This window comes from Planctopirus limnophila DSM 3776, from assembly GCF_000092105.1.
GTDB classification, from domain to species: domain Bacteria; phylum Planctomycetota; class Planctomycetia; order Planctomycetales; family Planctomycetaceae; genus Planctopirus; species Planctopirus limnophila.
Genome location: NC_014148.1, coordinates 2,479,042 through 2,594,384, shown reverse-complemented (window position 1 = coordinate 2,594,384; position 115,343 = coordinate 2,479,042). Strand labels below are relative to the sequence as shown.

Annotated in this window: 94 protein-coding genes (1 of these 94 running past the window's edge); 49 read left to right on the top strand and 45 right to left on the bottom strand. The window is 52.7% G+C overall.

All coding sequences use genetic code 11. The features are described 5' to 3' along the window. Positions 1–641 carry the 5' portion of an SPFH domain-containing protein gene (locus tag PLIM_RS10335; protein ID WP_013110260.1) on the bottom strand. Its footprint begins 487 nt before the window's first position, so 641 of the gene's 1,128 nt are visible here — the first part of the coding sequence; its start codon is at positions 639–641; the stop codon falls past the left edge of the window. Between the two features lie 151 nt (positions 642–792). Here PLIM_RS10335 and PLIM_RS10330 point away from each other — a divergent pair, with 151 nt between their 5' ends. Then, positions 793–1,731 carry a carbohydrate kinase family protein gene (locus tag PLIM_RS10330; protein ID WP_013110259.1) on the top strand — a complete coding sequence of 313 codons (939 nt, stop codon included), beginning with the start codon at positions 793–795 and terminating at the stop codon, positions 1,729–1,731. 48 nt (positions 1,732–1,779) lie between these two features. Here PLIM_RS10330 and PLIM_RS10325 read toward each other — a convergent pair whose 3' ends face one another. Together PLIM_RS10325 and PLIM_RS10320 are read right to left on the bottom strand one after the other, a co-directional pair. Then, positions 1,780–2,439, bottom strand: coding sequence for an NAD(P)H-dependent oxidoreductase (locus PLIM_RS10325; RefSeq protein ID WP_013110258.1), 660 nt, complete (start codon positions 2,437–2,439; stop codon positions 1,780–1,782). Between the two features lie 148 nt (positions 2,440–2,587). After that, positions 2,588–3,508, bottom strand: a complete 921-nt coding sequence (locus PLIM_RS10320; protein ID WP_013110257.1) for a bestrophin family protein — start codon at positions 3,506–3,508, stop codon at positions 2,588–2,590. Positions 3,509–3,678: 170 nt separating this feature from the next. Here PLIM_RS10320 and PLIM_RS10315 point away from each other — a divergent pair, with 170 nt between their 5' ends. The 6 genes from PLIM_RS10315 to PLIM_RS22775 all read left to right on the top strand — a co-directional run bounded on the left by PLIM_RS10315 (position 3,679) and on the right by PLIM_RS22775 (position 10,385). Continuing rightward, a complete protein-coding gene (locus tag PLIM_RS10315; RefSeq protein WP_052301553.1) occupies positions 3,679–4,731 on the top strand; it encodes a metal ABC transporter solute-binding protein, Zn/Mn family in 1,053 nt (350 codons plus the stop codon). 2 nt (positions 4,732–4,733) lie between these two features. Beyond that, positions 4,734–5,522 carry a metal ABC transporter ATP-binding protein gene (locus tag PLIM_RS10310; protein WP_013110255.1) on the top strand — a complete coding sequence of 263 codons (789 nt, stop codon included), beginning with the start codon at positions 4,734–4,736 and terminating at the stop codon, positions 5,520–5,522. Between the two features lie 92 nt (positions 5,523–5,614). After that, positions 5,615–7,039 carry a metal ABC transporter permease gene (locus PLIM_RS22780; RefSeq protein ID WP_148227065.1) on the top strand — a complete coding sequence of 475 codons (1,425 nt, stop codon included), beginning with the start codon at positions 5,615–5,617 and terminating at the stop codon, positions 7,037–7,039. A 50-nt stretch (positions 7,040–7,089) separates the two neighbouring features. Next, complete coding sequence (locus tag PLIM_RS10300) at positions 7,090–8,466, top strand: metal ABC transporter permease (protein ID WP_013110253.1); 1,377 nt, start codon at positions 7,090–7,092, stop codon at positions 8,464–8,466. Positions 8,467–8,575: 109 nt separating this feature from the next. After that, entirely contained in the window at positions 8,576–9,043 is a 468-nt protein-coding gene (xseB, locus tag PLIM_RS23670) for an exodeoxyribonuclease VII small subunit (protein ID WP_013110252.1), read from the top strand. A gap of 106 nt (positions 9,044–9,149) precedes the next feature. Next, positions 9,150–10,385: a GTPase gene (locus PLIM_RS22775; RefSeq protein ID WP_013110251.1), complete on the top strand. Its 1,236-nt coding sequence runs from the start codon at positions 9,150–9,152 to the stop codon at positions 10,383–10,385. 64 nt (positions 10,386–10,449) lie between these two features. Here the strand turns inward: PLIM_RS22775 and PLIM_RS10285 are convergent, their stop codons facing one another. Next, positions 10,450–10,878: a globin domain-containing protein gene (locus tag PLIM_RS10285; protein WP_148227064.1), complete on the bottom strand. Its 429-nt coding sequence runs from the start codon at positions 10,876–10,878 to the stop codon at positions 10,450–10,452. Between the two features lie 212 nt (positions 10,879–11,090). On the opposite strand from PLIM_RS10285, the gene PLIM_RS10280 reads away from it, so the two are divergent. Continuing rightward, complete coding sequence (locus PLIM_RS10280; protein WP_052301550.1) at positions 11,091–11,975, top strand: menaquinone biosynthesis family protein; 885 nt, start codon at positions 11,091–11,093, stop codon at positions 11,973–11,975. A gap of 384 nt (positions 11,976–12,359) precedes the next feature. On the opposite strand, the gene PLIM_RS10275 is transcribed toward PLIM_RS10280, so the two are convergent. Together PLIM_RS10275 and PLIM_RS10270 are read right to left on the bottom strand one after the other, a co-directional pair. Next, the gene (locus tag PLIM_RS10275; RefSeq protein ID WP_013110248.1) at positions 12,360–14,462 is read right to left on the bottom strand and encodes an alpha/beta hydrolase-fold protein; all 2,103 of its coding nucleotides are present in this window, start codon (positions 14,460–14,462) and stop codon (positions 12,360–12,362) included. Between the two features lie 66 nt (positions 14,463–14,528). Then, positions 14,529–14,801, bottom strand: coding sequence for a CDGSH iron-sulfur domain-containing protein (locus PLIM_RS10270; protein ID WP_013110247.1), 273 nt, complete (start codon positions 14,799–14,801; stop codon positions 14,529–14,531). A gap of 257 nt (positions 14,802–15,058) precedes the next feature. Here PLIM_RS10270 and PLIM_RS10260 point away from each other — a divergent pair, with 257 nt between their 5' ends. From PLIM_RS10260 to PLIM_RS10220, 9 genes are all read left to right on the top strand, one after another. Further along, entirely contained in the window at positions 15,059–16,195 is a 1,137-nt protein-coding gene (locus PLIM_RS10260) for a hypothetical protein (protein WP_041401561.1), read from the top strand. 102 nt (positions 16,196–16,297) lie between these two features. Further along, positions 16,298–17,323: a DUF6754 domain-containing protein gene (locus PLIM_RS22770; protein WP_148227063.1), complete on the top strand. Its 1,026-nt coding sequence runs from the start codon at positions 16,298–16,300 to the stop codon at positions 17,321–17,323. Positions 17,324–17,505: 182 nt separating this feature from the next. Continuing rightward, positions 17,506–18,147 (top strand): hypothetical protein, encoded by a 642-nt coding sequence (locus PLIM_RS10250; protein WP_052301683.1) that lies wholly within the window; start codon positions 17,506–17,508, stop codon positions 18,145–18,147. Positions 18,148–18,292: 145 nt separating this feature from the next. Then, complete coding sequence (gene mog / locus PLIM_RS10245) at positions 18,293–18,820, top strand: molybdopterin adenylyltransferase (RefSeq protein WP_013110243.1); 528 nt, start codon at positions 18,293–18,295, stop codon at positions 18,818–18,820. A gap of 89 nt (positions 18,821–18,909) precedes the next feature. Beyond that, the gene (locus PLIM_RS10240; RefSeq protein ID WP_013110242.1) at positions 18,910–20,343 is read left to right on the top strand and encodes an oxidoreductase; all 1,434 of its coding nucleotides are present in this window, start codon (positions 18,910–18,912) and stop codon (positions 20,341–20,343) included. A gap of 116 nt (positions 20,344–20,459) precedes the next feature. Beyond that, positions 20,460–21,437, top strand: coding sequence for a hypothetical protein (locus PLIM_RS10235; RefSeq protein ID WP_013110241.1), 978 nt, complete (start codon positions 20,460–20,462; stop codon positions 21,435–21,437). Positions 21,438–21,540: 103 nt separating this feature from the next. After that, positions 21,541–22,185 carry a DOMON domain-containing protein gene (locus PLIM_RS22765; RefSeq protein ID WP_013110240.1) on the top strand — a complete coding sequence of 215 codons (645 nt, stop codon included), beginning with the start codon at positions 21,541–21,543 and terminating at the stop codon, positions 22,183–22,185. A 47-nt stretch (positions 22,186–22,232) separates the two neighbouring features. Continuing rightward, positions 22,233–23,702: an outer membrane protein assembly factor BamB family protein gene (locus PLIM_RS10225; RefSeq protein ID WP_013110239.1), complete on the top strand. Its 1,470-nt coding sequence runs from the start codon at positions 22,233–22,235 to the stop codon at positions 23,700–23,702. Between the two features lie 139 nt (positions 23,703–23,841). Next, the gene (locus tag PLIM_RS10220) at positions 23,842–24,216 is read left to right on the top strand and encodes a DUF2237 family protein (RefSeq protein ID WP_013110238.1); all 375 of its coding nucleotides are present in this window, start codon (positions 23,842–23,844) and stop codon (positions 24,214–24,216) included. Positions 24,217–24,572: 356 nt separating this feature from the next. Here PLIM_RS10220 and PLIM_RS10215 read toward each other — a convergent pair whose 3' ends face one another. From PLIM_RS10215 to PLIM_RS23665, 3 genes are all read right to left on the bottom strand, one after another. Beyond that, on the bottom strand, positions 24,573–25,670 hold the full coding sequence (locus PLIM_RS10215) for a ThuA domain-containing protein (RefSeq protein WP_013110236.1): 1,098 nt from the start codon (positions 25,668–25,670) through the stop codon (positions 24,573–24,575). A gap of 103 nt (positions 25,671–25,773) precedes the next feature. Continuing rightward, a complete protein-coding gene (locus PLIM_RS10210; RefSeq protein WP_013110235.1) occupies positions 25,774–27,078 on the bottom strand; it encodes a glucose-1-phosphate adenylyltransferase in 1,305 nt (434 codons plus the stop codon). 406 nt (positions 27,079–27,484) lie between these two features. Then, a complete protein-coding gene (locus PLIM_RS23665) occupies positions 27,485–27,667 on the bottom strand; it encodes a carbon storage regulator (RefSeq protein WP_013110234.1) in 183 nt (60 codons plus the stop codon). 395 nt (positions 27,668–28,062) lie between these two features. On the opposite strand from PLIM_RS23665, the gene PLIM_RS10200 reads away from it, so the two are divergent. Then, positions 28,063–31,395: a PVC-type heme-binding CxxCH protein gene (locus tag PLIM_RS10200; RefSeq protein ID WP_013110233.1), complete on the top strand. Its 3,333-nt coding sequence runs from the start codon at positions 28,063–28,065 to the stop codon at positions 31,393–31,395. 62 nt (positions 31,396–31,457) lie between these two features. After that, positions 31,458–32,534: a galactose-1-phosphate uridylyltransferase gene (locus PLIM_RS10195; protein ID WP_013110232.1), complete on the top strand. Its 1,077-nt coding sequence runs from the start codon at positions 31,458–31,460 to the stop codon at positions 32,532–32,534. A 17-nt stretch (positions 32,535–32,551) separates the two neighbouring features. Here the strand turns inward: PLIM_RS10195 and PLIM_RS10190 are convergent, their stop codons facing one another. The 3 genes from PLIM_RS10190 to PLIM_RS10180 all read right to left on the bottom strand — a co-directional run bounded on the left by PLIM_RS10190 (position 32,552) and on the right by PLIM_RS10180 (position 34,901). Further along, positions 32,552–33,112, bottom strand: coding sequence for a GNAT family N-acetyltransferase (locus tag PLIM_RS10190; RefSeq protein ID WP_013110231.1), 561 nt, complete (start codon positions 33,110–33,112; stop codon positions 32,552–32,554). A gap of 166 nt (positions 33,113–33,278) precedes the next feature. Next, the gene (locus tag PLIM_RS10185; RefSeq protein ID WP_013110230.1) at positions 33,279–34,184 is read right to left on the bottom strand and encodes a sugar nucleotide-binding protein; all 906 of its coding nucleotides are present in this window, start codon (positions 34,182–34,184) and stop codon (positions 33,279–33,281) included. A gap of 168 nt (positions 34,185–34,352) precedes the next feature. Continuing rightward, positions 34,353–34,901, bottom strand: coding sequence for a hypothetical protein (locus PLIM_RS10180; RefSeq protein WP_013110229.1), 549 nt, complete (start codon positions 34,899–34,901; stop codon positions 34,353–34,355). Positions 34,902–35,275: 374 nt separating this feature from the next. Between PLIM_RS10180 and PLIM_RS10175 the strand changes: the two genes are divergently transcribed. From PLIM_RS10175 to PLIM_RS10160, 4 genes are all read left to right on the top strand, one after another. Beyond that, positions 35,276–36,742: an MATE family efflux transporter gene (locus PLIM_RS10175; protein ID WP_013110228.1), complete on the top strand. Its 1,467-nt coding sequence runs from the start codon at positions 35,276–35,278 to the stop codon at positions 36,740–36,742. Positions 36,743–37,013: 271 nt separating this feature from the next. Beyond that, entirely contained in the window at positions 37,014–37,715 is a 702-nt protein-coding gene (locus tag PLIM_RS10170) for an ABC transporter ATP-binding protein (RefSeq protein WP_013110227.1), read from the top strand. Continuing rightward, on the top strand, positions 37,715–39,064 hold the full coding sequence (locus PLIM_RS10165; RefSeq protein WP_013110226.1) for an ABC transporter permease: 1,350 nt from the start codon (positions 37,715–37,717) through the stop codon (positions 39,062–39,064). The genes PLIM_RS10170 and PLIM_RS10165 overlap by 1 nt, the downstream gene beginning before the upstream one ends. Positions 39,065–39,119: 55 nt before the next feature. Next, on the top strand, positions 39,120–40,178 hold the full coding sequence (locus tag PLIM_RS10160; RefSeq protein ID WP_196349565.1) for a glycosyltransferase family 9 protein: 1,059 nt from the start codon (positions 39,120–39,122) through the stop codon (positions 40,176–40,178). A gap of 39 nt (positions 40,179–40,217) precedes the next feature. Here the strand turns inward: PLIM_RS10160 and PLIM_RS10155 are convergent, their stop codons facing one another. Further along, entirely contained in the window at positions 40,218–42,095 is a 1,878-nt protein-coding gene (locus PLIM_RS10155) for an ArnT family glycosyltransferase (RefSeq protein WP_013110224.1), read from the bottom strand. A gap of 116 nt (positions 42,096–42,211) precedes the next feature. Continuing rightward, entirely contained in the window at positions 42,212–43,192 is a 981-nt protein-coding gene (locus tag PLIM_RS10150; RefSeq protein WP_013110223.1) for an NAD-dependent epimerase/dehydratase family protein, read from the bottom strand. 317 nt (positions 43,193–43,509) lie between these two features. Between PLIM_RS10150 and PLIM_RS10145 the strand changes: the two genes are divergently transcribed. Both PLIM_RS10145 and PLIM_RS10140 read left to right on the top strand, forming a co-directional pair. Continuing rightward, the gene (locus PLIM_RS10145) at positions 43,510–44,733 is read left to right on the top strand and encodes an FAD-dependent oxidoreductase (protein WP_013110221.1); all 1,224 of its coding nucleotides are present in this window, start codon (positions 43,510–43,512) and stop codon (positions 44,731–44,733) included. Next, positions 44,723–45,478 (top strand): aldo/keto reductase, encoded by a 756-nt coding sequence (locus PLIM_RS10140; RefSeq protein ID WP_013110220.1) that lies wholly within the window; start codon positions 44,723–44,725, stop codon positions 45,476–45,478. Before PLIM_RS10145 ends, PLIM_RS10140 begins: the two co-directional genes overlap by 11 nt. Before the next feature lie 42 nt (positions 45,479–45,520). On the opposite strand, the gene PLIM_RS10135 is transcribed toward PLIM_RS10140, so the two are convergent. Continuing rightward, a complete protein-coding gene (locus PLIM_RS10135) occupies positions 45,521–46,543 on the bottom strand; it encodes a GntR family transcriptional regulator (protein ID WP_013110219.1) in 1,023 nt (340 codons plus the stop codon). A gap of 551 nt (positions 46,544–47,094) precedes the next feature. Here PLIM_RS10135 and PLIM_RS10130 point away from each other — a divergent pair. Continuing rightward, a complete protein-coding gene (locus PLIM_RS10130) occupies positions 47,095–51,402 on the top strand; it encodes a DUF7133 domain-containing protein (protein ID WP_148227059.1) in 4,308 nt (1,435 codons plus the stop codon). Between the two features lie 217 nt (positions 51,403–51,619). On the opposite strand, the gene PLIM_RS10125 is transcribed toward PLIM_RS10130, so the two are convergent. Continuing rightward, complete coding sequence (locus PLIM_RS10125; RefSeq protein WP_013110217.1) at positions 51,620–52,924, bottom strand: MFS transporter; 1,305 nt, start codon at positions 52,922–52,924, stop codon at positions 51,620–51,622. Between the two features lie 305 nt (positions 52,925–53,229). Between PLIM_RS10125 and PLIM_RS10120 the strand changes: the two genes are divergently transcribed. Then, positions 53,230–55,053, top strand: a complete 1,824-nt coding sequence (locus PLIM_RS10120) for a M3 family oligoendopeptidase (RefSeq protein WP_013110216.1) — start codon at positions 53,230–53,232, stop codon at positions 55,051–55,053. Between the two features lie 36 nt (positions 55,054–55,089). On the opposite strand, the gene PLIM_RS10115 is transcribed toward PLIM_RS10120, so the two are convergent. The 4 genes from PLIM_RS10115 to PLIM_RS10100 all read right to left on the bottom strand — a co-directional run bounded on the left by PLIM_RS10115 (position 55,090) and on the right by PLIM_RS10100 (position 58,655). Continuing rightward, positions 55,090–55,677, bottom strand: a complete 588-nt coding sequence (locus PLIM_RS10115) for a Maf family protein (protein WP_013110215.1) — start codon at positions 55,675–55,677, stop codon at positions 55,090–55,092. An 11-nt stretch (positions 55,678–55,688) separates the two neighbouring features. Further along, the gene (locus PLIM_RS22760; RefSeq protein WP_013110214.1) at positions 55,689–56,492 is read right to left on the bottom strand and encodes a rhomboid family intramembrane serine protease; all 804 of its coding nucleotides are present in this window, start codon (positions 56,490–56,492) and stop codon (positions 55,689–55,691) included. 174 nt (positions 56,493–56,666) lie between these two features. Beyond that, complete coding sequence (locus tag PLIM_RS10105) at positions 56,667–58,019, bottom strand: hypothetical protein (RefSeq protein ID WP_013110213.1); 1,353 nt, start codon at positions 58,017–58,019, stop codon at positions 56,667–56,669. Between the two features lie 147 nt (positions 58,020–58,166). Continuing rightward, a complete protein-coding gene (locus PLIM_RS10100) occupies positions 58,167–58,655 on the bottom strand; it encodes a hypothetical protein (RefSeq protein WP_013110212.1) in 489 nt (162 codons plus the stop codon). A gap of 293 nt (positions 58,656–58,948) precedes the next feature. Between PLIM_RS10100 and PLIM_RS10090 the strand changes: the two genes are divergently transcribed. From PLIM_RS10090 to PLIM_RS24385, 6 genes are all read left to right on the top strand, one after another. Further along, positions 58,949–60,565 (top strand): tetratricopeptide repeat protein, encoded by a 1,617-nt coding sequence (locus PLIM_RS10090; RefSeq protein ID WP_041401547.1) that lies wholly within the window; start codon positions 58,949–58,951, stop codon positions 60,563–60,565. Positions 60,566–60,722: 157 nt separating this feature from the next. Continuing rightward, positions 60,723–61,250, top strand: coding sequence for a hypothetical protein (locus PLIM_RS10085; protein ID WP_013110210.1), 528 nt, complete (start codon positions 60,723–60,725; stop codon positions 61,248–61,250). A gap of 84 nt (positions 61,251–61,334) precedes the next feature. Next, a complete protein-coding gene (locus PLIM_RS10080; RefSeq protein ID WP_013110209.1) occupies positions 61,335–61,982 on the top strand; it encodes a hypothetical protein in 648 nt (215 codons plus the stop codon). A gap of 182 nt (positions 61,983–62,164) precedes the next feature. Further along, positions 62,165–62,755 carry a hypothetical protein gene (locus PLIM_RS10075; RefSeq protein ID WP_013110208.1) on the top strand — a complete coding sequence of 197 codons (591 nt, stop codon included), beginning with the start codon at positions 62,165–62,167 and terminating at the stop codon, positions 62,753–62,755. A 354-nt stretch (positions 62,756–63,109) separates the two neighbouring features. Beyond that, positions 63,110–63,580 (top strand): hypothetical protein, encoded by a 471-nt coding sequence (locus PLIM_RS10070; RefSeq protein ID WP_196349564.1) that lies wholly within the window; start codon positions 63,110–63,112, stop codon positions 63,578–63,580. Positions 63,581–63,679: 99 nt separating this feature from the next. Next, on the top strand, positions 63,680–63,826 hold the full coding sequence (locus PLIM_RS24385) for a hypothetical protein (RefSeq protein WP_013110205.1): 147 nt from the start codon (positions 63,680–63,682) through the stop codon (positions 63,824–63,826). Positions 63,827–63,863: 37 nt separating this feature from the next. On the opposite strand, the gene PLIM_RS10065 is transcribed toward PLIM_RS24385, so the two are convergent. Genes PLIM_RS10065 through PLIM_RS10055 form a run of 3 tightly spaced genes read right to left on the bottom strand, consistent with a single transcriptional unit; the run spans position 63,864 to position 66,216 of the window. Next, a complete protein-coding gene (locus tag PLIM_RS10065; protein ID WP_013110204.1) occupies positions 63,864–64,646 on the bottom strand; it encodes a 7-carboxy-7-deazaguanine synthase QueE in 783 nt (260 codons plus the stop codon). After that, positions 64,636–65,370, bottom strand: a complete 735-nt coding sequence (gene queC / locus PLIM_RS10060) for a 7-cyano-7-deazaguanine synthase QueC (RefSeq protein WP_013110203.1) — start codon at positions 65,368–65,370, stop codon at positions 64,636–64,638. Before queC ends, PLIM_RS10065 begins: the two co-directional genes overlap by 11 nt. A 27-nt stretch (positions 65,371–65,397) precedes the next feature. Next, a complete protein-coding gene (locus PLIM_RS10055) occupies positions 65,398–66,216 on the bottom strand; it encodes a hypothetical protein (protein WP_013110202.1) in 819 nt (272 codons plus the stop codon). 347 nt (positions 66,217–66,563) lie between these two features. Between PLIM_RS10055 and argH the strand changes: the two genes are divergently transcribed. Next, entirely contained in the window at positions 66,564–67,946 is a 1,383-nt protein-coding gene (gene argH, locus PLIM_RS10045) for an argininosuccinate lyase (protein ID WP_013110201.1), read from the top strand. On the opposite strand, the gene PLIM_RS10040 is transcribed toward argH, so the two are convergent. Next, positions 67,943–68,923: an aminotransferase class IV gene (locus PLIM_RS10040; protein ID WP_196349563.1), complete on the bottom strand. Its 981-nt coding sequence runs from the start codon at positions 68,921–68,923 to the stop codon at positions 67,943–67,945. The genes argH and PLIM_RS10040 overlap by 4 nt on opposite strands. Positions 68,924–69,001: 78 nt before the next feature. Next, on the bottom strand, positions 69,002–69,475 hold the full coding sequence (locus PLIM_RS10035) for an ASCH domain-containing protein (RefSeq protein WP_041401538.1): 474 nt from the start codon (positions 69,473–69,475) through the stop codon (positions 69,002–69,004). A gap of 431 nt (positions 69,476–69,906) precedes the next feature. Here PLIM_RS10035 and PLIM_RS10030 point away from each other — a divergent pair, with 431 nt between their 5' ends. Then, positions 69,907–70,830: a hypothetical protein gene (locus PLIM_RS10030; RefSeq protein WP_013110197.1), complete on the top strand. Its 924-nt coding sequence runs from the start codon at positions 69,907–69,909 to the stop codon at positions 70,828–70,830. Positions 70,831–70,866: 36 nt separating this feature from the next. Here PLIM_RS10030 and PLIM_RS10025 read toward each other — a convergent pair whose 3' ends face one another. The 5 genes from PLIM_RS10025 to PLIM_RS10005 all read right to left on the bottom strand — a co-directional run bounded on the left by PLIM_RS10025 (position 70,867) and on the right by PLIM_RS10005 (position 75,123). Next, positions 70,867–71,724 carry a class I SAM-dependent methyltransferase gene (locus PLIM_RS10025; protein WP_013110196.1) on the bottom strand — a complete coding sequence of 286 codons (858 nt, stop codon included), beginning with the start codon at positions 71,722–71,724 and terminating at the stop codon, positions 70,867–70,869. Positions 71,725–71,805: 81 nt separating this feature from the next. Then, positions 71,806–72,246: a hypothetical protein gene (locus PLIM_RS10020; protein ID WP_013110195.1), complete on the bottom strand. Its 441-nt coding sequence runs from the start codon at positions 72,244–72,246 to the stop codon at positions 71,806–71,808. A 147-nt stretch (positions 72,247–72,393) separates the two neighbouring features. Continuing rightward, positions 72,394–73,560, bottom strand: coding sequence for a type IV pilus twitching motility protein PilT (locus PLIM_RS10015; protein WP_013110194.1), 1,167 nt, complete (start codon positions 73,558–73,560; stop codon positions 72,394–72,396). A gap of 209 nt (positions 73,561–73,769) precedes the next feature. Beyond that, positions 73,770–74,246: a hypothetical protein gene (locus tag PLIM_RS10010; protein WP_013110193.1), complete on the bottom strand. Its 477-nt coding sequence runs from the start codon at positions 74,244–74,246 to the stop codon at positions 73,770–73,772. 193 nt (positions 74,247–74,439) lie between these two features. Beyond that, the gene (locus tag PLIM_RS10005) at positions 74,440–75,123 is read right to left on the bottom strand and encodes a YkgJ family cysteine cluster protein (protein ID WP_013110192.1); all 684 of its coding nucleotides are present in this window, start codon (positions 75,121–75,123) and stop codon (positions 74,440–74,442) included. 540 nt (positions 75,124–75,663) lie between these two features. On the opposite strand from PLIM_RS10005, the gene PLIM_RS10000 reads away from it, so the two are divergent. From PLIM_RS10000 to folP, 5 genes are all read left to right on the top strand, one after another. Continuing rightward, entirely contained in the window at positions 75,664–76,962 is a 1,299-nt protein-coding gene (locus PLIM_RS10000; RefSeq protein ID WP_041403461.1) for an outer membrane protein assembly factor BamB family protein, read from the top strand. Between the two features lie 252 nt (positions 76,963–77,214). Then, positions 77,215–78,345: a biotin synthase BioB gene (gene bioB, locus PLIM_RS09995; RefSeq protein ID WP_013110189.1), complete on the top strand. Its 1,131-nt coding sequence runs from the start codon at positions 77,215–77,217 to the stop codon at positions 78,343–78,345. Next, positions 78,338–78,589 (top strand): hypothetical protein, encoded by a 252-nt coding sequence (locus PLIM_RS24140; protein ID WP_013110188.1) that lies wholly within the window; start codon positions 78,338–78,340, stop codon positions 78,587–78,589. Before bioB ends, PLIM_RS24140 begins: the two co-directional genes overlap by 8 nt. 366 nt (positions 78,590–78,955) lie before the next feature. Beyond that, positions 78,956–79,246, top strand: a complete 291-nt coding sequence (locus tag PLIM_RS22755) for a hypothetical protein (RefSeq protein WP_052301547.1) — start codon at positions 78,956–78,958, stop codon at positions 79,244–79,246. 765 nt (positions 79,247–80,011) lie between these two features. Further along, positions 80,012–80,887, top strand: a complete 876-nt coding sequence (folP, locus tag PLIM_RS09980; RefSeq protein ID WP_013110186.1) for a dihydropteroate synthase — start codon at positions 80,012–80,014, stop codon at positions 80,885–80,887. Between the two features lie 122 nt (positions 80,888–81,009). On the opposite strand, the gene PLIM_RS09975 is transcribed toward folP, so the two are convergent. The 3 genes from PLIM_RS09975 to PLIM_RS09965 form a co-directional block, all read right to left on the bottom strand. Next, on the bottom strand, positions 81,010–81,945 hold the full coding sequence (locus PLIM_RS09975) for an alpha/beta hydrolase (RefSeq protein WP_052301682.1): 936 nt from the start codon (positions 81,943–81,945) through the stop codon (positions 81,010–81,012). Positions 81,946–82,004: 59 nt separating this feature from the next. Further along, positions 82,005–82,448 (bottom strand): DMT family transporter, encoded by a 444-nt coding sequence (locus tag PLIM_RS09970; RefSeq protein ID WP_013110184.1) that lies wholly within the window; start codon positions 82,446–82,448, stop codon positions 82,005–82,007. A 212-nt stretch (positions 82,449–82,660) separates the two neighbouring features. Next, positions 82,661–83,704, bottom strand: coding sequence for an alpha/beta hydrolase fold domain-containing protein (locus PLIM_RS09965; protein ID WP_013110183.1), 1,044 nt, complete (start codon positions 83,702–83,704; stop codon positions 82,661–82,663). Positions 83,705–84,228: 524 nt separating this feature from the next. Between PLIM_RS09965 and PLIM_RS09960 the strand changes: the two genes are divergently transcribed. The 7 genes from PLIM_RS09960 (at position 84,229) to PLIM_RS09930 (ending at position 95,242) form a co-directional block, all read left to right on the top strand. After that, positions 84,229–86,430, top strand: coding sequence for a glutamine synthetase III family protein (locus PLIM_RS09960; protein WP_013110182.1), 2,202 nt, complete (start codon positions 84,229–84,231; stop codon positions 86,428–86,430). Positions 86,431–86,639: 209 nt separating this feature from the next. Beyond that, positions 86,640–87,329: a molybdenum cofactor guanylyltransferase gene (mobA, locus tag PLIM_RS09955; RefSeq protein WP_013110181.1), complete on the top strand. Its 690-nt coding sequence runs from the start codon at positions 86,640–86,642 to the stop codon at positions 87,327–87,329. Positions 87,330–87,471: 142 nt separating this feature from the next. Next, a complete protein-coding gene (locus PLIM_RS09950; RefSeq protein ID WP_013110180.1) occupies positions 87,472–89,682 on the top strand; it encodes an alpha-amylase/4-alpha-glucanotransferase domain-containing protein in 2,211 nt (736 codons plus the stop codon). 355 nt (positions 89,683–90,037) lie between these two features. Continuing rightward, on the top strand, positions 90,038–91,366 hold the full coding sequence (locus PLIM_RS09945; protein WP_013110179.1) for a CpaF family protein: 1,329 nt from the start codon (positions 90,038–90,040) through the stop codon (positions 91,364–91,366). A gap of 145 nt (positions 91,367–91,511) precedes the next feature. After that, the gene (locus PLIM_RS09940; RefSeq protein WP_013110178.1) at positions 91,512–92,477 is read left to right on the top strand and encodes a type II secretion system F family protein; all 966 of its coding nucleotides are present in this window, start codon (positions 91,512–91,514) and stop codon (positions 92,475–92,477) included. Between the two features lie 104 nt (positions 92,478–92,581). Next, positions 92,582–93,520, top strand: a complete 939-nt coding sequence (locus PLIM_RS09935; protein WP_013110177.1) for a type II secretion system F family protein — start codon at positions 92,582–92,584, stop codon at positions 93,518–93,520. 318 nt (positions 93,521–93,838) lie between these two features. After that, positions 93,839–95,242: a sigma-54-dependent transcriptional regulator gene (locus tag PLIM_RS09930; protein ID WP_013110176.1), complete on the top strand. Its 1,404-nt coding sequence runs from the start codon at positions 93,839–93,841 to the stop codon at positions 95,240–95,242. An 83-nt stretch (positions 95,243–95,325) separates the two neighbouring features. On the opposite strand, the gene PLIM_RS24380 is transcribed toward PLIM_RS09930, so the two are convergent. Continuing rightward, the gene (locus PLIM_RS24380; RefSeq protein WP_155523244.1) at positions 95,326–95,484 is read right to left on the bottom strand and encodes a hypothetical protein; all 159 of its coding nucleotides are present in this window, start codon (positions 95,482–95,484) and stop codon (positions 95,326–95,328) included. A 131-nt stretch (positions 95,485–95,615) separates the two neighbouring features. Here PLIM_RS24380 and PLIM_RS09925 point away from each other — a divergent pair, with 131 nt between their 5' ends. Further along, complete coding sequence (locus tag PLIM_RS09925) at positions 95,616–97,142, top strand: hypothetical protein (protein ID WP_013110175.1); 1,527 nt, start codon at positions 95,616–95,618, stop codon at positions 97,140–97,142. 146 nt (positions 97,143–97,288) lie between these two features. Here the strand turns inward: PLIM_RS09925 and PLIM_RS09920 are convergent, their stop codons facing one another. The 9 genes from PLIM_RS09920 to PLIM_RS09870 form a co-directional block, all read right to left on the bottom strand. Continuing rightward, positions 97,289–98,989: a response regulator gene (locus PLIM_RS09920; RefSeq protein ID WP_013110174.1), complete on the bottom strand. Its 1,701-nt coding sequence runs from the start codon at positions 98,987–98,989 to the stop codon at positions 97,289–97,291. A gap of 482 nt (positions 98,990–99,471) precedes the next feature. Further along, positions 99,472–100,308, bottom strand: a complete 837-nt coding sequence (locus PLIM_RS09910; RefSeq protein WP_013110173.1) for a CheR family methyltransferase — start codon at positions 100,306–100,308, stop codon at positions 99,472–99,474. Continuing rightward, entirely contained in the window at positions 100,305–101,462 is a 1,158-nt protein-coding gene (cheB, locus tag PLIM_RS09905) for a chemotaxis-specific protein-glutamate methyltransferase CheB (RefSeq protein ID WP_013110172.1), read from the bottom strand. Before cheB ends, PLIM_RS09910 begins: the two co-directional genes overlap by 4 nt. After that, entirely contained in the window at positions 101,459–101,827 is a 369-nt protein-coding gene (locus PLIM_RS09900) for a response regulator (protein WP_013110171.1), read from the bottom strand. The genes cheB and PLIM_RS09900 overlap by 4 nt, the downstream gene beginning before the upstream one ends. A gap of 160 nt (positions 101,828–101,987) precedes the next feature. After that, entirely contained in the window at positions 101,988–104,972 is a 2,985-nt protein-coding gene (locus PLIM_RS22750) for a GAF domain-containing protein (RefSeq protein WP_052301545.1), read from the bottom strand. Continuing rightward, positions 104,911–105,558 carry a hypothetical protein gene (locus PLIM_RS09885; protein WP_013110169.1) on the bottom strand — a complete coding sequence of 216 codons (648 nt, stop codon included), beginning with the start codon at positions 105,556–105,558 and terminating at the stop codon, positions 104,911–104,913. Before PLIM_RS09885 ends, PLIM_RS22750 begins: the two co-directional genes overlap by 62 nt. A 100-nt stretch (positions 105,559–105,658) precedes the next feature. After that, positions 105,659–106,171: a chemotaxis protein CheW gene (locus PLIM_RS09880; RefSeq protein WP_013110168.1), complete on the bottom strand. Its 513-nt coding sequence runs from the start codon at positions 106,169–106,171 to the stop codon at positions 105,659–105,661. Continuing rightward, complete coding sequence (locus tag PLIM_RS09875) at positions 106,168–108,900, bottom strand: hybrid sensor histidine kinase/response regulator (RefSeq protein WP_013110167.1); 2,733 nt, start codon at positions 108,898–108,900, stop codon at positions 106,168–106,170. The genes PLIM_RS09880 and PLIM_RS09875 overlap by 4 nt, the downstream gene beginning before the upstream one ends. A gap of 287 nt (positions 108,901–109,187) precedes the next feature. Beyond that, complete coding sequence (locus PLIM_RS09870; RefSeq protein ID WP_041401528.1) at positions 109,188–110,270, bottom strand: ferrochelatase; 1,083 nt, start codon at positions 110,268–110,270, stop codon at positions 109,188–109,190. A gap of 380 nt (positions 110,271–110,650) precedes the next feature. Between PLIM_RS09870 and PLIM_RS09865 the strand changes: the two genes are divergently transcribed. After that, a complete protein-coding gene (locus PLIM_RS09865) occupies positions 110,651–112,768 on the top strand; it encodes a terpene cyclase/mutase family protein (protein WP_013110165.1) in 2,118 nt (705 codons plus the stop codon). A gap of 51 nt (positions 112,769–112,819) precedes the next feature. Here the strand turns inward: PLIM_RS09865 and PLIM_RS09860 are convergent, their stop codons facing one another. Together PLIM_RS09860 and PLIM_RS09855 are read right to left on the bottom strand one after the other, a co-directional pair. Then, on the bottom strand, positions 112,820–113,983 hold the full coding sequence (locus PLIM_RS09860) for a zinc-binding dehydrogenase (RefSeq protein ID WP_013110164.1): 1,164 nt from the start codon (positions 113,981–113,983) through the stop codon (positions 112,820–112,822). A gap of 42 nt (positions 113,984–114,025) precedes the next feature. Continuing rightward, the gene (locus tag PLIM_RS09855; RefSeq protein ID WP_230849437.1) at positions 114,026–115,342 is read right to left on the bottom strand and encodes a DUF5690 family protein; all 1,317 of its coding nucleotides are present in this window, start codon (positions 115,340–115,342) and stop codon (positions 114,026–114,028) included. Position 115,343 lies beyond the last annotated feature (1 nt).

Here is a 115,343-nt window from a genome sequence, read left to right as displayed (position 1 = left end):
AAATTGGGGATCGACAGCCCGTATTCATCGTCGATCTGCTCTTGAACCGCTTTGCGTAGTTCTTCGGACATCCCGCGATAGTTTGCAGCCAGATCGAGTGCGGCAATCTGCTTTTCACCAAGTAAGGTGGACATGCTGTTGACGATGATCGAACGGAGCAACTCGCCAATCTCATCGGCTTCGACCTCACCATCTGTCCCGACGAGTTCTTTGAGCAGGGCCTTCGGATCGATGGCCTTGAGCGCATAAGTTCCAAACGCCCGTAGACGGATCGGACCAAACTCAGGATCGCGAAGCATCACAGGGTTCTGAGTGCCCCATTTCAGATCGGTGATCTGGCGGGTGCTGACGAAATAGACTTCGGAACGAAAGGGGCTGTTGAAGCCGTACTTCCAGCCTAGAAGAGTTCCGAGAATGGGGAGATTTTCAGATTTGAGCTGATAGTTTCCGGGTTCGAAAACATCGGCGATTTGACCGCGATAGACAAACACGGCCATCTGGCCGGGCCTGACAATCAGTTGGGCGCCATTTTTGATTTCGTTCTGATAACGAGGAAATCGCCAGACGAGTGTGGTGCGGTTATCATCCAGCCACTCGATGATGTCGATCAGTTCAGCGCGCAGTTTGTCAAAGAGACCCATGATAGAACCTTGGGTGAGGACGAGTGGGATATGACTGGTGAGTGATTGAGCAGAATGGCGAACACCATTCGTGAGCATACCGCCTGAATACTATCGATACCGCAACCTCGACTTCAAGGTGGTGCTGCTCGGTTTGAAAAGGAGTTTCTCCATGAGTTTTGACCTCGTTGGCCTGGGTGAGTTGTTATGGGATTGTTTGCCTGAAGGCCGGGTGATGGGGGGAGCACCGGGAAATGTGGTGTTTCATGCCCGGCAACTCGGACTGAATGCAACACTGGCGACACGAATTGGGAGCGACTCGGCCGGTCGCGACCTATTGCAGCAGGTCAAATCAATTGGGCTGCCCACTCATCTGATACAGGTAGATGCTCACAGACCGACGAGCCTTGTCACTGTGGAACTCGATCAAACCGGGTCTGCGAAATATGTCTTCACTCCGGATTGTGCCTGGGATGGTCTTGAGCAGTCGCCACTCTGGCTCGAAGCCTGCGCTTCGGCCCGTTCGATCTGTTTTGGATCGCTGGCGCAGCGCGGCAAGCGATCTCATCAGACGATCTTGTCCTGCCTGAAAATCTCCCGTGAAAAATCACCAGCAGCTTGCCGCCTGTTTGACATCAATCTCAGGGCACCTCATATCGACTGTGAGGCGATCATTGCCTCGTTGCGACTGACGTCAGCCTTGAAGCTGAATGAGGATGAATGGCCTGTATTAATGGGAATGCTGGAAAGTTCGCCTCAAGGATTTCCATCGACCACATTCGAGAAAGCTTCTGCAGACGTGGTCTTTGAAAAATTCCCTGAATTACAGTGGATGTGTGTGACGCAGGGCAAAGCGGGATTGAGTCTCTGTACTCGTGAGGAGTGGGTCAAAGTGCCCGGGCAATCCATTCAAGTCGTGGATACCGTCGGCGCTGGCGATGCGACTTCCGCCGGTTTGATCTATGGGCATTTGCAGAACTGGCCACTCGTAAAAATCGCTCGATTTGCCAATACTTTGGGTGGCCTCGTCGCAAGTCATCGAGGGGCAACGCCATGTTTACCGTTACAACAATTGGCGGCACAATTTGAGGTTTGCCAATTTGAAGTTTAATTGGCGGGATGATTCAATTCTGGTCATCCAGATGCGACCTGTGCTGAATTACTGCTCGACGTGAAAGATCAGTTGTTCGGAGGGATATCGAACCTTCGCGGCAGCGGCATATTTGTCATCTTCAGCACGATAGCCGAGCGTGCAGACAACGACAGTCTCGTAGCCATCTTTGCGACAATCGAGAATCTCGTCGTATTTGGCAGGAATAATTCCTTCCATCGGGCAGGTATCGATGCCGAGAAGCGCAGCGGCCGTCATCAGATTTCCCAGGGCAATGTAGACCTGTCGTATGTTCCATTCGCGTACGGTCATACCCGCAGGAGGATTCTGAAGTGAGTTGATGATGACATTTTTCAGACCGGCAAGAGATTCGAGAGGAACCTGCCGCGTTGTGGAGATGGAATGCATGTATCGTTCGACATCTTCCGTTGTAAGTTCGCTTTTTGCAGTCAGCACCACGACATGCGAGGCATCGCGAACCTGAGTCTGCCCCCAGGAGATGGCTGGAAACTGACTTTTGACAGTCATATCTGTCACCACATAAAAGCGCCAGGGCTGCAGGCCAAAAGATGAAGGCGTGAGAACAAGAGACTCTTCGAGAACCTTCCACGTGTGATCAGGGATTTTCTTGTGGCTGTCGAATTTTTTGACCGCATACCGCCATTGAAGAGCCTGGTGAAGATGCTCGGGAGAAATAGGGTGAGTCACGATCAACAGCCTTTCCGGGCGAGCGTACTTAATGCTTAGATGGACGAACTACAAATTATAAATCGGAAGGAGAGTTCGCCAATCGGCCAGGCTGTGAATGTTTTGAAATGAGCCTGACGATGAAAACTGCGAGACGTATCTCTGTGAATCAATTTTGAATGAGCGGCCCATTAACTGGTTCAGTGGCAGAGCGTTGGACACTTGTTAATTCAGCCAGATTTGACTGGATTGTGCGACAGAAGTCTTCGAGTGGCAAGTCGTTGGAATCGACGCCAAACGGATCTTCAATTTCAACCCCGATCTCTTCAATACCGAACATGGTGTAGGCGATGATGAGGGTCGCCACAATCGTCTGCCAGCCAAAGTCATTGACGAGAGCCAGAGGTAAAGTAAAGCAATACACCATCAGAACTCGCCTCAAGTGAACGGTATACGCAAAAGGCGCAGGGGTGTTGCGAATTCGCTCACATCCCCCGAGGTAATCCACCAGCAGCATAATGTTCTGATCGAAAAACCCCTGTTGAATACTGTCGATATGCCCTGTTCTGTGGGCCTCGTTGACGAGATTCGTCAATTGGCTGGCAACAAACATCGGGGGGTGGAGAGCACTGATTGCAGCATGCACATCATCTGGCGGCAGTTCTTGAGCAATTGGGCCCAGGCTGCGTTCATTTCTCAGGCGGTACATGGTGGCCCACGAAAAGGCGGAAGTCCATAAGCTCAAACGCTGCTGAATTTCTGGAGTCGATTGCAGTAATGATTGATTAAGCCTGCCCAGATTTCGGGATTCGTTAATCAGCGATCCCCAGAGTTTCCGTCCTTCCCAGAAGCGGTCATAGGAAGAATTGGTGCGGAAGACAAGCAGCAGACCGACGACGACACCAAGTAAAGTATGCCCTGTCGCCGGAAACTCAAAGCCACGAAACCAATCGGGGAATCGGTAGTGAGCCATGGTGACCACTGTGGACCAGATCACGCAAACAGCCACCCGCCCGAGTATTTCCTGAACCATAGAGCCGCGAACATCGAACAAATGGCTTGTCCAGCGATGCGGGTTGTAAGGAATCATAAAGTCAAGCTCTTTCAGAGTCTGGGGATCATCCCTTCCGGATTTCCCAAAGATTAGGAGCAGAAAGCTCTTGCACGTCAATGATGCAGAAAATGTGACTTGACGTTTCGATGACATGCAGGCATATTGAAAATAATGTTTTGAGTAATCAAAAACGCTGTGAAATGGTTATGTCTGTCTCTTCGACTTTTTCCCGCCGTGAATTTTTCCCCTGGCTGGCGGTGCTGTCGGGGTGTTCGACAGGGTTGAGCAGTCCACCATTAAGTCGACCTGCCAGTATTGTGGCCTCTACGGGAATGGTGGGTGATCTGGTTCGTGAACTGGTTCCGCCCTCCCTGGGGGAAGTAATCACATTGATTCGCCCCGGCGTCGATCCCCACCTGTATCGACCCACACGGGCCGACTTACTGAAGGTGCTGAATGCACGTCTGATTTTCAGTTCGGGGCTGCATCTTGAAGGGAGAATGGATGCCCTGTTTGAGCGAGCGGATCGACCGGGTCGCCCGTCGATTGCCATTACGAGTGACATTCCCAAAGATCTGATCATTTATCCCGATGACCACTCAGGTCGTCCAGATCCCCATGTGTGGATGGATGTGAGCCTGTGGCGAGCAACTCTGGGGCTGATTGCTCGAACTTTAAAGGATGTTTTTCCACAGGCTCAGGACGAAATTACCAGGCGAGAAGCCCAACTTTCCGACGTGCTGGCCCGTCTTGACAAAACTGTTGAGGAGATGGTGGCCTCGATCCCGGAACCTCAGCGATTGCTGGTCACCTCACATGATGCCTTTGCCTATTTTTCCAGGCGTTATCACATCCCTGTCGAATCGATTCAGGGAGTGACGACAGATTCTGAACCTGGCGTGGCAGATATTGATCGCCTCGTCGATATCATCACCAGCCGTAAACTACCGGCAATTTTTACAGAATCCAGCGTGAATGATCGTGGTTTAAGGGCTGTCGTTGAAGGCGTAAAGGCCCGAGGTCATGAACTTATTCTCGCTGGGCCGCTCTATACAGATGCCTTGGGAGAGCCAGGTTCCCCGGCAGATACCTATGTCGGCATGATGCTGGAAAATGCCCGCCAGATCGCGTCCATCCTCGGAGGATCAACTGCTCCCCTCGATCGCTGGACTCAATCATCTGGCAATACTCACAGCAGCTCCCGGTGTCTTTTCAAATCGCTGAGCCCAGCGGTGAAAATGTGCGAGGTAGACCACTGATCATGAATGCCGAGAATTCTCCACCAGATTCACCGCTTGTCATTCATGATATGACGGTGGCTTACGGCCGAAAGCCTGTCCTCTGGAATATTGACTATGTCTCACCCAGTCGAAAACTGATCGCGATTGTTGGCCCCAATGGGGCTGGCAAAAGTACCCTATTGAAGGCGGCTTTGGGTTTGATCCCCCGGCAGAATGGAGAGGCTCTGTTTTTTGGCCAGCCTTATCAGGCAGTACGACAAAAAGTGGCCTATGTTCCGCAGCGATCCAGTGTGGACTGGGATTTCCCGATCAGTGCCCTCGAAGTGGCGGCCATGGGCTGTTACGGACGTATGGGGTGGTTTCGCCCAGTGAATCGCGATGCCAAAAATACGGCTTTGGCAGCTCTCGAACAGGTAGGTCTGGGAGATGTGGCCAGACGTCAGATTGGTCAACTTTCTGGAGGCCAGCAGCAGCGGGTGTTTCTTGCCAGAGCTCTGGCTCAGGATGCCGATCTTTATCTGATGGATGAGCCGTTTGCTGCCGTCGATGCCACGACAGAGCAATCGATTGTGTCCATGTTGCAGGCATTGAGAGATCGAGGCAAGACGACGATTGTCGTGCATCACGATCTGCAGACGGTCTCGGAATACTTTGACGAAGTGCTGTTGTTAAACTTGCGGCTGATTGCAGCGGGAGCGGTTTCTGAAGTGTTGACACCTCAAAATCTGAAGGCCACATACGGTGGTCAGCTTTCGATTCTGGATGCAGTGGGCCAGCGGATGTCAGCGAGACAATCCGTGACAAGTTAGAGTTTCCAGGCGATTGAGTTCCGCTGGATCAATTCCAGTTGATCGATCAGTTCTTTGAATTTGCTTCAGCCAGAACGGTGGTTTTCGAGACCATGTTTTCCATGAGTTACAACGCTCTGCTGGTGCTTTCGGGCACAATGCTCTTAGGGGCGTCGTGCGGATTGATGGGCGTTTTCTTGACTTTGCGGCGTCAGGTTCTGCTGAGCGATGTGATCAGTCATGCCGCTTTACCCGGCGTGGCGATGGCGTTCCTTTTGGGGTTATGGCTGGCCCCTGAAAAAGCAGGCACACTTCCGTGGCTGGTCGGTGGATCGATGTTCGCTTCGGGGGTTGCCGTCCTGATCTGTTTTGCATTGCAGCAGGTCAAACCTCTCTGGGGAGAAGTGGCTTTTGGCATTCCGCTGGGTGGATTTCTCGCACTGGGAGTTGTCTTCTTCTCGATCATTCAGCAGGTTCCTTCAGGAAATGCGGCTGGACTCGAGGGCCTGCTCTTTGGAAGAGCGGCTGCTCTTTCGAGCACCGATGTGCTCCTGTTGGGCGGGTTGGCAGGGATCGTCGTGATTGTCTGTCTGCTGTTACGAAAAGAATTGCTGCTGATCGCTTTTGATCGGGAATTTGCCATTGCTCAGGGATTGCCCGTCGCTTTGCTGGATACGTTGCTGACTGGGATGACAGCTGCCATTTGTGTGCTGGCTCTGCCGATGGTGGGGTTTTTACTGGTGGTGGCATTGATGGTGACGCCGGCTGCAGCGGCGCGGTTCTGGTCTGATCGACTGGGACTGATGATCCCGGTTTCTGTAATGCTGGGGATGGTGTCTGCAGGGCTGGGAACACTGATCAGTGGTCAGCTGGAGTATGTTCCGACAGGGCCGGCGATTGTCCTCTGTGCCACAATGTTTTTTGCAATCAGTGTCTGTTTTGGTTCGTCACATGGCTTCATCTATCAGTGGTGGAGTCATCGATTGCTGAAGCAGGAGCAGTTGCTGGACGACCTGTTGCGAAGTACCTACGAAGAATTCGAAGCGGCAACGGCGAAACTCCAATCTGCAACAATGGCTCCGGAGCAAACTGGTCACGCAGACTTACCTCAACTGGCGTTGGACAAGCGTTTAATTGATGTTCATCCATCGACCGGCGCCCCGGACGAATTCTGGTTGCATCAGGCGGCTTGCTTTCCGAAATCCATACCCACGAAAGATCTTTCGCTTCTCAAACAACTGGCAGTGAATCGAGGCTACTTAAGAATCGATAGTGCGGGTCAATGGCGAATGACCGAACTGGGCTGGCAGAAAGCGAAGGCTGTTGTTTTGCGGCATCGCCTGCTGGAATTGTATTTGATTGAACATGCTGAATTTCCTCCCGCGCAAGGTGATCGGACTGCCGACCTACTGGAACATGCACTGGGGCCGCACACCGTCGATGAACTGAAGATCCTGCTTCGAATTGACTTTGGGCAAGGGGTCATTCGCAGCCCCCATCCGCTTGAAGCAACGTCAGTTCGTGAAGTTTCTCCTTGAAAACAACTGTGATGAAATTGCCAACCTTGATTGTGACATGAATTAAATCCATGGAGTTACTGACACAAATCCTGCAGGCGCTTTCCACCTGGTGTCTGATTGATACCTGGATGGTGGTGATGGCTGCACTGGTGGCCATGGCTTGTGCCATTCCCGGCTCGTTTCTGGTTTTGCGCAGGCAATCTCTACTGGCCGATGGTGTAAGTCATGCCGCTTTGCCGGGCGTAGTCGTGGCATTTCTCTTGAGTGGATTATTACCAGCCGGAAGTGGCTGGAGTGTGGTCATTCTTTTGGCGGGAGCTGCAGTCTCAGGAATATTGGCTTCCATCCTGATTGAGCAGTTGCAGAGATTGCGAACGATCCACGCAGATACCGCATTGGGTATTGTGTTTACCACATTGTTTGCTGTGGGCCTGCTGCTTTTAAGAACACTGGCCGATCGAATTCATCTCGATCCGGCCTGTATAGTGTTTGGCAATCTGGAGGTTGCCGTCGTTGAGACCTTTGCAGGAACCAGTCTGCCCATTGGTGTTGTTGTGGCCCTGGTGACGTTGGTTCTCAATCTGACCTGTCTATGGCTCTTTTACAAAGAACTGCTGATCTCGACGTTTGATACCGTATTTGCCGAGTCGATAGGAATTGCCGCTTCCCGTGTTCAACTCCTGCTGGCGGTGCTAGTGGCGGTGACAATTGTGGGGGCGTTTCAAACGGTGGGAAGTCTGCTGGTGTTGGGGATGCTGGTGATTCCCCCTGCCACAGCGAGGCTGCTGACATACCATTTTCCATCGATGATACTGCTGTCGATGGGCATTGGATTGTTTTCGGCTGTGATGGGTCATGTGTTGGCCATCAGTCTTGTTGGCCCACTGCTGGCATCTATTGGTGTGGACGGGATTGAAGCTGTCAGTACGAGTGGCATGATGGTTCTCGTGGCCAGTGGATGCCTGTTGCTGGCGCTCCTGTTGAGTCCCGAATATGGAGCGTTGAGCCGGCTGGGTCAGCAGATGCGTACCCAGATGCGAATTGCAGAAGAAGACCTGCTGGCGGTCCTCTATCGATTGGAGGAGGCCGGCCGACAGGTTTCGACGAAAGATCTGGCATCTCTGGTGGCAGAATCAACCGGGCAGCCCGCCTGGAGAATCTGGGCCGCAAGTCGGCAATTGATCAGGAGAGGAGCCATGTCCTACGAAGATCAACATTATGTGCTGACTGAGATTGGCCGTCAGGGAGGGCGACAGATCGTGCGTGCGCATCGACTCTGGGAGACATTTCTGGCTCAGCGATTGGGTTTACGCCCAGAGCAATGGCACGATAATGCCAGCCGAGCTGAGCATTACATTTCTTCGGAACTGCGTCATGAACTTTCGAACGATCTGATGCGACCTGACCAGGATCCTCAAGGTCGGCAGATTCCACCTGAAAGTTGAGAACTAAAACGTGATGAGATCATGCATTCAAGCATCAGTCACTCTGATTTTTCCGTTGGGTTGTTACACTTGAATTCAGATGGAATCCCTCGGAATCGACAGGATGAACATGGCTCGCAAAAAATCGTCATCATCAACGGAAGGCCCCTCTTTTGAAGAGGCCCTTGAGGAACTTCAAGGGATTGTTGATCAGTTGGATGAAGGCCAGTTACCACTGAATGACGCTCTTCAAGGGTTTGAGCGGGGCATTCATCTGTATCGGGTTTGCAGCGAAATTCTGGAGAATGCTGAATCGAAAGTTGAGATGCTGCAGTCGCAACTGAAAGGATCCGGGCCAGAGGCAATTCCCATCGATTCGATCATTAAAGGCACCATTGATACCAGCCTCGAAAAGACTCCGCCAAAGTCGTCAGATCGCACGGAGGCCACCTTGAGCCGTGTTCCAGCCACAGAGCCAGAGGCACCTTTTGATACACAAGTTGATGACGAACCAGGACGCGGCACTGAACAACTTTATTCAGAAGATTCGATGAGATCTGAGAATAACTCTCCTCGCCCCAATACAGGGCTGTTTTAATCTGAATCGTGATTCTCCAGACAGACGATTCAGTGATCAACATGATTTTCGCAGGGCTTGCATTACTACGGGATGAGCCTCGTTTCTGCACAGGATGGGAGTTTTCGTGAACCAGGAACGCTCACATCAGCCACCGCTCGCCCATGGCAGACAGCAATACGTCGCCCAGCTCAGTTCTCAAAAGATGAGTGTCGCGCAGATTACAGCGGCACAGTGGTCTCCGGCTGGACGTTCTGCGATTGCACTGGTTCGTGTTCACGGCGATTTAAGTCGCCTGAGTTCTTCGGCTCAACAATTGTTTCACTCTGCAGGGCAGGTCAACTGGACCAGTCTTCCCGAGAAAAGTGTGCATTATGGCCACTGGGGGCAAGAACATGCTGAAGGGGTCGTCCTGACTCAAATTGAAAAGGATGTGCTGGAAATCTCCTGCCATGGAGGGACTGCTGCGGTCGAAAACCTTTTGACTTCGCTGCAGGGAATTGGCGTGATCGTGCAGTCGTGGCAGCAGCAACTGGCCTCCCGCAAAAACTATCTGGTTGCCGAATGCACAGAGGTGCTCACTCGTGCTGTGACTGTCAGATCGGCTCAATTGATTCTGGCTCACAGTCTCGAAAAACTCCCGGAATTCGCAGCAGATATCAACTGGCCTGCAGATGACCAATCGCGAAATGAAGCGATCCGATCGGTGGAGTTGAGTCTCAAATGGTGGGAGACCGGTCGGCGTCTGACAGAAGGCTGGGTCGTCTCGATTGTCGGTTTGCCCAATGCCGGAAAATCGAGCCTGATCAATCGACTGCTGGGATACGAGCGTTCCATTGTGATTGATCAACCAGGGACCACGCGGGATATTGTACGGGCTTCAACTGCGATCGGTGGCTGGCTGGTTCACCTGGCCGATACCGCAGGTGTTCGCGAAAGTGAAGATCCGCTCGAAGCAGAAGGCATCCAGAAGACGATGGCCACTGCCGGGCAGGCGGATCTGGTGATGTATGTGGTCGATGCCAGTCAATCATTGCAGGCCGCTGACGTACAGCTTTCCCGCCAGTTTCGCGATGTGGTGGTGCTCCTCAACAAGTGCGATCTCCCCATGGATCGCGACGTCCTGCAACAATGGCCAGACGCCCTGCCCATTTCGACAGTGACATCTCAAGGCATCATGCCACTTCTGGACATCCTGGCGCGACGACTCATGCGTCGTGGCCCTGCACCAGACGTCATGATTCCCGTGACCTTGCGACAGCAGAGTTGCCTGCAGAAAGTTCTGACAGCACTCAGGGCTTCAGATATCGACCAGTATCTGTTGGCAAAACATGAGCTGGCCACTGGAAATTGCTCCAACTGACAACGAGGGACTTGACTTGTCAGGAATTCTACAGCTTTCAAAAAACGGATAGCTGCGATCTGTGCTAGTGGGAGTCAGTTCGGTTGATGAGAAACGTGGCTGTCTCAGAGAGAAACTGCGTCACGATGTTCGCATAAGGCTGTGGGAGAGGGGCTTCGGCGAGTGCTTCGGTCATCAGTTCCATCCACCGATTTCTGGCAGCTGGTGTGATCGCGAAGCTGGCATGTCTCATGCGCAGCCGTGGTGCGCCCCTCTTGGTGAGGTAGTCCTGTGATCCTCCCAGTCGATAGACCAGAAAGTCTGCCAGGCGGGTTTCGGCAGCCTCCCACTCGTCGGGAGGATACATGCCGCCGACAAGTGAATCATGCTGAACACGCTGATAGAACGCGTGCACAAGTTGCCTGATGATGGGTTCACCAATGGCAGGAATCACGGTCGATGGGAGATCGACAGGAGGTCGCGCCGGCTCAGACAATCGAATTCGACTCCCCATTGGAACCACACTTGTTCACGTCCACTCGGTCATCCCATGGCGGGCGGTGACGAGTCGATTGCTCAATCCCAGTGAACCATTGGTGCTCATCAGATGTTAATCGCACGGGACGTGTGCGGTTAAGCCAAAAAATGACTATAACTCAACCACGGCTTCGGTAAAACGAAACGTGATTTGGATGGAAACTTACTGAAATCACCTTTTCAGGGTGAATGGCTGAATTTCGCCTGTTAACTGCTGTGAAAGTGCGATCCGTGGATAATCGAACCCTTATTCGTGTTGGCCATAGTCCTGATCCTGATGATGCCTTCATGTTTCATGCATTGGCGAACGATAAAATTCCGACCGGCCAGTACGTTTTCACTCACGAACTTCAAGATATCGAGACGCTCAATCAGCGGGCCTTCCGTGGGGAGTTAGAGCTTTCCGCTGTCAGTCTGCATGGTTACGCCTATTTGACCGATAAATACGCTTTATGTGCCTGTGGCTGTAGCATGGGAGATAATTATGGCCCAATGGTTGTCGCTCGTCAGCCGATGGAAATTGACGATCTGATTGGCAAGAGAATTGCCATCCCTGGAAAGTTGACCACAGCCGTTTTGTCGTTGCGATTACTGCTCGGAGATCGATTTACTCCCGTACTTTATCCCTTCGACGAGATTCTGAATGTGGTCGAGCGTGGTGAAGTTGATGCGGGACTGATCATTCACGAAGGCCAGTTGACATACGCCTCTCAAGGCTTAAGCCTAGTGGTCGATCTGGGAAAATGGTGGCTGCAGAAGACAGGTCTTCCTCTGCCACTGGGAGGTAATGCCATCCGCCGTGATCTGGGCCGCAAAGCGATGGAAGAAGTCACGGCTCTGCTCAAACAGAGCATTGTCTATGGTCTTGAACATCGCCAGGAAGCGTTAGGCCACGCCAAGAAGTATGGTCGAGATCTAGATGACCACAAAGCCGATGTCTTTGTAGGTATGTACGTGAACGACTGGACGATCGACTTTGGAGATCGCGGCCGTGAAGCTGTGAAATTGCTGCTGGCGAGAGCTTATGAACACAAACTCATTCCGCATCCGGTCGAGTTAGAGTTCATTGGCTGATTGCGGGTTCATATGAATCAGTTGTTGTAATACGGATTTGAATCAACAACTGCGCGGCGGGTGGCTGGGGTTGAGTCTTCGAACCCCCAGCAATCGCCGGCAACAACTGGGGGTTCGCGAAGACGCTCGACCCCAGCCACCCCATGCCAAGGATCGCAGTTAAACCTTAGACTCAGCATGAGATGAACTCATTTGCCATTGATTAATCTTCAGGCCGGAGTTGGGTCATTTGCAGGTTTACATCTCGTGCGATCGGCGCACTCTCCGATCGCACATCTTCAGTCGCTCATGCGAGGCTGTTGGCGTCATCCATGGCGATGAGTTATGCGAATATCCACGTCGTCGCCACTTGGGAACATAATCCAAGCAGTTAACGACCTGTCATCATTTTTGAGCATCAGCGGGTTGTTGCTGAGGAATTTGCCACCGGCTGTCGAGAATGAGATTTTCCACGATTTCTTCCCGAAAACTGCCGTTTTCCTGCTGTTCAAAACGAATAACCGCCAGATCTCCCAGACGAGGATATAATTGAGCGTTCGAACCTTTGAACTCAGCTTCATGGAATGTGTGACCACTGTTGATCACAACGTATTTGAGCGAGTTCAGTGGATTCGGCACAATCATCGCGATGGCATGGTTCTGGGGTGAAAACTCTTTCCCGTTCACGACAATTCTGTCTTTTGTCCATTCGATGGGAAGTTGATCGACAATTCGTGCGATCAGTGTGTTTGACCCGGGATCTCCCCACAGAATCAGATTTTTGTCCATAAGAATCTCATCACTCAGACCGTTATCCACAATTGCCGGCGGTCTCCCGCGCAGCCATCGATCAAACTCCTGCTGACTTCTTTTGAGAGACCAGTTCGTGTATGCCTCGTGACTGCTATTCCATGCCCGCCCGCTCCCCGTCACATGCACGAATGGTTGAGTAAAGGCGTCATCAATGGGGCCTTGCAGGCGATGATGCTTGTGCCTCATGTCATTAATCTCGACATCGCGCGAGGCTTTGTACTCCAGTTGTTTCCAACCGTTGCCACGAAGTTCGTAATACACGTCGGGAAGCAAGCCTTCGGCAGCATTCCTTAGAGGCATAACCTCGCTGCCATCAATCCGGATCGACTCGGCGGCCTGGCGATCCACACTCAGGATCGCCACGTTTTTCGTCGAGACTTCGACAAGGTCAGCGTCATTTTTTATATACGCATCAATCGACGAAATCTGGTAAGGGAACTCCTGTCGAATGACTTTCAGCCAGTCGGCTTCAGGGTATTTGACTGTCCAGGTCGTAAAGCGAATCTTCGGATTCAGTGGAAAACGAACGCGCCCCGATTGGCGATATCGATCATGAAAAGCCTGAAACTCCTGTTCGGATTCTGGATGCCATTTGTGTGCCACCCCCTGCCCGATCAATACCGGGATCTCCACTCCCGCTTCACGAGCCGCTTTCTGCATGGTCTGTGCGGCCGCGAGTTGAGGATCCTCCGATCCACCGTAGCCAATCATGGGAACTAATCCCGCATTGGGGGCATAGTCGATCGCATCGTAGATTCGCAACAGCTCTCGACGCGGAGACTCGATGGGCTCTTTGAGCTTCTGGTAGACAATCGTATCAGCAAAGCCGGCACCAGCTCCCACAGAAGACCATCGATCCGGATGATGGACACCCAGATGCCAGGCACCGGCACCACCCATGGAAAATCCCCACAGGTTGATTCTCTGATCGTCAATGCGAAATCGCCTCGTCACATCCCGGATCGCTTCGAAGACATCTGTCTCTCCGGCCCAGCGATAGGCATTATTTCCTCTGCCAAAAACTTCCAGACGAAAATGTTTCGGAGACTGCTTGAGAGTCTTTCCCTCATGCTGGTCAATGAATTTCACTTCGTTCAAATCATTGTCTCGGCCGTGAAGCACGACTTCGAGTGGCCATCGATCCGCGCTTTCCTGCTGATAACCTTCGGGAATCCAGAGCGAATAGGGCTGGATCGATTCGTCGACTTCCGAAACATAACCCAGAACATGCTGTCCACCGGGAGCCAACCAGGGAGCTTGTTTTTTCTCAGCGGCAGCGACTCGATTCAGCCCTTGTCTGGTGACTCGAAGAAGTGCATCTCGTTGCGTGCTGTTGCGAATTTCCTCATGACGCAAAGCCCAGTCAATGGCTTTGAGAAACACCTGGATGTCAGCAGGCTGGGCAGGTCGGGGGAGTTCTAAATCCTTGAGTTGGCTTACCTGTCGCAGCTTCTGGATCTCTTCGATACTCGTCAATGATGCCGGATCGATCGGTTCGGGTGGAGCTTTTTTGGTCGTCACCTGGGCGAGAAGATGAGCGTTTGTCGTTGTTGATTGCGCTGCCAGCGGGGTTGTACAGATGAGGTTCAACACCAGCAGACCACAACCACCAAGGCAATGACTCCAGCGGGAAGAGCAACTTATTCGCCACAAGTCTGAGAAGGTGATCCATCCTGTATGAGCAGTCAAAGCCATAATGGTTTCTCGAAGAAGTGTCATTCAAGTTGTCTGGTTTAATCGAATGGGTGCGGTCAAAAAATTTCAATGCGAAGCATCTGGTGAGTTGTGGCCCGTGGCAAGTTCTGTGGCGATGAAGCCGCACTGTCGATGTGCCCCGTCACAGAAAGGCTTGTTCTGGCTGGCCCCACAGCGACACAGAGCGATGTTCTTTCCCGGTGGCAGGTCAAACCGCGAGTACTGATGATCAATGATTGTCACCGGGCCTGTAATGACCAACGGGCCATTTTCGCGAGTGCGTATGATCACTTCGTTCATTTGGGGCTGTGTCTGGAGGAGATCAACTTGAGAATTCATTTCAGATCATCAGACCATGTCGACGGTGTTGTGGGGCCGGAATCGATTTGGGAAATCGACACTCGTACTCTGTTATCAACAGATGAGAGCTTAACGAAACCAGCGGCTCAATGCCCTGAAAATTCAAGGGATCGGTCTTAACGATCAAGAGGAGAGACAGTTGCCGAATCTCACTTAGCTCACAGAGGCAATTTTTGATTTGTGAGCTTGTGGCAAGTTCTGTAGAACAATGCGAAGTTTCCAACAGAAAGTTCAGCATGGCGAAAGCCTACGTCCCAGGACTGACAATCAGCCGCCAGACCGTCTGGCATTCGAAGCGATTACTGCCGATTCCTGGCGAAGTACTGGCTTCTGTGGGAGATGTTGTCAGTGCTCGGCAGGGAGTGGCTCGGGCACAGCTCCCCGGTGAGCCGTACCCAGTCAATATCGCCCGCCTGCTGCAGGTTTCTCCCAGCGATGTCCCCAAATTCCTTCTCAAGAAATTGGGCGACCCGATTTCGATGGATGAGGAATTGGCATGGACCGGTGGGCTTTTCGGCTGGTCGCCTCGCAGTGTCTGTGCCCCCTGTGGCGGTGTGGTCGAATCGATTTCTCCCATTACCGGGCAGGTCCTCATTCGCAGTGAACCACAAGTCATCGAGGTGGCTGCTTATTTGAGTGGAGTTGTGACTGAAGTTGTTCCTCAAGAAGGTGTGGTGGTCACCAGTCGGGCCGCTGTCGTCCAGGGGATATTTGGAATTGGTTCCGAAGCCTATGGCGAAATTGTACTCGCTGGCCAATCACCCGAGGAGACTTTGACAGAAGATCGCTTGAATAGCAGTTACCGGGGGAAAATTGTCGTTGGCGGCGGTCGCATGACGGAAGGGGCTGTTCGTAAAGCGGCTCATCTGGGAATCTCAGCTCTGGTTTCGGGAGGGATTGATGATTCCGACTTGCGTGAGATTCTGGGGTATGATCTGGGGGTCGCGATTACCGGTACTGAAAAACTTGGTACGACTCTGGTCATCACCGAAGGCTTTGGTGAGATCCCGATGGCCAGACGAACTTTTGAACTCTTCAAATCAAAAGTTGGTTGCTACGGCTCCTGCAATGGGGCCACTCAAATTCGTGCCGGTGTGATGCGGCCCGAAGTCGTGATTCCGGAAGTCGAACAGAACAATTTGGCGATCTCGGTAGAAACAGGTCGATCACAGGAACCGGTGTTTTTGACCGATGGTGCAGCCGTACGCATCATCCGAGATCCGTGGTTCGGAGTGATTGGTAAGGTTTTGAAATTGCCGCATGAGCCGCTGCTGCTCGATTCGGGTGCGAAAGCACGTGTGTTGATTGTGGCTCTGGCCGATGGTCGTCATGTGACAGTACCCCGCGCAAACGTTGAATTACTGGAGACCTGACCGATGGGATCGTCACATCTTGAATGGTTGTCAGGCAGGGTGCACTCCTCAACCGGTAACGCTTTGCGTTCCGTTTGGCGATGGTTGAATTGTTCTTTGGCCATGATGTGGGTCTTGGCCATTTGCTCGCTTCCTTTGAATGCGATATCGCAAGCGGCCGAAACGATTACCCTGCAGGAAACTCCCGGAGTCCCCACCACGACTCAGTCTGATGTTCAGATGGAGTCCTCTTCCGATGTGGTCACTCCTTCAGCAGAGATGGCCACGCCTCCTGCCAATGAGGCCGCAGAAAATCCCCTTGAAGATACGGCCTCGAAGCTATTCTCTGAGAAAAGGTTCTGGTCACTCATTCTGGTGCTGGCGGTCTGTTTCAGCGTGTTGATCTGCACCTTCCGCGCGAGAATGGGTGCCAAAGTTTATGTCCGACCGATTGCCGGTTTGAAGGCGATTGAAGAAGCTGTGGGGCGGGCAACCGAAATGGGGCGTCCCGTGTTGTTCGTCCCCGGAATCATGGATTTGAATGAATTGCAGACCGTGGCCGGTCTGAGTGTCCTATCGTCAGTCGCGAAGGAGTCGGCAGCGTATGAGAACAATGTGCATGTTCCAACGGCCAGGTCACTGGTGATGACGGCTGCCCGTGAAGTGGTTCAGGCGGCATGCATCGAAGCCGGCAAGCCGGACGTCTATAACGATGACTCGGTTCGATACATCACCGATGAACAGTTTGCTTATGTGGCTGAAGTTTGCGGCTGGACACAGCGGGAAAAGCCAGCAGCTTGCTTTTATATGGGCCAGTTTTTTGCGGAATCACTACTGCTAGCGGAAAATGGAAATTCTGTCGGTGCGATTCAAATTGCCGGGACTGCTGAATCGTCGCAACTTCCGTTTTTTGTGGCATCGTGTGATTACACACTTCTGGGAGAGGAATTGTTTGCCGCTTCCGCCTATCTTTCTGGTGAGCCACAGCAACTTGGGAGTCTGCAGGGACAGGATCTGGGAAAAGCACTGGCAGTGACTTTGCTGTTGGCAGGATGCCTGCTCATCACTCTCGTGCAGTTTGAAGGATTAGGGCCATACCCCCAAATAGCCTATGACGTTCTGTATCATCAGATTCTGGGGAGAGATTGATTTCAACGGCAAATTGCGATGATTTTCGCTCGAAAAGCGTCCGTTGAATGAAGGCTTTCGACCCGCTTCCTCTGGATCCTTCACTTTAAGTTTTCTTCGGTGAGTCATATTTCGGGAAGATCAAGCGACTGATGTTCAAACGGCAAATACCAATGCTGATTGCCATGTTGACCGGGCTCATCATGGTAGTTTCATTTTTCTCACCCAGGCTGGAGTGGATGAGTGCCGTTGTGGAGTCGTGGTTCCTGATCCTGGCAGCCATTGCCATGCTGCTGGGCGGGGCCAATCTCTTCATGCATCATTCGAATCTGATCTACAACCAGAAGCCGGGCTGGGGATACTCCGCTCTCACTCTGGCTGGTTTTCTCGTCACCTTGGTGGCGGGTCTATTGAAACTGGGTGTGCCCCTGACGCCTCAGTTTCCGGAATATGCGTGGGCTGGAAGTTTTGAAGATCAGCCGGGAGTCATCTGGTGGCTGTATGAGTACATCATCAAACCATCGACAAGCACGATGTTCGCATTGTTGTCGTTTTTCGTGGCCTCGGCGGCCTTTCGTGCCTTTCGCGCAAAGAGCACTGAAGCGGCTCTGCTGCTGGTGACGGCTCTCGTGGTGCTGCTGGGGCGATCTTATGCCGGCACAATTTTGTCAGCACCCGTTGGTGATGCCTATTCTTTCGCTGCATTGACCGATTTTGTCATCATGAGTGTGATCAATACCTCCGGACAGAGAGCGATCGTGATTGGAATTGCGCTGGGTGTGGCCGCCACTTCACTGCGGATTCTGCTGGGGATGGATCGCTCGTATCTGGGTGCTGATGAATAGCCAGCATCACCCCTCTGAGGTATATCCACGACAAATGTCAGTCCGAGCACTCCCCAGCGATAGGAACCCTGATATCATCTGGATTCCTCAATACTTCTGCGGTCGCAAGAGTTAACAGGAAGTTGTGTTCATCTGAGGAAGTGAGATGCTGCGAGTCGGGATCGTGACAATCTCTGATCGTGCCAGCCAGGGCGTTTATGAAGATCGGGGCGGCCCCGCCATCAGAGAATACCTTGATGATGTTCTTACATGTGAGTATGAGGCCGATTACCGCCTGATTGCCGATGAACAGCCTCTGATTGAAGCGACGCTGATCGAACTTGCTGATCAATCGAACTGTAGCTTGATAGTGACGACTGGAGGAACCGGGCCTGCCCTGCGGGATGTGACTCCGGAAGCGACAACCGCTGTCTGCACAAAGCTGCTCCCTGGTTTTGGAGAGTTAATGCGGAAGGTTTCGCTGGAGAAAGTTCCCACAGCCATCCTTTCGCGACAGACGGCCGGGATTCGCGGTCGTTCATTGATGATCAATCTCCCCGGACAACCCCGCGCCATTCGTGAATGTCTCGATGGAGTTTTCGCAGCCGTTCCTTATTGCATTGAACTGATTGGCGGCCCAGTCTTCGATACTCGTCCCGAACGACTCGTGGCTTTCCGTCCCAGGAAATCATGAATCCTGCAAGAAATGTCGCTTCATCCTGAGATTACAGCAGACATTTCGTTTACCTGAGTGATACAGATCGACAGCTTTTGAGGTGAAACTTGGCTCGCTACTTCAAGTACAAATCTTCAGACGATGTGATTGCCGATGCCGCCCGGTTGGGTCATCGCCTGGAAGCGACTCAAGATTTATCGCCGCTGTTTCAATCGCTGCCGGTTGGTGGCCGCGAGGTCGGTAACCGATTGTGCATTCAGCCGATGGAAGGTTGTGATGGAACACCTGCGGGTTTTCCCGATGAGCTGACTTTCAGGCGATACGTACGCTTTGGAGCTGGCGGTGCAAAACTGATCTGGGGTGAGGCGACGGCGATTGAAGAACGCGGGCGGATGAATCCGCGGCAACTGCTGATTTCTGAAGAAACGATGCCCCTGCTAGAAAAGATGCTCAACGATTGTCGGCTGGCTCATCAAGAGGCGGGCTTCTCGACTCAGGATCTGCTGCTGGGTCTGCAATTGACGCATTCCGGCCGCTACAGCTACCGCACACCACTGCTGGCCATGCGCGACCCGATTCTGGATCTGGTGACCATCGATAAGCAAACGGGGCAACTCGTCGCTGCCGACAAGCCCGTACTGACGGATGCTGAGTTAGAACAGATTGGCGAGCTGTATGTTCTGGCGGCCCGCCGGGCTTATCAGATCGGTTGCGATTTTATCGATATCAAGCAGTGCCACCGATATCTGTTATCCGAGCTTCTGGCAGCCAGAATTCGGCCGGGAAGTTATGGCGGTTGTCTCGAAAATCGAATGCGGCTGGTTCTCGATGTGATCAAAGCCATTCGTGCGGAAGTCCCCAGCCTGATTCTGGCAACGCGTATGAATGTCTTCGATGGTATCCCCTTCAAAGGACAAGGTGAGGAGTTTGTCGGGCAGCCGATTCCAGTCACTTTCCCCATTGAAACCAGCTTTGGTGCCAGTTGCACCGATCCCCTGCAGATCGACCTGACAGAGCCACTGGAAGTGGTACGGAGGTTGGTGGATGCAGGTATTTCGCTGATCAATGTCTCAGTCGGGAACCCGTATGCCTGCCCGCATTATGTGCGACCTGCTGAACAGCCACCAGTCGATGGTTATCACGCCCCCGAACATCCACTTTTGGGAGTATTGCGGCACTTTGAAGTGACAAAAGAAGTGCAGAAGGCCGCCGGTGCAGTTCCGGTGGTGGGGAGTGGGTACAGTTGGCTGCAGGATTACGCTTTTGAAATTGGGGCTGCCAATGTGAAGCAAGGCCGTTGTCAATTTGTGGGGCTGGGGAGAGGTTCACTTTCTCAGCCTGATTTTGCGATCCATCTGGCGAAGAACGGGGCATTGAACCGGAAGACCGTCTGTCGAACTTTTTCGTATTGCACAAATCTGATGCGTACCAAAGATCACCCCTGGGGACAGTACGCCACGGGTTGCCCGCCCTTTGATAAGGAAGTTTACGGCCCACTCTGGAAAGAGGCAGAAGCTAAACGCAGTGCTGCCAGCAAATAGTTTTGTCCGTTCAAGATGAATGTCTGGCAAAAGTTGCCGTTCCGAAAATCTGCTCTGTTCGATGGGGATTGCCAGATGTACGATATCGGCACACTTCCCACGGATGGGGTCAAATCATGGCCGATTATCGTCATCTCTTAGCGATCTGTTTCCTGTCATCATCTTCTCTGGTGATGATGCCCGAAGGCTTTGCGACGGATCAGGATCCCGTCGCAACCCCCCAGATCGCCGCACCGGTCGATGGTCATGCATCGCCAGTCACGAGTACGGATGCTGCAGGACACACTCCAGCCCCATCGCGAGTGATCAAAGTCAGTCGCGATCCCAGCGGTGAAATTCATATTTCACTCTCCGTCAGTACTCCGGAAGGAACATCTTCCCGTATCTGGAGGGCAAGGAGTCTGCCCGATCTGAAATCGAATCAGCCCGAGGGGTATGAAATTTTTGTGGAGTTTCTCAAAGGAGAAGTGGCTAACCGTGCCAGGCAGCGTGGCTTAGCCCGTGAGAGACAGAAACGGGAACAGGAGGGATTGCCTGTCGAAGACCATCCCGATGGACTTATCCAAGAAGTACCCGCTCAACCCGAAGCAGAACGGGTGGCTCAGCCCGAACCGATCCGCATCCGTGAAATTGCCAGGTTGCCAGTGGTTGTTCCCCAGTCGAGTGCAGCGTGGCCTTCAAGTGAATCTCAGCCAAGGCAAATCCAGGCCGATATTCATGGCGGGCGCATTGATATTCGGGATGATGTCGATGGCACGATTGCCATCAGTTGGCAGCCTCGAACAAACACCTCAGGACGAGAGCGGTTCTGGGTGGGGAACTCGATTGAGAAATTGAAGGAATCTGACAGCGAGTTGGCCCAGTGGTATTGGCAACTGACGGGCGGGCCACCCACTGTTCTGCCGACCGATCCAACCACACTGATTTCCAACTCAGGTCTATCTGTGATCGGGTTGCCACCACCTCCTCCGCCAGTCGATCCAGCGGATGTCGAGGCAATCGTGCCTGTGACAGAAGTGGGCGGCTTGCCTCTGGCTCCTCCACCCATTGTGATTCCACAGGAAGACCTGCCGCTGAAAGCTCCCGTCCCGTGAGTTGGGCCAATTGATGGCAGGTGGATTTGCGAAAACTGGCCGGGAGTTCCATGATTCATGAAGAGATGATGCATTTCAGTTTCTTCACATGGAAATTCGCCCAGTGATTCCTGCGTTATTTGCATTTCGATTTGAATGGCCAGTCCCCAGGCTTGATCCGTGGAAGAAAGATTCTGCGAACTGGGTTCCCATCGATTCCCAGCATCGATTGCAGAGAGTTAAGCTGGGCACTGGGACAGCGGGAAACTCACTCGAAATTTATCTCGGTTGGAATGCTGAGGGGTTGGGTGTGCGCTGCCTGGCTGGGAATCTCCCTGATCGACCGGTCTCGAACCCATTGCAGGCGAGTTCGACCGATGGCCTGCAGATCTGGATCGATACGCGAAATACGCAAAACATTCATCGTGCTTCCCGGTTCTGCCACCACTTCTGTTGCCTCCCCACAACGACAAAAGGGGCGCAAAAGGGAGTCGTGATTCAACAGCCGATCGCTCGAGCGAAAGATGAGCAAGCACTGGCTAACCCCGATGAAATTCCCTGTCGTAGTCGAGTCGATGCCCAGGGATATGACCTGGAAGTCTGGCTACCGGCTGGAAAGCTGGAAGGGTTTGATCCGATCGGCAGTCCGCGACTCAGCTTTTACTATCGATGGATTCACCATGGAATTCCTGATCAGTTTCTGACAGTGGGGCTGGAGTTTCCCGTGGATGCTGATCCCAGTTTATGGCAGACCATTGTGTTGTCGTAGGAATCAAAGGCTTTTCAGGCAGTCGCTTCTTTCAATAGGGCTTTCTCATGACAAGGTCTGCAGCACGCCGGGCAGGACGATCCATTGCATCAGTGCCAGGTGTGCTGCTGCTGATGGGCGTAATTTTGTCAGGTCTGGGCCATGGGGCTCAGGCCGAAGATTGGCCATGGTTTCTGGGTTCGACACATCTCGGAATCTCCCATGAGACAGATCTGGCGAAGAAATGGCCTGCTTCAGGGCCTCCCGTGTTATGGAAAGCCACAATTGGTGAAGGTTATTCGGCACCTTCGGTTGTCGGTGATCGAGTAATCATTCATCACCGGATCAGAAAACAGGAGTTTGTCGATTGCCTGAAAGCCACGACTGGGGAAAGGCTCTGGCGATATGAGACGACCACGTCGTATGTCGATCCTTACGGATACAATGGCGGCCCGAGAGCCACTCCGCTGATTGCCCAAGGTCTGGTGATCACCTTTGGGGCGGAGGGGCGACTGATCTGTCTGGATCTCGAACATGGCCAGTTGAAGTGGGAAGTGGATTGTGCCAAAAAATGGCGGGTGCCTGAGCATTTCTTTGGATTTGGCTGCAGCCCGATCATCGATGGCCAGCGTTTGATTGTCCTGGTCGGCGGACAACCAAATTCGGGTGTCGTGGCTTTTGATCTCGCCACAGGAAACGTCCTTTGGGAAGCCGTAGGAAAGTCAACCTGGGATGGCTGTGTGACTTCAACAGGAAAGCCCTATCGCTGGACTGGAGAAGAAATGGTGGTCAGTTACTCATCGCCTGTCATTCATGAAGTCGATGGCAAAAGGCATTTACTCTGTCTGATGCGGCAGGGATTAGTCTCGCTCGATCCAGAAACCGGTAAGGAGCGATTTCACTACTGGTTCCGCGCGCGAGTCCATGAATCGGTTAATGCTGCTAGGCCTGTCGTCTGGGGTCGAAAAATTCTTTTAGTCGCGGCTTATGAAGCCGGATCTGTGCTGTTGGAACTTCAGCCTGGCGGGGTGGGTGTTATAGAAGTCTGGAAGAAGCCCGATCAGTTACAGGCCCACTGGTCAACTCCCTTTTATGATCAAGGAGTTATCTATGGGTTTTCTGGCAGGCATGAAAATGGTGCGATGCTTCAGGCCGTCGATGCAGAATCGGGTGAGCTTTTGTGGGAAGAATCTGGCTTGAATATCGATGCCGAACTTCTGGAGAGAAGTTCGCAGACAGGTCGATTGAAACGTCGCGATACGGGTGAAGAGGTTCCCTGGCCATTTTTTGGGCGAGGCTCAAAAATCCGCATCGGAGATCGGTATATCTTATGGAGTGAACGTGGCACTCTCATGCTGGGGGAATTCTCTCGTCAGGGTTATCGAGAGGTTAGTCGTACCGGTTGGGAAGATCTCAGTTATCCCACGTGGGTGGCACCAGTTCTTGCCAATGGTCAATTGTATCTGCGGGATGAAGACACCCTGCTCTGCCTCGATGTCGCAGAACCCCGTATAGAGCCAAAAACACCCGGTAAGTGATCACGATTTTGATTCAAGCCCTTTTCTGGCAGTTGCATCAGGCGAACTGTTTAGCAATGCTGCATGCAGTTGATCGGATAGCCAGGCAATGGAAACTCCGGCAGAACTGTCCCATGGTTCCAAAGGAGGAGTATTCGTCATGAGAACAGCCAGTAATGTCTTGGGAACTCCCCTGATTCCCTGTGGTTTTGACCCTTTGACGGGCTTCTATCGAGACGGTTGCTGCAATACCGGGGGTGACGACACAGGCCTGCATCTGGTTTGTTCAGAAGTCACCGAAGAATTTCTGCAGTTTTCCAAGGCGCGTGGTAATGATCTCGTTACGCCAGTTCCTCAGTGGAATTTTCCCGGATTAAAGCCCGGAGACCGCTGGTGTCTGTGTGTTGTCCGTTGGAAGGAAGCACTCGAACACGGCGTCGCTCCTCCCGTGGTTCTCGAAGCAACTCATATCTCGACACTCGAATTCGTGACACTCGATGAACTCAACGAGCACTCAGTGTCATCCAGTGACTGATGAAGCGGAAGTTTTCAAAACTTCTGGACGCTGTCACGAGCCGTGATCTTGGTATCTAACAGGCTATGGATCACTTTTCATCACCACCAGATGGCAGACTACAGGCTGTCTGAACGAGATAAGTTTGAGCGGAGTTTTGCAGCTATCGTGTGGGGATAATACAGTTTGCAGTATTCAACCCCAGCCACCCGCCGCGCATTAGTTCATTGGAATCGGGATGAGCCGAGCCCAGCGACCTTTCTCACTCAATAAATTCACCCCGCCAACAATCGATGTTGACGGGGTTTCTCGAAGTCATGTCGGCGAAGTCGCTATCGATCCTGCAAACGCTGGCTGGCAGGGAAAGCAAGTTGAAACTAACGACTGGCCGCCTGTTGAAGTTCTTCTGGCGACATCTTCAGATCGGCGGGTTTAATCCCCTTTTTGTAGGAACCAAAGCCATACATGGTCGGTACAAATTCGCCGACAAAAGCCACATTCGAGGTGGGATCAATGGCGGCTTCCTGCCCCAGTCCCCAATAGACCGCATTGATGATCATCCTGCGGACACCTTCGCTTTGAATGTCTGTGGCTGAGCCCATGGTGGTCGTGAAAATACGACTTGTCGAGCCTGTTTCGTGCTTGTGGTCACGAGTCCAGGCAATTGGCTGCATCGGATTGTTTTTCTTCCCTTCGACTGCGGGCGAATCTGGTTCCAGAGTTTTGGTCACTTCCCCACGCATGAGGATGGTGGCATCTGCTGGTGGATTGGCTGTGTAAACGTCGGTATCGCCAAAGACATCTTTCACACCTCGCAGAATCGGGTGTTCTGCTTGTGAGGGCTCGATAATGCCTCGGGTTCCTTCCACTTTGTGATGACCATGATGTGCCACCCAGGTTTCTCCCAGAATCTGCTTGCCAAAACCGCCTTTCCATTCCGGAGCTTTCGAATAGTTCCAGCCGTATTTTGCAAAGGGGCTGTCTGAGTTACCGCCATAGTTGAAAGCGTGTGTGCTGGTACGCAGCGCAATCACTGGTTTGCCAGCTTCGACAGCCTTGATGAATCGAGCCATGGTTTCATCGGGCCATTGACGAAATCGCAGCAGCATCACGAATGCGTCAGCGGTATCAATGGCTTCAGGGTGACTGAGTGATTTGCCGTTTTGAGGATTGATATCCCCAGTGCTCTCATCAATGGAGAAGAGCACAGTGCATTTGAAGCCATGGCGGGCTGCCAGAATTTTTGCCAGTTGGGGAAGGCATTCCTCCGAGCGATATTCTTCATCGCCTGCCAGGAACACAATGTGTTTTCCCTGACCTGGGCCGGCTGAGCCTTCGTAAACAACATAGTCTTCAGCAGCATTAAGGCGAGACGTCGCGAAACCTGCTGTCAGGCACAATGCTCCAATGATCGAATAGATCGCTGGAGTGAATCCCGTCAGGAAGCGAAAAGTCGATTGAGTTGCAGAGAACATGAAACGGCCCTCCCAGTGTGTCTATCAACAGTGTTCGAAATCGATACCTGATTGCCACAGATCAATGTGTGGCGGGCAAAACCGGTTGTGGAACAGACGAAATTCAGCGTGATGCCCCTAGTGCTTCCAGAGACCACCCATCGGGCAAGGTGGTGCCTTTGGGAACGACAAGCACACCATCCTGCAGCACGAGTGGACTGTCTTTGGGGAGTGTCCCCGTCTGGCAGTTGGTGATCTTTACGTTGTTTCCAATGCGGCAATCTTTATCAATGATGGCGCCGTCGATGACGCAGCCATCGCCAATCCCCATAGGAGGAATTCCCAGCTTACGGTTTGCTGCCAATTCGGCTTCAGTTTCGTATGAGTCGGCACCCATGATGATCGTGTTGCGAATTGTCGATTTCTTACCGATCCGACAACGCAACCCGATCACGCAATTCTCCAGGACTGTTCCCGTCCCAACAGAGACTCCATCGGCAATGAGCGTCTGAGTGGCGGTGGCCCCTTCGAGACGCACGGGTGGCAAAAATCTGGCATGAGTGAAGATCGGGCGTTTCGCATCCGCTAGGCTGAAAGGCGGACTCGACTTGGCCAGATCGAGATTGGCATCGTAGAACGAACGGATGGTTCCGATATCTTCCCAGTAACCATCGAACAGATGCACTTGAACTTTATGGGTGCGGATCGACATGGGAAAAATCTCTTTCCCGAAGTCGTGGTAGTCGCTGCGAGAAAGCAGATCGACGAGTACGTCGCGATTGAAGAGGTAAATCCCCATACTGGCCAGGCAATCTCGGCCTTTGCTCTCAATTCCCTGGGCATCGATCCATTTGGGATCCATTTTGACGAGATCGATTTCTTCGTCGGTCTGGGGCTTTTCGAGGAAGCCAAGCACCTTGCCGGTGTCGTCCAGACGCATGACACCGAAGCCACGGGCCGCTTCTCTGGTGACAGGTAATCCGGCAATCGTCACATCGGCTTTTGCGGCCTGGTGTGTGGCAATCATTTCCTGGAAATCCATGCGATAGAGCTGGTCGCCAGAAAGGATGAGAACGTAATCGATCCCCTTCTGTTCGAGATGTCGCATGTTTTTGCGAACAGCGTCGGCAGTCCCCTGGTACCAGGCTTCTCCTTCCATGGTCTGCTGAGCAGCCATGATCTCAACAAATCCGCCATCAAACCGGTCAAATCGATAAGTCTGGCGAATGTGCTTATGAAGACTCACGGAGTTGAACTGTGTCAGCAGATAGATTCGATTCAGGCCGCTGTTCAGGCAGTTGGAGATCGGAATGTCGATCAGGCGATACTTTCCGCCCAGTGGAACAGCAGGCTTGGAACGGTCTTTGGTCAGAGGGTAAAGGCGAGTCCCTTTGCCACCACCAAGAATTACAGACACAACATTACGCATGAATGCCTCAGATGTTGATTCGAGTCAGAAAGGGCGAGTGAATACAACGGCGGAGCGGTAGGTCAAATTGCTCCGGCAACACATCAACTGCTATTCATACGGACCCGCACGCAGGGACGCAATCTCTAAGGAAGGTGAATCCTGCGAATTGTGGTCGATGGCCAGAGATGCGGCGCTGTATTTCTCCATGACTCAACGACGCTCAGCAAGCCTTGAGGGAAAAATTCCCAAAGGCTGGCTGGTGCGGGGCAACTCTTCAGCGGCCAGAATTATCAAATACTGTGGGTACTTCGCGGACGCTCGATCAGTGAAAGAAACTTTACTGTGGCAAAATTTCTTTGCTCCACATCTCACAACCATTCATGACCGCAGTGGAGTTCACTGGGTCCGCGGCGTTGTGAAGGATCTACTTACAAGTGACCTCGGAGAGCTGACGATTGGAAGTTTTTTCCAGCCGCTCAATCCGTACTTCAGATGGTGCCTGAATTCCCAGTCTCACTCGCCCGCCGCCGACGTTCACAACGGTGATTGTAATTTGGGAGCCACCCAGTTGGATGGTTTCATTGGTCTTGCGGGTGAGAACAAGCATTCGATCATCCCTTCTCGAACTCAAGTAAGTTTGCTGAATCTGGAACGATTCCTGAGCATTCAATGTGCCAATTTCGCTGGGATGATGATTTAAGTCGCTTGCGTTTTTCTTTAATATTATTGAATTAAAAGACTTACGATGTTTTGTGTTTTGCTCGTCAGGTGATCTGGAAGAACTGAACTCCATCAACCTGGACGGGTTTCTTCCATGAAGTCCAGTTTTCGAACAATCGACGTATGCTGATGGGTGTTTCAAAAAAATACACACCCATGTGTTGTTGCGAAATGCAACGCCTCGGTTGAGATGAGATTGGTGTGTCTTTTCGATCAACTGACATTAGACTGATTCACATGTGTTTTCTCGATAATGAGCATTTTTTGATGAGAATCTGCGATATGGATCGATTGAGTTTTCGAGTCGCCATGCTGGCTTGGGTTTTTGCCGCAGCGTTACCTTTGATTCCGGAATCTTTTGGGCAGGAGACCTATTCGCCACCGATCAGTGAAAAGTCAGATGAAGCGGAACTGGCGAAATCTCGATTCAAATTCCCCAAAGGCGTTGAGGTCAAGCTGGCTGCTTCAGAGCCGGAAATTGCCAACCCTGTCGCTTTCTGTTTCGACGAACAGGGAAATCTCTATGTGGCTGAGACATTCCGGCAGAGCAAAGGTGTAGAAGACAATCGCAGCCATATGAACTGGTTGCAGGATGACCTTTCTGCACAGACTGTCGCCGACCGCGTGGCCTACATGCGAAAGCACATTCCCGATGCTGACAAGCGCTACACCAAAGAACACGATCGCATTCGAAAACTCGAAGATCGCGATGGTGATGGGGTCTACGAAACCGCCACTGTCTTTGCTGATGGGTTCAACGATATCGCAGACGGGACAGGTGCGGGCATACTCGCATGGAATGGAAACGTCTATTACACCTGCATCCCCAAACTCTGGATGCTCACCGATACCAACGGCGATGGCGTAGCTGATCAGAAAAAAGTGCTCAGCGAAGGCTATGGGGTAAGGTTCGCTTTTCGTGGGCACGATTCCCACGGCTTAGCCATTGGTCCCGATGGCAGGCTCTATTTCAGCATTGGTGACCGCGGCTACAACATCACAACTCCTGAAGGCAAGCTCGTTAATCCCGACCGTGGGGCTGTTTTTCGATGCGAACCCGACGGCAGCAACCTTGAAGTCTTCGCCACCGGATTACGCAATCCTCAGGAACTGGCGTTTGATAATCGCGGACGCCTTTTCACTGGTGACAACAACTCAGATGGTGGCGACAAAGCCCGTTGGACATACGTCATGCGTCAGAGCGATACCGGCTGGCGCATGAACTACCAATATCTCAACGATCGTGGTCCCTGGAATCGTGAGAAGCTCTGGCATCCGGCTCATCCGGAACAGGCTGCCTACATTGTTCCACCCATTTTGAACTTTTCCGATGGGCCATCAGGTCTGACTCATAATCCGGGAACCGGCCTGCCCGCCAAGTATGACGACTGGTTTTTTCTAGCCGATTTTCGCGGGACACCTGCTATCAGCGGGATCCGCGCACTGGTGAATAAGCCCAAGGGGGCTGGATTTGAGATTGCCGAATCAGAAATGTTCATCTGGGGCATTCTCGCGACTGATGTCGATTTCGGATACGACAGCAATCTCTACGTCACCGACTGGGTCAACGGTTGGGAAGGCCTCGGTAAAGGCCGCGTTTATCGATTTGCCGATGCTGCAAACACCTCCGGTAGTGAAGTCGCAAAACTCTTCCGCGAAGGTTTTACAGATCGATCGATCGAGGATCTGACAAAGCTGTTGTCTCACGCTGATTATCGCGTGCGGCAGCGAGCACAGTTTGCCCTGGTTTCCAGGCAAGCCACCCAAGTGCTGGCTCAACAGGCGACAAAGAGCTCGTCCACTTTTGCCAGACTGCATGCCATCTGGGGCCTGGGGCAACTGGCGCGACAAAAACTTCCGACTGCAGAACTGCTTCTCCCGCTCCTGGCGGATCCTTCAGCCGAAGTTCGCGAAGCCACTTGCGTCGCTTTAGGTGATCTTCGCTATCAACCTGCTGCTGCCCAGTTGGGAAAGCTGCTGAAAGATGCCGATGCTCATGTCCAGGCGCAGGCAGCGATTGCCCTGGGCCAGTTGAAAGGGCACGGTCAGGAAAAAGCCTTGGTTGAAGCTCTGACATTAAGCAACAACACAGATCCGTTTTTGCGACACGCTCTGGTTGTGGGTCTGACAGGTGTGGGTGATTCCCAGCAGATTGCGGCACTTTTGAAGAATCCCTCCCCTGCCGTCCGCCTGGCTGCCGTGGTGGCATTAAGGCGTATGGAATCTGCCGATTTAGGTATGGCCCTCTCCGATGCCGACCCCCTCATCGTGCTCGAAGCGGCCAGAGCCATCCATGACCTCCCGACGACGACTCATCTGGAAAAACTGGCGGCTCTGCCCATCGCTGGAACAACTTCTGACGCGCTTGCCCGCCGGATTCTGAATGCGAGCTATCGTATCGGCAACGTTGAATCAGCCTTACGGGTGGCACAGGTTGCAGCGAATTCTTCGGTGTCAGACTCATTGCGGATCGAAGCGATTGAAGAGCTCCTCAACTGGAATAGCCCTGCTGTGCTTGATCGTGTCTTGGGTGATTATCGCCCACTGGCCACACGAAATGTGGAGATTGCTGACGCCATCAGACCACTTCTGACGTCGATGCTTGCCAGCCCGACCAAAGTTCGAGAAGCAGCCACCAAGCTCGCCGCCAAGTATGGCATCGAGGAAGTTCAGCCCATTCTGCGAGAAGCGGCTCTCTCGGTGAAAGCCGAAAGTTCCGAACGATTGGCAGCACTATCCGCTTTGAAATCATTGAAAGATTCTCAGCTGACAGAAATCGCCTCGAAGCTGATTGATGATGCGAACCCGGAGGTTCGAGCCGGTGCTGCTGCCGTCCTTGTCAAACTGGATGGTGCTCGATCTTTGAAATACCTGGAAACATTGACGCCCCAATCCCCCTCCGTCGAGGTGCAACAGGGGATCGCCACGTTGGCCAGTCTGTCGGATGAACAAGCACAGAAAACGCTGGACGCCTGGTTCCTTCGACTGGCAGATCGGTCAGCACCTCCGGAAGTCTGGCTGGACTTAATTGAAGCTGCTCAGAAGAAAAAATCGGAAGTCTCGAAAAAGGCACTCGCCAGTTTTGAATCTTCACGAGACGCCAATGATCATCTCTCGAAACATCGTGAACTTGTGGCTGGTGGTGATATCGAACGTGGTCGAGATATTTTCTTCAATCGCAGTGAAGTGAGTTGCCAGCGTTGCCACAAAGTCGGTTCTCAAGGTGGCGAAGTGGGGCCTGTCCTGACAAAAATTGGTGCCGAAAAATCGTCAGAGTATCTGCTCGAAGCAATTGTCGATCCCAATCGAGTGATTGCCAAGGGCTTTGAAACAGCCATTCTCGGTATGGAAGATGGCCGTGTGCTGGTGGGAATTATCAAGTCTGAGAGTAATGGAAAACTGATTCTGCAGCCCGCTGAAGGGCAACCCATCACGGTCAATGTGGCGGAAATCGAAGAACGCTCAGTGGGTAAATCCGGCATGCCCGAAGATCTTGCGGGCAAGATTTCCCGCCGAGATTTAAGAGACCTTGTCGCTTACCTGGCAAGTCTGAAGCGGGATGTTGATGCCGCTGCTCACGGCTCAAGTTCGGCCCATGGTGCGGCACATCCGTAAGAACTGAATCTCGATCATCAGAATGGCATAGTTCAATTAGAAACGGCGGCTGGTGCGGAGGTATGAAAAGTGAACTTCGAGTCGATCCCATAACGAACGATGTGGTTCTGATATCGCCCGTTCGCAGTGAGCGACCAGTTCATCTTCAAGCGGTTTCGGCTCCGATCAGTCGCCATTCAAAGCCATCAAGCGACTCAACAGATCCATTTCTGGAAGGAAATGAGCAACTGACAGAGTCTGAGTCGCTGGCGATCCGTACGGGGGGGAGTCTTCCCAATACACCAGGGTGGCTCGTTCGCTGTATCTCCAATCGTTATCCCGCTGTTTTCCCGTTGCAGGAGTTTGGGAATCAAATTTCTCAGGGGGACGAACTGTTATCGACGGTGGGGTCTAACAACTATCTAGATCTAGCGAGGCAAGCTCCACTCGCCGGGATTGGCCTGCACGACGTGGTTGTCGAATGTCCTCATGATGAAACGCATTTGAGCAGGCTCTCGATAGATCAAATCGGTCTGGTGATCAGTCTCTGGAGAGATCGATTGCGGGCTTACATGCAGGACGGGCACCACTGGCAGTACGGGTTGATCTTCAAGAATCATGGACGACTCGCGGGGGCATCGCTTCCTCACAGCCATTCGCAGATGATGGCACTGCCTTTCGTCCCACCTCGAATGCTCCACGAATTCAACGCCTGCCGAGTCGATTATGAGACACGTCGAGTCTCCTTATGGAGCGAATTGATCGAGCAGGAACAGTTGCTCAAGCGACGCGTGGTTCAAAAGACCTCTCGATTTTTGGTGGTGGCGCCTTACGCCAGCCGCTTTCCGTTTGAACTTCGTATTCTGCCACTAAAGGCGCAAGCACATTTCAGTTCCATCACCGACGATGACTGCGAGGAACTTGCCAGCCTGCTCAAACGATTATTAACCGCGTTAGAAACAGTGGCCCATGATCCGGATTACAATCTGGTGATTCATACGGCCCCACTTCGTGAACAAGAGCTGTCAGCTTTTCACTGGCGGCTCGAGATTTTGCCGCGTATGGGAGGAATTGCGGGCTTTGAATGGGGAACTGGCGCATTCATCAACGCTGTTCCCCCGGAAGTCGCCGCTGCTCAATATCGGGAAGCACTTTCCTGACGCACAAAGATCGATCGTCAGGTGCTTAAGAGAGAGTCGTCGACCGCTTCCCGATACATGGTGCGAGTAATACAAAAGCCCAGAGAACGATAAAGTTCGACAGCAGAGAAATTGGTGGCAGTCACTTCCAGAGTCGCGCGTTTACGCCCAGCTGCGCGAAAGCCTTCAATACTCTTGAGTACCAGAGCCTTGCCAATCCCCAAGCGGCGATGTCCGGGAATCACTCCCACATTCTGAATCGAACCCAGATAATCGGACGGGCAGATTCCCTGAATCGTGCCGCATTCGATAATCCCATGATCGGCCGATTGACAACCGACCAGCCACGTCGCCTGGGGGCAGAAAGTTCGTTGAAGAGCGATCTCCTGCATCAGTCGCAGGCAGCCGTAATAATCCGCCAGACAAGGAAAAACGTGAGAGTCGACTTCATGTCGAAAAGATTGCGACTTCACACTGGCATGGACTTCAAGTCGATCAGCCTGCCACGGCAGCCATAGATAATTCTCTGGCAATACCGGTGATTCAATTGGCTGCTGAACCAGATCCAATTCCATGCGGTAACGCTTGTAATACTGCACTGGATGTACCTCCCACCCATGCAGCTTACTGGTCACCGGTGGGGATGGAAAGAGGGCAGTTTTAGCTGAGGTGATTTTGACGGGTTCTCAGCGGGATCACCGTGAAAAGTCGCCGTTTTCCCTACAGGTCATTCCGCAACAGGTGATTGACACATGTCTCTGGTTTTCAGGCGGCAATCATCTCCTGATTCAGGAAATTCTGAGCTTCTGCTTCCTTACGAAGGGCATAGAGGCTGTCCATGAACATTGGCATGGAGATTCCCAGAGCCCGACGAATTTTTCGCGTCTGCAGGGAAGTCTCGCCAGCTGCAAATCGCGATACCCGAACTTCCAGGGGATGAAGGGGCCGCATGCGTTGCGCTTCCAGTTGGAAGACATGTGCCAACCGATGGACAAACTGGGCACAACTGATCCGCTCGGCTCCGGAAATATGGTAAATCCCACTCAGTCCGCCAGCCCAGGCACGCTGAATCATCGAGATCAGATCGCGGACATAAATTGGCGAAGCATGTCTCGTAGTTTCCATATCGATGGGAGACTGCTTCGATAAAGCCCCGAGGCATTGCTCCAGCCAGCCTTTTTTATGGTGCCACCCGAAGGGATGGGTGCGTACGACCAGGTGGCCAGCTGATGCGTCGAGGACGGCGGCTTCCAATTCACGCAGATGAGTTGCCGCTGGTGACGGGCAAATCGACTCACTGTTCTCTGGATGAAACATCCACGGGCCTGTGAAGATGGCATCTGAAGAGATCAAGGTCATTGGCAGATGCAATTCATGGCAGGCTCTGGCCCAGTCACTGACATGCTGTGTGCTGATGAACGGCGTGCTGGTGCCAATCGCCCAGCCATTTTCTCCTGCACCACCGCAATGCACGACACGCCGAACGATGCTTGTCCCGGGATTTCGCGAATTGCTCTCACGGATGATTTCCTGCAGGCGGCTGGCAGGAGCATTTAATGGCAGGCCCACCACTGAGACTTCATGCGATCCCTCAGGATCATGAATCTTTGATCCTTTGAGCCAGTTATGACCGACCATTGTCTCAGAACCGACAATAAGTATCTCCTGCATGATGTTCAGCCTCCCTGCCAAACCTTCGGACGTGTGAGAACAGCCACACCTGCTCAAGGCCCCGTTACTCGATCTTCTCAAAAGTACCTTTTTGAATTCGGCCCGCCAAGATCAATCGCCTCTGGATCGCTCAACGTAACATTACGATGGTGGTTGTTCATCGAATGACTATGAGGCTGAAGGACGCATCATTTCCATGGGGCTGTCGTTCAAAGGGTTCTTGCGAACGACTCTCAAAAGTTTCCAGAGCCCCTCCTCTTTCACCCAGACTGTGTCAAACTTAGCCGGTTGACGACCCACATTCCCGAAGCCAACCAGATCCATGTCTCCCGAAATGCGGAACTCGACCATGGCCCGGCTCCCATCGGTCGTGAAGCGGGTGGTGAGATCCGAGATTCGAAGATCGCGTACTGTCGCAATCTTCATCCCGGCATTCACCAGTTCTCGAAGATCGGGCGATTGGGCTGAGATCATCCCGAGAGTTTCCGGACTTTTGGCTTCAAAGAGGCTCGTTAGCTGGGTAAGTCTTCCGGCAACGACTTCACTTTCTGTGGTGATCGACAAATCAATGGCCAGAACGACGACTGTCAGCACACCAAAAATTAAAGCCAGCGAAAAGGCGATTTTTCCCCGATGTCGAGTCCAGACAATCAGGCAGATTAATGTCGCGATCGCCAGACAAAGTGTGATCAGCCAGAATTCGCCAAAGGGGTTCATCGCAGGAAATGCTTTCACAAAAAGGGATTGAACACTCACGATGAAACATGAGTCTCATCTGTTCATGATGGCGCAGTTCTGGACGAACACACAACTGGACGAACACGCAGACAAGATCCTTTGCTTCAGATCGTCTGACAATTGAAGTCTTCAGGCAAGGTCGAAGTCTGGCTCGATTTGAAGAACACGATTCTAAGAAAATGATGAGCTTTTTTCAGATCTGATTGAACCAAAGGACGGCAACCTTGTCAGTCCGTCCCCTATGCCGTACTTCTAAGAGCAGATTTTCCTGAGTAATTATCTTCATGGCGACAACCACGGACTGTATGACAAACCCACTTGAGGGCCATCCAGCGAAGAGTGAGGAGCAGCGAGTGGCCAGCACCGAACGTCTGGTCAACCAGCCTCAGCCCGGCTCCATGCGTGAACTGTTGATGATTGCCATCCCGATGGTGATCAGTGCCGGTTCTCAATCGCTGATGCACATTATTGACCGTATTTATCTGACTTGGCACCACGTTGATGAAGTTGCTGCGGCTCTTCCTGCGGGGATCATTTTCTGGGCAGTCCTCTCGATTTTTCATGGTATGGGCTCCTATGTGAATACTTTCGTGGCGCAGTATGAAGGTGCTGTCAGGCCGGATCGTGTCGCCGCTACCATGTGGCAAGGCTTTTATTTTGCTTTGATCAGCGGCGGATTGCTGATGCTGCTCGCTCCATTTTCGGGCATGTTCTTCGCAATGGTTGGTCATGATGTTGAAATTCAAAGGCATGAATCGACCTATCTGTCGATACTTCTGCTGGGAGGAGTTCCGACCGTTCTGGCGACGATTCTAGGGACTTTTTTCACTGGTCGCGGCAAGACCACTGTCGTCATGTTCGTCAACGTCGTCAGTGTCGCCTTTAACGCCGTGCTCGATTATGCGTTTATCTTTGGGTGGGGCCCAATTCCAGAAATGGGGATCGCTGGCGGTGCACTGACAGATGTCATCGCCAACATCACGACCTGTGTCGCACTTGGCGGGTTATTGTTCTGGCCTTCGATTGCCAGTCGCTATCAGTTCTGGAAGCATCACGGATTTGACCGGGAGTTGACGCTCCGCATGCTCTATTACGGATTTCCCGTCGGCTTGCTGCTCCTGATCGATGTCTCTGGCTGGGCGTTTTTTATGAATGCGATTGGCTGGCTGGGCAAAGCCGAACAGGTGGCGACCAATCTGGCTTTCAATTTGAACACATTGGCTTTCATTCCTGTGATTGGCCTGGGGATTGCTGTTTCGACTTTGGTAGGTATGCGGATTACCGAAGGTCGGCCAGATCTCGCAGCAAGAACCACCTGGCTGGCTGTCGGACTTTCTGTGGGATACATCCTCTTTTGCAGCGGAATTTATCTGTTTCTTCCCCAGCTTCTATTGGCGCCTTACGAATGGAAGGCCCATGGGGAAGACTTTGCCGAAGTGAAGGTTGTCGTCATTCAATTGCTGTGGTTTGTGGCAGCTTATTCATTTTTCGACACGCTGGCGATTGTGTTTGGATCTGCCATTCGCGGTGCCGGAGATACTCGATTTTCGATGATCTTCACTCTGATATGCGTCCTGGCATTGTTGATTGCTCCCACGGTGATTCTTTTTGGCTGGTACAAACCCACGTTGTCGATGTGCTGGGCGTATTGCTCGGTGTACATCATGGTGATGGGCTTAGGCTTCATGTTTCGTTTCCTGGGGGGGAAATGGAAATCGATGAGAGTGGTGGAACCTGATCTGGTGGGTGGCGGGATCCATGCTTCCCTTCACACGCCACCTGTGACTGTGCTGGAAGTTGAGCCCGTCTCTTCGGTCTGAGATAGATTCGGCTTTCTGTACTGCAGATTTCTGAATCATAGACCTCCTATGACTGATGAGAGTGAAAGTCGGCTGTTGATGATGGTAAATGCGTGTGTTGGAGAGTACGTTTGCTGCAGAAAGATTCTCACGACATCAGACCTCATGTCGTTATGTATTTCAGGCCTTGTATTCATGAAAACGATTGAATAATCCACAGATTCAACGATTCACTGCTTGAGATAATGATGATCTCTGATCGAGACTCGAATCGACTTTGCAAAGGTTGGCCATGTCGCTGATTCTCAACCAGATTCGCAAGGCGTATGTCACGCCCACAGGTGCTGCGCAAGTGATTCTCGATATTCCAGCCTTTTCGCTGGATCAGGGAGAACAGGTGGCACTGGTCGGGACGAGTGGCAGTGGCAAGACGACTCTGCTGAATGTGGCTGCCGGCATTACGACACCCGATTCAGGAACGGTCACTGTCGGTGGGGTTGAGATTACCCGAATGCTCGAACCAGTTCGGGATCGTTTTCGATCGGAACGGATTGGTTATGTCTTCCAGACATTTAATCTTTTGGGAGCCTTCACCGCACTCGAAAATGTTCTATTGGGAATGAGTTTTTCCTCCCAGCCTGCCAATCGTCATCTGGCAATCGAGTTACTGGGGCGCGTCGGGCTGGGAGATCGTCTGCATTACCGGCCATCGCAGCTTTCTGTGGGCCAGCAGCAGCGGGTTTCAGTGGCTCGTGCATTGGCAAAAACGCCGCGGCTGCTCTTGGCTGACGAACCGACAGCCAACGTCGACGGGCCCAATCAACAGGCCATTCTGGAACTGATGCAAACCACTTGCCGCGAGAACAATGTCACCTTGCTGCTGGTGACACATACGTCAGAAGTCGCCAGCCAATTCAGCCGCGTCGAACGACTTGCCAGTTTTAATCAGGCCGCAACCTCGACATCGACACCGTACAGCATGGGAGTCAACTGATGAGTATCTTTCAGATCGCCTGGAAGAGTCTGAGTCAGCGTTCGCTGGCTTCATTTCTCACGGGTTTATCAGTGGCGTTGGGTGTCATGCTGATGGTGGCAGTCATGATTCTCTATGGAGTCATCGCTTCGACCTTTCAGCAGTCGTCGATTGGATACGATCTGGTTGTCGGGCCAAAGGGGAGCCCGCTGCAACTCGTACTCAGTTCGATTTATCGAGTCAGCCCACCGATCGAGAATCTGCCCTTCCGCTTCTACAAAGATCTGCAGAAAGATCCTCGTGTCGAACAGGCCATTCCAATTGCGTTAGGGGATACTACAGAAGAAGGGTCCTTCCCGATTGTTGGCACAGTCCCTGAGTACTTCTCAATTCCCTTTGCGAATAATCGAGAATTTGCCGTCCGTGGGACGTTTCTCCGCAAGCCTTTTGATGCGGTGATTGGCGCCAAAGTCGCAGCGACCAACGGCTGGAAAGAAGGTTCTCAATTCCGCATGATCCACGGCGGGGCGGATACCGGGCATGTCCACGATGAAAAGTTCACTGTCGTCGGCATTCTGGCACCGACAGGAACGCCGAATGACCGCTCCGTCTTTGTGAATCTCGATGGCTTCTATCAGATTCAAGGGCACGACAAACCCTTTGATGAAGCCATTAAACGAGAACGGGAATTTTATGGACTGGCACCTTTAGAACCTGAAGTACTGGCCGAAGAAGTTCGCAAACTTGAAAAACGTTACGGCGGACACGATCACCATAATCATGCCCCCGGCGAGGAGCATTTTCATGATGTTCCCATGATTCAGAAGGAAGTGACAGCCATTCTTGTCACCACGAAAACACTCATGGCGGCAGGTCTTATGGAAGGGGAATTCAAGAAGGGATTCAAAGCTCAGGCCACCAACCCCATCCGTCCGATGAACCAGCTTTTGACGGATATTCTTGGCAATATCCGCATTCTCCTGATGGTGCTCACTGGGCTGATTATTATTGTTTCGGGAGTAGGGATCTTCGTGAGTATCTACTCATCGCTCCAGGAACGAAGGCGAGAAATTGCTATCATGCGGGCCTTGGGGGCTCGAAGGGAAACGATTTTTGGCATCATTATTACCGAGTCACTACTGCTCTGCCTTGGAGGCGGTATTGCCGGGCTGATTCTTGGTCATCTGCTGGTTCTGGCGGCAGCTCCCGTGGTGACAGCCAGGACGGGAATATTGATCAATGGATTTGCCTTCCAGGCCATGGAATGGTTACTACTCCCTGCACTGGCAATTTTAGGTGTGATTGTCGGGTATATTCCCGCTGTCTCGGCCTATCGGACCGATGTGGCTTCGAACCTGAATCCTTCGTAGTCCGGCTTGCTGGTGATTATTCAACTTGGTGGCGATTAAAGGCCATAATGTGAGGTTGCTTGCTGATGATTTCTGGGAACAACATCCGCCTCGCCGTTTGCTGTTCATCAAACCCAGTGCTCTGGGAGACGTCGTTCAAGCCTTGCCATTAGCGAGAGCTGCCAAAGAACGCTGGCCCGATGTGACGATCGGCTGGGTGATTGCCGCGGGTTTACGCCGCGTGGTGCAGCTTTCTCCTTGGATCGATGAGATTTATGAATTTCACCGAGGAGCCGGTCTCTGGTCGTTTCTAAAGTTATGCCGTGAACTGCGAAGTCGTGATTTTGATTCAGTCATCGATCTGCAAGGTCTACTCCGTACCGGAGTCATGACTTTGTCCACAGGTTCTGCCAACCGTATTGGCTTGCAGACGAGTCGCGAAGGCTCTTCCTGGGCTTATCATGCGATGGTTGATCAAACCTCTCGTCAGATCCCGGCACATGCCCGATATTGGAAAATGGCCGAGGCTTGGGGAGTTTCGACTCGTTATACGACGCCGTCAATCGTGGTTCCGCAAAGTGATCAGCAACTCGTCGAGAGCTGGCTGGAGAGTTTGCCCAGGCCGCTGATTGGCATTCAGCCGGGAACTCGTTGGGTCACAAAATCGTGGCCCGTCGAGAGCTTTGCTCAAGTGGCGATGGAGCTGGCCGAACAGACGCAAGGGAGCCTTATAATTCTGGGTGCCCCTGATGAAACTCAACTTACGGGGAAGTGCTCTGAACTGATCGGCTCAGTCAACCCACAAGTGAAGATGATCGATCTGGGAGGAAAATCCAGTCTACCACAATTGGCGAGTTTACTGTCGCGACTGAATGTCCTCGTCTGTAATGATTCCGGGCCGATGCATCTGGCCGCGGAAATGCAGACACCGGTCACAGCAGTTTTCACCTGCACAGATCCCGTGCAGTCCGGCCCACCGGGAAGCATCCATCAATTGATCTCCACGAAACTTCCCTGCCGGGCGGGCTATCACAAACATTGCCCGATGACAGGTGATAACCATCTGGCCTGTTTTCGTGATGTCACTGTTCAGCAGGTGGCCTCCGCAGCGATGAAGATCCTGAGTTCGCATTGATGCTCATCTGTTTTTTTCGTTGAACAGGTTTTTTTTGTCCTAATCCAATCTACTTGTTGTCTGTGAGACCCCTGAGTTTTGAGGACGGATCTGCCAGATGAGCAGCCTGCGACCACGGAAGCGGAGTGGTTCGTTGATCGATTCCACCATATGCCCGGTCGGACCGCGGAAGACACCTTTGCGATCACGACGACTCCATTCCACAACCAGGTGGCTGGCCGTGGGAGAGCTGTCTGTGAACTCACAAGCCTCAGCTTGAATGGAAATTCTGGCTTGAGGTTGTGCCACTCGTGCCGCCAGCTCGATCTGAGGTGGGACGACACCTTGAGGTGAAACAATGCAGACGGAATCAGCCGCAGCAACAGAACTCAGAACCTTTGTGAACGCCTGCAGGCACGCGACATCTTCTTGAGGACGCTCCAGCATGACGTACCCCCACACAAACTGTATCGCCAGAAGTGATGCGATTACGATTTTAATCACCCGTCTTCGCTGGGCTTCGTAATGCAACTGAATCGTGCGCCACCAGATGAGACCTGCCGCCACCGCGAAGAACAATAGAAACAGAGAGGCGGTCGCCATGGTGAATCGAATATGCCGATTCTGGTAAATCCCCCAGACACACCACATGGCGGTCATGATCGAGAGCATCGCCAGTGCCCTGCCCCGTGTTTCGCGCCTGAGAATGGATTCCAGTCCAATGACTGCCAGCATGGTGGTGGAAAACAACAGAATCGTTTGCCACATGTTCAGTGAGAGTTGTTGCTCATTATCCTGAATGATCACGAACCCCCAGCCTGCCAGGCCAATCGCCATTGTCATGATCAACCAGGGTCTGACGAACTGTGTCATAGACTCTGGCCAGCGATGCCCTTTCCAATTCACGAGGACCAGCACCCCGAGAATCTGCCAGCCAATTAAAGGGGCCGTCCACACCAGCCATGTGTGCCGGGCTTTTAAGCGGGCAGAAGTGGCAACAAAATCATGAAGAGTCAGGAGTTCTGAGGTTGTCTCTGTAGGAACGAATTGTCCCGTGAACCAGCTTTGAAATGCGGGCCATCCCCAGGAAATTGTGGTGAATAAAATCCACCAGCCGCCGAGGATTCCCCCAATCAACAGCACCACGGCCGTTCCCCAGACACCGCGAGTGGCCAGCGTGGGGGCTGGCGGTGAAGCGGTATAAGCCGATCTGGGATCAGGAATCTGGGTGAGCAGTCCGCAAGCTAAACCTACAGGGCCGATCAGTGCCAGTGGCAGGATGCCTCCGCACAGGATGGCAACGCCCACCAGCACTCCTGAGGCCACTAACCGCCATGACCAGAATGTGGGTGACTTTTTCAAATGCAGGCTGAACAGCAAAAGTGCGGCAATCGTTAATGCCCAGCAAAGTGCCCAGGGCGCAGCGCTTCCCACAATCCGGAAAAGTTGACCATGCACCGAAAGCATGACAACCATGATCAGCGCCATGCGGGAATCGGCCAGAAGTCGAACGAGGCGCCAGCTCCACCAGATGCCGCAGGCACCGGCCAGGTACGAGATGAGTGGCAGATACCAGTAGTTCTGCACCCCGAACTGTTTCAGAAAACATGCCTGTAGCCAGGTGATTCCAGGGGGTAAAAAGCGAGCTGGAAGTTTTTCGGATATTCCGGGAATGAGCCACTCGCTGGAATTTTCTGAATTCGCCAGAGAGACGGCTCTGAGCATCCAGGCGGAACCTTCGACATCGGGAGATGCCAACGAGAGAGGTTGAAGAAGTGCCAGAAAGGCAATCGCAATGACCAGTGGCTCAATCGAGCGGCCCTGTTTGAGCAGCGGTGACAGATCTTCCGCTGCATCGAACAGGTAAGGTTCGGCTGGGGTGTTGAATTCACCGGAACCGTTGGTCTTTGGTGGATCAAGGGGTGGCAATGACGTCATGCATTTCCTGTTTGCCGGGTCATCGGTCGTGACATGAGCCGCTATCGTTAAAGCAGAAGCATGTCAGGAGCTCCTCGCTTGCAGGCGAGGGCCAATCCATTATCTGACGTTTTTGATCAGGCAGAACCTGGGTCACTACTCCGCTTCCACTGAATGATGTCCTTGAGGATATCATCCAGTGTGCGGACGGGTTTTCTGCCCAGCGTGGATTCCAGTCGCGTCAGGTCTGGAACACGACGTTGAACATCTTCAAAGTCTGCCCCGTAAGCTTCTGTGTAGGGAATGTGCTTGATTTCGCAAGGCCGTCCGACAAGGGCGATCACTCTTTCCGCCAGCTGACGAACACTCACTGGCTGATCGCTACCGATATTGAAAACTTTCCCGAAGGCTGCCGGCGTGTGCATTAAATCGATCACGCTGCGAACCACTTCTTCAACATGGCCAAAACAGCGAACCTGTGAACCATCGTCATAAATGACAATCGGGCCACCCTTGAGTGCCTGATCGACAAAGCGTGGGACAACCATGCCATAATGCCCAATCTGATGCGGCCCAACGACGTTAAAAAAACGGCCAATCACGACAGGCAGGTCGTACTTTCGGTGGTAAGCCAGCGAGAGAAATTCATCAATCGCCTTAGAGCAGCCATAAGCCCAGCGTGGTTTGGAGGTGGGGCCGAACTGGAGATCGTCTTCTTCGGTCCAACGCTCTTTAGGGTTCTTGCCATAGACTTCACTGGTGGAAGCCATAAAGACCCGGCATCGGTTCTGAACCGCCAGCCGAAGTAACTCCTCAGTCGGGTAGATATTGGTCTGAATCGTGCGAACCGGGTCATCAGCGACCAGTTTGACTCCCACGGCAGCTGCCAGATGAAAGACAATCTCCTGGCCGAGCATGACTTCGGAGAGGAGCACAGAATCGGTAATCGAACCAATGGTCAGCTTGAATCGCGGATGGTCCCGAAACGGGCGTAGATTCACTTCCTGCCCGGTCGAAAGATTGTCGAGAATGGTGACATCGTGCCCGGCATTCAATAACGCTCTGGTCATGTGGCTGCCAATGAAGCCGGCGCCACCCGTTACGAGACATTTCGCCATGGAAGAGTTTGTCCATATCTGGAGAGTCACAGGCAATCGCTTTGCCCGGTCGATTAAAAATTCTGTTCATCCCGTCAACTGGTTCGATCATAACTGACGCACACATCATAGCCATTCCGGGCGTAACACGCATGGGAAGTTGTCAGAGTCGTATCGAGAGTCGGGAAGTATTCCTCAGATTCATTGAGGTGCGCTGCTGGCCACTGAAATGGCATTTCCGTCAGCGATGTTCGATCTTTGCACATTTTGGGAAAGTGATTACAACTGAACATATTGAGATCCGTCTGGGAGACGGTCGTGGCACGCGGAGCGTGGTGATGAAGCTGGATACAGTCATTTTTGGGGGCGGTGTTGCAGGCCTGTGGCTGCTGGATGTGCTCTCGCGAAGAGGGCAGCACGTGGTCCTTTTTGAAGCCCATGAACTGGGGTCGGGTCAGACGATTGCCTCTCAGGGAATTCTGCATGGCGGTCTGAAGTACACTTTGCAGGGCATTTTGACTCGATCAGCGAGTCAGATTCGTGAGATGCCCGGTATCTGGCGAAAAGCTCTTCAAGGGGCTCCCGGCTTACCTTCGCTGAAAAACACGACCATTCGCAGCGAATTTTGTTACCTGTGGCATACGCAGAGCCTTTCATCGAGAGTCGGTATGCTCGGAGCCCGAGTGGGTCTGGCTGTGACTCCCGAAAAACTCGCAGCTAATGAGAGGCCGGATTGCCTGGCGCAGGTACCTGGTGGTGTGGCTCGTCTGGGTGAGCAGGTGATTTCTCCCTGTTCGATGATTCAGGATCTCTTCCATCAGTACCGGGATCGAATCCTGAAGTGCGATACTGATCATTTAGAATTTGAACTTGATTCTCCCGGAGAGATTAAAGCCATCCGCGTGGTTGATCCGCAATCGGGAAAAGAATTGCGTTTGAGGCCCGGGCATGTGGTGCTGACTGCCGGTGCTGGCAATGCCGAACTTCGGGCACGTGCCGGATTGTCAACTTCGGCAATGCAGAGGCGCCCCTTGCACATGGTGCTGGCACGCGGCGACTTACCGGAACTTAATGGACATTGTGTGGATGGCGCGAAAACCCGGGTGACAATCACCTCTGACCTTACTTCTCAGGGGGAGTGTGTCTGGCAGATTGGTGGGCAGGTGGCCGAAGATGGTGTGGGTATGGAGCCCGTCGATCTGGTGGCTCACGCAATCTCGGAAATCACAGATGTTCTCCCCGGTGTTTCGCTCAAAAACACGCAGTGGTCCACGTATCGTGTTGATCGTGCTGAAGGGGCAGTTTCTGGCGGTGCACGTCCTGAGAATATTCAGTTGCTCTTTGCAGGGAATGTGACCACAGGCTGGCCAACCAAACTGGTGCTAGCTCCTGTCCTGGCTGAAGAGTTGTCGCAGGCGATTCAATCTCACGAGCCCGAGCATCGCTTTGACCCCTCTTCTCTGGCAGACTGGCAGCGACCTTTAGTGGCGAAACCCATCTGGGAGTCGCAGTCTGATTGGCTGGATTATCCCGTATCGTCGCCGGTGCGTCATGTTGCCTGATCAGCCATTGTCGTGGCCATTAATCAGCTTTGGTGCGTTTAAGCTCGGACGCAATGAAGGAGCGAAGTATCCGCAAGGATATGATCTCCCCGACGACGCAGCGGCTAGCCGATTGTTGAATGAACTGCTGGATCATGGTTGCCAGGCCATCGATACGGCACCTGCCTACGGGCTGAGTGAAGAGCGCATCGGCAGGCATCTGGCTCATCGCCGGAAGGAATTTCTCCTCTCGACAAAAGTTGGCGAATCTTTTGCTGCTGGTATTTCAAACTATGACTTTTCGCAGCAAGCGGTTGAGCGGTCGATCGAACAAAGTCTTCGTCGTCTCCAGACGGATGCTCTTGATCTGGTGCTGATTCACTCACCCGGCAACGATGAAGAGCTTTTGACTCAAACGCCCGTGGTTGAAACGCTGTGCAGATTTCGAGAGCAAGGTGATGTCCTGCGTATCGGACTCTCGGGCAAGACTCCTGCCGGAGCGAAGTTGGCACTTGGTTGGGCTGATGCACTGATGGTGGAATTCCATCAGCAGAATGTCAGTCATCTGGATGTCATGCGAGAGGCTCATGAGGCCGGGCTCATCGTGCTCGTCAAAAAAGGGCTGGCTTCCGGGCAGCTTGATCCTCAATTGGCTGTCGAGTTTGTCGCTCGTGAAAAGAGTGTCTCCAGCCTCGTCCTTGGAACATTGAAGCTCGAAAACTTTATTTCGGCCCAGAGATGGGCAAGTCATTCCAGAGCCACCTAACTTGTGATGATCCTGCCAGAATCATGGGCCATCACCATGCTCCTATTCGGTGTATGTCTGTTGATAGTCCGGAGATCTCTGGCTGCTCGTCTCTAAGACGGAATCAGCTTCCGCCTCGGCAACTTCCGTACGTTGATTTCCAGGTTGTTCCCTGAATGATGAAATCGGTGAGAAACCTTGCGTTTTCTCCATTTTCAGCGCCTGGGATTCCAGATGGCTAATGACTTGCTTCACCGCTGGCTGCTGACTGCGGATATGCTCGGCCAGCCCTGAAATTGCCCGTTCGTTTTCACCCTTGATCAGATCCGAAAGAATCTGTCTGTGCTGAGTCGCCATTTCTGCAATCACGTCAGCTCCCAGAGCGGCGTAATCGAAAAGTGCCCGGTAGTATCCGCCGTGTCTGGCGAAGAAATCCCGGATGTAGCGATTCTCACTTTTCTCGATAAAATACTGGTGCAATTGATTGTCGAGCCGGGGCGTTGAAGATCCATCCAGTGGCAAGTTGCCAGCCAGCATTGTCTCCAGATCGGCCTTCACCAGTCGCGGAATGGCGAGTTCAAGAGCCCGTTTTTCCAGAGTGACGCGGACATCCAGATAGGCAGCCAGGTCGGCTTCGTTCAGAGGTCGAACCCGCCATCCCCGGCGGGGGACATGATCAATAATGCCAGCACCCGCAAGGCGGCTGAAGACTTGCCTGAGTAATGTTCGGCCAATTTCGAGTCGCTCGGCTAAAGCTTCTTCACGCATGAAAATCGCATCGCCACGCAAACTCAGCAGGAGAATATGGCGCGTGATAACCTGATCCCAGTCAATGGGTGGGGGCGGTGCGAGATGATCTTCGGAATCCAGTGGCACATCGGCCAGGTGACTGCTGACTGCCAATCGGCGGTTTCCCATTTTGACAAGCAACCCGCGCTGCAACAATGACTCCGTCGCTTCTCGTACGGGTGTCAAACTGACGTTGTAATGCGTTGCCAGGCACTGCAATGTCATAGCGCAGGGCAATTCTCGGTGATTGCGGATTCTCGATTCAATGTCGCGTTCAATATAGTTTGCCAGGCTCATATCGGCCTCATGTCTGGATAATCGATTGGAGATGATCGACGGGATGCTAAACGTGGACAGGAGTAACAGACAGGTCAAAATCTGGATAATTTCTTCTGTCAGTTGTTGTTAAAGAAGTTTAACCACAACTCGCTGACAATAACACAACCTTCAGATTCAATCACAGTGATCCAGAAGCATTCAGAACGTTCAATTCAAGTCAGTGTTTTCAGAAAAGTATCGTGCAATCAGTGACAAATCCACAGCTTTCGCGGGCTTGACTTCGGGTACAAAACAAAAGCAATGAACACCCCGGAGGTGATGTGAGCTTCGTTTGATCAGCCCCCTGAGCCTCAGGCACGCTGTATCGGTTGGATGTGACTTCAAGAAGACTCTCGCCTCTGAGTGAAGAAAACACTATCTTAAAGGCTTCGATGCAGGACTCTCTTCTGATGATCACTGGGACTGCTTCCAGCGAGAATTTGCATCCTGCAAATCTGCTTGAGCATCGGCACTTGCAGTATGACGTGGTATTGATCTTTTGAGGGGTATCTGGCTTGATGAACAACGTGATGAGAAAAACTTTCTGCTGGGCGCTTTCCATTCTGATTGTGGCGATGGCCCTTGATGCCAATCAATATCAGACATCCAGGGGATGCGCCTTAGCCGAGGAAATCCCCCCGACGACCGCACCCAAAGCTGCCAAAACTCTCAAGGCTTTGTTGGTCACAGGGGGTTGCTGCCACGACTACCAGCGCCAGAAAAAGATTCTGACCGAAGGCATCTCGGCCCGCGCGAATGTGCAATGGGAGATTGTCCATCAGGGGGGCAGCAGCACCAATGCCAAGATTCCGCTTTATGAAAATCCCGACTGGGCTAAGGGCTTTGACGTCGTCGTTCATAACGAGTGCTTTGCCGACATCCCTGATGCGAGTTGGACACAGAAGATTCTGGCACCGCATAAGGCCGGTCTGCCGGCGGTGGTGATTCACTGTGCCATGCACTGCTACCGCGATAAAACCGATGAGTGGTTCAAGTTTCTGGGAGTGACATCTCACGGGCATGGCGCTCACTATGCCTTTGAGGTCGTCAATGCCGTACCAGAACATCCCATCATGAAGGGGTTTGGTAACAAGTGGATGACTCCCAAGGGTGAACTGTACAACATCGCCAAAATAGGTGAGACCACAACTCCATTGGCCTACGGCAAAAGCTCTGCCAAAAAAGACGAATGTGTCATCTGGGTCAATGAATATGGCGACAAGAAAACTCGTGTCTTTGGCACAACGGTGGGACACTATGCCGAAGAAATGCAGGATCCCGTGTTTCTCAATTATGTGACTCGGGGACTCCTGTGGTCAGCCGATAAGCTGAATGATGATTACCTGATCTCGCAAGCCTCGCCCCGAGTGATCAAAGTGCCAGAGAATCTGGCCTTGGGGAAGACTGCCACAGCCTCTGGTTCGCAGGCAGAACGTGATCCGAAGTTTGCTGTCGACGGTGATGAAGAGACACGCTGGTGTGCTCCGAATGGCGGGTCTGATTACACGTGGCAAGTCGATCTGGGAGAGCCAAAATCGATTGCAGGTATCCGTATTGTCTGGGAAAGTCCCGAAGGGGGCTACAAGTTTCGAGTCGAGACTTCGGTCGATGGGAAGGTGTGGGCACCTCTGATTGATCAGAGCCAAAAGGCTGTTCTCGGCAGTGATGCCAGCTACCAAGTGACTGAAGATCAGGTCAGGCATGTGCGACTGGTCTATCTGGGCAGCACTCATGGGGGATGGGGGAGCTTCTGGGAATTCGAAGTTCACTCGGGAAAAATGATTGAGCAGACGGTCGATGCGGTGATTGATCTTAAACCCAAAGCCGTGTCGGGAGATCCTCTGCTCAGTGGGGTCAAAGTACCACCATCGTTTGAAGCGACGATCTTTGCTGCACCCCCAGAGATTTCCTATCCCACCTGTTTGACGACATCACCAGACGGATTGGTGTTTGTCGGTGTGGATTTAAATGGCTCGTTGGGTGCCAAGCCTCAAAAGGGAAAAATTGTTCGCTGCCGAGATACGAATGGCGATGGAAAGGCCGATGAATTCATCACCTTCTGTGAACTCGACAGCCCGCGTGGCCTCGTGTGGGATGATGGCACGTTGTACGTCCAGCATCCTCCCTTTGTGACGGCCTTCCATGATCGCGATGGTGATGGAAAGTCTGAAAAGAGTGAGGTGCTGGTTGACGGGATTGGTTTCGACCTGAAGTTCCGTGGTGCAGACCATACCACCAATGGCATGCAGATGGGAATTGATGGCTACCTTTACATTGCCGTGGGTGATTACGGCTTCTATGAAGCGAAAACCAAGGATGGCAAAACCTTGCAACTGCATGGTGGCGGTGTGGTCAGGGTTAAGCCCGACGGCACTGATCTGGAGATTGTCTCCCGTGGTCAGCGGAATATTTACGACGTGGCCATCGACCCCGAGATGAATCTGCTCACCCGAGACAATACGAATGATGGCGGCGGCTGGAATGTCAGACTTTCGCACGTCGTGCCGTTTGGAAACTACGGTTATCCCTCACAGTTCATCAACTTTCCCGAAGACCGCATCGATTGTCTGGCCGATTTCGGTGGTGGTTCGCCCTGCGGATCGGTTTACATTGATGATCCCGCTCTCCCCTCCCCGCTGGGACGCAGTTTCTATACGTGCGATTGGGGCCGCAGCATCATTTTCCGGCATCCATTGACACCGGCAGGCTCCACTTTCAAAGTGGAACAAGAGCCATTTGTGCACGTTCCTCGCCCGACAGATATGGAGATTGATGCTTCCGGAAAGATCTACATTGCCAGCTGGAAAAATGGTGGCTTTGACTTCGATAAACCCGATGTGGGCTATGTGCTGCTGCTGACTCCGCGAGGCACACAGCGAAGTGAGCAATCACTCGACTTCAGTAAACTCTCGATGAAAGAACTGGTCACACTTGTAGGCCATGAACAAGGGGTGACTCGTCTGGCCGCTCAGCGTGAATTGCTCCGGCGTCCCGAGGCTTCACAGCAAGTTACTGCACTGAAAAACCTGGCATTACAAGTTGGCAGCGTGCCTAGAACTGGCCGACTGGCGGCAGTTTTTACACTTGGTCAGATCGACACGATTGAGGCCGTCAAAGCTCTCGAAGAGATTTATGCAAAAGAGGATTGTCAAGAAGCTGTCTTGCTGGCTTTGGGGGATTCTCCCAAGGCTAACCAGGGATTCGTGGTGGCTGGTTTGTCGTCGAATAATCCTCGAGTGGTCAGGGCGGCACTGACGGCGATTGGCCGGCAACAATGGACAGCAGCCGCTCCTCAGCTTATTCCCGTCCTGGCGAACGATGATGCTGTTGTGGCGCATGTCGCGAAGGAAGTTCTGGTCTCACTGCGACCGATTGAGGTGATCGTCAATGCTCTCGGAACCAATGATCCCCAGGTGTTTGCCGGTGTGATCGACGTGGCCAAAAGGTTGCACGATCCACGGATTGTCAATCGGCTTCTGGAACTCGTTTCGAGTGGAACGGAACAACAGCAGCAGCTCGTGCGGACAGCTCTCTGTCGGCTGCACTTCCAGGAAGCACCATGGGATAAAAAATGGTGGGGAACTCGTCCCGATACTACGGGGCCTTACTTTAAACCAGTCACATGGTCACAAAGTGATCAGATTCGCACGGCACTTGAGGCAGCTCTGGAAGCCGATTCTGGAGATACGCTGAAGCATCTGGTGAAAGAGTTAAGGCGGCATCGAGTCCCTTCGCCCAGGATTGTGCCAGCTCTGCTGAAACTGGCTCAGTCTGATCGCAACTTTTATTCGCAGGCCATTCTACTGTTGGCATCGACCGATGATCGAACAAGTCCTACGTTGGATCTGCTTTCGACGGCTGCACTTTCAGAGTCAAATGACTGGGCAACGCGATCAGCAGCGATTCGTGGCCTGATGACCCGACTTCCTGATCCACAGGCTGCCAAGGGCTTGCTGGCAACCTTTGGTAGAACCGTTCCCAGTGATGAGCTGCCCAACGATCAGGTAAGTTTGTGGACAGAGTATCTGCAGGATGCCCGGCATGCCGAGATTGTCCCTCTGCTGACCGAAAGAGCGTTTGATGCTCAGGCTGGTGAACAGGAAGTGGCCTGGTCGGTGCTTCTTTCGCTGGTCGAAGCTTCGCGAACACCAGCCGCTGTGCGTGATCAGATCCTGGCGACTTTTCAGCGGGCGTATGCGTCTCCGCAGTACACTGTTCAACTGTTAAAAGCTGTGGCTCGAACACAGGCAGAGTCTCAGGCGATTCAGGTGCGGCAATTCACGACCAATGAGAATGGCGCCATTGCTGCAGCCGCACGATTCGCCTCTGAGAAGATGGAGTTGGATCGGCCTGTCGATCCTAATGAGCCCCTTGTGGGCACACTTTCGATGGAAGATGTGGTTGCCGGTTTAGAAAAGCATAAAGGCGATGCCAAGCTGGGAGCCCGGCTTTTCAAACGACAGGGATGTGTGGCCTGCCATTCGGTTTCGAGTAAGGAGACGATCAAGGGCCCGCTCCTCGCGGGAATCACAGCACGTTACAACCGGGCGGAGCTTACGGAATCGATCATTCTGCCCAGTAAGAAGATTGCTCAAGGGTTTGAGACGCAGTCATTCCTGCTGACAGATGGTCGAACCTTGAGTGGTTTTGTCACGAGAGAAGGTGGCGATGATCTCGAACTCCGCAGCATCACCGGGGTGCCGACTGTCGTTCAAAAAGCAGATATCGATGAGCGAACTCGGTTGGAACTCTCGATGATGCCAGTCGATCTGGTGAGTAAGCTGACGGTGAAAGACCTGGCTTCGCTGATGGCCTATCTGGAATCGATCAAACAGTAATTGCTAGAAGAAAAGTCTGAATGAGGAAGGCTAGGCCCATCGTTGGTCGAGCCTTCTTTTTTGTGCAGTGCTTCAGACAATGTTCCCGGGATTGCAGTTCCTCTGGCTCCTTCTCCCGCGTCTTCCTGGGAGAAGGCTGGGATGAGGGCTGAATTTTTCCTGCGGCTTTATCTCATCACATCAAACATCGTATGCGATGCCAAATGATGAAATCGGTTCAATGACCGGCATGAGCACCGCGTTCGCCTGTACTGTCAGGTAAGCGCGAGGCGATCAGCAGGAAGATGAACAGGCTCAAGGTGAGGAGCAACGTCGAAGCAAAGTAAGGCGAAGAGATATTCATTTCAATAAGAGGAAAGCCAAGAAAGGGCCCGCAAATGCGAGCGAGGGCAGAGGCACTTTGACCCAAGCCCAAGGTTCCACCCTGCTCTGTTTTTGAGGCGGAAAGTGAAAGCAGCGATTGGAGTGAAGGTGTTGTCGCAGCAAACCCAATCACGGCGACCGGCATGGCAATCCAGAGCAGTGTCTGTTGACTGATCAGGCCACTTAAAGCGACTCCAGCGAGGCCCAGGCCCATGAGAACAATTCCAGCAACCGCCATCCGAACCTCGCCCACACGCGGTAACAGCCTTCTCACGAGAAGTCCCTGAGCCAGCGTGAGGGTGATCCCCACAATTGCGAAGACAAAAAAGTTACCCCGGTCGGAATACCCCAGTTGCTTCGTAAGTAACGAAAGTGTGGTCTCAAAGATGGAGAACGCAAAGGTCGCGATGAAACTCGTCAGAAGTAAAATCAAAATGACAGGCTGGGCCAGAACTGCTGTTAATCGTTGGGAGAGTGGGCTGATTTCGGTCGTTTCGAGATGATTGATACGGTCAGCCGCTGGTAGTGATTCCGGGAGCAGAAACAGCGCTGCCAGAAATGCCATGAATGACAGCGATGCTGCAGCAAATGCCGGTAGCGGAGTTGGCGTACTTTGCGGATCACTGCTCACAAACATCGCACCGAGAAGTGGCCCAAACGTAAACCCCATCCCAAAGGCAGCACCAATCAGGGCCATCCCTTTGCCACGCTCGGCTTTGCCAGTGCAGTCGGCAATGTACGCTTGGGCCGTTGAAATCGTCGCGCCCGAGATCCCGGCACCGCTGCGGGTGATAAAGAGCCACATCAGTGGTGAAAGACCAAGAATCGTCCCATGCACACCCCATTGAGTGACGAGACCAAACAACAGATAGAAAAAGGCCGTGCTGGCGAGGCCAAAGATCAACACGGGTCTACGGCCGATTCGGTCAGACAGCCGGCCCCAGAGAGGCGAAAAGAGAAACTGCATCGCAGAAAAGCTCGCCGAGAGCATTGAAAGCTGCAGGCCTGTCGCTTGAAAGTGTTCGGCATATCGGGGCAAAAGTGGCAGCACGATCCCGAAGCCGAGGAGATCGATGAAGACCGTCAAAAAGACGAGGACGAGTGCTGAGCGAGAACTTTTTTTGTCGAGCGGTGAGTCAGTCAATGTTTCAGTTGGCATCGTATGGAAAACTTTAGATCCGGTGGAAAACAGTGGAACTCGGAGAGAATCAGCGAATTCGTGTAGTCGCTGAGACGAAGAGTAGTCTGATTCCGGGGGCCCGTGCCACTCACCAGCCGTTGAAAGCTGTGCCGGACGACTTCTGCAGATCTTCCATAATGGGAAGGTCTGCTCGAGTTCTGATTGGTATCACTGGCAGCTCAATCTGTTTCTGTCCACAATATGTTAAACAGGAACGGCTGCGATCCACGCGTTCGATCAAAGCCGACGATGAGCAGCCATCACCACCATGGGATACATCCATAATGTCGGGTTCAGAGACAGTGGTTTACAGTGAAGTCTGGGATCTGGATTCTCTGCTGCCAGCTTTAGGAACGGCTGAATTTCAGCAGAAACTCGTCAGTGCCAAGAAAGGTCTCGAAGGCCTTGTGGCACAACTGACAGCCGCACCAGAGATCGGTCCCGATGCTGCCCAGGTGTGGCGCCAACTGCTGGCGCAGTTTGAAGACATGGAAACCACCATTTCGGATCTCAGATCTCACGTCGAATGCTACTGTGCGAGCGATGCGACCAATGCCCAATTTCAAAGAATCGAAGCGGAACTCTCATCGCTGGCCCCCTTGCGTGAGCAGGTGGGAGCGTTGATTGAAGCGGCTTTTCGAACGCTCAGTGAGGAAGATCTGGTGGCTTTTGTGGCCAGGGAGCCCTGGCTTTTTGAGCGGACCTACGCGTGGAAGTTGCGTCAGCGGGCTGCCCGCATGCGGTTGCCCGAAGCTCAAGAAAATCTCGCCAATCAGCTGGCCGTCGATGGGCTCCATGCCTGGGGTCGTCTGTACGATCGCATTTCGGGAGCACTGAAGATTCAGTTGCTCGAAAAGGGTCGGCTGGTCGAAAAATCATGCAGCCAGGTTCAGTTCGACAGTCCTGATCGTGCTGAGCGTCAGTCAAATTACTTTGCTGCCGACGTGGCGTGGAAATCGATCGAGAATCTCTGCGCCGAGGCGATCAATCATATCGCGGGAACACGCTTGACGATCTATGACCAGTTAGGTGTTGAAGACCATCTGGTTTCGCCGCTGATGTGGAATCGCATGAGCCGGGCCACGTTGAATCAGATGTGGAACGTGATTACTCAGAAGAAAGCAGTACTTCTTAAGTATCTGCAAGCCAAAGCCCGTCTCATGGGTTTGGAAAAGCTCGCCTGGTACGACTTGACGGCTCCATTGCCTCGCAAGCCCGGTCAAATGCCGGAAAAATTGCCTTATCAATCAGCCTGTGAGCAGATCGTGAGTGCCTTTGGCTCATTCAGTCCGCACATGCAGGATTTTGCGCGAATGGCACTCAGGGATGGCTGGTCGGAAGCTGTCAATCGAGCTGGTAAGAGGCAAGGTGCTTTCTGCACGGGATATCGGGCGGCGGGGCAATCCCGCATGTTTATGACATACACGGAGACCGCCGACAGTATGTCAACTCTGGCCCATGAACTGGGGCATGCTTATCACTCGTATGTGCTGAAAGATGTCCCCTATCTGCTCGCTGATTACCCGATGAATCTTGCCGAAACAGCCAGTACGTTTGCTGAAGCTGTCCTTGCAGATACCCGTATGCAGCAGGCTCAACATCCGTACGACAGGTTGTGCCAGCTCGATGCCGCTCTGGCTGATGGTGTGGCATTTCTGATGAACATTCACGCGAGGTTTATCTTTGAAGACAACTTCCACAAAGCCCGGCGGAATGGCGAACTTGCCGCCGATGATTTGAGCCAGTTAATGGTCGCTGCTCAGAAGGAGGCTTACCTGGATGCCCTGGCAGAAGATGGCTGGAATCCTCGTTTCTGGGCCTCGAAGCTGCACTTCTATTTCACGGGGATTCCATTTTACAACTTCCCCTACACTTTCGGATATCTGCTCTCGCTGGGGCTCTTTTCGGAAGGGAAAAGCCGGGGATCAGCGTTCGCTGCGGACTTTGTGAAGTTCCTGGAGTGTACGGGAAGCATGGACGCGGAAGACGCCGTCAAGGTCTCGTTCGGATTCGATCTTACGCAGCCCGAGTTCTGGTCACGCAGTATTGATGTCCTGGCGGCAAAAGTCGAAGAGTTCGACAAGCTCACGGCCGAAATTGTTGGTTAGTCGCAAGGAACCATTTCGAGGCCAATCATCTTGATGTCAGGGGATTTGATAACCCCGTCGGCGCAGGTGATGCGCCGTAGCCATGAGTGGCAAACCGATAATGGCTGTCTGGTCGGCAGAGATGATTTTTTCGAACAGGCTGATTCCCAGCGATTCCAGTTTGTAGCTGCCAGCACAATCGAAAGGTTTATCTGCAACGAGATACCGGTGAATCTCATCCTGCGTGAGTGACCTCATGGTGAGGATTGTCTGGTCAAGGAACAGTTCACAACCCTGAGGGGAAGAAATCGCCACTGCGGTCCATAGGGAATGAGTCTGGCCAGCCAGCCTTTGGAGTTGTTGAGCAGCACGGTCAAAGTCCCCCGGCTTATCAAGGATCTCACCCGAGATTTCTGCGACTTGATCACTGCCAATGACGATCGAATCGGGATGTTTCTGCCACACCGCCTGTGATTTTGCAGTCGCCAGTTCCTGAGCCAGACGAGAGGCCTCAAGACGCTGCTCTTTCCAACGAGATTCATCAACACCCGGCGACTGGCAAGTGAAGGGAATCTGCAGGCGTTCGAGGAGTTCTCGCCGGTACTTCGATGTGCTGGCCAGAATGAGAGGGAGCGGATGGGCCATGTTCTACAGCTTCAATAGTAACCGCGCTCAGCGATTGGATCGTGGAGTTCGCCAGCTTGCAGCCAGCCAAACGCACGCAGAATCGCAGCGAGAATGACCCCACTCACGAGACCACCCAGGTGAGTCCACCATGTCATTTCAATCAGCGGGAAATGGCCAATTCGAGAGAGAGCCCATTGCAGAATGATCCAGACAATCACGAGATAGATCGCTGGTACCTGTATGCGGCGAAACATTTGGCCAAACGGCGTCAGTGTCACTATCTGGGCACTCGGGAAAATGACCATGTAAGCGCCAATCACGCCGGCAACAGCACCCGAAGCACCAATCGTAAGCTTGACCGACTCACTTCCCATGAATAAGACCAGCAAGCCCGAAAAAACACCGCATAACAGGTAGAAGCAGAGATAACCAACATGCCCGAAGCGGTCTTCGACGTTATCTCCAAAAATCGCCAGAAACCACAGATTGATGAGTAGTTGCAGCCAGCCGGCATGCAGAAACAGGCTCGTCACGAGAGTTGCCAGTGGAGAAATCGGCGATGGTTCGATCGTCAACACAATCGGCGCGAGATCGGGCTTGGGAATGGAACCGATCGCATCAGTGGAATTCGCAGTCAGGGGAGTCATCCGGGCGATATAAGCCTGATTCCCCGACGTCACACGAATGGGCATGAGACCGAAATCTTCAATAATCTGCTGATCGCGACCTGCTGCAAAAAACTGAATGAGAAACACGGCAGCACAGGCTGCAATGATTCCGTAATTGGTCACACTCAGACGACGAGCTGAGATCGAATCATACAAAGGAATCATGACGTGGGATTGACCTGCTCAGGATCCGTGTCTTCCGCAAGTTCATAAATCAGGAACTGGATCTCTGAATATGACAACTTGCGGTGAATAGGTTGAGTTTGCAGGCAGAGTTTATCCCGAGGCGAGTTCAAGAGCGAGAGGAGAAGCCCCGAGATTCTCGTCGCCAACGAAAGTTCATTTGTCCTCAGAAGTCTTGGGATCCGGCTTCATGTCCGCATCGGACTTCATCGCTGGATCGGGCTTCATCTCCATGTCCATCCCTTTTTTGTCAGGCATCTCCTGGGGATCTTTCATTCCCTTTTCGTCGTCCTTCATCTCCATGTTCCCCGGAGCAGGTTGCGCTGCATCTGGAGGATTGACGGGCTCTGCCTTGGAATCAGGAAGAGGATCAGAGGTCACAGTTACCTCGAGTTGAACGGGCAAGAGCGTCTGATTGCCAATCGGGCGGCCTTCGATACTAAAGTTTTTCACACCAGGAGGGAGCAGGAACCAGAGGAGCGGGCCATCTTCGGCCACACAGCGATACGAGTTGCCATCGCCAGTCTTTGCCACAAGATGGAACCCCAGTGGCCCCACAAGTTGTGGCAAAGCGAAAGAATCTCGAAAGCGGGGAATTTCGCCGGGTGTTCCCTTGCCCGATAGCTGACGGCCATACGCTTCGACGAATTCGCTGCCGGAAGTTTTCAGCAGGTCCAGTTGAGGCTTGGCGAGCGTCTCAAAATTCTTCTGAAAGTATTCTCGAATGGGAGATTCTGTAGGAATTTCGACAGCGACAAATTGAGTCTGCTTACCTCGATTGACGGCAATGTTCAGTTCATCCCCTTTGGCGGAGATGTAGATTTCCATGACGGAACTCAACAGCGGGAGCTGGTTTCGCTCCAGAGCGCTGAACACCTTCTCGCGAGTCGCTTCATCCACCATGAGTGACGTCGACCGAACAGAGACCTTCGGGATAGATTCGGGCGCATGTGCGTAGGCTTTGACCTGTTCTTTCAAGATCGATTTTTGAGTCGACCACCAATAGCCCGCTCCACCCAGGCAGGTCACCAGAATGACGGCCACAACCCCCATGAGCAGACCAGTGCTGTCGCCACGACGACGAACTTTGACTGTTCTCGGTTTCTTGGAAGTTGTCTGTGTGACCTCGACTGGTGAGACAGCGCTGCTCGCGCTGGATGGTGCCGCATGCCTGGAAGCGGCGGGAGAAACTTCTTGTCCAGTCGCTTCATCGACTGATGAGAATTCGACTTCGAGTTCGTCGTGCTCGTTGGGCTTGGGGATGGACGCGACTTTTGCAGCGGCAGGTATGGCTGACGAACTCGTTCTGGTCGCAGCTGAGGATTTTGTGGCAGGGCCTGCCGCGGCAACTGGAGCAGGTGCTGCTTCTGGTGGAGCAGCCGGGAGCGTCGACTTTTTTGGAACTTTGATCTTCTTGCGGCAACGCGGGCATTCACCACCACGCCCTCCGGCGCGATCAGGGACGCGGATGTGCGCTTGGCAGTGGACGCACAAAAATTCAATCGTCATGCGAATCTGGCCCGGTCTGGAAAGTCGTTGTCGAGGCGAGATGTCTTGCGGCATCAAGTACGAAGAACCCAGACAAAGAACTTACCATTTTCCCGGCACAATCGGGAGGCCACGGGCTATCCCGATCAATTGGCTGCTGAAGTCTCGTTAGAATCGCAGCTCATGGGGCGCAAAACAAGGAAAATCGAACTGAAGAGGGACAGACATCTGCCCATCCACCAGTTTGCTCCAGAATAGTCTGGCTTCGTATTGAACATCATCAGGCAGTACCTCGAGGGGGCTCAGGCACAAAGAGACGTCCTGTGATTGAACAATGGCCCGAACTTGACGAGTCGTTTGAGTCGCCGGATCAAACCCCCAGAGTTCAAAACGAACCTTCCCCTGCTGATGATCATGCACCAGCTCGGCAGGTTCCCGGCCATAGGTATTCGAGGCGGAGGCAATGAGAGATGAAGTCGCGAAGAGCTGGAAGAGGGCAGGATTCTCGGGAGCAGGCTCAGGCCGGATGAAAAGGTAATTCGCAGAATCGTCCGCAGTGCTCCAGAAGGCTGCGAGTTGCTGGATCTGCGGGTGTATCCAGGGAGCAGCGAGCAAAAGGAGTAAACAACTCGTGAAGAGTGAACTCGAATTCCGCATGTTGGCTGCCTCCCTTGAACAAAGCCGACGGCGGAAGAGCAGTTTCCGAATCGACTGTGTTGATGAAGTTATCGGGAATTCGGGAATCGGACAATACGACAATTCAGAAATTGATGGAATGTTGGGGGTTGGGGGTTGGGAGTTGGGAGTTGGGAGTTGGGAGTTGGGAGTTGGGAGTTGGGAGTTGGTTAGTGTTCAGGTACAGTTAGGTGGCCGAAGAGGCTTATTTGCCGGTGGGAAAGCGGATGGGGTGGGAGATTCGTGGTTGAAGCGGCGGTGGTGACAATGGAGGCGTGGAAATCTCCGACGCCTTGGCCGCCGCCGAGATCACCAAAGAAGAACCGCCTCATATTTCCAACTCGGCAATGGCCAGAGAGGCGATGCGATCTGTCATTAGATTCTGGTTCCGTGGACACACGAAAATGAAAAAAACGTCGCTTCAGTTTAGAGATTCGGCACTGTGCAAAGCCTTGATTGTTCTACTGGTCTTATGCTTGGTGCCTGCGGTATGTGATAGTGCCGATGATCGTGTGGTCAGCAGCGATGACGCAATAACACTCGTCGACGCATGGGACGGTGTGTCGATGCCACTTTACTCGCTTGATGAATTCCTGGAGTTCACCGAAATCGGGGCCAAATTGCTGGAGAAAACCAAGGATCCTCGTCATCCAGAATTTCTGAGAAAGAAATCGATTTTGCTTCGGGCAAAGCGAGAACTGGTTCGTACAATTGAAACGCTTGAAATGGCATCCAGTCTCTATCCGGAACATCCCGGATTGGCCGGCATGTGGTGCGAAGCCATGTGGTTTGGCAACAAAGATCGAAACGCCGCATATGCGAAAGTCAAAGCATTACGACGGTCACATCCTGAATCAGTCGATGTTGCCAAGAGCCTGGCAATAATTGCCTATCAGAATGGAGATGCAACAATCGCCGCTCATTCAGCTTCAAAGGTGCTAGAAGCCAATCCGTATGATCAGGAGTCGTGTCTGACTCTTGCATCGGCTTTGAATGAGAATATGAAGCCAATTAAGGCCATTGAAGTCACCGAGCGATCGCTTGTGAATGGCTCTGGTGTCCACCGGAACGCTTACACCCAACTTTTAGGATTGCGTGGCGTCTTGCTGGGTGAATGTGGACGCTTCAAGGAAGCAGAGCTCTGTCTAAAAAGCTCGCGACACGATGGGCATAAAAGCTTTGCGACAAATTACATGCTTCACAGAACTTTGATTGAGTCCGGGAGGTACAGAGAAGCGGAACTTTTTTTGGAAACCTTGGATCAGGATGAAAAAACGCACCCACGCATCAGCCTTTTGTTGGCAGCTCATCATGTCCACAATGGCCGATTGAAAGAAGCTGAGGCGATTGTGTCACAAGTGGATCGTTCTGCTTGCCTATTTGAGTATGATGCGCTCGTTGTGAAGATTCTAATCAAGAAAGAGAAATACTTTGAGGCCTATAAAGTTCTTAAGGGTTCTGATGTTTCGCCCATGAGCCCAGACTACTTAGTCGATCATGCTGTCATGAAGCTGTATTTTCACAAGGCTTACGCTGTTGGCGAGATGAGTGAAGAGGAAATCAAGATGGTCTGCGCGGCGCTTGATCTGGAGAGAGTACCGCAAGTTGAAGGGGACTGTGGTTTGGTAATGGCGTTTTCTGTTGAGAGTCAAATACTCTCAGCGGTCATGAAGCGGAGCCTTGATCCCAACAACAAGTCCGTCGAGATCAATGAGAATAAGAATGGATCCCGGTTTATTGATGAAAAGCAACAAGCGAATCTGAAGTCGGCTTTGAGTGTGCTGCGGCAGGATGATGTGAGTGAAAATGAGCTTGTGAATGTGTTGAGACAGAATAGTGTGATTGGGTTAAGGGCACCAGTTCTGATGTTTGTAGATCGCGATGCTGAATAGCCACTTCAAACAGCTATGATTTAATGCAATGATCACCTTTGATGAGCGTTGGTGCTGATGCAAATTGCAACTTGAACAGCACCTCAAGAAGATAAATATATCGGCTTTTGCAAAATGTTATGCTGTAGAGTCCTTGCGAGGATCAGGAGCGATTGCAATGGAGCCGTTGAAGTATCCGACGCCCTGGCCGCCGCCGAGGCGGGAACGCGACCGCTTTGATCGGATTCCTCTGCTGGGTGGATTGTTGCGAAGCATTCTCACGGGGAGTCCGCATGACACACTGCTGGAGGGACTGCTGGTTCAAATTGTCGAGCAATTGAAAGCTCGTATAGCGCCACATCCGGCTTGGCCCAACAATCCGGTGGAGATTGAGATCGTCAAGGCGTTGTCGAAGGCGATCTTTGAGGAGAAGTGGATCGAAACCGCTTATCTGCATCCCGACGATCCACTGTTCCTCCTGTGGTGGGGGCCGTTTGATGATTTGACCCCATTGATATTTTGCATTGCACTTCAAAAACCCCATTTGAAGGGGCGGCTAACAAGGGAAGAGATATTGCATTGTGCTTTCGAAGGCTCATCCTCGGGATGTAATCGCCACGATCCTTATTGGTGTCCCACAACGGTTCGCGAGTTTACAGAACGTCTGGCTGAAAAGGTCAGAGAAGTCTCTCTTTGTCAGGCATAGTGCTTGTTGTTCGAAGCTGCGTTTTGTGAAATATCGATTATGTAGATTCATTATGCGGCTCATGTCATTTCCTGGGGCTTCGCCATGTTCATCTCTCTGAGGCGAGGACGAAACCCGCCGGCCATTGTCAGCCGTAGGCTTGTAATCAAACTGGTGGTCGCGATCTGCTGTTGTCTGGTTCTGCGCGTTGTTCAAGTTCAGTTCCTGAATTGGCAGCGCAGTCTGGCGATGGAGTCCTGGCGGCTGAAGTATCGGACGGTGGATTGCTCGGGGCATGCCGATGAATTCGCGAATTTCGTGCATACCGGGTCTGCCAGCTTGGATCGAACTCTCCTGCCCCGCACGGAGAGCGGTGATATGGTTATCGGTTGCGAAGGTGGTAACGTAATTGTGCAGGGTGTGTTGGACGATGATCCGCAGCTCGGATACCGATTGCGACTCAACGATGGGACTTTCATTTGTCCTGCGGGCTCCACCAATGAATGCAAGCTAATTGCGGGATACATGGGAGTTGATCGCCTGAGGCTGGAAGGTCGTTTGCTTCGTGTATGGTATCCAAAGTGGGGAACCCGCCAGATGACGTTATGGCAGCGATTGTTGATTGGTGGCCGTGTGAATATGCACTGGCATCCTTCGGGATATTGCTACTTCCTGAAGGATTGGAAGGTGATCCCTTTGGCGGAGGATGCGGGGTTGGCTGGTGAGGGGGTTCAACCAAATGGTTTGGAGTAAAGTGACGGGTGACGGTGATTTGGGCGTCGTGAGTGTAATGTGGTTTGAACAGGCAGGCGGGAGCCTGCCCTATAAAAACTGACACATCAAAATTGACAAGTCCATGCCACACCGCAAAACTGAAACAATATTCTACCGCACTTTGGCGGTCGAATACCTGTATGGTCGCAGAGGGCGCTTCGGTGGGCATTGACTACAGCTACGAGATCGTCGCCCCACGGAAAGCCGTCATTCGGCTGGTCGAATCGCTGGCCTCGCACCTTGTGCCCGACGATGCCGACCGCTTGTTGTCGGCCGTCCGCAAAGCTCCCGAGCGGCTGATGGCAGTCGCCCGGCGCGGCCAGTACGAAACCCATGACCTTTGCCTGTCGTTCCTGTTCGCACCGGACGATCGAATCGCTGAACACGGCGGGAACGACCGGCTGTCCGACCCGGTCTCCGGCCGCGTGGCTATCGGGTGCGTGTGGAGTTCGCTGCGGTGCGGCGACCGCTTTGCGTTGTTCCGCGGCACGGCGGCGACCTCCGGGATGAGCCACCTATTCGAGTCGTCGCCCAACATTCGGGCTGCGTTCACCAAGATCGGGCAGGATGCGGGCGCGTGGCTGGTCGCGTTCGACGATGAGCAGGACGATTTGCTCGGGGTGTGGCCGCATGCCCGACGAATGGGAGAAGGCGTAGTGGACGAGTTGGTGCGGGACTGCGAGTATGAGCTGCGGGTCGATGAGTATTGCGATGCCGTACTGCGGGCGTTTGGGGTCAGCGCCGGTGGCTAGGTCCAAGACGCATGGTGGCACAGGTTGCTCGTCATCGAGCTACCTGTGTGCCAGCGGCATAAGAGTTATTTGCTGGAAGAAGTGCCCTGCAGGTTCCTCGGGATCTGAGGCGGATTGTTGCATGAATTGCAGCTTTGCCAGTGCTCTTCTTTGGCTTGAACATCCCGTCAGAAAGCAGAGTTTCAGCCTCGATCACCCGGCCAAGGGATTAAAAACTTTTGGTGAACTCATCTCAGTCTCGTTAACCTCTTGTGGCGTTGCCACCCAAGTAGATTGAGTACAGTCAATCTGGGCCACCCTGCGAATCTCTTTTCTTTTTTGGCCATTGGCCACGGCGAAGACATGGGTAAAAACGTGGATCCATTTTACGGCCGGATGTCGGCAATTGGCGAAAAGCTCAAGGCACTTGGATGGATCGAGAAGTTAGATTCGGATAGACAGGACATCTGGTATGAATGGACCGACGTAGGAAAGACACACTTCGACACATTTTTCTCTGACATGGAGTCCACAAAAAAGTTTTCTCGAGAGGAAATGGAATTTGTAGCGAAAAACATTTTCTATCTCGGCATAAAGACAAAGTGCGAAAGAGAATATCTGCTTGTCAGTTTAACCGACACATTCGACCTCTGGGGGAATGAAAGGTTGGTTGCGGTTACCGGCAGTTTGAGATCAGAATTTAAACGTCAGGACATATTTGATTTTGTCAGTTGGATCTACGCCAACAATGACTGTGAAATCGTTATTTACCGCTGGAATAGTCTCCATGACTGGGTTATGCGGATTCCATCCGGTGTTTACAAACTAAAAAGTCCGCCTAACTAGCGCATGCACCGGAACGGCGCGCGGCGCGTGTTGTGACTGCACTGCCTTTCCTTGCCGCCCGGTGATGCGGATCGTTAGGCAGAGCAAGAGGAGTCAATCATGAAGCGGTTGACCGTTGTGGCTCTCTCAGCGGCCCTCGTTGCCTTGGTGGCTGTGGAAAAGCCCAAGGAGTTTTTCCACCACGATTGGAATTGTGTTATCTGCTCGGGGTTCTGGCTTTTCGATGATGTCATTCGTTTGTCGTGACGCATTTCGTGAGCACTTTTCTACCGAGTGAGAAATATCACACGCCGCGGCGGTGGCCGAACCATTCGATGTGGAGGCGGGGGCAGAAGTTGTAGCCTTGCGATTCTGCCAGTGGCTTGAGCCAGGCTCCACGCAAGGCGAGTTCTTCCTGTGTGATCCCCTGGGGCATCAACCAGACATGTTCCGGCGGAACGTGCGGCAACTCAGTAAGAGCCTCTGAAAGTGCATCGAGATCAGCGGGAGTATCGATCACAAATTTGAGCTGATACGGGTAGTCAGTCGTCAGACGTGTGAGCGTGGCGATGTTCCAGCGCAGCTCAGAGTGTCTGCGGGCGACCGCGCCTTGGCTTCCCCGCACCGCAGTGGGATTTACAGGAAAATCGGGTGCGGCAGTGGGGTTCGAATTCGCCAGCTTCGGGCTGATCGACATCAGGTCTGCCATCACGGGACGGTCGACCGTTCCTGCTGTTTCTACAGTGATATGGAGCCCGGCAGCCTTCAGCGCGTGGCTAAGTTCGACAATCGCGGGCTGAAGGAGTGGTTCACCTCCAGTCAGAATGACGTGCTCCGCTCCACTGGCAGTGGCCTGAGCCAGCAACTCATCAATGGTCTGCCAGTTTCCTTCGGCTGTCCACGAGGTGTACGGAGTATCGCAAAACCAGCAGCGCAGGTTGCAGCCCGTCGTGCGGATAAAAAACGATCTCACGCCCGTCAGCGCACCCTCCCCCTGCACCGAAAGAAAGGTTTCGGCAATACGCAGGCGCGCAGAACTGTGGCCTGTTTTTTTAGCAGAAGGAAGAGTGGAAAGATCAGTCGGCATAACGGGTGGGATCTGGAATATGTGCTTCGAGGAACCCCTTCTTGCGAATCAGACAGGAGTCACAGTGGCCGCAGGAAAGTCCTGTGGGAGTTGGATCATAGCAGCTATGAGTTAAAGAGTAATCGACACCCAGGGCGACTCCCTGCCGGATGATTTCAGCCTTCGTGAGGTGAATTAATGGTGCATGGATTTTCCAGGGCTGGCCTTCGACGCCGGTTTGGGTGGCGAGGTTCGCCAGCTTCTCAAAAGCGGCTACAAATTCCGGTCGGCAATCGGGGTAGCCGCTGTAATCCACGGCGTTCACACCTACAAACAAATCCTGTGCCCCGATCACTTCGGCCCAGCCTAAGGCAATCGAGAGGAAGACCGTGTTTCGGGCGGGAACGTAGGTGATGGGAATGCCGCTGGTCAATTCGGCTTCCGAGCGGTCCTTGGGGACATCGATATTGGCGGTGAGGGCTGAGCCCCCGATCGATCGCATGTCGAGGGGAATGACGACATGCCGGGCGACGCCCTGCGCCTGGCAGACTTTCTCAGCGGCTTCCAATTCAAAGCGGTGCCGCTGGCCGTAATCAAATGAGATCGCAAAGGGAGAAAACCCCTGCGCTTTGGCCATGGCAAGAATTGTGGCGGAATCCAGCCCACCACTCACCAGCACCACACAGGGTGGCGATATTTTTTTTTGTGGAGGAGCAGTACTTGCTTTCTGATGATCCAGAGCCATCCCGAGATCCTTCGATCACTTTGCAGTCTACCAGCGGACGTATGTCCGATATCTGGGTGCATAGTAACCGAAAGGCTGATAACCCCAAGGGTAACCCCAGAAACCTCGGTAATAATTGATCCATGGACTCCAGCCGCCCGTGGCGACGTTCACATTGGTTGTCTGGTAGGTGACTGGCCGGATCTGGCCCAGCAACAGTTCCATGGTGGCATCATGGCGATACGCAGGATTGGCATCGTATTCCGAGCGACTGAAAGGGATCTGATTGTACACTTCGGTGTAGTGATGGGCTCGAATCACGCCCGTCAGCGCGCCGGCCCCTGCATGAGGCACATCGCAGTTAAGGCAGCTCTGGTCGGCAACCGCCGGAGTATTTTCGCTGCCAGCAGGTGTTGATTGAGCCGCCGGTGCTGGGGGCATCAGCATATTCGGAGCAAATCGGCCCGGGAGGGATGACAATCCAGAAGTCGATGGGAATCCTGGAGTTATGGTGACTGTCCAGGCGGAAGCAGTCCCTGCACCGAACGTATGGACGGCAGAACCATCTGGTGTGTAGTTCACCGTGACAATGTTCGTTGGGGACATTTCTTTTGATGGTGAGCCGACCTGATTCGTAAGAGGGGCTACTGGCTGATTTTCAGGAGCAATGGCCGGTAAATTTGCGATGGACGCTGGTGGTGATGAGATCGCGTCAGGCAGAACAGGAGCGACCAGCACGGGAGCCGGTGTGAGTGGTGCCACGACTGGTTGAGGAGCGATTTCGGGAGCAACTTCCTGAGCTGGAAGCTGTGCCCAGAGAAGTGTAGTCGTGCACAAAGTTATGCAGCACAGAAGGTTATGATACATTTGGTGGAGATCCACTCACGAAATGATGTTCTGAAGTTTGTCAAACAGATTTCACCTAAATTACCCATTCTTACAGCTGTTGGGGAGCCACAAATTCTGATTGAACCAGTTTTCCGTTGATTTTTTGCCACATCGGGTCAGGAATTGAAGTGCTTTGAGTCGGCGAATGAGCTTCGAATGTGCTGTGGTCGTCCGGGGGAAAAGTGCCTTGCCACCCGCTAAGATGGCAAATGAACCTGAGAAGTGAATCAACTTGACCAATCGGTCATTTCCAGCGAACCCCATCCGAAGGTTCGCCAGCAGGCTCGGGTTGTTAATACTCATTCTGGCAGTCGAAAGAAGTGAACGTGGCAGCTAAAGCTTGGGGTGGTGCATTTGATGGGCAGACGGATCCTCGCGTGGAACGTTTCACCGAATCGATCAGCTTCGACGCCCGGCTCGCAGAGGTCGATGTTCGCGGTTCGAAGGCTCACTCGCAGATGCTCTCGGAAGTCGGCCTGATCAGCGAGCAGGAAAAGAACCAGATTCACGCCGCACTCGATGAGATTCTGGCCACGATTCTCGCAGGGAAATTTCCCTTTCGAATCGAACTGGAAGACATCCACATGCATATCGAGTCGGCTTTGATCGAACGGTTGGGAGATACCGGTCGCAAGCTGCACACGGGCCGAAGTCGCAATGATCAGGTGGCAACCGATCTCAAACTTTATGTACGAGACGCGATGGATCGGCTTGATGGATTGCTTGTTGAACTGCAGCGGGCGTTTATTGGGCGTGCGGAGCGAGATGAGGGGGTAATTTTGCCCGGCTACACGCATCTGCAGCGTGCTCAGCCAGTGCTTGCCTCACAGTATTGGTGTGCCTGGTGCGAGAAATTTGAGCGTGATCGAACTCGCCTGCGGGATGCTCGCGTGCGCCTCAATGAATCTCCGCTGGGGGCCGCTGCTCTGGCTGGTACAACGTTGCCGATTAACCGTCAGCGAACAGCCGAACTCTTGGGATTCGACCGGCCGGCTGCCAATAGTTTGGATGTTTCCAGCGATCGCGACTTTGTCGCCGAGACCGTTTTTGATCTCACTTTGATCGCCACGCATTTGAGCAACTGGGCCGAAGAATGGATTCTGTGGTGTACGACCGAGTTTGGCTTCATCAAATTGCCGAATGCCTACACGACCGGTTCATCGATCATGCCTCAAAAGAGAAATCCCGATGTACTGGAGCTGATTCGCGGAAAAGCAGGCCGAGTGGTCGGTGATCTGCAGCATGTCCTCGTGCTCATTAAGGGCCTGCCCCTGGCGTACAATCGCGATCTGCAGGAAGACAAGGTGGCCTTGTTCGATGCCCTCGATCAGGTTGAGGCGAGTCTCGAACTGGCTGCTGCTATTGTTGAGCACGCCGAACTGAAAAAAGAGACGATCTCGGCCCGCATTGAAGAAGGGTTTCTGGATGCAACGACGCTCATGGAGTATCTGATCCAGAAGGGTGTCCCCATGCGGACAGGCCATGAGACTGTGGGCAAGCTCGTGAGGCTCGCGGAATCGAAGTCCTGCACGCTGGCGCAGTTGCCTCTGGCTGATTTTCAGTCGATTGCACCACAGGTCGAACAGGATGTGTTCGAAGCGTTGGGTGTGGTGAATGCTGTCCGCCGCTTCCGCAGTGAAGGTTCGGGGGGAACGGCATCCGTCGCCCAGCAGGTCGCCAAGTGGAAACAGAAACTGGAGTCAACTTAATTTTCTAGGCCAGCCGTATTCTCACCGCCAAGCCATAGGGCAAGGTCGGAACCAGTGGTTTGGCTCCATTGATGGAGAATCTTCTGGTACCACGGGCCTTTTGGTCCTGCGCCGATCGTATGCCCATCAAACCGGGTGACCGGAACCATCCCGAAGGGAGTACTGGTGAGCCATGCCTCCTGAGCCATCATGAGATCTTTAGGCCAGATTTTTCGACGTTCGACCGTAAGTCCGGAGCGCTGACAAAACTCCAGTGTCGCCTTCAGGCTGATCCCTTCGAGTGCCTGGCCTTCGGGTGGGGAGATGGCGCAGTTGTTTTGAATGACAACCAGATTCCCAGCAGCAGTTTCGGTCAATGAACCATCGTCATCAGCAAGAATACTGAAGGCGTGCGGGTCAATTTTTCGCGCAGCAAGTTCACCCATCCGCCAGTGCATACGGCTTCTTGATTTGATGGTTCGGGGAACAATCTCCGCAGGTAAGGCTTGAACTGGCGGGCAGACGAGGGAGACCCCATCCCGGTACATCGCGTGGTAAGCCTGTCGCCTCAGGCAGAAGGTGTGGATACCTACACTCGGGCCATGTTGCCTGGCATACTCCTGTCCCGTGTAGGTGGGATTTGGCCCGGCGGTGACGAAGATCACGACCCCTAATTCCTGCGGAATCTCTTTCGAATCGATGACTTCTGGAGTGTTAACGACCTTGAAGTTGTGGGTGACCACCCGCGTGCAGATCTCGAAAATTTGACTCTCAGAACAGGGCAACGCAATTTCGACAAATTTCAAAGATTGTCGCAGTCGTTCGAGGTGATCAGTCAATCGAAAAATCTGACCGGCAAAGGTGCGCGACATTTCGGAAACCGCCAGACCACCAACAACCCCCAGATCCGTTACGGGAAGCGCAGCGGCTGATTCGAGAAGATATTGGCCATTCAGCCAGGCGATGGGTGTATTGACAGCGAAGGTCGGAGAGTTCATTTCGAGAATCAGCCTGTCGAGATTTTTTTGCTTTGTTGGGGTCATTCAGTGCACATCATGATCAGTTCGATACGGAGTCTATCGCAGTGAGTCCCCCGCTGCCGGCTTCCTTTGGAAAGGGTAGAACCAGATGCCATAGGGGAGAAATCGCGGTGACAGTTCCTGCGGGAGCCGGAAAGGATTCTGCAGAATCCAGGCTTGCCGGTTAACGAGAAGTTCTGGCGGGACGCAGGCCGCAAGAGCATCAGACGCCTTAGCTGATCGAGCATCCATCAATTCGACTGTCCCCAGGATCACCCCTTTCGGGAGTTGTTCGATTTCAAGATGGTGCTCAGCGGCTGCGACCAGAGCGCAAGGAAGCTGAGAGGGCTTTCGGGATGCATAAACGTAGAAGCGACCTCGCTGATTCGTCATGGTCGAGCGGATTTCAATCGTTTTCTTCCCCTGAAGAATCAGTTCGGCCCAGGGCTGTTGAATTGCCAGGGCGATGCGTTCTTTATCTGGTGATTGTTCCTGACTGGTCAACAGATACTCCCAGACTGACGGATCCATGAAATTGAGCGTGAATGATATGAGTTTTGCAGGGAAATTGGGCATCCCTTACACAAAGATTATGAACATCGCCACAACTCGAGCCAAAAGCCATGGGCGGAAGTGGTTTGTCATTTTTCGGCAGGAAATTTGTGCCGTCGGTAGATCGTGATGCGGCGTTCGGTTCCAATTACGGTTCAAAATCGATGGGTTCGCCAGCCCTGAGTGGGAGACTGCTGAATTTTGAAGAGTTTATGTCACGACTGTGAACATGTTCGAAAGATCGTTTCCGGGAGACAATCTGTCTTCTGGCTCTGCACTCGCCATCAGCAAGATCTCGCTTATGCCAAGTATCCTCCACAACCGCGATTGTCCTGTTCAGGTTTTCAAGTAAGAATTCAGCCGGACGGGCTCAACAATTACCCGAAGGGTGGAAGAGATGCGGGGGTGGAATGATGTCTAGGCCAACGTGGCAGGCACTTTGCAATGAATGGCTGGATGATGGCGGTGAATTCCCGGCAGCCGAAATTGCGGAAGCGGCAATCACCACGATTGCAGATGCAGCCTTAGTGGTCTCATTGCTGGAGCGGCAGGCACAATGGCTGAAAGATCAATTGATTGAATTTGGTGATGTGCGGGCTCTTCTGGTCGCTTTCGAGCGGATCGAGACGACTCAGGCTTTCATGTATCTCGCCCGGCATGCAATGCCCCACCTGCTCGATATTTTTGAAAAAATCTCTGAGAAGATCCCTTCCGATGATGACCTGCTGGGTTATCTGCTGATGCTCTTTTCCCGCTTTGGGACATCCGAAGGCTGGGATACGATTGTGGCTGCCAGCGGCGATGCCAGGCTTTGCAATCTCTGGGTTTGGGATGGCTTTATTCAGTGGCCGAGAGAACAGGATCCGATTATCCCGAAGCTCGTCAAACTGCTCTCCCCAAAATCGACAGAGGATACAGCGGCTATCGCCAGTTTGTTCTGGCTGAATCAACTGGCAAGAGCCGATCAGATTCTGACGCATCCTTATGATTCGCCGGAAGGAATCCAGCGACTTTCGGAATGGCTGGATGCCGCAGCACCGTTGGAAAGCCGAAGTGTGGCAGGCAAGGCGGCTGCCAGTGCCATTCCATTTATCAGTGCGTCCTACCGCCCTGCACTTTTTGAATTGGCTGATCAGCATCCCGAGATGGAAGTGCAGTTGGAATCGGCATGGGCACATGCCTATCTCAAAGAAGAGAGTGGATTCACCAAACTGGTGAGTGCCTGTGAAGACGATGAGCTGGCAGCCAACGCAGCGGCTTACCTTGACGATCTCAATGCCGGACATCTGGTGCCACAGGAACTCCGTCGCCGACTATCGGATTTTCAGGAGTGACCTCGGAACTGACCAGCGGATAGCGATCCGATCGGTTTAGTCATTGCGGCGGAAGACAAACTCATTGCAGCCCAGTCGGCCGCCAACAGTCCTCATCTCAAACAGCGTGAAGCCTCGATCTCGCAAAAACCGGAAGATTTCTTCGGGTTTGGCTACTTCGAAAGGCCAGCCGCCCACCCAATCGACCATGTCGGTCCAGTAGTACATCCCGCGCTCTTTCTGGCCGAACCGCGATTGGAACCAGGCTTGCCAGATGGGGAGCGGGTTCTTGAGGCGGATCACCAGCATCAGGCTGCGGAAGAGGTTCACGGGAATGGCATAGCATTCGTAGGCCACGACTACTGCGAGGACGATCAACAGCCTGATGAACGAAGGTGAAGCCACATAGAGCTGTTTAACAATCTTCCAGCGGTCACTGGCAGCGCCTTGATCGTTGTAGATAGACAGGCAGAAGTGACCACCGGGCCTCGTGGCCTGTGCCGTGATCGCAATGGCTGACCACATATCTCCTGTGTGATGGAGTACACCCCAGGAGTATACGATGTCGAACTGCCCCAGGCTGGCCATCATCGTTTGATCGCGAGCCGAGCCCTGCTGAATCGTCCACCCGTTGCCCGAACCATATCGGCGTCTCAGTTCCTCGGCACAGGCCACACTCTGAGGATCAAAGTCGATCGATGTGACAATGGCCCCTAAGCGAGTTGCTGCCAGGCTGAACAGCCCGCTCCCCGAGCCAACATCGAGAAACGTCAGGCCATCCAGCCGTTCGCGATGGAACAGCTTTTGAATCGATTGTTCAGCAGTGGCGATTTGCGGTTCGGTCAGGCGAGAGAGAAATCTCCACCAGTTGGCACCAAAGGCAAAGCGTGGATCAGTCTCAAGGGTCACGGTCACAGGAGCGATCCAGTGTTAAAGATAAGCTTTATAGCTCAATAAAATGACGTTAAAGAGGTTGTTTGGGCGAGAGGCAGTTGGTTAACTTGTGCGGTTTTGCAGATACCACTTTTTGTCGATTTTTTTGAAGAACATTTTCTTATTCCCGTTAATCTCTTCAGGAAAAATGAACTCTGCGACTAGGCCATCTTCACTCATGACGGGCTTGAGTTCAGCGGCCTTTTTCAAAGCATTAAGAAGTTTTGGGGCACCATTTTTTGCAAAAGCATCAAAGAGGGCATCGACGTTATTCGTCTGCTTGAGAACCTCAAGTTCCTCAGGAATCGAAAATTCCAGAATCAGTTTTTTATGCTCCTTTTCCTGTAACAGGCGAATCATCTCGGCAATTGTCGTATCGAGTTGCTCCTGCGGGTGCGGTTTTTTTTCCTGAGCCACGGATGCACTCTGTGGATTCAGGAAAACACCTAATATCAGCAGAAGAGGAAACAGTGGGGTGAGAACGGTCGTAAAGAGTTTAGACATGCTTTGCGTCTCTCTGACGATGACTGATTTCTGATCTCGAAAGTTGTGATCTCGACAATTGCGATGCCGCAATTTTGAAATGGATGATGTCCTGGCCAGCCTGCCGAAAGATGAAAAGCCGTTGTATCGTGAAGAATGTGGAAGCTCTTATAGAATCCCGGGGCCCTTCACATCGATCCCCTTGAGCATCATTTTGAGCTCTTCCACGTTGGGGCTGATCTCAAAAGCCTCCGCCCGGCTCACGTATTCCTGCGTGATGAAGTGGTACAGGCTGTCGTTGAACAACTGCATGCCGTCGGCCTTGCCGATCCGCATGGCGGCGGGCAGTTTTTCATCCTGCTCTTCGAGGATCAGCTTGCGGACGGTGCCGTTGAACAGCATTACCTCGCAGATGGGGACGCGCTTGGGTTTGTCGCGAATCGTGGGGAGCAGCTTCTGGGCGACGATCGCCTTCATGTTGAAGCCCATCGACGAACGGATCGCCGAGTGCATGCTTTGCGGGAACAGGTCGAGAATACGGCCGATCGTCGAGGGAGCCGACGAGGCGTGGATCGTGCCGTATACAAGGTGGCCCGTTTCTGCCGCATGGATGGCGGTCTCGAACGTGTCCCGGTCGCGCAACTCACCCACCAGCATGATGTCGGGGTCTTGCCGCACGGCATGCTTCATCGCGGTGTGGAAATCGCAGACATCGGGGCCGATTTCCCGCTGGTTGATCAGGCTTTTGTCGGCCGTATACACGAATTCGACGGGATCTTCGATCGTCAGGATGTGCTTGCCGAAGTTGTGATTGATCCAGTCGAGCATCGACGCGATGGTGGTCGATTTGCCCGAACCCGTCACGCCGGCGAGCAGCACCATCCCCTGGTCGTACCGGCAGAGATCCTCCATGATCGGCGGGAGGTACAACCCCTCGAAGTTGGGGATCGACCGCTCGATCTTACGACTGACCATCCCTACCTTCCCAGTCTGGATGAACATGTTCACGCGGAAACGCCACGGCTCACCCTTGTACTCGACGACATGGGCATAGTCGGCACCGCCCGTGTTCATGAAGATCTCCTGGTTGCGTTCGTCCATCAGCGGCCAGCAGAGTTCCTTCATCTGCTCTTCGGTGATGGGAGGCATATCCAGAGGTTTCAATGCCCCTTTGATGCGGAGAATCGCGGGCTTGCCCACCTGCAAGTGCAAGTCGGAGCTGTTGAGATCGACCATGGCCCGAAACAGTTTGTTAATCGGGAAGTCCTTGATGACCCCCGCTCCCAATCGGATCGTGCTGAACTTGGCTGCCGCAGCAGGTGCGCCTCCACCCATGCGATATCCCTTAATAATCAGATGTGATTGTTGAGATCAGATTCTTTGATTTCGTGCCGAGCGTCGATGTGAATGAATCTAATATGTAAACAGAACTCGTCATGACGTTCAATTGGCTGTTGAAAGATTGGCCCAATGGACAGGGCGAATCACACGGATGAAGGCCTTTTGTGTGGTCTCGAAGGCCGTCAATTGTGATGGGATTACGTTCAGGGAGCCTTCTCGTAGAGCGAGTTGAGATCGTCAGTCCAGTTCAGGAAGTGAAATGTCCAGTTTTCGCGTGGTCGGTAATAAGTGATGCGAAAGACAGCTGCTGAGCGTTCGTGATATTCGAGAACTGTGTAGCGGATGAATCGATCCGAGATTTTCTCAGTCTTCAGCAATTCGACTTTTCCGAGCGGTTCGCCATAACGTGCTGCCAGTTTGATCTTTTCCTGATGGATCTTTTGTGTGAGGGCGTCAAATCGAAGTCGCTTTTCTTCGTTCACTTCACCTGAGGAATTCTCAATAGCAGCAATAAACTCACGGATATTGCCTTCCTGAAGAGCATTCATGGCGAGTTGAACGGCCTGACGGCACTCTTCTTCGCTGGATAGTTCTTCTGCAAACAGTGGGCTGAATCCTGTCAGTCCGATGATGATCCCCATGAGAAATGCAGGAATCATTCGAAATCGATGTGTTGGCATGTCCGCTTCCCTTCGATTGAATTGAGATTCGGGAAGGATGACATTTTCGATACTTGCCTGCAACATGTCGCTTTTTGGCATGCGACATTGAGTTGAATCATCAGCTGGCAAGATTGAGCCCGCTTCGGCTGCACGAGCCCAATTCGCCAGTAATCAGCACGAAAGGGCCGCCCGCCGGTGCGAAGTTGATGGATTACGCCGCCCGGAAAAAAGGGATCGTGGCGGGAATTTCGGCTTCCAGTTCGTCGGCCGTTTTTCGGATCAGTCGTTTCTCATAAACAAAGCGGATGAAGTCCGGAAACGAAGCCCAGCTTTGGGGAGACTTATTCCAGACTCTGGCCAGCTGCTGGAAAAAAAGCTGTTCAAAGCGAGCGATGACCAGATCTTCCACGGTTTGAACCGGGTCAAGATCGGCAGGGATCCATGGGCGTGGACACAGTTCGTAGATTGGCAACTGTTCGTGACGACCATGTGAGGGGATGTCGTAAATTTCCGCGATCTGCCCCGATGAACTCAGTCTCGTCGGAAAAATTCGGCAGGCCGATGGTCGAGAGCCATAAATGCCACATCGGGCTTCACCGAGAGGGAAATCTCGATCCGGTGCGCCTTCCATGAGAAATCGACATTTGGTCGATTGTGGGAAAAACTGGCTCTGACTGTGCATCAGGCAGATGGCAAAGGGAACTTCTGGCTCATCGTCAAAATAAAACTGTGGAGCCTGCCCGCGCGTGATGAGCCCTTCGCGATCTTCCCAACGGCAGACGAAATCCCAGAAATTGAGTTTGAGATCACGTTCGATGCGGATGATATCCGCTCCCGTGATGGAAACTGCAAAACTGCGACAGCAGCCGGCATGGCAGTTTTGGCAGGGACTCATGCGATTCCATCCTTCTTCTGCCGCCTGACAGGCTTTTGAACCTGTCGGCTCAGCGGGTGACTTCCGATCGCCCCGTAGGGCATGTATCGATCGCAGCGGTCATTCCGATTGAGAAAAAGTTACGGAGCCATGAAGAATTTGCTCAGAAACGATTCAGTGCTCAAATGAATCAGTGGTCGAAAAGAACGATGTTCGCCCCTTTTTTCTCTAAAGATCTCGAAAGGCGGCAAAGTTGTTCAAGAGCAAGATGATCGCCAGCAAAAACTCACTCGTCGTCATCATCGAGGCATAAGCCGCTTGTTCACGGAAGGCAATCAGGAGGCAATCTCCTTTCTGGCAGCGAAGTGACGGCTTTCATCTGAGGGGAATTCTCGTTCTGATGTATCGAATCGCAAAAAGATCTGAGATATTTATCTCGAGATATTTGTGAGGACACGCATGACGCCGAAATGTTGTCACTTCGAAGAAGGTTCTGCTGTGAAGTACGTCAAAACTGATCGTGGGCTCCTGTCATTTTTCTCGCAAGTTGGATCTTCCTGCATGGCAAAACTCGGCTCTCTGGCAAGTGTTGCCCTGCTGCTGAGCGGTGCTTCACTTGTTGCAGAAGACTGGCCGAATTGGCGTGGGCCTCTCAATAACGGAATCTCTTCCGAAAAAAATATTGCGACCACTTGGTCTGCGGACAAGAACGTCTTGTGGAAAACTCCCCTGCCAGGGCCAGCGGGTTCGACGCCTGTCGTCTGGGGCCATCAGATTTTCCTCACCACGGTCACCGAGAGTGGAGATCTTCAGGTCTTGGGGCTGAGTACCAAAGATGGTGCTGTGCAATGGGTGAAGACGGTATCCAATAGCACTCTGACTGCACGCGGAGACGAAGGAAACGCAGCCTCTCCTTCTCCTGTGACTGATGGCCAGCGTGTCTGGGCATTTTTTGGTGATGGAACGCTGGCCTGCCTGACTGTGGACGGCAAAGAAGTCTGGAAGTTCAATGTCCAGGATCGATATGGGAAGTTCAACATTCAATTTGGCATGAGTTCCACACCACTCTTACGAAATGGTGTGCTTTACCTCCAACTGCTGCATGGTGATGGGAATCCGAAAACCCGTGAAGCACGCATCGTGGCTATGGATGCACTGACCGGCACAGAAAAATGGGCTGTCGATCGACCGAGCGATGGCAGCGATGAAAACGAACATTCTTATGCCTCTCCCGTATTTTTTGGAGAAGGTGATGGAACCGTGCTGGTGACCCACGGAGCCGACTACACCGTAGGGCACAGGCTGACCGATGGGAGTGAAGTCTGGCGGATGAGCGGACTGAACCCCACTGCGAAATACGATCGCACACTTCGGTTTGTGGCATCACCCGTTGCTGCTGGGGATTTACTGGTCATTCCAACGGCAAAACGAGGCCCGGTGATGGGCATTAAGCCCAAGCCCGGCAAAGACCTGTTCAAAACCGAAGCCCATCTGTGGCAATGGGAAAGAACACCTGATGTTCCTTCACCGCTGATTCTGGATGGGCTGGTCTACCTGTGCATGCACGACGGGAATCTCAATGTGCTGGAAGCGGATACGGGCAAAGAGGTCTACTTTGAGCGGACACATCGGCAAAGACACCGGGCGTCGCCTGTGTATGCCGATGGCCATATCTATCTCACGGCACGCGATGGCAAAGTGACCGTCGTAAAGACAGGTCGGAAATTTGAAGTTGTTGCTGAAAACGAGATCCCGGAATCGATTTCGTCTTCACCAGTGATTTCGAACGGAACTCTTTATCTGAGAACGTTTTCCAATCTTTACGCCATTCGCGAATCGAGCCGCAGCCCGTCAAAATGAACGACAGTGCCAGCCGGACTGGTTCGTGGATTCATTGTCTGAGAGCAACCAGTTACACTCTGATGGAAAATGTGAAGGGCGAGCTCTCCATTGGCGAGCTTCGTCAGCTTGATCCTCGTGAGGATCGGCTGAATTGATCATCATTCAACAACCATAACAGGCTCGGGAAGTCTTCACGGACTGGTCAGTGTGACCAGCCGACGTGAGTTCCTAAGACGGGTAATCAGTATGTCCGCTGTCGAGAGTGTTTCCATGTCTGCAACTGGGTCTTCGAAAGAAAACTGCTCCACAAAGATTTGCTGGAGTGATCTTGCTGACAAAGTGATGGGCGGGCACGTGCTGACCCGTGAGGAAGCTCTAGCCATTCTGGATTCAGAAGACGATGAGATCGTGGATCTGCTGGCAGCTGCTTACAAAGTGCGGCGTAAGTATTTCGGGAATAAAGTTCAGCTTTACTTCCTGAAAAATGCCAAGAGTGGTCTCTGCCCAGAGGATTGTGGTTACTGCTCTCAATCCAAGATTGCCGAAACTGAAATTCCTAAGTATGCCATGCTGAATGAAGCCAAGCTCATGGAAGGAGCAGCGCGAGCTGTCGAAGCCAAGGCCCGAACCTATTGCATCGTGGCTTCAGGACGCGGCCCTTCCAACCGAGAAGTAGGGCATGTCGCCAGCGTTGTCAAGAAAATCAAAGAGACCTATGGACTGCATATCTGCTGCTGCCTGGGTCTGTTATCGCCCGATCAGGCCAAAACATTAGCAGAAGCCGGGGTTGATCGGATCAACCATAACCTGAACACAGGTCGCGAGTTTTACGACAAGATCTGCACGACTCATACCTATGATGACAGGCTGGAAACACTGAAGGTGGTTCGTGAAGCCGGTATGGAGCTATGCAGTGGCCTGATTGTGGGCATGGGTGAAACCCAGAACGATCTGGTTGATGTCGCTTTTGAATTGCGGGAACTGGGTGTGGAATCGACCCCGGTCAATTTTCTGCATGCCATCGATGGTACTCCTCTCGAAGCTCGGCAGGAATTGAATCCCCGCCAGTGCTTGAGAGCTTTGTGTCTGTTCCGCTTTGCCAATCCGGCTGTGGAACTGAGAGTTTCCGGCGGACGTGAAGTGAATCTGAGGTCGATGCAGGCGATGAGCCTGTATGCTGCCAACAGTATGTTCGTCAGCGACTATCTCACGACTAAAGGGCAGCCGGCTGAAGATGATTTCAAGATGGTAGCCGACCTGGGGATGGAAGTCGTGATCGGTGATCATGACTCTTTTCTCGCATGGAAGGCAGTTCAGGAAAGTCAGCCCCAAACCAATTGCTGCGAGGGAACTTCGACCTGTGTAACCCCTGAGAAAACAGCGGCAGGTTGTCATGCCTAGTCCGAATGGCTTTGACAGCCGACTGGATACTCTCGTCACAGAAATCCGCACGGTGATGAGTCATGAGACCGCTTCATCCAGCGATGCTGCCAGGTCTGAGTTCATCTCCTGGTTACATTCCCATGCTTCTGAGGTAGCTCAGATCCGGTATGATCGAACGCCGACGGGGTTTTGCCGGACGATCGTCGCAGGCGAGGCCGATCTTCAGCGGTTTCTGGCAGAATCTGGAAAAGAATCGCATTGATGCGGCTTTTGCCAAGAGAAGTCGAGTGACTGAATTGGCAGCAATCAAGATTTCGCGGACCGAAAGTTCTCGTGCGGGTTGGCGAAGTGAGTTATCCAACAGACTCGCTCTCATCTGATCGAGAGTATTGTGGGCCGAACTTGACGCTGCTTTGGGCAATCAGATCTTGTTCGTTTTCAACAGTGAAACTGAACTGAGATTCGTCATTCACTGCCGCAACACACGTCGTTGCGTCTCATGCTTCGGGGTCGTTGCTGGCATAAAAAAAGAGTGGGGAGCCATTGAGACTCCCCACTCGATTACGAATTCATGTGAATTGGCGATCTTTGCAGATCAACCAACCAGCACAAATTTAGTTAGCAGCTGGTGCTGGTGCTTCGGCTGGAGGAGCTGGAGCAACAGGGGCGGCTGGAGCAGCTTCGACAGGTGCTGCTGGTGCAGCACATGTTGGAGCACATGGAGCCACTGGGGCACATGGTGCTACTGGAGCACATGGAGCAGCGGCAGGTGCACATGCAACAGCAGGAGCTGCACATGTTGGAGCACATGGAGCTGGTGCACAGGCGGCAGGAGCTGGTGCAGCACATGTTGGAGCAGCTGGAGCACAAGCGACTGGTGCTGGTGCACAAGCAGCTGGAGCAGGAGCGGCACATGTAGGAGCACAGGCGACTGGAGCGGCGCAGCTAGGAGCTGCACAGCTTGGTGCACATTCGCTTGGGCAGCAGCTGGAACGCTTCTTCTTGCAACGAACCTTCTTCACTTTGCAGCAAGGGGTTGGTTCGCAAGCAGGAGCACAAGCAACTGGAGCAGCGCAGCTAGGTGCACAGGCAACAGGAGCTGCACAGCTTGGTGCAGGTGCGGCGCAGCTAGGAGCTGGAGCACAGCAATCGCTTGAACGACGGAACAGACCGGCGTCGGCAGCGCTTGCACAACACAGGACAACAGCGACGGCAGCAGCCGCCATAGACTTGAACATACCAGCCATCTTCACAGACCTCCTCAGACGTTGAACGAGATTTGTCGGTGCAGACAGCCCCGACCCCCCTGGTGACTCGCTCGTCGATCAGCAAAATCTGCCAATCAATGACTTTTCGAGCGAAACATTTTGACATTGAGTAACTTTGGATAACTCTTCCGGTTACGCCAAAGCAGGATAGCGGGAAGGATACGGATGTCAAATGAAATGAACCGAAAAACACGTTTAGGATGAATGGGAGGTACACATTGTCTGGGATGATATTGTCGTGCCGTTGATGACAATTTTATTGTGGAGAGCAGTGGGGCCAGAGAAACGATCTTCCGAGATGATTTGTTATTTGTCAGAGAATATCGTAAGTCTTTGGAAAATAGGCTGTTATGATAAGATGTGTGCTGAGAGTTGATGGCCCTCTCACGCCCGCCTAAATCGTGAGGACGATGGATATGTACACTTCTTCTGACGTGCGATGGTGTTGTTGCGAGCACACCTTCGAGAAAAGTCGTCAGCCTCGACTGATGGGAATTGTGAATGTCACTCCCGACAGTTTTTCTGATGGAGGAGCGTTTTTCTCGACAGACGCTGCTGTTCAGCAGGCTCTTGATCTCGCCAGTCATGGTGCGGAGATACTGGATATCGGTGGCGAATCGACACGCCCCGGTTCATTACCCGTCGCCGCGGACGAGGAGATCAGACGCGTCATTCCTGTGATTCGCGAAGTCCGAAAGCATTCCCGGCAAGCAATTTCCGTTGATACGACCAAAGCTCAGGTGGCCAGGAAAGCCCTGGAGGTTGGTGCCAATATCATCAACGATATTTCCGGGTTAACGTTTGATGTGGAGATGGTGGCCGTCGCTCGCGACTACAAGGCCGGCGTGATCATCAATCACATTCAAGGCACTCCGCAAACCATGCAGCACAATCCGGTCTACACAGATGTTGTGCAGGAGGTGTTTGATTTTTTTGAGCGAAGAATCAACCAGTTAATCGACGGCGGGATTTCAGCCGAATCGATCTGTCTTGACCCCGGAATCGGGTTTGGCAAAACGGCGGCACATAATCTCTCGCTATTGCGAGCCATACCGCACTTTCAAAAACTGGGGCGACCGTTGCTCGTTGGTCATTCTCGGAAAAGGTTTCTTAAGCAACTTACCGGGCGTGATGTCAACGAAAGAGAATACGGAACGTTAGGTGTCAGTCTGGCTCTGGCACAATTGGGAGTCGATTTTCTCAGGATCCATGATGTGGCTGCACATAGGGATAGCCTGCTGGCTTACAGTGCCGTGGCTTTGAACATCGATCCAGAACAACCGCTTCAGTAAAAGTGAAATGAAACAGTGGACTGACAAAGCATTTTCGTCAGTCCACTGTCAGAATATGATTTCTGCTGAGTGAGATTGCTTTGCCTCGAACGTGTTCGAGGCAAAGATGGTGAATGCGGCAATCACTTTTTGAGCATTCCCAATGAATTCAGCCAGTTGGCGCAAAGTTCTGGCCAAGCGGCAGCGGTTCCCTGCCCCTTCCCGAGGCCAATCCCATGGCGGCCTTTCTGGAAAATGTGAAGTTCGCCAGGAACGCGGTGTTTCACCATCGCGGAGTAGAATCGCAGGCTGTTTTCAGGAAGAACTGCTGCATCCTCTTGAGTATGCCAGAGGAAGGTCGGTGGTGTCTGTGAAGTGACGCGCAAGTCGTTGGACATCCGGAGCACATCTTCATCGGCAGGAGTTTCGCCCAGGAGATTTCTTCGCGAACCGGCATGAGTCACGCCCTGTTCCATGGAAATGACGGGATAGCACAGAATCGCAAAATCAGGCCGTGAACTTAACCGGTCAATCGTATCCGATGAATCCAATAGCCCCAGATCAAACTGGGTGGCAGCGGTCGATGCCAGATGTCCACCGGCAGAAAAACCCAGCACACCCACTTTATCGGCATCGTGCATCCCAGCTTGTGGAGAGTGCAGAGATCGAACAAGACGAATCGCTCTCTGGACATCCAGACGTGGGACAGGATCCTTGTAAGCCGGGGCGTGTCTGTAGGTGAGAACGTAAGCACTGATTCCCAGTTCATTCAGCCACTGGCCAATTTCGTGGCCTTCGTGGGATTTGGCGAGCCCGCCATAACCACCGCCAGGACAGACGACAATGGCACATCGAGTCGCTTTGGAGGGATCGGCTTTGTAAATGGATAAGTAGGGGATGTCGGCAGGAGCGCCGGCTTTGGCCTCAGGTGCTCCATCAGGCCAGAGAATGATTCGAGGTTGATCATCAATCCCACCGGCCATGACTGAAATCGGACTGAGAATAAGACTTCCAATGAGCAAAGCCAGAGTCACGTTCGATTTGATGAATGCCAGAATTCCGGGTTGGAATTGCGTCATGTTGCGCGTCTTGAAGTTGTTCATTTGAATGCGATCTTTGACTTGAGGATGGGACGGGATCAACGCCAGGTGAAGAGCGCCATGCCAGACAGGACGAAAATAGCTCCCAGGATGCGAGTGAAACTCAAAGGAATCGCCTGCATTCCGAGAAGGCCGAAATGATCGACAAGTAACGCCGTCAGCATCTGGCCGAAGAGGACGATCGTAACCATCTGGGCAATTCCCAGTCGAGGTGCGACTGTCATACTCGACCACACAAACAAAGTGCCCAGAGTACCACCGGTCCAGGCCCACCAGGGGGCTTGGGAAAGCCTCGACCAGTCAGGTGTCGGAGCACGTGTCAACAGGCAGTACAAGAGCGACACGACTGCACCTGTGGAAAATGAGATGAGCGTGGCCTGCATTGGAACAGGAACATGCCCCTTTAATTGTGTGTTGACTGCTGCTTGAACGGCAGTTGCAGCCCCCGCGATGACCGCCAGAAGATAAAGCCAGCTATGCATAGATTCAGCCAATGGGAGAATTGTCAGTTCGAAGCGGCTTCGATCATCCCACGTTAGCGGCGTCTTGAAAAGGATAGATAAACACGGTTGTGATTTCGAAGAATTGAGTTTTATTCAGCAGTCTGTGTGAGGGGTTTGATAAGGTCATTCAGTCAAGTGGTATGTTTGTGTGCAGCATAAACTCTGCACTCAGATGACTCGTCAGGAAAGTACTAGCGTATGGGGACGTAGGGGAGACTTGGCTCATTGATGATCGCACGATACCTGGCGATTTGTGGCTGTTGATCCAACTTCGTCGTCACTCCCAGATGCTTTGAGAAAAACTTCAAGACACCTGACTGGATGCGACTGGTCGGCCAGGTGCCATGAGGCAAAGATCGAATTTTCCATAAAGTGACCTGTTGATGCTTCTCCTGCAGCAACCGACTCAAACTCAGCGATTGTTCAAACGGAATCTGATCGTCATCCACTCCGTGCATCAGCATAATGGGTGGCGATTTTTTGATCTGTGCAGCTTGCCACAAGGGACTGGCTGACTGGGCTTCCGCCGGATGTTCAGGAATTGGCCCGCCGAGCAGCAGAGATTCGGGTGCCCATAACGCAAAGTGATTCATTTCATCCTGAGAACCTGCACCAGATTCCAGGGATTGAAAATCGGTCGGTGCGTAAAGTGAGCAAACGGCCTGAACCTGAGACGAAACTTCGGGGCAAAGACCGGTGAGCAAAGCCAGATGTCCACCAGAGGAAGCACCGAATAAGGCAATCCGTTGATGATCGAGTTGGTGTTCGCCGGCATGTTCTTCCAGCCATTTTAACAGTGCGATGCTGTCCTCAAGCTGAGCCGGGAAAATCGCGACATCCGAGCTGCGGAAGTCGTGTGATACGACAGCAAAACCGCGATCAACAAGCTCTGAAATTGGAGCATGCCCGCGATGACCATTCCGCCAACCGCCACTGTGAAATGAAATGATCACTGGCCAGCCTGTCGAAGGGCACTGTAGCCGAGTGGGAACGTGAATATCGGCCAGAAGAGATCCCGTGGATCTTTCGCAATAGGTGACAGTTACTCGTTTCTGTGCAGGAAGAGATGGAGGAGTGGTTGGAGAAACTTCGAGAGAGAAAAACCGTTGTGGTTCTAAGTCCTCAGCTCCCACCAGCCGGACGTTCTTTTCCCACCACTGAGCAGAAGATCCCGCGACAACACATAAGCCACCAAAAGCCAGTATCCAGAGAATTGTGCGGGCAAACGCTGTCATGAAATCCCTTCGAACTCAAGGGGCTGATCTCAACTCTCCGCATGGCTGCGAGTTGCAATGACAGATGGCATCCCGCTGAAAAGATGCCATGGATGGGATGACGTCACCAGGGACTCGAACCAAGTAACACCTGATATTGATGAACGGCAAATCGCTAATCTTCCAAAAATTTCACGGAAGGTACATCCTTTTTTGTAAGTTTTTTATTTTCATGATCTCGTACGCAACATCTGCGCATCGAAAAGGCATTCGATTTTGGAGATTGGTGTTGAGGCGATCTCGCTGGCAATGTTTCTGCTTTGAAACGCCAAAATCTTGAACCAATCAGGAGGCAGAAAGTTTCGCACCTGATTGTGCCTAAAAAGCGGGCTGCTGTGCAACAGGGTTGAGCACTCCCGAGCGGTGAGAAGAGAATGCCGCCCCTTGTGCAGTCTATACAGATTCGGTACACCGATTGCAGCGTAGTCCAACGGGAATTTCCCAGTCGCTCCAAAACTGTATGTGTTAAAGAGGAATCGAGACTTATGAGTGGCAGCCAGGCTCGTCAGCAGGCCATTTCCGCTGTTTTGAATTACAAGCCCATTTCTCCCCCTCTCAATTTCGACGAGACACCAGCCGCCGACATTTACGGTTGCAATGTCTTCAGCATCACTGAGATGGAGAAGCGTCTGCCTAAGCAGGTGTTTAAATCCGTCAAGCGAACCATCGAGCGTGGTGAACCTCTCGATAATTCCATTGCTGACGTTGTGGCCGCCGCCATGATGGATTGGGCAATCTCCAAGGGTGCCACGCACTACGCCCACGTCTTCTATCCTCTCACAGGCATTACTGCTGAAAAGCATGACAGCTTCCTCTCGCCAGATGGCAAGGGTGGAGCAATTGCCGAGTTTTCTGGTGCCCAACTGATTCAAGGCGAGCCAGATGCCTCCAGCTTCCCGTCTGGTGGTTTGCGTTCCACATTTGAAGCTCGTGGATACACCGCCTGGGACGTGACCAGCCCGGCTTACATTCTCGAAAACCCCAATGGCACAACTCTGTGCATTCCCACTGCGTTCGTCTCCTGGACAGGTCCGGCTCTCGATAAGAAGACCCCGGTTCTCCGCTCGATGAAGGCACTCAACACTCAGGCTCAGCGTCTGCTGAAACTGCTGGGGCACAAAGATATTCCTATGGTCACAGCCACATGTGGCCCTGAGCAGGAATATTTCCTCATCGACCGGAATTTCTTCTTCGCCCGTCCTGACCTGGTGAATGCCGGACGGACACTCTTCGGGGCCAAGCCACCCAAGGGGCAGGAATTTTCCGATCAGTATTTCGGTGCGATTCCCGAACGCGTGCTGGCTTACATGCTCGAGTGCGAACGTGAATTCTACAAGCTCGGTATTCCTGTCAAGACCCGTCACAACGAAGTGGCTCCCAGCCAGTACGAAGTGGCTCCCATCTATGAGAACGCCAACGTCGCTGCTGACCACCAGCAGCTGCTCATGATGATACTCAAAAATGTCGCTTCCAAGTACGGCATGTCCTGCCTGCTGCACGAAAAGCCATTTGCCGGGGTCAACGGTTCGGGCAAACACCTCAACTGGTCTTTGGGCAACTCAGCTCAGGGTAACCTGCTTGATCCAGGCGAAACACCTCACCAGAACATGCAGTTCCTGCTGTTCTGTGGCGCTGTGATTCGTGCTGTTCATCTCCACTCCACCCTGCTCCGCGCAGTGATTGCTCATGCAGGGAATGATCATCGACTGGGGGCCAACGAAGCTCCTCCAGCCATCATCTCGATCTTCCTGGGCGATATGCTGGCTGATGTCTTTGAGCAGATCAAGAAGAGTGGCGCCCCAACATCGTCTAAGGGTAAGGGAACTCTCACCGTTGGTGTTGATACGCTCCCACAGTTGCCCAAAGATGCTGGTGACCGTAACCGGACCAGCCCCTTCGCATTCACTGGCAACAAGTTCGAATTCCGTGCTGTGGGCTCCAATCAGTCGCTTTCCGGTCCGCTGGTGGCTCTCAACACGATTGTGGCCGAGTCGATCGATTACATTGCCACAGAACTTGAAAAGGCCACTGGTGGCGATCCTGCCAAGCTCGCTCCTGCCGCTCAAACGCTCCTCAAGAGCATTGTTGAGAAGCATGGCGTTGTGATCTTCAATGGTGACGGCTACTCCGAAGCCTGGCATCAGGAAGCTGAAAAGCGTGGTCTGCCAAACCTGAAGCAGACTGTTGATGCTCTCGAATACATCGCGACTCCCGAAAACATCGCTATGTTCGAGAAGTACGCCGTTCTGACAAAGGAAGAAGTCGTCAGCCGCCAGGAGATTTACTACGAGCAGTACTGCCTGACAATCAACGTCGAAGCCAATCTGATGGCCGAGATTGCCAAGACAGTGATCTATCCCGCATCAACTCGCTATGTTGGAGAACTGGCTTCGTCAGGTGCCAGCTTGAAGGCTGTGGGAGTCGAGTTCGACGCCACACTGCTGAACAAGGTGGTCGCTCTCAACAAATCGCTGGTTGCAACGGTCGCCAAGCTCGAAGAAGCTGCTTCCCACGGTGGAGGTGGTGGTCACGGTGTGGCGAATCCCAAGGAAACAGCCTTCTACCTGAAGAACAGTGTCATTCCGCTGATGGTGGAACTGCGTGGTATTGTCGACGAGCTTGAAACCTACGTCGCTGACGACCACTGGCCGCTGCCAACCTATCAGGAGATGCTCTTCATCAAGTAGCAGCAATTTTTCCAGCCATCACGAGACTGTGTTCCCAGGCTTCGACTTGGTACATGTTTCAAGATTGCTGGTAAAATGAACGAGTAAGTTTCGAAAGAGCCGTTCATCCTCAAGATGAACGGCTCTTTTCGTCTTCTCAGACTCTTGATTTGCATCTTGAAGAGCGAGCACAATTCGAACGAGAATTGTTCTCAGGAGTATTTGCCTCTATGGAGGAACTGACTTCCCATTTACAGCGAATCATCATTCTCGCTGGGGGGAAGTCATCGCGCATGGGTGTTGCCAAGGCGAATCTGGTTTTCCATGGTGAGACTTTTCTGGAACACTTAACTCGTACGCTGTCGCCCTTAGGCATACCGATCTGGGTTCTCGCCAGTGAAAACTCCACGTCGGTTTTGTCAGCCAATGGCAAAACATGCCGCCATCATGTGGATTGCGACCAGCAGCCGTATGCAGGGCCGCTGATGGCCCTCTGTGGGCATATTTCACGCCATCCGCTTTCACCTGGTGCCTGGGTTTTTGTCGTCGGTTGTGATACACCGCTGGTGGATGAGCGGTTTGTGAGAGTGTTGTGGCAAGTCGGTGCTGCGCGAATGAGCGATCATCTCGATGAAGTGGAAGCGATAGGTTATCGCCTGCCCGGTTCGCTCGATCCACTTGAGATGACCCCCTTCCCGGCCCTGATTTCGAGCCGGTTTTTGAACAGTCTTCCCCAGAGAGTCAACGAGGGCGAGAGGTCTCTCTTTCGGGCACTGCAGTCTCGTCCGAAAGTTGTTGTCGAGGGGAAGTTGATCCTTGAATCTCTGGCTGATTTCGCCGCTGGCGATCTTCCGCCATGGTTCAATGTCAATACTCCAGCAGAATATGCCGCCTTAACCGGCTTGACTGAGCCACTTTGAATCAATCGCGCATGAGACGGTCTTGACCGCAAAGCATGATTCCAGAGAGATTCCGCACACACAACGGCAGTCGATTAGACATCGATCGATGGATTTCTCGCTGCTGTTCCCGCCGTCATCTCTCCATCTCCTGGAGCACTTCATGCCTGTCAGTACCCGTCTGATTCTCGCCATTCACAATCACCAGCCGGTTGGTAATTTTGATCATGTCATCAGGCACGCCTGTGAGAAGGCTTATTTTCCGTTACTCGATCTGCTGGAAGAATTCCCGGAAATTGCAGTTGTCCTGCATAACTCGGGAAGTCTGATCGACTGGCTGATGAAGCATGAGCCCGGTTATATCGAGCGACTGGCGGCTTTCGTGGACAACGGGCAGATTGAATTACTCGGTGGCCCATACTTTGAACCCATTCTGGCCGCAATTCCCAGGCGAGATCGGGTGGGGCAAACCGCCAGTTACAAGAAGTTTCTGGAACGACGCTTCGATGCACCCGTGCGTGGTGCCTGGATCCCTGAACGCGTCTGGGAGCAGTCCTTTGCTGCCGACCTGATCGATGCGGGTATCGAGTACATTCTGCTCGATGATGCTCATTTCCGGGCCGCGGGAATCCGTAATGAAGAGTTGCATGGCTACTACTTCACTGAAGATGCCGGTCGAAAGCTGTGTCTGTTCCCTGGAAGTGAGCGTTTACGTTACCTGCTCCCCTATGCAGATCCTCATGAGATCATCGAGCACTGTCGTCAGGTGGCCGAGAAACATCCGGGAGCTGTGCTGACATTCGGCGACGATGGCGAAAAATTTGGTGTCTGGCCCGGCTCGTGGGATCACGTTTACACCAATGGCTGGATGCGGCGATTCTTCACGGCACTCAGAGAGCAATCGAGCTGGCTGAAGGTGACCACGATGGATGAAACAGTCCGCAATGTTTCTCCGCTGGGGCGAACATATCTTCCCGATGGAAGTTATCGCGAGATGATGGAGTGGGCACTCCCTGCTGAGCGTCAGGTGCAATACCACGACGCCATGAATGGCTATCGCCAGCATCACGACTGGCCACAACTGGGTTCATTTGTCAGGGCCGGTTTCTGGCGAAACTTTCTGGTAAAATATCCCGAAACCAACGAAATGTACACACGCATGCTCGGGGTCAGTCAACGATTAGCCGAGTACGAAGAACTTTATGGCGATAAAGAGCACGTGGCGGATCTTCGAGCAGCCCGCGCGGATCTTTATCGAGCCCAGTGCAATTGTCCTTACTGGCATGGTGCCTTTGGCGGTCTCTACCTGCCCCATCTGCGTAATGCCGTCTACAGCCATCTGATTGCTGCCGATCACAAACTCGACCAGATTGCCGGGAAATCGCATCCGTGGGTGGAGGTATCGATTGACGATTACAACTGCGATTCAAAGTTCGAGATCAGTCTGAAAAGTGACAAACTCAAGGCTTTTCTGGCACCTGCGCAAGGTGGTCAGATGTATGAACTTGATGTCACGGCTGTTCGACATAACCTGCTTTCGACATTGAATCGTCGCTTTGAGCCCTATCATCATAAGATTCGACAGTGTGCAAGTTCAGCCCATGTGACAGAGCATGGTGGTGGCGTTGATCCCAATGGCGGTGTGAGCTTCAAGCAGGCGGGGCTGGATCAGAAACTGCAATACGATCAGTGGGCTCGCAAGTCATTGGTCGATCACTTTCTGCAACCAGGGTTGGCTGTCGAATCTTTCGCCAGCGGCGAAGGGACCGTAGGGGACTTTGCCCAGGGAGCCTATAAAGCGATTGTGCGACGATCCGATTCCCATGTGGAAGCGGTCATGACTCGTGACGGACACGTTGGTCCACATCACGCCACTGTCCGCAAAATCATTGCGATGAATGAATCATGCCCAGGTGAAATTCAGATTCGTTATGAACTCTCGAATCTCCCTCTGAATCTGCCATTGCACTTTGGCGTGGAGTTCAACTTTGCCGGGCTCGCGGGGTCGGCACCGGATCGCTACCTGTACGATGCCGCTGGTCGATCAATTGGGACACTCGATTCAACTCACAGTTTGCCCGCGGGAAAATCGATGGGTCTTGTCGATGAGTGGCTCGGGATCGATGTCAATCTGGATACGACGATGCCAGCCGAGTTCTGGATCATGCCAGTACAAACTGTCAGTCAATCGGAAGGAGGCTTCGAACTCGTCCACCAGAGTACATCCGTTGTACCTCATTGGGAGTTCTTTGCTCCGGCTGATGGCTGCTGGTCAGTCGATTTGAAACTGTCCATTGATACTTCAGTGGCCCATGCTCGAGCATTGCATGAAGAAAACGCCAGGCGACCAGTCTCTATGTCACTGACGGTTTGATCCGGATAGCACGAAGTTATCGATTCTTCGGGTGGTAACGGTTATCACAAGCTGAGCACAACCACTCGAAATTATCTTGCTCGCCATCAATCGATTCTCCATCAGCAGGTCTTAAGACAGCTTTGTCTTAAGACCTGCTGTTTTTATTGGGTAGCGGTTCGATGAACTCCCTCTTTTTGAAGTGATGAAATTCGCCATCAATGGTGATGGACCTGTCTCTGAAAAACAGCATTTGATGATTTCTGGCAACTGATCGTCACACACGGAATTTCTGAGCTAAGTTTCCTATGACTGATGGTCGGATCAGTCTGCCAATCTTGGGAAGCTGTCTCTAGATTCCGGAGTGATGCGTCAAATGCCACCTGCCACTTTCAATCCCCCACGTAGCCGCAGCGGTTTATCCTCGGAGCAGGATTTTGAAGCACTCAAGCGATTAATCCACGGCAAACTCGTGGAAAAACTCGATCTCTCCCGCCTGGGAGACCTGGAAGGTGATACTCTTCGCCGAGAAATCCGCCTGGTTGTCGAGCACTTATGCGACACCGAGAACCCCTTGCTCAATCGTTCCGAACGTGAACGGCTGATCGAAGAAGTTCTTGATGAAACCTTTGGCTTTGGTCCGCTGGAGATTCTTCTCAAAGAACCCGGCGTCGCTGACATCATGATCAACGGCCCAAAGAATGTCTTCATCGAAAAAGGTGGACGGATTCAAAAGTCGGAAGTCACCTTCCGCGATAACGATCATCTTCTGCAGATTCTCGATCGCATCGTCTCCCGCGTGGGGCGTCGTGTGGATGAAACCTGCCCGATGGTCGATGCCCGTCTTCCAGATGGCTCGCGACTCAACGCTGTCATTCCTCCACTGGCCCTGGATGGCCCCTCGCTCACAATTCGTCGATTTGGTTCCAAGCCACTGGCTCTGGAAGACCTGCTGAAATTCGGTGCCTTCACACCCGAGATGGTCATGCTTTTAGAAGGAGCCATGAAGGCTCGTCTTAACTGCATCATCAGTGGAGGTACGGGTTCTGGTAAAACCACACTTCTTAATACTTTGTCGAGCTTCATTCCGAATGATCAGCGTGTCATCACGATTGAAGACGCTGCCGAAATTCAGCTTCAACAGGAACATGTGCTGAGGCTTGAAACACGTCCTGCCAATATCGAAGGTAAGGGACGAATCACAGCGACTGATCTTGTGAAAAACGCACTGCGTATGCGGCCCGACCGAGTGATTATTGGGGAATGCCGTGGAGCCGAAGCTCTCGACATGCTCCAGGCCATGAATACTGGTCACGAAGGGTCACTCACCACGATCCACGCCAATACACCGCGCGATGCTGTCTCGCGACTGGAAACGATGATCGCGATGGGTGGTGTTGAAATTCCTCTGCGAGCACTCCGCCAGCAGTTTGCAGCGGCAGTCGATCTGATTATTCAGACGAATCGTCTACAGGGTGGGCCACGCAAAATTACACATATTACAGAAGTGCTCAACATGGAGCAGGACACCGTGGTGATGCAGGACATTTTCGTCTTCGTGCAGGATGGAATTGATGAGACTGGTCGAGCTTTTGGCCACTTTGAGTCCACGGGAGTCAGGCCATCGTTTATGTCTCGACTGGAGCAGGCTGGTATTCGTTTGCCAGCGAACATTTTTCATCAAAGAGCACTGGGTGGGCGGTAACGATCAGAAATTGTTCCGCCGGTGAACCATTGATTGGCCCGACTGAAAATACGGACTGTCTTGAACAAGCTTCGATCCAGACTGTTGAACAAAGGTTTGTTTGCTCATTTCGTGCGTGATTGAGTTTCTCCGAGGGAATTGTCTTATGAGCCCACTAATGATATCGCTGACAGTTTTCGTGGGTGTCTCTGCCTTCGTGGGTGCCATCGCTTCACTGCTCATGGGTGGAAATTCCAAACGTGCAGAAGACCGTCTGGATGTACTTGCCGGTCTGAAAACCAGTGAAGAGCAAACCAAGATCACCAAAGATGAACTCGTTAAGCTCAGCTCTCAGACCATTGATGGTGCACTGGGATTGCTGATGGAGCGATTTCGCGGGATCGGTCTCTTTTTTGAACAGGCCGATTCTCCGATTGGTTTAAGATCGTTTTTGCTGATCAGTGTTTCCTGTGGAATTGTGGGTGCCGCTCTGGGATTGATTGGCAATGCGCCCACTCCACTCCTCCCGTTATTTGGCTTGCTGACATCCACGTTTCCATTCATCTGGCTGTCGTTTCGACGCAAGAAGCGATTCAAGCAGTTTGCCAAACAGCTCCCCGATGCCATGGAATTGATGGGCCGGGCATTGCGATCAGGTCACAGCCTGGCATCAGGTCTGCATCTGGTCTGCGATGAAATGCCTCCACCGATTTCACAAGTCTTTCGCAGTGCTTATGAAACTCAAAATCTTGGCGTTCCCGTCGAAAGTGCCTTGAAAGAGTCCCTCAAGAAAATGCCCAACCTGGACTACAAATTTTTTGTGACAGCTGTGGCAATTCAACGGCAAACCGGCGGTGACCTGGCCGAGATTCTCGACAAGATCAGTGAAGTGATCCGCGAGCGATTCAAAATCCTCGGAACAGTTCAGGCTTTAACAGGTGAAGGCCGCTTAAGTGGTGCTGTGCTGATGGCCATGCCGATTGCCATCTTCTTTGCGGTCTACTACCTGAATCCCAATTACGTCATGGTGCTGTTCACCACCGACCTCGGCAAAAAGATGATTGCTGTCGGGATCGTGATGCAGATTCTGGGCGCCGTCGCCATCAAGAAAATTATCGACATCAAAGTGTAAACATTCGCAGGTTATCTGGAGAGTTCTCCATCAACCATTGGTCATTTTGTCGGATATTGTCACTCAAGAAGTTCTGTTCGAGCCCCGTTTGAGGTTTGCCAATCATGATGATTGATTTCGCTACGATTGTCCCGTTGGCAATCTTTGCCTCGATCACGTTGGCTGTGTTTGCAGCTTTGCAGATATTCAGCCGGGAGCAGAGTCGTGCCAGCCAGCGACTGGATGAGTTCAACAATCCCTTGTTGAGAGAACAGCAGCGAGGACAGAAAAATGGCATGTCCAACCTTCTTGAGAAAGCCGCACCGGCTCTGTCGAAGGCGTTGGAACCTAAGTCGGAGCTGGAACAAAGCCAATTGAAAATTCGCCTGGCGAATGCCGGCTTTCATTCCCCTCAGGCACCCATGATTTATCTGGCCATCAAGACCGTTTGCCTGGTCGTGGGCCTGGTTTTGGGTGGTGGGTTGGGAATGTACCGCTACGGGACAACTCAAGCCGGTTTGACGACATTAATCATTGCTGCTGGTGCCGGTTTTTATCTCCCGGAAGGTGTTCTGGCTTATCTCATCAGTAAGCGAAAACAGGCGATATTTCTGCAACTGCCCGATGTGCTGGATCTGCTGGTCGTCTGCGTCGAGGCCGGTCTGGGATTAGATGCCGGCTTGCGGCGTGTGGCCGAAGAATTGAAGGATACGGCGCCCGAGATTTGCGGCGAACTGGCGATGTGTAACCTGCAGCTACAGATGGGACGAAACCGTCGGGACATGCTGCATGATCTGGGAGTGCGGACAGGTGTGGATGATGTGAAGGCACTCGTGGCCATCATGATTCAGGCCGATAAGTTTGGTTCTTCCATCGCCCAGGCATTACGCGTGCAGTCAGATTCCATGCGTGTTAAGCGGCGTCAAATTGCCGAAGAGAAGGCTCAAAAAACAGCCGTACAAATGCTGTTTCCCATGGTGATTTTTATTTTTCCAGGCATCTTCGTAGTGCTGGTCGGCCCTGCTGCCATCAAGATGATGGATCAACTGCTGAATAAGCCGTGATCGGTAATGCGGAAGCAACCAAACGTTGATCATTCATGTGGTACCCCTGGAACGAATGGTGACTTGTTGGTGCATCTGTTGCCTTGCTTGTTGGAAAATCGAGTGGTTTGTTTCGTGAAAGCGACTGAGTGACGTGAGAATTTGTTGACGCTGTACAACCTGTAACCTAGGTTTGCATACCCTCGACATGCTCCGCTCTCGACTGATGTTTGAATCCACCAACCAGCTTCCGGCAGGTGATGTGTTCGCTGAAAATGCAGCGAGCATTCTTCCTGATGAAGCCATGCCTCCTTTTGAGATAGAGTGCTGGAGTAGAGAATGTCGATGACTCAAGGATCCCTGCTTGTCGTGGATGATGACCGTCAGCTCGCGGAATCGATGGCCGATTATCTGCGCAGCCTGGGACATCGGACAGAGACTTCTTTCACCGCACGGGATGCCATGGCCCGTATGAAGGAGTTTCGCTTCGACATCGTGATCTGTGATGTCAATCTTCCCGATGAAGATGGCTTTGCTGTCCTCGAATGGGCCAACAAAGCTGTCCCGGATACGGAAATCATTCTGCTGACGGGCTATGGCACGATTGAAAGCGCTGTGGATGCGATCCGGCTGGGTGCGTTTGACTACCTCACCAAGCCTGTGATCGATGAAGAGTTGAACTTCTCCATCCAGCGCGCACTAGGCAAGCGGGAAATTGTCGCTGAGAATCGGCAGCTCAAGCAGCAACTCAATGATCGATTCGGTCTATCAAACATTATCGGGCATGATTATCGCATGCTCAAGATGTACGACATTATTGAAAGTGTCGCCGACACGCGCACGACCGTGCTTGTGCTTGGCGAAAGCGGAACCGGGAAGACACTCACTGCCCGAGCCATTCATCAACTCAGTAATCGTCGAGACAAGCCCTTTGTGGAGGTCGCCTGCGGGGCCCTGCCCGATACTCTGCTGGAGAGTGAACTCTTCGGCCACGTGGCGGGTGCATTTACCGGGGCCTCGCACGATCGAGCAGGGAAATTCCTGCAGGCCAATGGTGGAACATTGTTCCTCGATGAAATTGCGACGGCGTCGCCGAGTTTGCAGGTCAAACTTCTGCGTGTGCTCCAGGACCGCGAGTTTGAAGCGGTCGGTGGAAACAAAACCCACAAAGTCGATGTCCGGCTGATTCTGGCGACCAATGTCGATCTCGAAGAGGCGGTCGCCAAGGGTGAGTTCCGCCAGGATCTGTACTATCGAATCAACGTGGTGACTTTGACACAGCCTTCGTTGCGCGAACGCATCAGTGATATTCCCCTGTTGGCCGAGCACTACCTGAAGGAATTTGTCTCACAGACAGGCAAGAATGTGACCGGTTTCAGTGAGCAGGCACTCTCTGCCATGGCGCGTTATCGTTGGCCAGGGAATGTTCGAGAGCTGGTGAATGTTGTCGAACGTGCTGTCGTTCTGTGTAAGGGCTCTGTCATTGGCCTGCAGGATCTGCCAGAAAACTTGCGCCGCGATGAACCGGTTGCCTTGCTGGGGGCCGTCACGAATGTCTCTGCGGGATCAAGCCTGAAAACGGCGCTGGCCTCTCCCGAAAAGCAGCTCATTATCGATGCGCTGGAATCACATGGGTGGAACCGGCAATTGACGGCTGAAGCCTTAGGGATTAACCGCACCACGCTCTACAAGAAGATGAAGAAGTTCGGTATCAGCTTCGAGCGTCATCTGATGATGTCGTAAATCCGCTCGTCAGATAGGAAAGTCACGATTCTTCCCGGCTCTGGGCATGCTTTGCATCCAGTGATTTCCGGAGAGGACATACTTCAAGTCCCTTTGGGCAGACGTCGCCAGACACCGGTAAAAGTCGCCTGAGGCTGATCAGCCGCAGGAATTCCAAGCTCGAATGGCGAAAGTTGCTGGTCGTTAAACGCGACAGAACCGGTTTTCCCGCTACCAAAGTCACAATCGATACAGTCTGCCAAGTTACCGAACCGATACTACCGGCAGGCCCATCCAGCGCGATGGTTCATTATCGGCGGCATTCGCCGATGAGCAGCGGAAGCAACGGTGGTTGCCTCGCTTCAATTTACGGTGCATCGTCAGGGACGATCTGATGCAGACACGGCACTGGTTTAACAAACTTCGCGGCTTCAAATACCTGCTTGGCGGGCTGATGCTGGCGTCGGGCTCGGTCACCATGGGACAAGATGGTCCCATGAACCCGGATTTGAGCGGCTACTATCCTTCGGCAGGCTACCAGCCCATGCCTGGGGGATATGCGCCGGAAGGGTATGGGCCGGGAATGGCACCTCCATCTTTCCAGCCGGGGATGAACCCCTGGCCGGCAGTTTCTCCCTTTGAGGGGCCCCCTTTCCAGCAGATTCAGCAGGAAAACGGCTTCTGGTTTGATAACTCGAAGTGGGGGCCATCACAAATGTCCTTCACTGTCGAAGGGCTCTATGGGGTCTACAAGAAACCCAATAATCGACTGATGGGTTCTGAAGGCATCCTGCCAATCTATCGCCCCACAACTACTTCCGGGACGGGAACTGGTACAGGGACCGGAACAGGTGCAACGACGAGTAACATCACTCCATTCACCTATACCGGCGTTCTGAATGACGCGACTTCGGGTGGTATTCGCTTAACTCTCGAAGGCGAGCAGGCAGACGAAAGTGGTTGGACTTTGTCAGGCTTCTTCCTGGATGAAGGTGCGACGGGCGAACAGCGTATCGCGACTCCGACGCCCACTTCTGTGACCACAACACCCAGCTATACAATTCCAATCACACAAAGATTGCAGATTGTGGGTGCTCTCCCGCTGTTTGATGGTGATACGAACCTTGATAACGCCAACAATACCGGTGTTCAAAAGTACGATCTGTTGTTCGAGATCAACCACACCAGTCAGTTTTATGGGGCGAATGTTGGTGGTATGGCCAATCCCTGGAAAGAGGGAGATGGATTCCGTATCCGGCCCACTTACGGGATTCGCTACTTCGGTTTACGTGAAACATTTGGCTTTCATGGTGTCGATAGTGGTTTGAATTATACGGTGGGGACGACTGACCTCGCCGTTGTAACCACCACTGGCCGACCACGCCCAGCGGCGATTATCGCTCCGGATAATCCCACCGATGTTCTGCTGCTGGACTCAACTCTCCGGTCGGTCGTTCAATCGCAGTTTGCGGGTCCCGAAGTCGGCTTCCGGATTGATCTGGGGAAAGACAAATTCAAGATCATCTCGAATACAAAGTTCGGTCTCCTGGCCAACCACTCGAAACGATCGATCGAATATAAAAACATCTTCAATCAGACGGGTTCAGGAAACGTGCCTCCCGCGACAGGTGTGGATCAGGTCTTCAACGATTCCGATACGACCACCATAGTGTCGCCCATGCTCGAACAATCGGTCCTGCTGAGAGCACCACTTCTCAGTTATGTTCCACTGATTAAACGCATGGCGTTCTTCGAACAGGCTCAGTTCCAGTTTGGTTATACCTTCACCATGCTGGGAGAGGTTTACCGGCCAGAAGAGAATATCGTCTGGCGGGGTGCCCCACTCCAAACCACCATCGGTGACAGCCGAAGCACGTTCTGGACACAAGCCTGGAGCTTCGGTGTTGAGTGGAACTACTAACCCGAATTGATTCTTAACGAAGAATTTTGAGTACTGAGATTCAGATCACCCGGTAAGCCATAGCTTGCCGGGTGATCTTCATTTGAGGCACAGCGATTTGACGCATCAACGTGGAGAGAAACTTCAACCTGCCCAAAGATCCACCATCATGAAGCAGTGGGTTCGGCTGGAGGAGTCATCACTTTTTCCAGTTCACTCAAAAGCTGCTCAAGGCGGAATGGTTTGTAGAGTGCGGATTTCAAGCCCATTTGTCTGGCTTTCACGATCGAATGAGAAGGGTCGTAGCCGAATCCTGTCATCAGGATGACCGGCAGATGCTCATTCAACTGTCGAATTCGCACGAAGCAGTCGAACCCTGTCATATCAGGCAGACGGATATCAATGATGGCGGCGTCGTAATGATATCCACGCACAAGCCGTTCAGCTTCGATCCCACTACTGGCAGCTTCCACCACGCAACCAAAACGAACAAGAAGATCATTGGCGGCCTGGCGAATCGTATCGTCCTGATCGACAACAAGAATTCTCTTGCCGCGAATGCGTGCTCTTTGTGCGGCAGGCTGATAGGCCACTGGTGCGTGAGGAAGTGCCGGTTGAGCAGCTTCTCCGATCTTCATGATCAGATCACGAATACCACGGGTGTGATTAATCACTCGCTGCAATCGCTCACAGATCTCCGGCTGGTGACCAATAAACCCATCGAGAATCCAGTTGGCATCACCCAGAATTTCCGAGAGCGGACGATGAATCTCTCTCAGGACGAGATTCATACTCTCGCTTTGCGCCGTCATTTTCTCGACAGCGAACAGTTCCAGTGTATTCAACGAAATGGCGATTTCGCGTGCAAACAGCTCCAGAAATTGCAGATCTCGATGGGAGAATGCTCCCGCTTTCGAGCTTTCGACGTTGAAAGTTCCCAGCACCTCATCGTGCAGAATCAAGGGCACAGTCAGCGAACTTCGGGCCCCCAGGGCACCGGGCAGGTACAAAGGATCGCTCGATGTTTCTTCGCAAAGATAGCTGCTCCCGGTGGCCGCAACGAAACCTGTGACACCGTTATTCGTCGCATTGGCAAACAGCTTCCGGTGAGTTGCTTCTTCAGTCATCCCGACATGCAGCAATGGATCTAATGATTTCGTGTTGCGATCCAGCAGCCGGATCTCGATCGTTTCGTAGTTCAGTGTATCCTGCGTGAATTGAATGATCTTCTGCTTGAGAAGTTCAATGCGATCCTCCACAGACATCTCTATGAGTTCTTCGGCCGAAAGATCACCCAGTTCTCGACCAGCCTGGTGGATCGCATTGAGTTTTTCGCGTTCGAGGACATCGTTCGAAATGTCATGAACCGTAACGACCAGTCCCAGAGGAAGCTCATTATGTTCGTCAAGAACCGGTGAAACGAGAATTTCAAGATACTGTTTGTCGCTCAACCGCAGCTTTGTTCGAGTGGTTTCGCTGGTGGCCAAAGCTTGATTCAGAGGTGAGAAATCGGGTCCTTCGATTTGCGGGTTTTGTAGAACTCCAAAAAAATCCCGCCCCGAAAGATCGTTTGTTCCAGCCAGTTCTTCGATCCGGCGATTCCACCAGAGAACCTGTTGCTGATGATTGAGTACCACAAGCCCGTCGGGAAGATGCTGAACCAGCGCGTTAATCTCATTGAGCCGCATGGCCAGGGAAGCCATCGTGCCGATCACTAGAACGCCATCCGGTAGATCATCATTCGAGAAGTGGGAAAATGGCGTCGCGGGTGGGAGGACATCCACCGGGAAGCCACGCAAATGCTGCAGAATCTGCTCGTGCTGCTCGCTGCTTGCTCCGAGAACCACCACACGTTCAGGAACAGCCACGAATCACCCTTTTACTGAACCACGAATGACCACAAACAACTTAACTTAGAATATCCGACTTTGTGAAATATTTGCATGGCAAACTTCTCGAAAAAGTGAATCGAGAGCACATTAGAATTTAGCGCCGCTACGGGATTGAACCGCGGGTGACGGACGCAGGCATTAACTCTGCGTTGAGAAAACCGAAAAACGACTCCGAACTCATGCCCAACTCAACGTCCTCCACTTTCGTGCTCTTCGCGACCTTCGTGGTGAATTCTCCATTCTTGAAGTAACGAGCGAATCGTTCGAATTGATGGCAGCATGAACTGTCACTCAGCCCATTTCCCGCTTCATCAGAACGGGCGAACGAACCGATGACACGCTTGCCCGCGAGCCTCATACACAGGCCGCAAGCAAGGCATTCAGCGAACATCATCATGCGAAATGTGTGTGGAAAAAGTCTCCACGATCACTCAGCGTTTCACCAATGTGAACGACAGTTAAACGGTCTGAAACTGCCTGGAAGGTGCATACACGGCCGATTTACAGCTTCGGACTCTCTGAAATCGATTGGTCACACCTAAGACGGTCTCAGCAGCACCAAGCACCAGGTAACCATCCGGCCGGAGTTGTCGTTCCATCCGGTCGAGAATGGTGGTCTTATTGGCTTGTTCAAAATAAATGAGAACATTGCGGCAGAAGATAATGTCAAATTCACCCAGTGAGGAGAGATTCTCCAGCAGGTTGAGTGGCTTAAAGGTGACGGCATTCCGCAATTCTTGCGAAATCTGCCAACCTTCTGGTACTTGCTGGAAATATTTGACCAACAGTTGAATGGGCAGACCTCGCTGAACTTCGAACTGCGAGTAGGTTCCCTGCCTGGCTTTCGACAACGCTTGCTGGCTGATATCGGTTCCAATGACTTCGATACGCCATGACGACAATTGTGGAAAGGACTCGCGAATCGTCATCAGGAGCGAATAAGCTTCCTGGCCAGTGGAAGCTGCCGCCGACCAGATCCGCAGCCTGCGGCTGGTTTGCCGATTCGTAATCAACTCAGGAAGAATCTGTTCTTTGAGTTCATCAAAAGGTGTCTTGTCTCGAAAGAATAACGTCTCATTCGTAGTCATCGCTTCCGTGATGGTGGCCTCGAGATTTTCATCCCGGCGAACTCTGAGATGACGAACCAGTTCGACGAGGCTGGGCATACCCAAAGAATTGGCAATGGGGATAAGACGCGCTTCGAGGAGATACTCTTTTCCGCTTCCCAGGGCTAAACCTGATCGTCTGGCGACCAGAGCCGATAGGAAATCATAGTCGTTGGAATCAATGGTCATGCTGCCCCTTTCCACAATGCAATCTGTCGGAGACGACCTGCAATCTCGGACAGCGAGAGCATCTCATCGTGAAGGCCTGCTTTCACGACGGCTCCTGGCATTCCCCAAACCACGCTTGAGACAGCATCCTGTGCCAATATGTAACCACCCGCCTGATGGACGGCCTGTGTCCCTTCAATTCCATCATCACCCATACCGGTCAGCATGACTGCTGCCAGATGCTTGCCCCAGACCTCTGCTGCTGTCCGAAAGAGCGGATTCACCGATGGACGGCAATAATGTTCTGGTGCTGCCTGGTGAAGTTGGGCAACGATATCCCCCCCTTTACGAACAACTTCCAGATGATAATCTCCGGGAGCCACATAGATGTGCCCGGGGAGAATTGGCATGCCCGTCTGAGCTTCGACACAAACTCTGCGGGAATCACTTCCCAGATGCTTCGCCAGCATTGGTGTAAATGCTGCCGGCATGTGCTGAACAATCAGTATCGGTTGCCAGATCGTGTCATCAATGCTCGACATGATCTGGCTCAGAGCTTTGGGGCCACCTGTGCTGGTGCCAATCACAATGGCCTGCACGGGCCGAGGCATTCTGCGTAAGACCGAAGTGCCAGTTGATCGAATGGCCGTCTCGGTTGTCGACGATGCATATCTTGCATTATTGGTACGGGTCACGTTGGATTCAGCGTGTGGACGAATCTCGGCCTCTGCAACGATCGCCGCATCCGGAGTGTTTGCCTCAGGTTTGTTCGTTAAGGCCCGGATGAGCGGTACGAGTTCGGCCCCGACCTGCTGGATCGCATCAGATGCCGACTTTGCCTGAGGTTTAGCAACACAACCTGCAGCGCCTTGCGCCAATGCTTCAACCGTCACTTTCGCCCCGGCCGTCGTGAGAGCACTGGCCATGATGACATGTGTACCGGGGAATTGAATCTGGATCTGACGCAAGGCATCGAGTCCATTCATCACAGGCATCTCGACATCGAGGACCACGATGTCCACAGGATTGCGTTTCAGAAATGCCAGGGCGGCTTCGCCATGCATCGCTGTTCCAGCAAGCTGCAATCCCTCGGTCGATTCAATGACTTTAGCCATCAGGCCACGGATCACGGCGGAGTCATCCACGACCAGAATTTTCACTGGACGTAAACTCATAGAATCCCTGTTCCGGCAAGCTTTTCGCGTACGATTTCTTCCGTGAACGGTTTCATAATGTATTCGTTGGCACCGGCCTGCATCGCTTCGAGAATGCGGGGCAGATCGTTCTCTGTCGTACACATGATAACGGCTGGTTGAGGCTGCGATTTGTCTTCGCGCAGTTTACGAAGGAACGTGATGCCATCCATCACCGGCATGTTCCAGTCGAGCAGAATGGCATCAATTTCCGGGTGACTCTGCACTCGTTCCCAGGCCTGACTGCCATCTTCTGCCTCAAGAATGTTAACCCCTAAAGAAGTCACCATGCGTTTGGTTGCCAGACGAACGGCACGCGAATCATCGACTAGAAGCAAGGTTTTCATAGAGCAGACCTTTTCAGGGCAGCAAGTATCCCGTTTCTCGGATAAGCCTGTATTTCAATCGCCTGGTCATCGACTTTTGCAAGATGGCAGAGTCAGTCAAATCCGCCGGAGAACATTCTCAAAGTTCATGAGCGAGAATGTTCCCGGCCGTTGACTGCTGTTAGTGGGAACGCAATTTCTGGAGGAATTGAGTCGTGGCCTGATCAAGCCGGTTCGACTCGATCGCCAGACCTTCAGCCGCTGTCAGAATATCTCCAGCTCCCTTACCACCTTCGTCGGCAGCTTGTGAAACCCCGGCGATATTGGAAGAGACTTCGGCTGTTCCACGGGCTGCTTCTGAGACATTACGGGAAATTTCGTTCGTTGCGGCCGATTGTTCTTCAACCGCGCTGGCAATCGTGGTGCTGATCTCGTTGATCTTCCGAATCGATTCACCAATTGAACCAATCGCAGTGATCGCTACACCCGTTGCATTTTGAATGGCATTGATCTTCTGGCTGATTTCCTCAGTTGCCTTTGCCGTCTGTCGTGCCAGTTCTTTGACTTCATTAGCCACCACCGCGAAGCCTTTGCCAGCTTCTCCCGCACGGGCCGCTTCGATGGTCGCGTTCAACGCGAGCAGATTGGTCTGTTGAGCAATCGATGTGATCACTTTCACAACCTGCCCGATTTCGTTACTTGATACTCCCAGATCTCGAATGGTGGCGTTTGTCTTCTCAGCATCATGGACAGCGGTGGCTGTCATTTTTGATGCATCCTGAACATGTCTGGCGATCTCGGAAATTGATTTGCTGAGTTCTTCCGAGGCCGAAGAAACCGTTTCGACGTTTCGGGTGGCTTCTTCACTGGCAGCAGCCACAACCTGTGCCTGTCGTGCCGTTTCGTCAGATGTGGCAGCGAGAGACTTCGCACTGGCCTGCATTTCTGTTGCCGATGAAGTCACGATCTCGACAATCCCGCGAATATCTTTCTCGAAAGTATCCGCCATCTGAACTTGCTCGGTGATGATGGTGAACGTCACCATCGGCCCGACATAGTCCCCTTTTTTGTCGTAAATGGCGTTTACCTGGACATCGAGATGATCTGTGCCAAGTTGAACCCTGGTGGTAAAGGGCAGATTGCCCGGGTTCCCGAGAATTCGAGACTGCAGTTCCGTCTGTCGGGAGAAGAGATCGAAAGGCTTGCCCTTGAGTTCGTTGACCTTTCGGGGAAGTTGATTCTCCAACCGCTTGAGATTTTGAGATGCTGCGGGATTGAAGTATTCCAGCACCCCTTCACTGCTGGCCATCAGGACATTGATGGGCATGTTTTCCATCATGTTCTGAATGCGGGTGACTTCGTTTTCCATACGAAGTTTCTCGGTCACGACATCCCAGGTAATCATCGAACCCACAGCTTTACCTGAAGCATCCGTTACGGGGCTGATGACCAGATTGAGCCATTCCGGCCCGACCTGAATCTGGGCTTGCCGCGATTTTCCACCCAGGTTATTCAGGATATTTCTCTGGTAGGCGGGATCTTTATGGAAGATATCAATGCTCTGTCCCAGGATCCCATCGGCCTTGACTGGGAGATACTTTTCTAAAGTCCGCAGAAGATTGATCGATGCGGGATTCAGGTAGGTGATCTTGAAGTTGGAATCCGCCAGAATCATATTGGAAGGCATGGATTCGACCATGCACTTCATGCGGAAGGCATCCAGTTGCTGCAAAGTGCTGGAGAGTGCACGAGCTACTGCCCGCAAGGCTTCTGCACGTTCTTTAGTCAACGTGATTTCACGAGTGACAAAGAAGTCGATTGTGCCAATCACTTCCCCATACATGGTGATAGGTAATGCCACACCCGACTTGACACCTGCAATCTGAGCAGATGGTGCCCGGACGCAATCAGTCACGCTTGCCAGGTTCTGAACGAAAACCAGATCTTTGTTCAACCACGCCTTGCCATTCAATCCCACACCGCGAGCAAAAATGGAGGTCTCGGTCACCCGACGGAATTCCTGCGAGACGGTTCCATCTTCAGCTGAGAATTTTAAGACCTGGTCTTTGTTATCGATTGCCCAGTAAGAACCATACTCCCAACCAAAGACATCTTTGACAGATTTCAAGGCGATCTGGATGGCTTCTGCAGGTGATGTCGCGAGAGACAGGGCCAATTGAACGCGATTTGTCGCCTCAACGTTCTTGGCGATTTCAGCCTGAATACTCGCTGTTTTTAAACGCTGGATCTGGTTAGAGACCATTCGTCCGACTGACCGCAAAGTTTCAATTCGAGCTGTTGAAAGTTCCAGTTCTTCCGTGGCAAAGAAATCCATCGTGCCAACCACCTGATCATCGACAATCAGTGGAAAGCACACACCCGATTTCACACCGGCTCGCATAGCCACCGGGCCACGCACACAATCCGGAACTTGTGTCAGATCGCGTACGAAGATCAATTCCCGCTGTCGCCAGGCACGACCGCAAAGCCCTACACCTTCAGCAAAAGTTGTGATCTGTGTCAGACTGGCAAATTCGGGATTCACAGTGCCCGATTCCTGAGCAAATCGCAGTACATTGGCAGCGCGATCCATGGTCCAGTACGAACCGTAGGCCCAGCCAAAACCCTTCTGAACGGCTTCAAGTGCTTTTCGTGCAGCATCTTCAGGGCTTTCCGCAGTCTGCAGTTCAACGAGGACGCGATTGGTGGCATTCTGATTTTCCTGGGCTTCAGTAGCAGCCAGTTCAAGTCGTCTCTTCTCGGTGACATCCTGGAAGCTGATAACCTGACCATCGCGGATCCCGCCAGGGACAGTGGCAGGGTGAATATCGACTTGAATCATCTTCGTTGACGTTCGATGGATGAAACGCTGGGCAGAGTAAAGATTGGCCGAGAGCTGTCCCAATTGCGGCAACCTCTCGTATAAAACTGCTGCCGGACCACCGAGCAGTTCATCGGGAACAAGCTGTAAATCCGCAGCAATCGATCGCAGAATTTCGAGGCAGCGATGATTCATCGTGATGATCTGCCCACTCTTGCTGATATGCATGAGGCCCATCGGTGCGGCTTCAACGAGCATACGACTCGATTCTGTACGAGCCAGATCATGAGGGGCAATGCCATTGGTTGAATGAGCGATCTGATCGAGAATTTGTGCGGTCGTCATGGTCGGATCCTGGAGCTTCAGTTCGAAGTTGATGAGAGGTGGAATCAGTCAATGGATTGGTTGGTGATGTGTAGGGAATCGATCTGTTGGAAGTTGCTTCTCGGGTGTGATTTTGAGTCTGTATGCCATCCGTGTGATCAGCATGCGGCAGCCTGTCTGGAGCCAGTGACGGCTTTGCAGCACCCGAAGTATGCAGCAAAATCTGGCTGAGCCGATGCAAGGCCAGTTCCCAGGTTTTCTGTCGGGAGGCACTCCAGCGAGAAGCTTCCACCTCAGCCAGCGATCTCAAGAGGGCTGTCTGAATGGCGAGAAGTTCTGCCGCTGTCCAGGGGATCTGCCGTGTTTGTTCTCTGAGATCGTTGGCGAAAGCTTCGAGAAGTGTTTCATCGAAAATCACACGAGATAACAGCGGAATCCCTTTTTCCAGGGCACTCTTGAGAAGCTCGGGTTGGATTCCTGCAATGATCCCATTGCCTGCTGTCCAGACGGATTGCAGATGCTGCGGGAAGACGCTGGCAACTGCTTTCGCATCGACGTTCTGCTCGACCTGCGCGACTGGATATGCCAGAACTTGAGGACGATTCATGGGGAGCCACTGAGGTCAATAATTCGATATTCAAAAATTCTGAGTTTGAAACAAACGAGCTTGAGTATTGAGTTTGAAAAGCGAGGCGGTCATCCATTCGTTATGGTCGCGATTCCATCGGTGGATGTTCCGATTTCAGCGGCCCGCCAATTGCCAGAATGGCCGTCACGTTGAGCAATAGCAGGAGGTTCTTTTCCAGGCGGATCACACCTTCGGTATAGGCCTTCCAGGTGGATGAAATCGTGCGAGGTGGAGCTTCAATAGGCATCTCGGCGATATCCAGCACATCGCCCACGCTGTCGACCAGCAGACTGAAGGATTCGCCCCGGTAGCGGAGCACCACATTCATGCTTCCCTCCGATTGCGAATAATCAGGCAATCCCAGACGCCGCCTCAGGTTGATGGCGGTGACAATCTGGCCGCGGAGATTCAACAGCCCGGCTATTTCTCGTGGTGCCAGCGGAACGGAAGCGATTGTCTGGGGGTTCAGAACCTCCTGCACAATACCGACGGGAATGCCCATGAGTTGTTCGTTCACCCAGAAGGTGACGAACTGCTTCTGATTCAAGGCGTGCGATTCAACGGTGGGAGTTCCATCAACTGGAGCAATCATGCGGAAACTCCCGAATGAGGCTGCATCCTGCAGATTTGTGCCATCGAAGAACTCAATTCCTGGGGATTAAACTTGGCGAGAAAATGATCAAAGCCCGACTTCAGAATCCGCTGGCGATGTTCTTCGCCCAGAAGAGAAGTCATCGCAATCAATGAAGATCGTTTCTGCTGATCTCGCCGGCAGTACCACTGGGCAAATTCACAACCCGTCATCTCGGGCATTTCAATGTCGCAGATAATGACATCAAACTGTTCACCCCGCTCGATGATCTGTTGCGCCTGATGACCACCAGAGGCCGTGATGATCTTATGGCCGTCGGCTTCAATCGCGGTTTGCAGCAACTGACGGAAAAATGGGGAATCATCAATGGCCAGAACACGCAAGCGGTTTCGTTCATCTTCTCGATGAAACCAATGAGGATTGGCCTGGGTGAGATAGTGCTGAATATCAATAATCTCGGTCGCCTTGCCACCGACGACCGTCGTGCCAAAGACTCCGGGACGTTTCCCTTGCATGCGAATGGTGATGGTCTCTTCGATAATATCTTCAATCTTGTTGACCATCAGCCCCATCATGCGTGAGTTATCGCTGAAGACAACCACCGGTTGAGGATCGAGTCTCTGGACATCACGGCTGTTTCCACGAATCGGGATCAGAGGCAAGAGATCTCCGCGATACTGGACAACCAGTTGCTCGCCGACCTGCTCGATCTGTTTAAGGGAGAATTCTTCGAGCCGCGCCACCAGGCCGAGTGGTACAGCCATGGTTTCCTGATGAGGTGTCGAGAATAAGAGCAGGCTGGTTTTGTCATTTTCTCCATTGGCTGCATCCTGCTGAAGATTCCGCAGCTCTCTCTGGGTTCTGCTGGCAGTTCCACCCAAAGCTGCTGCTGTCCCCGCGACATCCAGGATCATAATGACTCGGCCATCACCGAGAATAGTCGTTCCCTGGTAGACTCGCAGATCTTTCAGAATGCTCCCCAGGGGTTTGACGACGATCTCTTGCGTATCGAAAACTTCGTCAACAATCAGACCAAACTGCTCATCTCCCACTTGCACAACGACAATACTCATGTCGCCTTCGTTGTCTGGGGGCAAAGAAGGAAGTTTGAGTGCATCGCTGAGTCGCAAGAGAGGCAACAATCGGTCACGCAGGCGAAAAATTCGCTGGTCGTGGATTTTTTCAATACGGATGAGATCGTCGACTGAGAGCCTGACGAGTTCGACAATTCCTAATTGTGGAATCGCGAATGATTGCCCGGAACTGGAGACGACCAATGCCGAGATGATGGCCAGCGTCAGTGGGATCTTGATTCGAATTGTTGTCCCCTGCCCCCATTGAGAGCGGAGTTCGACTGTTCCCCCAATGCGTTCAATCGCTGTGCGGACAACGTCCATGCCCACGCCACGGCCTGAGACACTCGTGACGGTCTCGGCTGTGGAAAAACCTGGCAGAAAGATGAACTGAAGGATCTCTTCCTCAGAGAGGTGCGCCAGATCGGATTCGGTCGCCAGACCCTTTTCAAGGACTTTCTGTCGCACCCGTTCGACATGAATGCCAGCGCCATCATCTTCCACGTGAATGATGACATGGCCCCCTTCGTGAAAGGCTTTCAGTCGAATTGTGCCCGATTCGGATTTTCCCTGTTTTCGGCGAATTTCGGCTTTCTCGATGCCGTGGTCGGCCGAGTTTCGCACCATATGTGTCAGCGGATCTTTAATTGCATCGAGAACGGTGCGATCAAGTTCCGTCTCCGCGCCGTGCATTTCAAGTTCGATCTGCTTCGATGTCACTTGCGAAAGATCGCGAACAAGTCTGGGGAGCTTACTCCATGCATTGCCAATCGGCTGCATGCGGGTTTTCATCACCCCTTCTTGAAGATCGGTTGTCACTCGGTTGAGGTGCGTGACTGGCACCTGGAATCGCGATTCATCTTCGCCGCGAACCATCTGCAGCAGCTGATTACGGGTCAGAACCAGTTCACCGACCAGGTTCATCAGCTTATCGAGAACTTCAACATTCACTCGAATCGATAGGTCAACAGCAGCAGAGCGTCGTCCTTCGTTATCGGAATCACTTTCTCCATTCGCACTATTTGGAGCTGCTGCCATTGCAGCGGGTTTGCCGTTTCGATTTGAACCTGGATCAACTTCCGCAGCTTTTGAGACGTTCGCAGAAACAACAGGGGCTGATGAAGTAACTGCTGTAGCCGGACTGGTTTGTTCCGTATTCAGTTCACCCGTCGATTCTGGATGTTGGAAGTTCACCGGCTGACTAGCAGTTGTTCCCCCAGACAGGACCTGAGGTTGTATTGGAGCAGGAACATGTCGAGGCTGGCTGACCGGGGAACTCAACGATGCGAGTAAATCGAGTTTATGAATCAGTGCCGAGGTGTCAAGTTCAGGCTCGGCCTGAGTTTTTTCGATGGTTTCCAGTAGGTGCTTGATTGTGTCGACACCATCCAGCACGAGAGAGATCGCCTCGTTGGTGACATCGAGTTCACCATCGCGCATTTTGCCAAGGACGTTTTCCGTGGCGTGGGCGACTTTTCCCAGATGTTCAAATCCAAGGAAGCCGCAGGTTCCCTTAATTGTATGAATTGTGCGGAAAATACTGGCGAGGAGTGGACTGTTGCTGGGTTCCTTTTCGAGAGCGACAACTTCGGTGTCGAGTTGGGCCAGGTTCTCCCAACTCTCTGCCAGGAATTCCTGCAGAATATCCTCGTCCATTATGTTTGAACCCCCTGCACACTGGCTTCGATAGTCGGAGCGAAGCGAGCTTGAAGGCGTTTGCCTGGAAAGCCCGAATGAATCTGAGATGGACCAGATCGGGCAGACCAACTTTGCAGACGACATCAGACCGGAGCAGCACAAGAGCTTGACAGTCTCTAAGAACTGTCAAACGGTATGTGGCCCAGCGGTCAGCACTGCTTCATGGGAACTATCGGCAGATTGAGCCGATGGATTGCGTGCTGGAGGATCAAAATCAGTTTTTGAGTGTTTTACTGTCGCCGTTGTCAGATCTGTCGTGCTGTCGAGCCGTTGGAACCGTCACGATTGGAAATGTTTGCCGCGGTTGTCGGTCGGCCTGTCGGGTATTCACAACAGTGTGGCGGGCAGACATCGTGGCTGGGGCCGAAGTGACCAATCGCCTGGCGGCAGCTTCGTCGGCCGATCCGTTCTTCGACAAGTTCTCGAATCATGGCAATAAATTGAGGATGAGTCCCCACAGTTCCAGATCGAACAAAATTCAGGCCCAGTTGTTTGGCGAGCAGACTGGCTTCTTCATCGAGGTCATACAGGACTTCCATGTGATCCGAGAGAAAACCCACCGGGGCGACCGCGACATTTCGGATGTTTCGCTCGTGGAGGGATTTGAGATGATCAAGAATATCCGGTTCCAGCCAGGGATCCTGAGGACGTCCACTCCGGCTCTGATAGACCAGTGACCAGCGATCCTTTTCGAATCCCAGGGCGTTCGCAATCAACCGACAGGTTTCAGTCAGTTGCAACGTATAGTTGGATCGATCCGCCATCGACATCGGGATACTATGTGCGGTGAATGTCAGATGGGCCTGCTGACGCTCTTCATCACTCCATGGGGACATCGCAGTTCGTAGCCGTTCGGCATTCGCCTCGATAAAGAGGGGATGGTTGTAGAACATTCTCGTCTTCTCGATGAGAGGTGCCTGGGCACCAACGGCTTCTCGAGCGGCGATAATGTTCTCGCGGTACTGCCGGCAGCCGGAGTAACAACTGTAGCCCGAGGTAAAGAATGCCAGCGCACGCTGCACCCCCTGCTCTGCCATTTCACGAACTGTCTCTGTGAGCATCGGGTGCCAGTTGCGATTACCCCAATAGATGGGCAGATCGATACCAGAATTCTGGAACTCAGTTTTCAAAGCTGAGATCAACTCTCGGACCTGGTCGTTAATCGGGCTCTTACCACCAAAGTGATAGTAATGTTCAGCAACTTCCAGCATGCGTTCTCTGGGGACCGGTTTGCCTCGAAGCACATTTTCCAGGAACGGCAGGACATCTTCAGGGCGATCCGGGCCTCCAAAGGAAACGATCAACAATGCATCGTAGGGCTGGTTCATAAAAATCAGTCTTTCCGTGGAATGGATCATCGAGTCGCCACTGCTATGCCTGAAGTCTGTGCGACCAGAGACTCACGACTTGCACATGGCACGCGATGAGTCAGGTTCTGCGAAGGCCATAACAATCGAGGATAACTCTGGGATTATGGCCATTCGCGCGTCAATCGCCACTCTGGTGAATTGATAAGCCTTAAGAACAGGCGAAATCCAGCTGTGCCCAGTAAGCGGTCGAGCCAAAGTCCTGAGCGGCTTGTGGAACATGCTCAAGTTTTCTTGCGGCATTGGATGCAGTGGCTTAGGATAACCGCCACTGGAGAATCCAGACCAGATATTCAATCAACAAAGACTAGGATCTGCCCAGGGATGGAGGGGCTCCTGAAATGACTTCAGGTACTTTTGGTGCGAAACGAGTCGACCTGCTGGCAGCATTCGAACATTCGGCACCTGCTGAAAAAACGCGAGAAACCTGTGTGGGATTACAGACCGCGATTGCGAGAACTCGCCAGTATCTTCTCGATCAGCAACATTCCGAGGGATTCTTCGTTGCTGAGCTTGAAGGAGATACGATCCTCGAATCCGAGTACATCCTCCTGCTGGCCTTTCTGAATGAAGGGCAATCGCCTGATGCACAGGCAGCAGCCAGGTATCTGCTGACAAAGCAGAATACAGATGGCAGTTGGAGCAACTTCCCAGGTGGCCCCATCGATGTCAGTTGTGCTGTCAAAGCTTACCTGGCCTTGCGAATTACAGGTCATGCAGCCGATGAACCCGCTTTAATCAGGGCTCGTGAAGCCATTCTGCAGGCAGGTGGCGTCGAGCGTGTCAACAGTTTTACGAGATTCTACCTCGCCATGCTGGGGCTTATTCCTTATTCGCTGTGCCCGGCTGTTCCGCCAGAAGTGGTTCTCTTGCCCGATTGGTTCCCGATCAATCTTTCACAAATGTCAGCATGGTCGCGGACGATTGTCGTCCCACTGAGCTTGCTTTGGGCCTTTCAACCCGCAGTGGAATTGAACGACGCGGACGGCCATCAGATCACCATCGAGGAGTTGTATGCCTCTCCTGAGAAGCAGTTGCCCCGGTTTATTCGCGGTGTGAATCATGAGTCGAACTCCAACGGCTGGATGAACTGGAGTCGATTTTTCTTTCGCGTCGATCAATGCCTGAAGTCCATCGAAAGTTATGGAATCAAACCTTTGCGGTCGCGTGCAGTCCGCAAATGTGTGCAGTGGATCCTGGATCGGCAGGAGATGAGCGATGGATTGGGAGCGATCTTTCCTCCGATCGTCTGGACGTTGATCGGGCTTAAGTGTGCCGGGTTTGACGATCAGCATCCAATGGTTCAAAAACAGCGGGACGAATTGAATCGACTGATGCTCCGCGAGCAGGATGCGTTACGCCTGCAGCCTTGCTTGTCTCCCGTATGGGATACTGCAATTTCGATCATTGCCTTGAGGGAGTCGGGAGTCGAGCCAGATCATCCTGCACTATCTAAAGCCCGGAACTGGCTGCTGAGTAAAGAAGTCCGCCATGCCGGTGACTGGTCGAAAGCGCATCCCGAGACCCCTGTCTCCGGATGGTATTTCGAGTTCAATAATGAGTTTTATCCCGATGTTGATGATACCGCGATGGTGCTGATTGCTCTGGCTTCCACATTACCAGAAGAGGCGACGCCGTTAGCGATTTCCCATGGAGTTCTTCCTGTCCAGACCGGTTGGAGTGCAGAAAGTACCTCTCGCGTACAGGCACTCAAGCAACTGGAAAATCATCGGCCAGTCTTAGAAGCCATGGGGCGCGGTGTGCAGTGGCTTAAGGCACTTCAGTCCAAAGATGGTGGATGGGGAGCTTTCGATTCGGATATCAACAAGGAACTACTGACAAAAGTTCCTTTCGCTGACCATAACGCCATGCTTGATGAGACGAATGCCGATATTTCGGCTCGCGTCCTCGAAGCGTATGCAGCCGTGGGGATCAGTTTCAATGATCCATCTGTGCAAAGAGCGCTGGAGTTCATCTGGAATGATCAGGAGGACGATCATGCCTGGTATGGTCGCTGGGGCGTTAACTACATCTACGGCACATGGCAAGTTCTGGTGGGACTGACTGCCATTGGTATTTCCGCCCATGATCCTCGCTTAGTACGTGCGGCGGGTTGGCTCAAGAGCAAGCAGCAGGCCTGTGGTGGCTGGGGTGAAACTCCCGCCACTTATGATAATCCGACCCTCAGGGGACAAGGCACACCGACTGCCTCACAAACGGCATGGGCTGTACTGGGTTTGATTGCAGCCGGTGAGCAGAACTCGATTGAATGCCAGCGGGGCGTGGAATTCCTGCTGAAAACTCAGAAACATAATGGCACATGGGACGAAGAAGAATTTACGGGGACAGGCTTTCCCAGGGTCTTCTACCTGCGATACCACTATTACCCCCTCTACTTCCCACTCATGGCACTGGGGCGTTTTGCCAGAGCTGGTGGAAGAGTAAATTTTGCAGGATGAGTCAGCCAGTCAGCTGATGCTGCTTCAGATGCCTCAAGTAACCTCGTGAGCCTACTTCTGAGTCATGGTGATCCCGATGCGGATTGCCGAGGGTTCTTTACCTGCCGTCATGGCTTCACTGATTTGTTCCAGAGGAAACCACTGCTTGACCAGCGACTCGAAGGGGTAATTCTGGTGTTCGCTGGCCAGAAATTCGATAGCAGTTCGCAAATGCCTCGGGCCATAGTTGTGGACACCCCGCATGGTAATCTGACGACGGACAAGCTGTTCGAGTGCCATACCAATCGCAGGTGATGGGAAGACGGAACCCGCCAGAACAATCGTGCCGCCCAGTCGCACGAGAGGCCAGACACTTTCAAAGGCGGCATTGTTCCCAGAGAGTTCAGCAACGGCATCAACCCCATGAAGAAGACCAGCCGAACGGAGAGTCTCTGCCAGTTGCATCGAATCTGAAGTGTGGGTTGCACCGAACTTCAAGGCTAACTCTCGTCGATAAGGTTGAGGATCAACGCAAATGACATGGGTGGCGCCCAGCGATCTGGACATCGCACAGGCCGTCAATCCCAGCATCCCGGCTCCCAGAATGCAAATACTGCGGCCCTTAAGCGGTTGAGCCGCTTCAAGAACTGCGGCAATTGTCGAGGTCGCACAACTGGCTGGACAGGCCACCGATGTGGGCAAATGGGGTGGCAATTTGATAATTGCCGTCCCGGGGACCAGCAGGCAGTATTCGGCCAACCCTCCCAGAAGTTCTCGCCCGGGACGAAACGCTTCGTGACCATACTTGACCGAATTCAGGCACTTCTGGGGAAGATCGCGTTCGCAATAGAAGCATTTGCCGCAGTTGGCCACGACGGCCCAGGTCACGAGATCTCCCACATGGAGTGGGGCGTTGGCGAGATCAGCGGGAGTAAAGTCTCCGCCGATCGCCGCAATCTGCCCCACAATCTCGTGCCCCAGAATTGTCGGCACAGGAACTTTGCGACGACCTTCTACGCTATGGAGATCACTCCCGCAAAGTGTGCACGCCGTGACCTTTACCAGAATTTCCCCGGCACTCAACATGGGAAGCGGTATCTGATTCAGTTCAAGATGGTGCGTCTCACCAGAGAAGACGGCAGCAGTGCAGGCTGTGGGGAGAAATGCTTCACTCAGCCGCAATCGTTCCATGCGACCACTGCTATCTCGAGAAGAACTGGATGTTGTCGCTTGCATGATTCGTACATCCGAAGAGTGACAAAGAAGTTCCGGCCATCATCAACGGGAGATGCGGACTTCGAGTTCGGTCAATTCTGGTTGACGAGGCTGAACCTTCGAGAAGTAAACCCAACTGATCACCAGGGCAATTGTTGAAACAATTACACTCGCCCAACTGGAAATGATGAGTAGTTCTACAACGTTCGTGCTTCGCGAGATATAGTTTTTCAGGAGAACAATCCCGACAAAGCCCAGATACCCGATGGCATCGACAACATACATCAGGAATCCGACGGTCCCTTTATCGCGAGTCATGGCAATCAGGCGTTCAAAAACGGTGGTATGAAAGGCCACATAGGGGAGATAAAGTCCCAGTCCCAGGAGGACGATGAAAGTGAAATCGTTCATCAGGTCAAGGTGATGTCCAATCAGAGAGCCCGCGAGAAGACCCAGGCCGACGCCGCAGGTTCCTAAGGCTGTAAAAAACGCCAGCCGATTATTGCGGATCAATACGGCTGTTCCATTCACAGCGATCACTCCCAGCGTCACGAGAGTCTCAGACTTGGTAAACGTCGAGGATGTGAATGTGCTCCCCAATGTTTTCCAGATTTCCGGCTGAAAGTCATCACGCAGGCTCCGCAGAATCGTGACCAGCAGATAGAACACAATAATGGGCAATAGACCCGGTGCATAGCGGCTGAAAAACGTCCAGCGTTCATTCCCATTCATGGTGCTCCGCTCGGTTCGTGCAGCGATATCTTCGATCGATGGTGGAGGAACCAGAGCGAGCATCACCAGACAGATTCCCAGGGGAAGCATAAACAACCCCCCGGCCGTTGCGGGCATCCAGTCTTCACTCATGCCGACATCCGTGAGTAGCCAGGTTCCCACAGACTTCATGACTCCCCCAGCGAGGATAAAACTGGCACAAAGACCGGCTGTGAGAGCTTCACTCGAACGACGACCCTCCAGGCAGCCAAGCACTAATCCAAAGACCATACCCAATGGCAGGCCATTGAAAAACATGAAGACCAGATTCCACGGGCGTGGTGTTAATCCAAAGCCAATCAGACTCAGTTGTGCGAGAGCGATGAGAATCAGAATGCCCAGCACCCGGCGATGTGGCGGGGTTTCAGCAATCACTTTAATGCCAATGAACTTGGAGAGCATGTAGCCAAAGACTTGCGAGATGATCAGCACGCTTTTGAAGTCCATCTGAGCCAACAGCGGCTCATTGAAACTCCCGGCAGTGAATGGTTTGCGAAAGGCATACATGGAAAAGTAACAACCAAAGGCAGCCACGACAGTCCAGAGACCCCAGAAGAATTCCTGCCAGGGACTTCGTGAGGTTCGCGGTGGAAAAGCAGCGTATGACACA

Coding starts and splice junctions, on each gene's coding strand:
- PLIM_RS10330 (WP_013110259.1), top strand. CDS start 793: ATGAGTTTTGACCTCGTTGGCCTGGGTGAGTTGTTATGGGATTGTTTG.
- PLIM_RS10320 (WP_013110257.1), bottom strand. CDS start 3,508: ATGATTCCTTACAACCCGCATCGCTGGACAAGCCATTTGTTCGATGTT.
- PLIM_RS10315 (WP_052301553.1), top strand. CDS start 3,679: ATGTCTGTCTCTTCGACTTTTTCCCGCCGTGAATTTTTCCCCTGGCTG.
- PLIM_RS10310 (WP_013110255.1), top strand. CDS start 4,734: ATGAATGCCGAGAATTCTCCACCAGATTCACCGCTTGTCATTCATGAT.
- PLIM_RS22780 (WP_148227065.1), top strand. CDS start 5,615: ATGTTTTCCATGAGTTACAACGCTCTGCTGGTGCTTTCGGGCACAATG.
- PLIM_RS10300 (WP_013110253.1), top strand. CDS start 7,090: ATGGAGTTACTGACACAAATCCTGCAGGCGCTTTCCACCTGGTGTCTG.
- xseB (WP_013110252.1), top strand. CDS start 8,576: ATGGCTCGCAAAAAATCGTCATCATCAACGGAAGGCCCCTCTTTTGAA.
- PLIM_RS10285 (WP_148227064.1), bottom strand. CDS start 10,878: ATGGGGAGTCGAATTCGATTGTCTGAGCCGGCGCGACCTCCTGTCGAT.
- PLIM_RS10280 (WP_052301550.1), top strand. CDS start 11,091: ATGGCTGAATTTCGCCTGTTAACTGCTGTGAAAGTGCGATCCGTGGAT.
- PLIM_RS10275 (WP_013110248.1), bottom strand. CDS start 14,462: ATGGCTTTGACTGCTCATACAGGATGGATCACCTTCTCAGACTTGTGG.
- PLIM_RS10270 (WP_013110247.1), bottom strand. CDS start 14,801: ATGAATTCTCAAGTTGATCTCCTCCAGACACAGCCCCAAATGAACGAA.
- PLIM_RS10260 (WP_041401561.1), top strand. CDS start 15,059: ATGGCGAAAGCCTACGTCCCAGGACTGACAATCAGCCGCCAGACCGTC.
- PLIM_RS22770 (WP_148227063.1), top strand. CDS start 16,298: ATGATGTGGGTCTTGGCCATTTGCTCGCTTCCTTTGAATGCGATATCG.
- PLIM_RS10250 (WP_052301683.1), top strand. CDS start 17,506: ATGGTAGTTTCATTTTTCTCACCCAGGCTGGAGTGGATGAGTGCCGTT.
- mog (WP_013110243.1), top strand. CDS start 18,293: ATGCTGCGAGTCGGGATCGTGACAATCTCTGATCGTGCCAGCCAGGGC.
- PLIM_RS10235 (WP_013110241.1), top strand. CDS start 20,460: ATGGCCGATTATCGTCATCTCTTAGCGATCTGTTTCCTGTCATCATCT.
- PLIM_RS10225 (WP_013110239.1), top strand. CDS start 22,233: ATGACAAGGTCTGCAGCACGCCGGGCAGGACGATCCATTGCATCAGTG.
- PLIM_RS10220 (WP_013110238.1), top strand. CDS start 23,842: ATGAGAACAGCCAGTAATGTCTTGGGAACTCCCCTGATTCCCTGTGGT.
- PLIM_RS10215 (WP_013110236.1), bottom strand. CDS start 25,670: ATGTTCTCTGCAACTCAATCGACTTTTCGCTTCCTGACGGGATTCACT.
- PLIM_RS10210 (WP_013110235.1), bottom strand. CDS start 27,078: ATGCGTAATGTTGTGTCTGTAATTCTTGGTGGTGGCAAAGGGACTCGC.
- PLIM_RS23665 (WP_013110234.1), bottom strand. CDS start 27,667: ATGCTTGTTCTCACCCGCAAGACCAATGAAACCATCCAACTGGGTGGC.
- PLIM_RS10200 (WP_013110233.1), top strand. CDS start 28,063: ATGGATCGATTGAGTTTTCGAGTCGCCATGCTGGCTTGGGTTTTTGCC.
- PLIM_RS10195 (WP_013110232.1), top strand. CDS start 31,458: ATGAAAAGTGAACTTCGAGTCGATCCCATAACGAACGATGTGGTTCTG.
- PLIM_RS10185 (WP_013110230.1), bottom strand. CDS start 34,184: ATGCAGGAGATACTTATTGTCGGTTCTGAGACAATGGTCGGTCATAAC.
- PLIM_RS10180 (WP_013110229.1), bottom strand. CDS start 34,901: ATGAACCCCTTTGGCGAATTCTGGCTGATCACACTTTGTCTGGCGATC.
- PLIM_RS10170 (WP_013110227.1), top strand. CDS start 37,014: ATGTCGCTGATTCTCAACCAGATTCGCAAGGCGTATGTCACGCCCACA.
- PLIM_RS10165 (WP_013110226.1), top strand. CDS start 37,715: ATGAGTATCTTTCAGATCGCCTGGAAGAGTCTGAGTCAGCGTTCGCTG.
- PLIM_RS10155 (WP_013110224.1), bottom strand. CDS start 42,095: ATGACGTCATTGCCACCCCTTGATCCACCAAAGACCAACGGTTCCGGT.
- PLIM_RS10150 (WP_013110223.1), bottom strand. CDS start 43,192: ATGGCGAAATGTCTCGTAACGGGTGGCGCCGGCTTCATTGGCAGCCAC.
- PLIM_RS10145 (WP_013110221.1), top strand. CDS start 43,510: ATGAAGCTGGATACAGTCATTTTTGGGGGCGGTGTTGCAGGCCTGTGG.
- PLIM_RS10140 (WP_013110220.1), top strand. CDS start 44,723: ATGTTGCCTGATCAGCCATTGTCGTGGCCATTAATCAGCTTTGGTGCG.
- PLIM_RS10135 (WP_013110219.1), bottom strand. CDS start 46,543: ATGAGCCTGGCAAACTATATTGAACGCGACATTGAATCGAGAATCCGC.
- PLIM_RS10130 (WP_148227059.1), top strand. CDS start 47,095: ATGAGAAAAACTTTCTGCTGGGCGCTTTCCATTCTGATTGTGGCGATG.
- PLIM_RS10125 (WP_013110217.1), bottom strand. CDS start 52,924: ATGCCAACTGAAACATTGACTGACTCACCGCTCGACAAAAAAAGTTCT.
- PLIM_RS10120 (WP_013110216.1), top strand. CDS start 53,230: ATGTCGGGTTCAGAGACAGTGGTTTACAGTGAAGTCTGGGATCTGGAT.
- PLIM_RS10115 (WP_013110215.1), bottom strand. CDS start 55,677: ATGGCCCATCCGCTCCCTCTCATTCTGGCCAGCACATCGAAGTACCGG.
- PLIM_RS22760 (WP_013110214.1), bottom strand. CDS start 56,492: ATGATTCCTTTGTATGATTCGATCTCAGCTCGTCGTCTGAGTGTGACC.
- PLIM_RS10105 (WP_013110213.1), bottom strand. CDS start 58,019: ATGACGATTGAATTTTTGTGCGTCCACTGCCAAGCGCACATCCGCGTC.
- PLIM_RS10100 (WP_013110212.1), bottom strand. CDS start 58,655: ATGCGGAATTCGAGTTCACTCTTCACGAGTTGTTTACTCCTTTTGCTC.
- PLIM_RS10085 (WP_013110210.1), top strand. CDS start 60,723: ATGGAGCCGTTGAAGTATCCGACGCCCTGGCCGCCGCCGAGGCGGGAA.
- PLIM_RS10080 (WP_013110209.1), top strand. CDS start 61,335: ATGTTCATCTCTCTGAGGCGAGGACGAAACCCGCCGGCCATTGTCAGC.
- PLIM_RS24385 (WP_013110205.1), top strand. CDS start 63,680: ATGAAGCGGTTGACCGTTGTGGCTCTCTCAGCGGCCCTCGTTGCCTTG.
- PLIM_RS10065 (WP_013110204.1), bottom strand. CDS start 64,646: ATGCCGACTGATCTTTCCACTCTTCCTTCTGCTAAAAAAACAGGCCAC.
- queC (WP_013110203.1), bottom strand. CDS start 65,370: ATGGCTCTGGATCATCAGAAAGCAAGTACTGCTCCTCCACAAAAAAAA.
- PLIM_RS10055 (WP_013110202.1), bottom strand. CDS start 66,216: ATGTATCATAACCTTCTGTGCTGCATAACTTTGTGCACGACTACACTT.
- PLIM_RS10040 (WP_196349563.1), bottom strand. CDS start 68,923: ATGAACTCTCCGACCTTCGCTGTCAATACACCCATCGCCTGGCTGAAT.
- PLIM_RS10035 (WP_041401538.1), bottom strand. CDS start 69,475: ATGGATCCGTCAGTCTGGGAGTATCTGTTGACCAGTCAGGAACAATCA.
- PLIM_RS10030 (WP_013110197.1), top strand. CDS start 69,907: ATGATGTCTAGGCCAACGTGGCAGGCACTTTGCAATGAATGGCTGGAT.
- PLIM_RS10020 (WP_013110195.1), bottom strand. CDS start 72,246: ATGTCTAAACTCTTTACGACCGTTCTCACCCCACTGTTTCCTCTTCTG.
- PLIM_RS10015 (WP_013110194.1), bottom strand. CDS start 73,560: ATGGGTGGAGGCGCACCTGCTGCGGCAGCCAAGTTCAGCACGATCCGA.
- PLIM_RS10010 (WP_013110193.1), bottom strand. CDS start 74,246: ATGCCAACACATCGATTTCGAATGATTCCTGCATTTCTCATGGGGATC.
- PLIM_RS10005 (WP_013110192.1), bottom strand. CDS start 75,123: ATGAGTCCCTGCCAAAACTGCCATGCCGGCTGCTGTCGCAGTTTTGCA.
- PLIM_RS10000 (WP_041403461.1), top strand. CDS start 75,664: ATGGCAAAACTCGGCTCTCTGGCAAGTGTTGCCCTGCTGCTGAGCGGT.
- bioB (WP_013110189.1), top strand. CDS start 77,215: ATGTCTGCAACTGGGTCTTCGAAAGAAAACTGCTCCACAAAGATTTGC.
- PLIM_RS24140 (WP_013110188.1), top strand. CDS start 78,338: ATGCCTAGTCCGAATGGCTTTGACAGCCGACTGGATACTCTCGTCACA.
- folP (WP_013110186.1), top strand. CDS start 80,012: ATGTACACTTCTTCTGACGTGCGATGGTGTTGTTGCGAGCACACCTTC.
- PLIM_RS09975 (WP_052301682.1), bottom strand. CDS start 81,945: ATGACGCAATTCCAACCCGGAATTCTGGCATTCATCAAATCGAACGTG.
- PLIM_RS09970 (WP_013110184.1), bottom strand. CDS start 82,448: ATGCATAGCTGGCTTTATCTTCTGGCGGTCATCGCGGGGGCTGCAACT.
- PLIM_RS09965 (WP_013110183.1), bottom strand. CDS start 83,704: ATGACAGCGTTTGCCCGCACAATTCTCTGGATACTGGCTTTTGGTGGC.
- PLIM_RS09960 (WP_013110182.1), top strand. CDS start 84,229: ATGAGTGGCAGCCAGGCTCGTCAGCAGGCCATTTCCGCTGTTTTGAAT.
- mobA (WP_013110181.1), top strand. CDS start 86,640: ATGGAGGAACTGACTTCCCATTTACAGCGAATCATCATTCTCGCTGGG.
- PLIM_RS09950 (WP_013110180.1), top strand. CDS start 87,472: ATGCCTGTCAGTACCCGTCTGATTCTCGCCATTCACAATCACCAGCCG.
- PLIM_RS09945 (WP_013110179.1), top strand. CDS start 90,038: ATGCCACCTGCCACTTTCAATCCCCCACGTAGCCGCAGCGGTTTATCC.
- PLIM_RS09940 (WP_013110178.1), top strand. CDS start 91,512: ATGAGCCCACTAATGATATCGCTGACAGTTTTCGTGGGTGTCTCTGCC.
- PLIM_RS09935 (WP_013110177.1), top strand. CDS start 92,582: ATGATGATTGATTTCGCTACGATTGTCCCGTTGGCAATCTTTGCCTCG.
- PLIM_RS09930 (WP_013110176.1), top strand. CDS start 93,839: ATGTCGATGACTCAAGGATCCCTGCTTGTCGTGGATGATGACCGTCAG.
- PLIM_RS09925 (WP_013110175.1), top strand. CDS start 95,616: ATGCAGACACGGCACTGGTTTAACAAACTTCGCGGCTTCAAATACCTG.
- PLIM_RS09910 (WP_013110173.1), bottom strand. CDS start 100,308: ATGACCATTGATTCCAACGACTATGATTTCCTATCGGCTCTGGTCGCC.
- cheB (WP_013110172.1), bottom strand. CDS start 101,462: ATGAGTTTACGTCCAGTGAAAATTCTGGTCGTGGATGACTCCGCCGTG.
- PLIM_RS09900 (WP_013110171.1), bottom strand. CDS start 101,827: ATGAAAACCTTGCTTCTAGTCGATGATTCGCGTGCCGTTCGTCTGGCA.
- PLIM_RS22750 (WP_052301545.1), bottom strand. CDS start 104,972: ATGACGACCGCACAAATTCTCGATCAGATCGCTCATTCAACCAATGGC.
- PLIM_RS09885 (WP_013110169.1), bottom strand. CDS start 105,558: ATGAATCGTCCTCAAGTTCTGGCATATCCAGTCGCGCAGGTCGAGCAG.
- PLIM_RS09880 (WP_013110168.1), bottom strand. CDS start 106,171: ATGATTGCTCCAGTTGATGGAACTCCCACCGTTGAATCGCACGCCTTG.
- PLIM_RS09875 (WP_013110167.1), bottom strand. CDS start 108,900: ATGGACGAGGATATTCTGCAGGAATTCCTGGCAGAGAGTTGGGAGAAC.
- PLIM_RS09870 (WP_041401528.1), bottom strand. CDS start 110,270: ATGAACCAGCCCTACGATGCATTGTTGATCGTTTCCTTTGGAGGCCCG.
- PLIM_RS09865 (WP_013110165.1), top strand. CDS start 110,651: ATGACTTCAGGTACTTTTGGTGCGAAACGAGTCGACCTGCTGGCAGCA.
- PLIM_RS09860 (WP_013110164.1), bottom strand. CDS start 113,983: ATGCAAGCGACAACATCCAGTTCTTCTCGAGATAGCAGTGGTCGCATG.